101 protein-coding genes, 2 pseudogenes and 1 riboswitch (2 of these 104 running past the window's edge) are annotated in these 112,627 nt (G+C 70.9%); of the genes and pseudogenes, 48 read left to right on the forward strand and 55 right to left on the reverse strand.

The window, feature by feature from the left end; all coding sequences use genetic code 11:
- On the reverse strand, positions 1-1,015 hold the 5' portion of the coding sequence (locus OG385_RS29640) for a hypothetical protein (RefSeq protein ID WP_266859299.1). Its footprint begins 35 nt before the window's first position; only the first 1,015 of its 1,050 coding nucleotides appear in the window; it begins with the start codon at positions 1,013-1,015; its stop codon lies beyond the left edge, outside the window.
- A 110-nt stretch (positions 1,016-1,125) separates the two neighbouring features.
- On the opposite strand from OG385_RS29640, the gene OG385_RS29645 reads away from it, so the two are divergent.
- Entirely contained in the window at positions 1,126-1,563 is a 438-nt protein-coding gene (locus tag OG385_RS29645; protein WP_266861256.1) for a DUF4442 domain-containing protein, read from the forward strand.
- Positions 1,564-1,793: 230 nt separating this feature from the next.
- On the forward strand, positions 1,794-2,447 hold the full coding sequence (locus tag OG385_RS29650) for a DedA family protein (RefSeq protein ID WP_266859301.1): 654 nt from the start codon (positions 1,794-1,796) through the stop codon (positions 2,445-2,447).
- A gap of 97 nt (positions 2,448-2,544) precedes the next feature.
- Here OG385_RS29650 and OG385_RS29655 read toward each other — a convergent pair whose 3' ends face one another.
- The 3 genes from OG385_RS29655 to OG385_RS29665 form a co-directional block, all read right to left on the reverse strand.
- Positions 2,545-2,895 (reverse strand): DUF190 domain-containing protein, encoded by a 351-nt coding sequence (locus OG385_RS29655; protein ID WP_266859303.1) that lies wholly within the window; start codon positions 2,893-2,895, stop codon positions 2,545-2,547.
- On the reverse strand, positions 2,892-3,389 hold the full coding sequence (locus OG385_RS29660; protein WP_266859304.1) for a CrcB family protein: 498 nt from the start codon (positions 3,387-3,389) through the stop codon (positions 2,892-2,894). Before OG385_RS29660 ends, OG385_RS29655 begins: the two co-directional genes overlap by 4 nt.
- Before the next feature lie 97 nt (positions 3,390-3,486).
- Positions 3,487-4,011, reverse strand: coding sequence for a gamma carbonic anhydrase family protein (locus OG385_RS29665; RefSeq protein ID WP_266859306.1), 525 nt, complete (start codon positions 4,009-4,011; stop codon positions 3,487-3,489).
- Positions 4,012-4,154: 143 nt separating this feature from the next.
- On the opposite strand from OG385_RS29665, the gene OG385_RS29670 reads away from it, so the two are divergent.
- Complete coding sequence (locus OG385_RS29670) at positions 4,155-4,883, forward strand: acyltransferase (RefSeq protein WP_266859308.1); 729 nt, start codon at positions 4,155-4,157, stop codon at positions 4,881-4,883.
- Between the two features lie 125 nt (positions 4,884-5,008).
- On the opposite strand, the gene OG385_RS29675 is transcribed toward OG385_RS29670, so the two are convergent.
- A complete protein-coding gene (locus OG385_RS29675; protein WP_266859309.1) occupies positions 5,009-5,875 on the reverse strand; it encodes a DMT family transporter in 867 nt (288 codons plus the stop codon).
- Positions 5,876-5,967: 92 nt separating this feature from the next.
- Here OG385_RS29675 and OG385_RS29680 point away from each other — a divergent pair, with 92 nt between their 5' ends.
- Together OG385_RS29680 and OG385_RS29685 are read left to right on the forward strand one after the other, a co-directional pair.
- Positions 5,968-6,552, forward strand: a complete 585-nt coding sequence (locus OG385_RS29680; protein ID WP_266859311.1) for a helix-turn-helix domain-containing protein — start codon at positions 5,968-5,970, stop codon at positions 6,550-6,552.
- Between the two features lie 182 nt (positions 6,553-6,734).
- Positions 6,735-7,289 carry a YbaK/EbsC family protein gene (locus OG385_RS29685; protein WP_266859313.1) on the forward strand — a complete coding sequence of 185 codons (555 nt, stop codon included), beginning with the start codon at positions 6,735-6,737 and terminating at the stop codon, positions 7,287-7,289.
- A gap of 37 nt (positions 7,290-7,326) precedes the next feature.
- Here the strand turns inward: OG385_RS29685 and OG385_RS29690 are convergent, their stop codons facing one another.
- Positions 7,327-7,734, reverse strand: a complete 408-nt coding sequence (locus OG385_RS29690; protein WP_266859314.1) for a CoA-binding protein — start codon at positions 7,732-7,734, stop codon at positions 7,327-7,329.
- Positions 7,735-7,792: 58 nt separating this feature from the next.
- On the opposite strand from OG385_RS29690, the gene OG385_RS29695 reads away from it, so the two are divergent.
- Together OG385_RS29695 and OG385_RS29700 are read left to right on the forward strand one after the other, a co-directional pair.
- Positions 7,793-8,419 (forward strand): YigZ family protein, encoded by a 627-nt coding sequence (locus OG385_RS29695; protein ID WP_266859315.1) that lies wholly within the window; start codon positions 7,793-7,795, stop codon positions 8,417-8,419.
- A gap of 183 nt (positions 8,420-8,602) precedes the next feature.
- Positions 8,603-9,829 carry a transposase gene (locus tag OG385_RS29700; protein ID WP_266859316.1) on the forward strand — a complete coding sequence of 409 codons (1,227 nt, stop codon included), beginning with the start codon at positions 8,603-8,605 and terminating at the stop codon, positions 9,827-9,829.
- On the opposite strand, the gene OG385_RS29705 is transcribed toward OG385_RS29700, so the two are convergent.
- Positions 9,783-11,801, reverse strand: coding sequence for a GAF domain-containing protein (locus OG385_RS29705; RefSeq protein WP_266859318.1), 2,019 nt, complete (start codon positions 11,799-11,801; stop codon positions 9,783-9,785). The genes OG385_RS29700 and OG385_RS29705 overlap by 47 nt on opposite strands.
- Before the next feature lie 324 nt (positions 11,802-12,125).
- Here OG385_RS29705 and wrbA point away from each other — a divergent pair, with 324 nt between their 5' ends.
- The 8 genes from wrbA to OG385_RS29745 all read left to right on the forward strand — a co-directional run bounded on the left by wrbA (position 12,126) and on the right by OG385_RS29745 (position 21,542).
- Complete coding sequence (wrbA, locus tag OG385_RS29710; protein ID WP_266859320.1) at positions 12,126-12,746, forward strand: NAD(P)H:quinone oxidoreductase; 621 nt, start codon at positions 12,126-12,128, stop codon at positions 12,744-12,746.
- A 124-nt stretch (positions 12,747-12,870) separates the two neighbouring features.
- Positions 12,871-13,641, forward strand: a complete 771-nt coding sequence (locus tag OG385_RS29715; protein ID WP_266859322.1) for a 2,3-dihydro-2,3-dihydroxybenzoate dehydrogenase — start codon at positions 12,871-12,873, stop codon at positions 13,639-13,641.
- 34 nt (positions 13,642-13,675) lie between these two features.
- Complete coding sequence (locus tag OG385_RS29720) at positions 13,676-14,299, forward strand: isochorismatase family protein (protein WP_266859324.1); 624 nt, start codon at positions 13,676-13,678, stop codon at positions 14,297-14,299.
- Complete coding sequence (locus OG385_RS29725; RefSeq protein WP_323183875.1) at positions 14,296-16,233, forward strand: anthranilate synthase family protein; 1,938 nt, start codon at positions 14,296-14,298, stop codon at positions 16,231-16,233. Before OG385_RS29720 ends, OG385_RS29725 begins: the two co-directional genes overlap by 4 nt.
- A 205-nt stretch (positions 16,234-16,438) precedes the next feature.
- Entirely contained in the window at positions 16,439-18,013 is a 1,575-nt protein-coding gene (locus OG385_RS29730; protein WP_266859326.1) for a class I adenylate-forming enzyme family protein, read from the forward strand.
- Positions 18,010-19,608, forward strand: coding sequence for an FAD-dependent monooxygenase (locus tag OG385_RS29735; protein ID WP_266859328.1), 1,599 nt, complete (start codon positions 18,010-18,012; stop codon positions 19,606-19,608). Before OG385_RS29730 ends, OG385_RS29735 begins: the two co-directional genes overlap by 4 nt.
- A gap of 74 nt (positions 19,609-19,682) precedes the next feature.
- Entirely contained in the window at positions 19,683-20,162 is a 480-nt protein-coding gene (locus OG385_RS29740) for an Rrf2 family transcriptional regulator (RefSeq protein ID WP_266861261.1), read from the forward strand.
- A gap of 180 nt (positions 20,163-20,342) precedes the next feature.
- Positions 20,343-21,542 carry an MFS transporter gene (locus OG385_RS29745; protein WP_266859329.1) on the forward strand — a complete coding sequence of 400 codons (1,200 nt, stop codon included), beginning with the start codon at positions 20,343-20,345 and terminating at the stop codon, positions 21,540-21,542.
- A 194-nt stretch (positions 21,543-21,736) separates the two neighbouring features.
- Here OG385_RS29745 and pcaB read toward each other — a convergent pair whose 3' ends face one another.
- From pcaB to OG385_RS29775, 6 genes are all read right to left on the reverse strand, one after another.
- Positions 21,737-23,164 carry a 3-carboxy-cis,cis-muconate cycloisomerase gene (gene pcaB / locus OG385_RS29750; protein WP_266859331.1) on the reverse strand — a complete coding sequence of 476 codons (1,428 nt, stop codon included), beginning with the start codon at positions 23,162-23,164 and terminating at the stop codon, positions 21,737-21,739.
- A complete protein-coding gene (locus OG385_RS29755; protein WP_266859333.1) occupies positions 23,161-25,161 on the reverse strand; it encodes an FAD/NAD(P)-binding domain-containing protein in 2,001 nt (666 codons plus the stop codon). The genes pcaB and OG385_RS29755 overlap by 4 nt, the downstream gene beginning before the upstream one ends.
- A 58-nt stretch (positions 25,162-25,219) precedes the next feature.
- Positions 25,220-26,479, reverse strand: a complete 1,260-nt coding sequence (locus OG385_RS29760) for an FAD-dependent monooxygenase (RefSeq protein WP_266859335.1) — start codon at positions 26,477-26,479, stop codon at positions 25,220-25,222.
- A 23-nt stretch (positions 26,480-26,502) separates the two neighbouring features.
- Positions 26,503-28,077, reverse strand: a complete 1,575-nt coding sequence (locus tag OG385_RS29765; protein ID WP_266859337.1) for a class I adenylate-forming enzyme family protein — start codon at positions 28,075-28,077, stop codon at positions 26,503-26,505.
- Between the two features lie 93 nt (positions 28,078-28,170).
- Positions 28,171-28,713, reverse strand: a complete 543-nt coding sequence (locus tag OG385_RS29770) for an SRPBCC family protein (RefSeq protein ID WP_266859339.1) — start codon at positions 28,711-28,713, stop codon at positions 28,171-28,173.
- An 89-nt stretch (positions 28,714-28,802) separates the two neighbouring features.
- The gene (locus OG385_RS29775; protein ID WP_266859341.1) at positions 28,803-29,201 is read right to left on the reverse strand and encodes a GNAT family N-acetyltransferase; all 399 of its coding nucleotides are present in this window, start codon (positions 29,199-29,201) and stop codon (positions 28,803-28,805) included.
- A gap of 218 nt (positions 29,202-29,419) precedes the next feature.
- Here OG385_RS29775 and OG385_RS29780 point away from each other — a divergent pair, with 218 nt between their 5' ends.
- The 3 genes from OG385_RS29780 (at position 29,420) to OG385_RS29790 (ending at position 34,689) form a co-directional block, all read left to right on the forward strand.
- Positions 29,420-30,409: an NADPH:quinone reductase gene (locus tag OG385_RS29780; RefSeq protein ID WP_266859343.1), complete on the forward strand. Its 990-nt coding sequence runs from the start codon at positions 29,420-29,422 to the stop codon at positions 30,407-30,409.
- A 105-nt stretch (positions 30,410-30,514) separates the two neighbouring features.
- A complete protein-coding gene (locus OG385_RS29785) occupies positions 30,515-31,681 on the forward strand; it encodes an exonuclease SbcCD subunit D (RefSeq protein WP_266859345.1) in 1,167 nt (388 codons plus the stop codon).
- A complete protein-coding gene (locus OG385_RS29790; protein WP_266859346.1) occupies positions 31,678-34,689 on the forward strand; it encodes an SMC family ATPase in 3,012 nt (1,003 codons plus the stop codon). The genes OG385_RS29785 and OG385_RS29790 overlap by 4 nt, the downstream gene beginning before the upstream one ends.
- 101 nt (positions 34,690-34,790) lie before the next feature.
- Here OG385_RS29790 and OG385_RS29795 read toward each other — a convergent pair whose 3' ends face one another.
- Both OG385_RS29795 and OG385_RS29800 read right to left on the reverse strand, forming a co-directional pair.
- A complete protein-coding gene (locus OG385_RS29795; protein WP_266859348.1) occupies positions 34,791-36,482 on the reverse strand; it encodes a DUF885 domain-containing protein in 1,692 nt (563 codons plus the stop codon).
- A 96-nt stretch (positions 36,483-36,578) separates the two neighbouring features.
- The gene (locus tag OG385_RS29800) at positions 36,579-37,052 is read right to left on the reverse strand and encodes an Lrp/AsnC family transcriptional regulator (protein WP_164265070.1); all 474 of its coding nucleotides are present in this window, start codon (positions 37,050-37,052) and stop codon (positions 36,579-36,581) included.
- 59 nt (positions 37,053-37,111) lie between these two features.
- Here OG385_RS29800 and OG385_RS29805 point away from each other — a divergent pair, with 59 nt between their 5' ends.
- Positions 37,112-38,350, forward strand: coding sequence for a PLP-dependent aspartate aminotransferase family protein (locus OG385_RS29805; RefSeq protein ID WP_266859351.1), 1,239 nt, complete (start codon positions 37,112-37,114; stop codon positions 38,348-38,350).
- Here the strand turns inward: OG385_RS29805 and OG385_RS29810 are convergent.
- Together OG385_RS29810 and OG385_RS29815 are read right to left on the reverse strand one after the other, a co-directional pair.
- Complete coding sequence (locus OG385_RS29810) at positions 38,241-39,743, reverse strand: GNAT family N-acetyltransferase (protein ID WP_266859353.1); 1,503 nt, start codon at positions 39,741-39,743, stop codon at positions 38,241-38,243. The two genes, OG385_RS29805 and OG385_RS29810, sit on opposite strands and share 110 nt — an antisense overlap.
- A 186-nt stretch (positions 39,744-39,929) precedes the next feature.
- The gene (locus OG385_RS29815; protein ID WP_266859355.1) at positions 39,930-41,381 is read right to left on the reverse strand and encodes a PLP-dependent aminotransferase family protein; all 1,452 of its coding nucleotides are present in this window, start codon (positions 41,379-41,381) and stop codon (positions 39,930-39,932) included.
- 47 nt (positions 41,382-41,428) lie between these two features.
- Between OG385_RS29815 and OG385_RS29820 the strand changes: the two are divergent.
- Positions 41,429-42,265, forward strand: a pseudogene (locus OG385_RS29820) (EamA family transporter); the annotation flags it as partial.
- Between the two features lie 36 nt (positions 42,266-42,301).
- Here OG385_RS29820 and OG385_RS29825 read toward each other — a convergent pair.
- Positions 42,302-43,132 carry an alpha/beta fold hydrolase gene (locus OG385_RS29825; protein ID WP_266859357.1) on the reverse strand — a complete coding sequence of 277 codons (831 nt, stop codon included), beginning with the start codon at positions 43,130-43,132 and terminating at the stop codon, positions 42,302-42,304.
- Positions 43,133-43,333: 201 nt separating this feature from the next.
- Here OG385_RS29825 and OG385_RS29830 point away from each other — a divergent pair, with 201 nt between their 5' ends.
- On the forward strand, positions 43,334-44,218 hold the full coding sequence (locus tag OG385_RS29830; RefSeq protein WP_266859359.1) for an RNA polymerase sigma-70 factor: 885 nt from the start codon (positions 43,334-43,336) through the stop codon (positions 44,216-44,218).
- Between the two features lie 237 nt (positions 44,219-44,455).
- A complete protein-coding gene (locus tag OG385_RS29835; protein ID WP_266859360.1) occupies positions 44,456-45,223 on the forward strand; it encodes a GntR family transcriptional regulator in 768 nt (255 codons plus the stop codon).
- A 64-nt stretch (positions 45,224-45,287) separates the two neighbouring features.
- On the opposite strand, the gene OG385_RS29840 is transcribed toward OG385_RS29835, so the two are convergent.
- Together OG385_RS29840 and OG385_RS29845 are read right to left on the reverse strand one after the other, a co-directional pair.
- Entirely contained in the window at positions 45,288-46,448 is a 1,161-nt protein-coding gene (locus OG385_RS29840) for an ROK family protein (protein WP_266859362.1), read from the reverse strand.
- A 91-nt stretch (positions 46,449-46,539) separates the two neighbouring features.
- Positions 46,540-46,644 (reverse strand): annotated as a pseudogene (locus tag OG385_RS29845) (LuxR C-terminal-related transcriptional regulator); the annotation flags it as partial.
- Positions 46,645-46,709: 65 nt separating this feature from the next.
- On the opposite strand from OG385_RS29845, the gene OG385_RS29850 reads away from it, so the two are divergent.
- Entirely contained in the window at positions 46,710-47,153 is a 444-nt protein-coding gene (locus OG385_RS29850) for a hypothetical protein (protein WP_266859363.1), read from the forward strand.
- A 93-nt stretch (positions 47,154-47,246) separates the two neighbouring features.
- Here OG385_RS29850 and mug read toward each other — a convergent pair whose 3' ends face one another.
- Entirely contained in the window at positions 47,247-47,801 is a 555-nt protein-coding gene (gene mug / locus OG385_RS29855; protein ID WP_266859365.1) for a G/U mismatch-specific DNA glycosylase, read from the reverse strand.
- A gap of 19 nt (positions 47,802-47,820) precedes the next feature.
- On the reverse strand, positions 47,821-49,254 hold the full coding sequence (purB, locus tag OG385_RS29860; protein ID WP_266859366.1) for an adenylosuccinate lyase: 1,434 nt from the start codon (positions 49,252-49,254) through the stop codon (positions 47,821-47,823).
- Between the two features lie 117 nt (positions 49,255-49,371).
- Here purB and OG385_RS29865 point away from each other — a divergent pair, with 117 nt between their 5' ends.
- A complete protein-coding gene (locus tag OG385_RS29865; RefSeq protein WP_266859368.1) occupies positions 49,372-49,998 on the forward strand; it encodes an alpha-ketoglutarate-dependent dioxygenase AlkB in 627 nt (208 codons plus the stop codon).
- Between the two features lie 196 nt (positions 49,999-50,194).
- Complete coding sequence (locus OG385_RS29870; RefSeq protein WP_266859369.1) at positions 50,195-51,730, forward strand: ATP-dependent DNA ligase; 1,536 nt, start codon at positions 50,195-50,197, stop codon at positions 51,728-51,730.
- A gap of 74 nt (positions 51,731-51,804) precedes the next feature.
- Here the strand turns inward: OG385_RS29870 and OG385_RS29875 are convergent, their stop codons facing one another.
- The 4 genes from OG385_RS29875 to OG385_RS29890 all read right to left on the reverse strand — a co-directional run bounded on the left by OG385_RS29875 (position 51,805) and on the right by OG385_RS29890 (position 55,832).
- Positions 51,805-52,656, reverse strand: a complete 852-nt coding sequence (locus OG385_RS29875) for an SGNH/GDSL hydrolase family protein (RefSeq protein WP_266859371.1) — start codon at positions 52,654-52,656, stop codon at positions 51,805-51,807.
- Between the two features lie 79 nt (positions 52,657-52,735).
- Positions 52,736-53,770, reverse strand: coding sequence for a hemolysin family protein (locus tag OG385_RS29880; protein WP_266859373.1), 1,035 nt, complete (start codon positions 53,768-53,770; stop codon positions 52,736-52,738).
- Complete coding sequence (locus tag OG385_RS29885; RefSeq protein ID WP_266859375.1) at positions 53,767-55,164, reverse strand: hemolysin family protein; 1,398 nt, start codon at positions 55,162-55,164, stop codon at positions 53,767-53,769. Before OG385_RS29885 ends, OG385_RS29880 begins: the two co-directional genes overlap by 4 nt.
- Positions 55,165-55,412: 248 nt before the next feature.
- Positions 55,413-55,832 (reverse strand): GNAT family N-acetyltransferase, encoded by a 420-nt coding sequence (locus tag OG385_RS29890; RefSeq protein WP_266859377.1) that lies wholly within the window; start codon positions 55,830-55,832, stop codon positions 55,413-55,415.
- A gap of 147 nt (positions 55,833-55,979) precedes the next feature.
- Between OG385_RS29890 and OG385_RS29895 the strand changes: the two genes are divergently transcribed.
- Both OG385_RS29895 and OG385_RS29900 read left to right on the forward strand, forming a co-directional pair.
- Positions 55,980-56,216 (forward strand): antitoxin, encoded by a 237-nt coding sequence (locus tag OG385_RS29895; RefSeq protein WP_164265086.1) that lies wholly within the window; start codon positions 55,980-55,982, stop codon positions 56,214-56,216.
- Positions 56,213-56,584, forward strand: a complete 372-nt coding sequence (locus OG385_RS29900; RefSeq protein WP_266859380.1) for a fic family toxin-antitoxin system, toxin component — start codon at positions 56,213-56,215, stop codon at positions 56,582-56,584. The genes OG385_RS29895 and OG385_RS29900 overlap by 4 nt, the downstream gene beginning before the upstream one ends.
- Positions 56,585-56,632: 48 nt before the next feature.
- Here OG385_RS29900 and OG385_RS29905 read toward each other — a convergent pair whose 3' ends face one another.
- The 4 genes from OG385_RS29905 to bioB form a co-directional block, all read right to left on the reverse strand.
- Positions 56,633-57,316, reverse strand: a complete 684-nt coding sequence (locus OG385_RS29905; protein ID WP_266859382.1) for a class I SAM-dependent methyltransferase — start codon at positions 57,314-57,316, stop codon at positions 56,633-56,635.
- A 169-nt stretch (positions 57,317-57,485) separates the two neighbouring features.
- Entirely contained in the window at positions 57,486-58,178 is a 693-nt protein-coding gene (bioD, locus tag OG385_RS29910) for a dethiobiotin synthase (RefSeq protein WP_266859383.1), read from the reverse strand.
- A gap of 1 nt (position 58,179) precedes the next feature.
- Entirely contained in the window at positions 58,180-59,451 is a 1,272-nt protein-coding gene (locus OG385_RS29915) for an adenosylmethionine--8-amino-7-oxononanoate transaminase (RefSeq protein WP_266859384.1), read from the reverse strand.
- Positions 59,444-60,505, reverse strand: coding sequence for a biotin synthase BioB (gene bioB, locus OG385_RS29920; RefSeq protein ID WP_266859386.1), 1,062 nt, complete (start codon positions 60,503-60,505; stop codon positions 59,444-59,446). The genes OG385_RS29915 and bioB overlap by 8 nt, the downstream gene beginning before the upstream one ends.
- Positions 60,506-60,660: 155 nt before the next feature.
- Here bioB and OG385_RS29925 point away from each other — a divergent pair, with 155 nt between their 5' ends.
- Positions 60,661-61,806, forward strand: coding sequence for an 8-amino-7-oxononanoate synthase (locus OG385_RS29925; protein ID WP_266861262.1), 1,146 nt, complete (start codon positions 60,661-60,663; stop codon positions 61,804-61,806).
- 28 nt (positions 61,807-61,834) lie between these two features.
- On the opposite strand, the gene OG385_RS29930 is transcribed toward OG385_RS29925, so the two are convergent.
- A complete protein-coding gene (locus OG385_RS29930) occupies positions 61,835-62,053 on the reverse strand; it encodes a DUF397 domain-containing protein (protein WP_266859388.1) in 219 nt (72 codons plus the stop codon).
- 9 nt (positions 62,054-62,062) lie between these two features.
- Complete coding sequence (locus tag OG385_RS29935) at positions 62,063-62,920, reverse strand: helix-turn-helix transcriptional regulator (RefSeq protein ID WP_266859390.1); 858 nt, start codon at positions 62,918-62,920, stop codon at positions 62,063-62,065.
- A gap of 233 nt (positions 62,921-63,153) precedes the next feature.
- On the opposite strand from OG385_RS29935, the gene OG385_RS29940 reads away from it, so the two are divergent.
- The gene (locus OG385_RS29940) at positions 63,154-63,585 is read left to right on the forward strand and encodes an ATP-binding protein (RefSeq protein ID WP_266859392.1); all 432 of its coding nucleotides are present in this window, start codon (positions 63,154-63,156) and stop codon (positions 63,583-63,585) included.
- Positions 63,586-63,616: 31 nt separating this feature from the next.
- On the opposite strand, the gene OG385_RS29945 is transcribed toward OG385_RS29940, so the two are convergent.
- Positions 63,617-64,090, reverse strand: coding sequence for a C40 family peptidase (locus OG385_RS29945; protein ID WP_266859394.1), 474 nt, complete (start codon positions 64,088-64,090; stop codon positions 63,617-63,619).
- Positions 64,091-64,093: 3 nt separating this feature from the next.
- Positions 64,094-64,311, reverse strand: a riboswitch (cyclic di-AMP (ydaO/yuaA leader).
- A gap of 786 nt (positions 64,312-65,097) precedes the next feature.
- On the opposite strand from OG385_RS29945, the gene OG385_RS29950 reads away from it, so the two are divergent.
- Positions 65,098-66,609 (forward strand): alpha/beta hydrolase, encoded by a 1,512-nt coding sequence (locus tag OG385_RS29950; RefSeq protein WP_266861264.1) that lies wholly within the window; start codon positions 65,098-65,100, stop codon positions 66,607-66,609.
- Between the two features lie 26 nt (positions 66,610-66,635).
- Here OG385_RS29950 and OG385_RS29955 read toward each other — a convergent pair whose 3' ends face one another.
- Together OG385_RS29955 and OG385_RS29960 are read right to left on the reverse strand one after the other, a co-directional pair.
- Positions 66,636-67,673 carry an NAD(P)-dependent oxidoreductase gene (locus OG385_RS29955; protein ID WP_266859396.1) on the reverse strand — a complete coding sequence of 346 codons (1,038 nt, stop codon included), beginning with the start codon at positions 67,671-67,673 and terminating at the stop codon, positions 66,636-66,638.
- 65 nt (positions 67,674-67,738) lie between these two features.
- Entirely contained in the window at positions 67,739-68,443 is a 705-nt protein-coding gene (locus OG385_RS29960) for a 1-acyl-sn-glycerol-3-phosphate acyltransferase (protein WP_266859397.1), read from the reverse strand.
- 268 nt (positions 68,444-68,711) lie between these two features.
- Here OG385_RS29960 and OG385_RS29965 point away from each other — a divergent pair, with 268 nt between their 5' ends.
- Positions 68,712-69,110 (forward strand): SSI family serine proteinase inhibitor, encoded by a 399-nt coding sequence (locus OG385_RS29965; RefSeq protein WP_266859398.1) that lies wholly within the window; start codon positions 68,712-68,714, stop codon positions 69,108-69,110.
- 34 nt (positions 69,111-69,144) lie between these two features.
- Here OG385_RS29965 and OG385_RS29970 read toward each other — a convergent pair whose 3' ends face one another.
- The 5 genes from OG385_RS29970 to OG385_RS29990 all read right to left on the reverse strand — a co-directional run bounded on the left by OG385_RS29970 (position 69,145) and on the right by OG385_RS29990 (position 73,587).
- The gene (locus OG385_RS29970) at positions 69,145-69,306 is read right to left on the reverse strand and encodes a hypothetical protein (RefSeq protein ID WP_266859400.1); all 162 of its coding nucleotides are present in this window, start codon (positions 69,304-69,306) and stop codon (positions 69,145-69,147) included.
- A gap of 54 nt (positions 69,307-69,360) precedes the next feature.
- On the reverse strand, positions 69,361-70,329 hold the full coding sequence (locus OG385_RS29975) for a cytochrome c oxidase assembly protein (protein WP_266859402.1): 969 nt from the start codon (positions 70,327-70,329) through the stop codon (positions 69,361-69,363).
- A 106-nt stretch (positions 70,330-70,435) separates the two neighbouring features.
- A complete protein-coding gene (locus tag OG385_RS29980) occupies positions 70,436-71,461 on the reverse strand; it encodes a 6-phosphofructokinase (RefSeq protein WP_266859403.1) in 1,026 nt (341 codons plus the stop codon).
- A 141-nt stretch (positions 71,462-71,602) separates the two neighbouring features.
- Positions 71,603-72,331, reverse strand: a complete 729-nt coding sequence (locus OG385_RS29985) for a type 1 glutamine amidotransferase (RefSeq protein ID WP_164265137.1) — start codon at positions 72,329-72,331, stop codon at positions 71,603-71,605.
- 17 nt (positions 72,332-72,348) lie between these two features.
- Positions 72,349-73,587: a MurT ligase domain-containing protein gene (locus tag OG385_RS29990; protein ID WP_266859407.1), complete on the reverse strand. Its 1,239-nt coding sequence runs from the start codon at positions 73,585-73,587 to the stop codon at positions 72,349-72,351.
- A gap of 115 nt (positions 73,588-73,702) precedes the next feature.
- Here OG385_RS29990 and def point away from each other — a divergent pair, with 115 nt between their 5' ends.
- Positions 73,703-74,242 (forward strand): peptide deformylase, encoded by a 540-nt coding sequence (gene def / locus OG385_RS29995; protein ID WP_266859409.1) that lies wholly within the window; start codon positions 73,703-73,705, stop codon positions 74,240-74,242.
- 52 nt (positions 74,243-74,294) lie between these two features.
- Here the strand turns inward: def and OG385_RS30000 are convergent, their stop codons facing one another.
- A complete protein-coding gene (locus tag OG385_RS30000; RefSeq protein ID WP_266859411.1) occupies positions 74,295-74,954 on the reverse strand; it encodes a TetR family transcriptional regulator in 660 nt (219 codons plus the stop codon).
- Positions 74,955-75,161: 207 nt separating this feature from the next.
- Here OG385_RS30000 and OG385_RS30005 point away from each other — a divergent pair, with 207 nt between their 5' ends.
- Positions 75,162-76,418: an acyl-CoA dehydrogenase family protein gene (locus OG385_RS30005; RefSeq protein WP_266859413.1), complete on the forward strand. Its 1,257-nt coding sequence runs from the start codon at positions 75,162-75,164 to the stop codon at positions 76,416-76,418.
- Positions 76,419-76,542: 124 nt separating this feature from the next.
- Here the strand turns inward: OG385_RS30005 and OG385_RS30010 are convergent, their stop codons facing one another.
- The 4 genes from OG385_RS30010 to OG385_RS30025 all read right to left on the reverse strand — a co-directional run bounded on the left by OG385_RS30010 (position 76,543) and on the right by OG385_RS30025 (position 81,865).
- A complete protein-coding gene (locus OG385_RS30010) occupies positions 76,543-77,031 on the reverse strand; it encodes a glutathione peroxidase (protein WP_266859415.1) in 489 nt (162 codons plus the stop codon).
- Positions 77,032-77,123: 92 nt separating this feature from the next.
- Positions 77,124-78,272, reverse strand: a complete 1,149-nt coding sequence (locus OG385_RS30015) for a D-alanyl-D-alanine carboxypeptidase family protein (RefSeq protein ID WP_266859417.1) — start codon at positions 78,270-78,272, stop codon at positions 77,124-77,126.
- Between the two features lie 115 nt (positions 78,273-78,387).
- Positions 78,388-79,260 (reverse strand): acyl-CoA thioesterase II, encoded by an 873-nt coding sequence (locus OG385_RS30020; RefSeq protein WP_266859419.1) that lies wholly within the window; start codon positions 79,258-79,260, stop codon positions 78,388-78,390.
- A gap of 82 nt (positions 79,261-79,342) precedes the next feature.
- Entirely contained in the window at positions 79,343-81,865 is a 2,523-nt protein-coding gene (locus tag OG385_RS30025) for an RNA helicase (RefSeq protein ID WP_266859421.1), read from the reverse strand.
- Between the two features lie 133 nt (positions 81,866-81,998).
- On the opposite strand from OG385_RS30025, the gene OG385_RS30030 reads away from it, so the two are divergent.
- Entirely contained in the window at positions 81,999-82,793 is a 795-nt protein-coding gene (locus OG385_RS30030; protein WP_266859423.1) for a metal-dependent hydrolase, read from the forward strand.
- A gap of 47 nt (positions 82,794-82,840) precedes the next feature.
- Here OG385_RS30030 and OG385_RS30035 read toward each other — a convergent pair whose 3' ends face one another.
- The gene (locus OG385_RS30035; RefSeq protein ID WP_266859425.1) at positions 82,841-83,779 is read right to left on the reverse strand and encodes an alpha/beta fold hydrolase; all 939 of its coding nucleotides are present in this window, start codon (positions 83,777-83,779) and stop codon (positions 82,841-82,843) included.
- 178 nt (positions 83,780-83,957) lie between these two features.
- Here OG385_RS30035 and OG385_RS30040 point away from each other — a divergent pair, with 178 nt between their 5' ends.
- The gene (locus OG385_RS30040; protein WP_266859427.1) at positions 83,958-84,548 is read left to right on the forward strand and encodes a TetR/AcrR family transcriptional regulator; all 591 of its coding nucleotides are present in this window, start codon (positions 83,958-83,960) and stop codon (positions 84,546-84,548) included.
- A 50-nt stretch (positions 84,549-84,598) separates the two neighbouring features.
- On the opposite strand, the gene OG385_RS30045 is transcribed toward OG385_RS30040, so the two are convergent.
- From OG385_RS30045 to OG385_RS30060, 4 genes are all read right to left on the reverse strand, one after another.
- The gene (locus tag OG385_RS30045) at positions 84,599-86,380 is read right to left on the reverse strand and encodes an ABC transporter ATP-binding protein (protein WP_266859429.1); all 1,782 of its coding nucleotides are present in this window, start codon (positions 86,378-86,380) and stop codon (positions 84,599-84,601) included.
- Positions 86,377-88,239, reverse strand: a complete 1,863-nt coding sequence (locus OG385_RS30050) for an ABC transporter ATP-binding protein (RefSeq protein WP_266859431.1) — start codon at positions 88,237-88,239, stop codon at positions 86,377-86,379. The genes OG385_RS30045 and OG385_RS30050 overlap by 4 nt, the downstream gene beginning before the upstream one ends.
- Before the next feature lie 114 nt (positions 88,240-88,353).
- Positions 88,354-91,302 (reverse strand): FAD-binding and (Fe-S)-binding domain-containing protein, encoded by a 2,949-nt coding sequence (locus OG385_RS30055; RefSeq protein WP_266859433.1) that lies wholly within the window; start codon positions 91,300-91,302, stop codon positions 88,354-88,356.
- A gap of 87 nt (positions 91,303-91,389) precedes the next feature.
- On the reverse strand, positions 91,390-91,845 hold the full coding sequence (locus tag OG385_RS30060) for a MarR family winged helix-turn-helix transcriptional regulator (RefSeq protein WP_266859435.1): 456 nt from the start codon (positions 91,843-91,845) through the stop codon (positions 91,390-91,392).
- Between the two features lie 212 nt (positions 91,846-92,057).
- Between OG385_RS30060 and OG385_RS30065 the strand changes: the two genes are divergently transcribed.
- Positions 92,058-93,866 (forward strand): ABC transporter ATP-binding protein, encoded by a 1,809-nt coding sequence (locus OG385_RS30065; RefSeq protein ID WP_266859436.1) that lies wholly within the window; start codon positions 92,058-92,060, stop codon positions 93,864-93,866.
- 322 nt (positions 93,867-94,188) lie between these two features.
- On the opposite strand, the gene OG385_RS30070 is transcribed toward OG385_RS30065, so the two are convergent.
- A complete protein-coding gene (locus tag OG385_RS30070; protein WP_266859437.1) occupies positions 94,189-95,292 on the reverse strand; it encodes an FAD-dependent oxidoreductase in 1,104 nt (367 codons plus the stop codon).
- Between the two features lie 100 nt (positions 95,293-95,392).
- On the opposite strand from OG385_RS30070, the gene OG385_RS30075 reads away from it, so the two are divergent.
- Together OG385_RS30075 and OG385_RS30080 are read left to right on the forward strand one after the other, a co-directional pair.
- Positions 95,393-95,821 carry a secondary thiamine-phosphate synthase enzyme YjbQ gene (locus OG385_RS30075; RefSeq protein WP_266859439.1) on the forward strand — a complete coding sequence of 143 codons (429 nt, stop codon included), beginning with the start codon at positions 95,393-95,395 and terminating at the stop codon, positions 95,819-95,821.
- Between the two features lie 79 nt (positions 95,822-95,900).
- Positions 95,901-96,245: a hypothetical protein gene (locus OG385_RS30080; RefSeq protein WP_266859441.1), complete on the forward strand. Its 345-nt coding sequence runs from the start codon at positions 95,901-95,903 to the stop codon at positions 96,243-96,245.
- Here the strand turns inward: OG385_RS30080 and OG385_RS30085 are convergent.
- Positions 96,234-97,142, reverse strand: coding sequence for a LysR family transcriptional regulator (locus OG385_RS30085; RefSeq protein WP_266859443.1), 909 nt, complete (start codon positions 97,140-97,142; stop codon positions 96,234-96,236). The two genes, OG385_RS30080 and OG385_RS30085, sit on opposite strands and share 12 nt — an antisense overlap.
- 148 nt (positions 97,143-97,290) lie before the next feature.
- On the opposite strand from OG385_RS30085, the gene OG385_RS30090 reads away from it, so the two are divergent.
- From OG385_RS30090 to OG385_RS30110, 5 genes are all read left to right on the forward strand, one after another.
- On the forward strand, positions 97,291-97,704 hold the full coding sequence (locus tag OG385_RS30090; protein ID WP_266859445.1) for a nuclear transport factor 2 family protein: 414 nt from the start codon (positions 97,291-97,293) through the stop codon (positions 97,702-97,704).
- 56 nt (positions 97,705-97,760) lie between these two features.
- Positions 97,761-98,699: a zinc-binding dehydrogenase gene (locus tag OG385_RS30095; RefSeq protein ID WP_266859446.1), complete on the forward strand. Its 939-nt coding sequence runs from the start codon at positions 97,761-97,763 to the stop codon at positions 98,697-98,699.
- A gap of 67 nt (positions 98,700-98,766) precedes the next feature.
- Positions 98,767-99,156: a cupin domain-containing protein gene (locus OG385_RS30100; protein WP_266859447.1), complete on the forward strand. Its 390-nt coding sequence runs from the start codon at positions 98,767-98,769 to the stop codon at positions 99,154-99,156.
- 1 nt (position 99,157) lies between these two features.
- Positions 99,158-100,009 carry an NAD(P)-dependent oxidoreductase gene (locus OG385_RS30105; RefSeq protein ID WP_266859449.1) on the forward strand — a complete coding sequence of 284 codons (852 nt, stop codon included), beginning with the start codon at positions 99,158-99,160 and terminating at the stop codon, positions 100,007-100,009.
- A gap of 428 nt (positions 100,010-100,437) precedes the next feature.
- Positions 100,438-102,060 carry a GxGYxYP domain-containing protein gene (locus tag OG385_RS30110; RefSeq protein ID WP_266859451.1) on the forward strand — a complete coding sequence of 541 codons (1,623 nt, stop codon included), beginning with the start codon at positions 100,438-100,440 and terminating at the stop codon, positions 102,058-102,060.
- Between the two features lie 351 nt (positions 102,061-102,411).
- Here OG385_RS30110 and OG385_RS30115 read toward each other — a convergent pair whose 3' ends face one another.
- Complete coding sequence (locus tag OG385_RS30115) at positions 102,412-105,849, reverse strand: GH92 family glycosyl hydrolase (protein ID WP_266859453.1); 3,438 nt, start codon at positions 105,847-105,849, stop codon at positions 102,412-102,414.
- A gap of 367 nt (positions 105,850-106,216) precedes the next feature.
- Here OG385_RS30115 and OG385_RS30120 point away from each other — a divergent pair, with 367 nt between their 5' ends.
- Genes OG385_RS30120 through OG385_RS30135 form a run of 4 tightly spaced genes read left to right on the forward strand, consistent with a single transcriptional unit; the run spans position 106,217 to position 110,122 of the window.
- A complete protein-coding gene (locus tag OG385_RS30120; RefSeq protein WP_266859455.1) occupies positions 106,217-107,176 on the forward strand; it encodes a carbohydrate ABC transporter permease in 960 nt (319 codons plus the stop codon).
- Entirely contained in the window at positions 107,173-108,051 is an 879-nt protein-coding gene (locus OG385_RS30125; RefSeq protein WP_266859457.1) for a carbohydrate ABC transporter permease, read from the forward strand. Before OG385_RS30120 ends, OG385_RS30125 begins: the two co-directional genes overlap by 4 nt.
- Positions 108,048-109,418, forward strand: a complete 1,371-nt coding sequence (locus OG385_RS30130; protein WP_266859459.1) for an ABC transporter substrate-binding protein — start codon at positions 108,048-108,050, stop codon at positions 109,416-109,418. The genes OG385_RS30125 and OG385_RS30130 overlap by 4 nt, the downstream gene beginning before the upstream one ends.
- The gene (locus OG385_RS30135; RefSeq protein ID WP_266859461.1) at positions 109,415-110,122 is read left to right on the forward strand and encodes a glycerophosphodiester phosphodiesterase; all 708 of its coding nucleotides are present in this window, start codon (positions 109,415-109,417) and stop codon (positions 110,120-110,122) included. Before OG385_RS30130 ends, OG385_RS30135 begins: the two co-directional genes overlap by 4 nt.
- A gap of 12 nt (positions 110,123-110,134) precedes the next feature.
- Here the strand turns inward: OG385_RS30135 and OG385_RS30140 are convergent, their stop codons facing one another.
- Positions 110,135-111,055 carry a phosphotransferase gene (locus tag OG385_RS30140; protein WP_266859462.1) on the reverse strand — a complete coding sequence of 307 codons (921 nt, stop codon included), beginning with the start codon at positions 111,053-111,055 and terminating at the stop codon, positions 110,135-110,137.
- 160 nt (positions 111,056-111,215) lie between these two features.
- Here OG385_RS30140 and OG385_RS30145 point away from each other — a divergent pair, with 160 nt between their 5' ends.
- Positions 111,216-112,418 carry a cytochrome P450 gene (locus tag OG385_RS30145; RefSeq protein WP_266859464.1) on the forward strand — a complete coding sequence of 401 codons (1,203 nt, stop codon included), beginning with the start codon at positions 111,216-111,218 and terminating at the stop codon, positions 112,416-112,418.
- Between the two features lie 59 nt (positions 112,419-112,477).
- On the opposite strand, the gene OG385_RS30150 is transcribed toward OG385_RS30145, so the two are convergent.
- Positions 112,478-112,627, reverse strand: partial view of an endonuclease gene (locus tag OG385_RS30150; RefSeq protein ID WP_266859466.1) — the final stretch only. It continues 534 nt past the right edge of the window; the window shows 150 of its 684 coding nt (coding positions 535-684); its start codon lies beyond the right edge, outside the window; it ends in the stop codon at positions 112,478-112,480.

The following is a 112,627-nucleotide window of genomic DNA, read 5'->3' on the forward strand; positions in this document are numbered from 1 at the left end:
GTCGCACCGTGCTGAGGATCTTGTCGACCGTCGACTGGGGGATCGCCCCGGGGACGCCGGTGCTGTTGTAGAGGGAGAACGCCACGAAGTCGCCCGCGGAGTTCTTGAATCCGAAGGTGATGGCCTGGCCGTCGGTGGTGCACTTGGACTTCTTCGGCACGTTGGTCGCCCAGGCGCGGGCAAGACTGCCGGTGACCCCGGACTTGGTCGTGTACGGCTTCGACTTGGAGGTCTTCACCAGCTTCTTGTTCGGCTGGGTGTACGCGCCGTAGACCCACCAGGGCACCTGCTTCTCGGCGACATCCTGGGTGCTCTTGGCGCCGTCGGCCCCCTTCGTCCCCGCGCCGCCGAGTCCGGTGTCCTCGGTGTAGCCGTCCTTGTCGGAGTCCTCCGTGCACCACTTGGACTTGTAGAACGCTGGCGCCGACTGGCCGATCAGGGTCTTGCCCTTGTCGTCCTCGAAGCCGCTGAAGGTGCCCGAGGACGCCACCTCCCACTGCGGCGGTACGTCGAAGGCGGTGCCCCACTTCGGGTTCACGACGACCTTCCACCCGGCGATGACCGGCTTGGGGCCCTCGCCCCCGGCTCGCGGGTTGGGAGCAGGCGCCGGGTTCTTCTGGTCCGTGGACGCGGACGCCGACGGGGACGGCGACTTCTTGTCGGCCTGGACCGTACCGCCCTTGTCGCCGTCGCCCTTGAACACGACCACGCCGGTGATCACCGCGGCGGCTACGACCGCCGTCGCGGAGATGATCGCGATGATCGTCGTCTTCTTCTTGTCCTCGGGCGAGCGGGGTGCGCCGGGCGGCGTTCCCACCGCGTACTGCGGAACCGTCGGCTGCTGGTACGGACTGGGCTGCTGGTAACCCTGCGGGGCTCCCTGCTGCGGAGGTCCTGGCTGAGGTTGTCCCTGCTGATAAGGGTTCGGCTGCTGGTACCCCGGCTGCTGATAGGGATTCGGATTCTGGTCCTGCGGGTTCTGCTCGCCCCCGGGCGGCTGCTGTCCTGGCCACATGGCGAGTAACCATAGAGGTGACAGGGGCACGTCGCTACGGCCGCCCCCGGCCCGGTATGGCCAAGCCGACCTACTCGCGGGTAACCTCCCGTTCCATGACCGCAGAACAGATGTCCGCAGGCGAGCTGCTCGCTGCCACCGTGCCCATGGCCAGGACCCTCCAACTCGACTTCATCGAGACGACGCCGGAGCGGGCCGTCGTCCGGCTGCCGGACCAGGCCGACTTCCACAACCACGTCGGCGGACCGCACGCGGGCGCGATGTTCACCCTCGCGGAGTCGGCGAGCGGTGCGATCGTCATCGCCGCGTTCGGCGAGCAGATGTCGCGTGCCGTGCCGCTCGCGGTGCGCGCCGAGATCGACTACAAGAAGCTCGCCATGGGTGACGTCACGGCGACCGCCACGCTGGGCCGCCCGGTGGCCGATGTGGTGGCGGAGCTGGACGCGGGGGAGCGCCCCGAGTTCCCGGTCCACATAGCGATCCGGCGTGCGGACGAGGCGGTCACCGGTGAGATGACGGTGGTCTGGACGCTGCGTCCGAACTCCTGATGCGTGACCGCTGACCGCTGACTCCTGAGTCATGACTTCAGGCTGCCGGGCCCTGGTTCCCGGCTCCTGAATCCCGGGTCCTGGCGGGCAGGGCGCCTCCCGCGTGGGGGCGCCTTCTGCTGTCCGCCACCGCCGCCGGGCGAGCGGGTAGGCTTCCCACAGGCGGCGCGGGGGGCGCGGGGGGCGCGCTTCCCGGTAGAGACGGGTACTTCGAAGGGCAGGGGCCGGCGGTGCACATCCAGGCGTGGCTGGAGACGATTCCGGCGGTGAGCATCTATCTGCTGGTCGCGGTGGTCATCGGGGTGGAGAGCCTCGGGATTCCGCTGCCGGGCGAGATCGTGCTGGTGAGCGCCGCCCTGCTGGCCTCACAGCAGGGCCATATCGACCCACTCGTACTGGGCATCTGCGCCTCGGCGGGCGCGATTGTCGGTGACTCGATCGGGTACGCCATCGGGCGCAAGGGCGGACGTCCGCTGATCGCCTGGCTCGGCCGCAGATTCCCCGGACACTTCAGCGGGGCCAACATCGCCATGGCGGAGCGGTCCTTCGAGAAGTGGGGCATGTGGGCGGTGTTCTTCGGCCGTTTCATCGCCCTGCTCCGGATCTTCGCCGGGCCGCTGGCCGGCGTACTGCACATGCCGTACTGGAAGTTCCTCACCGCCAACGCACTCGGCGGCATCCTGTGGGCCGGCGGCACGACCGTCGCCGTCTACTACGTGGGCATCGTCGCCGAGTCGTGGTTCAAGAACTTCTCGTACGCGGGCCTGGCCGTGGCCGCAGTGCTCGGCGTGGCCTCGATGCTCATCATCAAGAACCGGGCGAAGAAGGCGCATGCCAAGGCCCAGGCGGCTGCCGAGACGCCGGAATCCGTACCTGCCGACTGAACCCACCCGCCCGCACCGCCCGCCCGCACGCGGTCATATACGGCAGCGGCCCGGCATCCAGCGGCTCAGCGGCCCGATATCTCAGCGGCCCAGCGCCTCAGCGGTCCGGCTGCCGGTCCGGGAAATGGATGACCTCGCAGTCGTCGAGAGCCACCATGCCCTCGGTGATCAGCTCGTCCAGCTGGGGCAGGAACGCCCGGACCTTTTCGGCGGCGTCCACGATCACCACGGCCACCGGCAGATCCTCACTCAGCGACAGCAGCCGCTGGGTGTGGATCAGCGACGAGGCGCCGAAGCCCTCGATGCCGCGGAAGACACTCGCCCCTGCCAGACCGGCTCGGTGGGCCCGGTGCACGATCTCCGAATACACCGGCTTGTGGTGCCAGAGGTCGGATTCCCCGACGAAGATGGTCGCCCGCAGGGCGGCCGTACCGCTGGGCACGGTCATGTCTGCCTCCACGCCACTGCGCGGCGTGACACCCACACCGCGCTCCACACCGCTGCGAGAGCCGCGAGCAGCGTCAGTCCGAGATACGCCAGGCCGGTACTGGCGTGGCCGCCGTGCACCAACCGCTGGATGTCCACCGCGTAGGTGGAGAACGTGGTGAATCCGCCGAGCACCCCGGTGCCGAAGAACGGGCGCACCAGCCGGTGCGCCGCCCACACATCGGTGATCACCACCATGAACACCCCGATCACGGCGCACCCCACGACGTTCACCAGCAGGGTCGTCCAGGGGAAACCGCCGGCCTCGGTGGGCCAGAGCAGTCCGGCGCCGTAACGGGCCGACGCTCCGGCGACGCCACCGAGGGACACCACGGCCAGAACCGGCCACGGGCCGAACAGCGGACCGTGGCGCCGTGCACGCCGTGCGGCGGGCAGCGGCGGCGTACCGCCCGGGCCCTGCCCGGGCGGCTGATCCACTGTGCGGTCCGCACCCATGGACTCCGTCTCCTGGTCGCAGGGCTCCGCGCACGGCACGGCTGCGCTTTCAGGCTAGCGTCGGGCTGCCCGGCCCCGCCATCCGGAGGCGGCGCGCTCAGCCCACGTCGCGGTGGCCCTTGGCCAGCTCCAGATACATCGCCGCGTTGAGCTTGATGCCCTCGCGCTCCTCGTCGGTCAGCTCGCGCTTGACCTTCGCCGGGACCCCCGCGACCAGTGAGCCCGGCGGGACCCGCATCCCCTGCGGGACGAGCGCCTGAGCGGCGATCAGCGAACCGGTACCGATATGTGCGCCGTTGAGGACCGTGGCGCCCATCCCGACGAGTACATCGTCCTCGACCGTGCACCCGTGCAGCACCGCGTTGTGCCCCACGGACACCCGCTCGCCGACCGTGACCGGGAACCCCGGATCGACATGCACCGTGCAGTTGTCCTGGATGTTGCTGTCGGCGCCGACCACGATCGGCCCGCAGTCGGCCCGCAGCACCGTGTGGTACCAGACGCTGGAACCGGCGGCCAGTGTCACATCGCCGATGACGACGGACGTGGGCGCCGTGAACGACTGCGGGTCGACCACCGGCTCCCGGCCGCCGACACCGCTGATCAAGGACTGCTCCGCCACTGCTGTCTCCTTGCTTCCCGCATCGCTTCCCGCGTTACCGGGACCCGTATGGTGCGCGCCCGCGCCTTCCGGCACCGTAAGCGACGCTGGGTCGAAGATCACAGCCCGCCCCTCTGATCGCCGCCCGGCCCGCTGAGTACGGTGTGGGGGTGGCCCGGAACAGAAACACGTTCTCATCGCTGACATCCCGTGCGCTGCACGCCGGATGGCAGTGGATGCAGCGGGCGGGCGCGGTGACGGCGGAGCGGCCGGGGAAGCTGCGCTTCCGCCGGATCGGCACCGGAACGCGGCTCGCCTTCCCGCAGGGCGCCGTCTTCGGCGAACCCTGGATCGAGCTGGGCAACCACTGCATCATCGGTGAACAGGTCACGCTCACCGCCGGGATGATGCCCGATCTGGACCTCGGCCCCGATCCCATCCTGACGCTGGGCGACGGTGTCGTGCTCGGGCGCGGCAGCCATGTGATCGCCGATACCAGGGTCACCGTCGGATCGGACACCTACTGCGGCCCGTACGTCTACATCACGTCCACGAACCACAGTTACGACGATCCGCACGAGCCCGTCGGCAAGCAGTGGCCGCGGACCGCGCCTGTCGTGATCGGGCCGGGATGCTGGCTCGGGACCGGCGCGGTCATCCTGCCGGGCGCCCGGCTCGGCCGCAATGTCGTGGTCGCCGCGGGCGCGGTGGTACGCGGCGAGGTGCCCGACCATGCGGTGGTCGCCGGGGCGCCCGCGCGGATCGTACGGAGCTGGGACGCGGAGAACGGGTGGCAGCCCCCGCTGCGTACACCGGCCCCCGTGCCGATTCCCGAGGGCGTCACCCCGGAGCAGCTGCTCGCCCTCGGCAGCCTGGAACCCGACGCTTCCTGACCTGACTGCTCGCGCTGCCCGACTGCTCGCACTGCCCGACCGCTCGGGCTCCCGCACGTCGTCTCGCACTGCCCGACCGCCCGGGCTTGCCGCCGGTCTCTCCCGTCAGCCGCGGCCCTCGCCCGTCAGCCGGTGGCGAGCAGTACCGTCCCCACCAGCGCGAGCCCCGCACCCGCGGCCTGTATCGCGCGCAGCCGCTCCTTGAGGAATCCGCGCGCGGCCAGCGCCGTGATCACCGGGTAGAGGGAGGCCAGGACCGCGGCGACGGTGACCGGCCCCGAGTGGGCGGCGAGCGAGTAGGTGCCGTTGGCCGCCACATCGGCGAGGCCGACGAAGGCGAGCGCCGGCAGCGACCGCAGGATCAGCCCCGCCCCGCCACCCTCGGGCAGTGCCCGCGCCCCGCGCCGCACCGAGACGTACAGGGCCGTCCCGCCGACCGCCACATTGGCGACGCGCTGGACGAACAGCGCGAGGAAGAGACCGGTGACGGTGGTGGAGGCCTCGGAGATCAAGGACATCACCGTGCCGAAGCCCACCGCGGCGATCAGCGTCAGCGCGACCGCCTGCCGCTGTACCGGCGCTCCCCGCAGCTCGGGCCCGCCCGCGAGCACCACGCCTGCGACGGCCACGGCGATTCCGGCGAACTGCGGTACGCCGGGCCGTTCACCGAGCACCAGCCCGACGCCGACCGGGACGACGACACCGAGTGAGCCGAGCGGCGACACCACGCCCATCGGGCCGAGTGCGAGAGCCTTGTAGAAGCTGAGCATCGCCACCGGCCCCACCACACCGGCTGCCACGGCGAACCAGAGCTGCGGCCCGAATTCGCTCCAGCCGCCGGTGGCCACCACGATCGAGCCGAGCACCACCACGGCCACCGCCTGCGAGACGACGACCACCGTCAGCGCGGGTATCCGCCGGGTGAGGAGCCCGCCGCCGAAGTCGGCCAGCCCCCAGAGCAGGCTGGTGGCCAGGGCGAAGAGGGCAGTCATCGGGGCCTCGCAGTACAGTGCGGTGAATCGTTGGGTGCACCACACCGTAGTGCAAGATATTGAACCCTGTCATCCAGAATAATGGACGGAATGTGTCGGACTTCGACCAGCTCACCCAGTCGCTTGCCCGGAACCTCAAGCGCTGGCGCGGCGAGCGGGGCTTCACACTCGACGCGCTGGCGGCCCGGGCGGGTGTCAGCCGAGGCATGATCATCCAGATCGAGCAGGCCCGCACGAACCCCAGTGTCGGCACCACGGTGAAGCTCGCGGACGCCCTTGGCGTCAGCATCACCACGCTCCTCGACTACGAGCAGGGGCCGCAGGTCAGGATCGTCCCGGCCGAGCAGGCGGTCCGTATGTGGGGGACGGACGCGGGCAGCCACACGGTCCTGCTCGTCGGCAACGAGACGCGCGGGCCGCTGGAGATGTGGGCCTGGCGGCTGATGCCCGGCGACAGCAGCACATCGGACGCGCACCCGCCGGGGACGGTCGAACTGCTCCATGTCACCGCCGGTGAACTCACGTTGGTCGCCGACGGGGTGGCGCACTCGGTACCGGCCGGGACCTCGGCGACCTTCGAGGCCAACGTGGAGCACGCCTACCGCAACGAGGGCACGGAGACGGTCGAGATGACGATGGCCGTGTCCATCCCGCCGGTCGGCCGGCAGCGCCCGTAGTCCGCCCGTCCGTAGTCCGCTCGCTCGCAGTCCGCCCATCCGTAGTCCGCTCGCCCGCAGTCCGGCCGCCCGCAGTCCCCGCCGGTGGCCCGAGCCTGCTGTTCCCGCTCGCCGTACCGGGCGGGACAGGCCTGCGGCAGCACCGAACCGGGGTACGGGCGGCGGCTGTTAGCGTGAGCCGTATGCGCGCTCCCATCGGTACCTTCGACGATGTCCGCCACGCCCAGGACTGCCTGGACCTGCTGACCGCACCGGTCGCCGACGCGGTGCGGCACTGGCAGGGAGACGTCCCCGCCCAGGACCTGATCTACGTGGACAGCGACCCGGAGATCGCCGACACCGCCGCCTTCGTGGCGCACTACGGGCCGGAGCTGCTCGACGTCTCGGCGAACTGTGTCGTCGTCGCGGGCAAGCGCGGCGGAGAGACCTCGCTCGCCGCCTGTCTGGTGCTGTCCCGTACCCGTCTCGACGTGAACGGCGCCGTCCGCAAGCAACTCGGCGCGCGCAAGGCGTCCTTCGCGCCCATGGACACCGCCACCGGCGAGACCGGCATGGAGTACGGCGGGGTCACCCCGGTCGGACTGCCCGCCGGCTGGCCGCTGCTCGTGGACTCCGCCGTCGTGGACCTGGACTGGGTGCTCGTCGGCAGCGGCAGTCGCAGGGGCAAGCTGATCGTTCCCGGCAAGGCGTTCGCCGGGCTGCCGGGCGCGATCGTCATCGAGGGGCTTGGCGGCTGAGGCAGCCGGGACCGCTCCCGGTCCCGGCTCGGCCGGGTCAGCCCAGAGCAGGAATCTCTATGGCCGGGCAGCGGTCCATGACCATGTCACGCCCGGCCTCCCGCACCCGCCCGTACGCGGCCTCGTCGATCACGCCGAGCTGGAACCAGACCGCCTTGGCGCCGACGGCCACCGCCTCGTCGGCGACGGCACCCGCCAGGTCGCTGTTGACGAAGACATCGACGACATCGACGGGGAAAGGGATGTCGGAGAGCGATGCGTACCCCTGCTCGCCGTGGACCGTCTCCGCCTTGGGATGGACCGGCACGATGCGCTTGCCGTAGCGCTGGAGCACCCCGGCCACGCCGAACGCCGACCGCCCTCTGTTGCTCGACAGTCCCACGATCGCCCAGGTGTCGCCGGTCGTGGTGAGGATCTTGCGGATGGTGTCCGTGTCTGCGTGCATGACTGGACAACGGCGTACCCGCCAGGACTGTTCCCGCAGGGCCGCATAGGCTGGCCCGATGCAGGAGCAGTACCGGACAGTCGCCCGCGAGGGTGTGCACGAGACCGAGGTCAACAGATCGCGCTTCATCTGCGCACTGGCCCCCGCCGCGACCGAGGAGGAGGCACAGGCCTTCCTCGCACGCATCCGCAGGGAGCACCCCGGCGCTTCCCACCACTGCTTCGCGTACGTCATCGGCGCCGACGCCTCCGTACAGAAAGCCGGCGACGACGGTGAGCCCGGCGGGACCGCCGGTGTGCCGATGCTCCAGATGCTGCTGCGACGCGAGGTGCGGTACGCCGTCGCCGTCGTCACCCGCTACTTCGGCGGGGTGAAGCTGGGGGCGGGCGGGCTGATCCGGGCCTACGGCGGAGCTGTCGGAGAGGCCCTCGACGAGCTGGGCACCATCGTCAGGCAGCGCTACCGGCTGGCCACGGTCACCGTCGACCACCAGCGCGCGGGCAAGCTGGAGAACGACCTGCGGGCCACCGGTCGCGTCGTGCGCGAGGTCCGCTACGCGGAGGCGGTGACGATCGACATCGCACTGCCGGACGCGGATGTCGGGAGCTTCCGGGTCTGGCTCGCCGACAGCACGGCCGGGGCCGCGTCGCTGGAACTCGGCAGCGAGGCGTACGGCGACATCTGAAACCCCGGCCACGTCCCGCCGCTGTCGTCCCCGTGTGCCGCCCCGCGACGGTGGCCAGGTCACCGGAGCGCGCCTCAGCAGTGTGTCCTGAATACCTATGAGCTACCAGGCGGTACCCCGCACCGTTGAGGAACGGCGTTCACACACGGTTGTCCCGTGCGGGAGACGAGATGAGGTAGATCAATGTCCGGTGTTGCCCTGTGCGCGCAAGACGTGCAGAGAGAGGCGTACGCATCCATCCACGCCGGAGCCCAGGAGGAAGTGCTCACCGAACTGTGCTCGGCGCTCTTCGCGTCCCTGCCGCGGCGGGACCAGCGCAGGCGGGGTGTGGAGTACGTACGCGGTCTCCTGGCAGCCGAGGGACGCAAATCGATCCGGAACATGGCCGCGCTGACCGGTGGGGCGACCACCGAACAGGGATTGCACCACTTCATCAGCAGTTCCACCTGGGACTGGGCGGAGGTGCGTGGGCAGCTCGCCCGGTATCTGGTGCGGGCCGCGCTCCCCAGTGCGTGGGTGGTACGACCGATGATCATTCCGAAGGCCGGTGAGCACTCCGTCGGTGTCGACCGGCGGTACTTCCCCGCCTTCGGCCAGGTTCTCAACGCCCAGCAGGCTTTCGGGGTCTGGGCGGCGTCCGACCGGATGAGCAGTCCGGTCAACTGGCGGCTGCACCTGTCCGGTACGTGGCTCGACGACGGGCGACGCAGGGTCCGGGCTTCGATTCCCGAATCGCTGAGTCCGGAGGAGACGCTGGGCGAGTGCGCGATCGAAGTGTGCCGGGAACTGGTGGTGGAACAGGGGCTGCCCCTACTCCCGGTGGTGCTGGACTCGCGCGAGACGGACGCCGCCACCACGGTGCGCCAACTGCGTGCCGCGGGACTGCCGTTTCTGATCAGGGTGAGTGGCACTCAGCTGCTGGCGGCAGCGGACGCGACGGCGCAGGCCCGGCGCAGCGAGCTCCCCGCGTACCAGATCATGGGCGCGGCGAAGGAGTTGCGGCGTCAGGCCGTCTGGACCGACCACGGCCCGGCGGCGGCGTCCCGGACCAGTCTGGTGGCGGCCCTGCGCGTCGCGCTGCCCGCCCGCGCGTCCCGCTCAGCGGCTCCGGAGCAAGCCGGCGACCGGCGTGGTCTGTTGCTGCTCGGTGAGTGGAGGGACAGCGGGCGCTGGCCCACCGGGCTCTGGCTCACGGACCTGACCCATGTGCAGCCCGGCGCCCTGCTGCGGCTGAGCAAGCTGATCGCCCGGGTCGACCGCGACTGCGCCGAGATCGCCGATCAGGTGGGGGTCCGGGACTACGCGGGCCGCTCCTTCGGCGGCTGGCACCGGCACATCACCCTGGCCTCGGCCGCCCACGCGATCACCGCCGTGGCCGGCGCGGCAGAACGGCAGTGCCGGGCTTCGTGACGTCGCGCGGGCGACGCCGCGGGGGGCGCCGGACGTCCGGGCCCGCGGGAACGGTGGCGGCGGACGACAGTCCGCCACCCCGCAGGGCATGGCGGATACGGGAGAGGCGAAGGGCGAGTTGCACCTCGAACGCCCGCTCCGGCTGCTGCCAGCCGGGACCCAGCAGCTCGCCTATGCGCTCCAGCCGCCGGGTCACCGTATTGGGGTGCACATGCAGTCGCTCGGCCGCGTACGTCGGGCTGGAGCCCGTCTCGAAGTACGCCTCCAGGGTGGGGACGAGCGCGGTGAGGCGCTGCCGGTCGTAGTCGGCGACCGGTCCTATCGTGGCGTCGATGAACGCGCCGACGTCATGGCTGCCCGACAGGAGTACGCCGAGGCCGCCCAGTTCGCGTGGGGAGGCGGCACGGCCGACGGCTCCGAGGGAGATCATCGCGTCGAGGCAGCGCTTGGCCTCCTGGTGGGCACCGGTGACCGACAGGGCTTCGGCCACCGGTCCTGCCGCCGCCACCGTCACACGCTGGTCGAGCAGCGGGGACAGCTCGGTATGGACGGCCCGGGCGGTGGCTCCCGCTTCGTTGCCCGCGAGAAGGAGCACGACGGAGTCCTTGCGCATGCTCATGAGCCCGTTCACACGCTGCGTGTACGAGAGCGCCCAGGCGCTCAACTCGCCCCCGAACGCCTTCTCGGGGCGGGCGATGACCACGATGTGCGGCTTGTCCAGATCGACACCGCAGCGACGGGCGCGCGCCTCCAGGAGCGGGGGCGGGCCCCCGGCGAGCGCCAGCAGGTCGTCCAGGAGACTGTGCCGGACCCGGCCGTGGGCGCCGGCGCTCCGGCCTGCCTCCAGGAGCAGGGCGATGGCGGTGAACCGCGCGCCGAGACCCAGTAACCGCTCGTCGAACGCGGTGAGCCGGTGCCCCGGGAACATGAGAAGGGTGCCGAGGTGCTCCTCGCCCGCGACGATCGGTGCGGCCCAGGAACCGTCGGCCATCGCGACGGGTTCACCGGCGGCCCGCGCCTGTGAAGTAGCCGGATCGGAGGCGGCAGGAGCGTCCGTGGTCTCACCGATGTCCGGCGGCTCACCGGCCGTGGCGAGGAAAGTGCCGTCCAGGGCGTGGACCCGCACAGCTCCGTCCAGCCGGCGGGCCAGCTCTGCGAGGAGGGGCTGCGGGCCTCCGCCGTTCAGTACCAGCCCGGTGAACAGGCCCTGCATCTCGCTCAGTTCGCGTTCCTGGCGCAGAGCGGGCCCCTCCAGCGCCGCGACCGTGGCCGCGTCGAGCAGGCGTGCTCGCTCGATGGCCGCGCCCGCGAGCTCTCCCAGGGAGCTCATGAGCGAGATTTCGTCGGCGCTGAAGTGACGCACGTTCCGGTCGGCGGCACAGAGGACGCCGACCGGCCGCGTGCCGTGACTCAGCGGCACCGCCACGATCGCGCGCAGCGCCTCGGCCCCGGCCATCTCGTCGAAGGCCGGGTGGTGGTGGAACCGCTTGTCGGCGGGGTAGTCGGGCGTCCAGAACGGGGCGGAGTTGAAGAGCACCTCCCCGATCGGCCCCGCGTTGGCCGGCAGCCGCAGGCCCACCGTGCCGGTCGATGTGTGACCGTCGGAGCTGCGGATGTGTACGAACCCCTGCTCCTCGGCCGGGAAGCAGACGAAGGCCAGGTCGAGGCCGAGCAGCAGTCGGGCACGGCGCGTGACGACATTGAGGACGGCGTCCAGTTCCTGTGACATGGCGAGCTCACGTGCGGTGTCGACGAGGGCGGACAGTCCCATCTCCCGCTGCTGACGCCGGCCCGACTGTGCATGGATCCGCAGAGCCAGCCCCCCGGCCCGCTTCAGCACATCCCGCTCCGCGTCGGCGACACCCCCCTCAAGGGCTTGCGCCACCAGGGCTTCCACCTGCTCCACCGGTGCTTCTTCGGCCAGTAACTCCAGCACGGCGAGCGCGCCGGACCCCACACTGATCTGCGACAAGATGCTCCCTTTGTCATGCTCTCGCAGCTGCGTTCCCCTTTGCGCAGCCCCTCGGAACCTACGCAGCCGACCTGACAGAGTCAACAGTTTGTTGAATGGCGGACGGTGGGGTGAACCAGGTGCGGCCCGGCCTGCGCCCGGCCCCCGGTGACCGCGCCGTTCGCGCCGGAAACCTGATGGAGTAGCCGCCACTTGACGGATTGCGCCGACCGGCCTTGGCGGGTGCTCCGTCCACGTCACAGGATCGGGGCAATGCGAAGCGGGCCCGCCCTCCCGGCCGGCCGGGCCCCCGTGCGCCTTGTCCATCCACTGAGGGGGAGCGCCATGTTGAACGTCGCCGTGGTCTATTACTCGTCAACCGGGAACGTGCACCGGCTGGCCGACGCCGCAGCAGTCTCCGCGAAGAAGACGGGCGCCGAAGTGCGCCTGCGCCGGGTGGCGGAAGTGTTTCCGCAGTCGCAGGTGGAGGCCGGGAACGACGCCTGGGCCGCACATCTGGAAGCCACCCGCGATGTACCCCTGGCCGCACTGGACGACCTGGAGTGGGCGGACGCGATCCTGTTCGGCACGCCGACCCGTTTCGGTCTCCCCGCCGCGCAGCTCAAGCAGTTCCTCGACACCACGGTGGGGCTGTCGCTCCAGGGCAGGCTGGTGAACAAGGTCGTCTCCTCGTTCACCTCCACGGCCGCCGGTCACAGCGGGCAGGAGAGCACCATCCTCGCGCTGAACAACACCTACTACCACTGGGGGGCGATCATCGTCCCGACCGGCGCCACGGACCCGGTCCTGACCACACCGGGCAACGGCAACCCGTACGGGGTCAGCAGCGTCTCCGGCAACCAGCCCGGCAACGTCAGCGAGGAGAACCTCGCGGCCATGGAGTTCCAGGCCCGCCGGGTCGCCGCGATCGCAGCCGCCCTCAAGCGGGGCTTCCAGGCCGCCTGACGTCTCCGCCGCCGTACAGACCGCGTCAGCAAGCCGTACAGACCGCGTCAGCACGCAGCGCAGACCGCGTCGGCACGCAGTGCAGGCCGCGTCAGCGCGCACACCATCACAGGAGGTCCGACGCATGGAGAGCAGGATCGCCCTCGTCACGGGGGCAGCCGGCGGAATCGGTGAAGCAGTGGTCCGGGCACTGGGGGAGCGCGGTGTGCGGATCGCCGCCGTCGACCAGGACGGCGACCGCCTCCGGCGCACGGTGGGCGGTCTCGTCGCCGAAGGGCATCAGGTCGCCGGATTCGTCTGCGACGTGACGAGCGGCCCGGACGTCGAATCGACGGTCGAGAGCGTCGAGTCGGAGCTGGGGCCCGTGGACTATCTCGTCAATGCGGCCGGTGTGCTGCGCCTGGGGGAGGCCCGCAGCCTCACCGACGAGGACTGGCTGTCGACGTTCGCGGTCAACACCACCGGCGTCTTCCACATGTGCCGGGCAGTCGCCAACCGGATGGTCCCCCGCTCGCGCGGCGGCATCGTCACCGTCGCGTCGAACGCGGCCGGCACCCCCCGCACGGACATGGCCGCATACGCCGCGTCGAAGGCGGCGGCGTCCATGTTCACCAAGAGCCTCGGCCTGGAACTGGCACGGCACGGCATCCGCTGCAACGTGGTCGCACCCGGTTCGACCGACACTCCGATGCTCACCTCGATGTGGCAGGACGAGAGCGGGCCCAAGGGCACCATCGAAGGCCGGCCCGAAGCTTTCCGGGTGGGCATCCCGCTCGGCAGGCTGGCCCGCCCGTCGAACATCGCCGACGCCGTCGTCTTCCTCCTCTCGGACCAGTCCTCGCACATCACCCTGCACGACCTGACGGTCGACGGGGGTGCCGCACTCGGTGTCTGACCGACCGACTGACCCCAACCAGCGGAGAAGGACCTTGCCCGGCATACCCCTTATTGAGCCGTACCCGATGCCGACGTCGGCCGATCTCCCCGCCAACGTCGCAGGGTGGACCGCCGACCCGGAGCGGGCCGTACTGCTCGTTCACGACATGCAGCGCTACTTCCTGAAGCCCCTGCCCGACGCCCTGCGTGACGAACTGGTCCGCAACGCGGCGGAGTTACGGGACCGCTGTGCGGCGCTCGGCGTCCCCGTGGCGTACACGGCGCAGCCCGGCGGGATGACCGAGCAACAGCGCGGCCTGCTCGCGGACTTCTGGGGACCGGGCATGCGTACCGCCCCCGCCGACCGGGAGGTCGTCGAGCCGCTGGCCCCGGTCCCCGGAGACTGGGTGTTCACCAAGTGGCGCTACAGCGCCTTCTTCCGCTCCGACCTGCTGAAACACATGCGCCAGGCCGGCCGTGACCAACTGATCATCTGTGGCGTGTACGCACACGTCGGAGTGCTCATGAGCGCCGTCGACGCGTTCACCAACGACATCCAGGCATTCCTGGTCGCGGACGCCGTCGCCGACTTCTCCGCGGACCAGCACCGACAGGCCGTCGAGTACGCGGCGAGCCGCTGTGCGATGGCGGTCACGACCAAGGAAGTCCTGCTGTGACCGGAACCCGAGAGTGCGCCCCCCTTCCCCCGGGCGGCCCCGACCTGCTCGGACAGGTACTCAGTGACCGGCCGCCGCCGTTCGCGCTGCTCCACCGTCCCGAGGCGTCCGGCCGGGGAACGCTGGACGTCCTGCTCGGCGAGGTCTCGACACCCGCCACGCTCGCCGAGATCCCGCTGCCGGACGCGGCCGGCCGGCCGGGTGCTCCCCGGCACGAGATGCTGGTCCTCGTCCCCTACTGCCAGATCGCCGAGCGCGGCTTCGTCTGCACCGACGACGGCGCACCGCTGATCGCCATGACCGTCGTCGACCAGACGACCACTCCGGTCACCGAAGCGCTGTCCCGGATCCCGGACGCGCCCATCGAGCTGGCGGGCGGGCACTTCGACATCGACGACGACACCTACGCCGACACCGTCCGCCGGGTGATCGCTGACGAGATCGGCCAGGGCGCCGGGGCCAACTTCGTCCTCAAGCGCACGTTCGTGGCCGATATCACCGGTTACACGCCGCGCAGCGCGCTCACCCTCTTCCGGCGGTTGCTGGTGGGGGAGTCGGGCGCGTACTGGACGTTCATCGTGCACACCGGGACGCGTACGTTCGTCGGTGCCACACCGGAGTGTCACGTCAGCCTGCGCGACGGAACCGCCGTGATGAACCCCGTCAGCGGCACCTACCGCTACCCGCCTTCGGGGCCCACCCTGCCCGGCGTGATGGAGTTCCTCGCCGACCGCAAGGAGGCCGACGAGCTCTACATGGTCGTCGACGAGGAACTGAAGATGATGGCCCGGATCTGCGAGAAGGGCGGCCGGGTGACCGGGCCCTATCTCAAGGAGATGGCGCGCCTCGCGCACACCGAATACGTCATCGAGGGCCACAGCACCAGGGATCCGCGCGAGATCCTGCGCGAGACGATGTTCGCGCCCACCGTCACCGGCAGCCCGCTGGAGAACGCCTGCCGGGTCATTCACACGTACGAGCCGCAGGGCCGCGGCTACTACAGCGGGGTCGTCGCGCTCATCGGACAGGACGGGGCCGGTGCCCGCGCCCTCGACTCCGCGATCCTCATCCGTACCGCCGACATCGGCGGGGGCGGACGGCTGAACATCAGCGTCGGCGCGACGCTCGTACGCCACTCCGACCCCGCTTCCGAAGTGGCGGAGACCCGGGCCAAGGCCGCAGGACTGCTCGCGGCGCTGCAGGCCGACGCCCCGGCGACGCTGGCGTCGCACCCCGAGGTCAGGGCTGCGCTGGAACAGCGCAACGACACCATCGCCGGCTTCTGGCTCGCCGGCGGGCAGCCCGGCCGGGCCGGCGGACCTGCCCCGGACGGACAGAGCGACGCGCTGTCCGGCAGCGACCGCAAGGTGCTCGTCATCGATGCGGAGGACACCTTCACCGCGATGCTCGCCCACCAACTCCGGTCGGTGGGGCTCTCCGTGACGGTACGTCGCTTCGACGAGCCGTACGGCTTCGACGGCTGGGACCTCGTCATCATGGGGCCGGGCCCCGGTTCCCCGCACGACAGCGGCCATCCCAAGATCGCACACCTGCGGGCAGCGATACGGACCCTGCTCGCCGAGCGGCGGCCCTTCCTCGCCGTCTGCCTCAGCCATCAACTCCTCAGCCGCGAGACCGGCTTCGAGGTGGCCCGCCGGGCCACCCCGAACCAGGGTGTGCAGCGCGAGATCGACTTCTTCGGTCTCCGGGAGCGGGTCGGCTTCTACAACACCTTCGCCGCGGTCTCCTCCCACGACAAGGTCGACTGCGGTGCGGCCGGGATCGTGGAGGTGAGCCGCGACGCCCGTACGGGCGAGGTGTACGGCCTGCGCGGCAGCCACTTCGCCTCGATGCAGTTCCACCCCGAGTCCCTGCTCACCCAGGACGGCGTACGCATCCTGGAACGGCTCATCGCGGAGGTGCTGAGCACATGAGGGATGAGCGCATGACCGCTGAGCCCATGACTGCTGAGCTCATGGGGGCCGTGGATCCGGCCCCGCCCGGGCCGAACACACCACCCGTACCCACCCAGATGACGGACTCCGCACCGGTTTCTGTACTCAGGACCGCGCCGGCGGTGTCATCTTCTCCAGACCTCCACCCACCTGTGCAGCCGCAGTCGAAGCCGAGGAAATCCTGATGTTCCGGATACCTTCCAGCAACAACGGCCTCTATCTCGGATCGGTGCCCGAGTCGGCCGCCGCGAAGAATGGCGGCACACTGATCACGCTCGACCACGACATGGTCACCCTGCCCGGCGTCCGGCGCACCCTGACCGTCGCCGAACTCGCCGAGCACGTGGACGACATGGCGGGCCGCCTGTGGGCCGCCGGGGTCCGGCCGAGCGAGCACGTCGCGGTCCACCTGAGCCCCGGGTTCGACATCTATGTGCTGGCAACCGCGGCGGCCCGTATCGGCGCCGTGCCGGTCATGCTGTCACCGGCTCTGGAGGGGGAGAGCGTCGCCGCACTGCTCGAACGGCTGGACAGGCCGCATCTGCTCACGGACGGAACGAAGCTGGACGGGGCGCTGTCCGCCTTCCCGATCGGCGACCTCACCGACCGCGTCATCGTCACCACCGGCTCCCGGCCGGACGCCGTGACCCTGGCCGGACTTGCCGGGTCGCCGCGGCAGCAGCCGGTCATGCTCCACCCCGACCAGCCCGCGCTGATGACGCACACCTCCGGCACCACAGGGCTGCCGAAGCTCGTCGTGCACTCCGCGCGCAGCCTGCACGGCCGGTACCGCCCGCAGGAACGGCTCGCCTCCCTGGTCCGCCGGCGCGAGACCGTGGCCATCCACGTGTCGTACGTGCATTCGCGGATGTATCTGGCGCTCGCCGTACTGCTGCCACGGGCCATGCCACTGGTCATCATGAACGAATCGGCGCCCGCCGGAGTCGCGGAGCTCTTCGCCGAGACACGGCCCGGGTTCATCGAGACCCACCCGAACTCCTTCATGGAGTGGGAAGAACTCGTCGACCACCCGCGCAAACCGCTCGCCAGCGTCCGCTACTTCAGCAGCACGTTCGACGCGATCCACCCGAGCACCATGGACCGGCTGCTGGGGGCGTCGGAACGCCGCTCGCCGCTGTTCTTCCAGATCTACGGCCAGAGCGAGTGCGGCCCGCTGGTGGGCCGTGGCTACACCCGGAAGAACGCGCACAAGGCCGACGGCCGGTGCCTGGGGTTCGCCATGCCGGGCGTGACGAACTTCCGCCTGGTGAGCCGCAACGGCGCCCGGCCGTCCCGGGAGACCCCGGGCTACATCGAGGTGAGCACCGGCGGCCGCGCCCTGACCTACTTCGGGGAGAGGGAGCGCTTCGACCAGCAGGTGCACGGCAGTTGGTGGCGCGGCGGTGATGTCGGATACCGCTCCAGGTTCGGCTGCCTCCATCTGCTGGACCGTGAGGTCGACGTCATCCCGACCATCCACAGCACCCTGGAGGTCGAGGACACCCTGCTCGGCCGGCTGGAGGAGCTGACCGAACTCGTCGTGGTGGCGGGCCCGCACCAGGAGCCCGTCCCGGTCGTGTGCACCAAGGACGACCGGCCGTTGCAAGCCGAGCGGTGGCGGTCCGCGGTGGCCGATCTCGCGCCGATGGCAGCTCCGGTCCAGATGCCGCTGACCGAGCTGCCCCGTACGGCCACCATGAAGATCAAGCGCATCGAACTGTCCCAGTGGCTGCGGACGCAGGAGGGCCCGGAATCGTGACACGGCAAGTGACCGGGGGCGACGTCCGGCCCCCCGCGGCGGACTTCGACGTACTCGTGGTCGGCGCCGGACCGAGCGGGCTGATGGCGGCCTGCGAGCTGCTGCGGCGCGGGGTCCGGGTGCGCGTCATCGACCGGGCGCCGGAGCCCGTGCGCGCTCCGAAGGCCCTGTCGCTGTGGCCGCGTGCGCTCGACATCCTGGAGGACGTGGGGCTGTACGAGGAGATCCGGCGGAAATCCAACCGGATCGACGCGTTCAGCTACTTCTCCGACCGCAGGCTGCTCGCCTCCTTCGGCTTCTCCGAGGACCTGGCGTCCCGGATCCTCCCGCAGTACGAGACCGAACAGGCGCTCACCGGACAGCTGGAGCGCCTCGGCGGCAAGCCCGAGCGCGGCGTCCGGCTCCTGGCCCTGGACGATGTCGACCACTCCGGGGACATCGAGGCCACCGACGGTGTCACCGCCGTACTGGAACATTCCGACGGGGGAGTGGAACGCGTCAGGGCGCCGTTCGTCATCGGCGCCGACGGAGCGAGCAGCTCCGTGCGCGGCCAGATCGGCGTCGGCTTCGACGGCAGCACGTACGAGATGGCCTTCGCGCTGGTCGACACCCGGATCGAGGGCCACCTTCCGCCGGACGAGATCAGCTACTACCAGTCCCCGGCGGGGACATTGGTGATCGTGCCGATGCCGGACGGTGTCTTCCGCTTCCTGTCCGTCATGGCCGGCGGCCGTGAGGTGAGCGTGCCCATGATGCAGGCCGTTCTCGACGAACGGGGGCCACGCGGGGTGCGGATCACGGAACCGGTGTGGCAGACGGTCTTCCGGGTCCATGCCCGGCACGCCACCGACTTCCGGCGCGGACGTGTCTTCCTCATGGGAGACGCGGCACATGTGCACAGCCCGGCGGGCGGACAGGGTATGAACAACGGGCTCCAGGACGCCAACAACCTCGGCTGGAAACTGGCTTCGGTGATCCAGGGCCGGGCGCCGGGCTCGCTGCTGGGGACCTACGGCCCGGAACGCTCCGAAGCGACCCGCCGCATCGTCCGTGACACCGATCTGCAGACCCGGGCCTGGATGGTCGACAGCCAGGTGCGCATCCGGGCCCGCGACGCCGCCTTCCGGCTGCTCGACAGGTCCGGCGCGGTGTCCCGGCTCTACGCACCGGTGATGGCCGGCCGGCGCCTGGCTTATACGCCGGCCCGCGCCACCCAGTACCCGGCCCGCCGGTCGGGCTGCCCGCCGCGTACCCGGCTGCCCGGCGGTCTGAAGGTCGGCGCCGTCTTCCCCCGGGAGCGGGCGGTGCCCCTCGGTATCTCGGGCCCGGACGTGGACCCGTCGGCCTGGACGGTCGCCGTGATCGCGCCCCGGGACGGTTCCGCCTGGCTGACCGAGGTCGGGCACCTGGTCGACCGGTGGCCGCCGCTGCGAGTGGTGCGGCTGGCGCGCGCGGATGTCGCGCCGTACGGCGGCTGTGGGCGGCCGGGCTACTACCTCGTCCGCCCGGACGGACACATTGCCGCGCACGGCCACGAGCGGGACCTGAACCGGCTGGAGGCCGAACTGGGTTCGGCGCTGCTGCCGCGCACCTGATCATCTCCCCGTGAACGTAGGGCCGTTGGGGTTGCGTCCTCATATCCTCGACAATTAATATCCAGGATATGAGGATGCATGAGGGCGTCGAATGGGCGCTGCACAGTTGCCTCAACCTGGCGTGGGCCGGGGACGAGCGGGCGATCACGGCTGCCCGGCTCGCGGCGTACCACGACCTGCCGGCGGCCTACCTCAACAAGCAGCTTCAAGCGCTGGCCCGGGCGGGCATCGTGTCGTCCGCTCCGGGCCCGCGGGGCGGGTTCCGGCTGGCCCGCAGGCCCGAGGACGTCACCCTGATGGATGTGGTGGCGGCGATCGAGGGGCCGGACCAGGCCTTCCGCTGTACCGAGATCCGGCAGCAGGGGCCGGGTGCGGGGATGCCGGACAACTACGGCGGTCCTTGCACCGTTTCGCGGGCCATGCGCAAGGCCGAGGTCGCCTGGCGCCGGGAGCTCGCGGGCCAGACCCTCGCGGACATCAAGGCCACGGCGGAGCGTACCGCCCCCGGTGTGCCCGGCCGCGTGCGCCGCTGGTTCGCCGACTCCCGCGCCTGAACCCCCGCCGGCCCCCGGGCAGCGGCGGGGAATACCCGCACAGCAATTCTGGACATTTTTTATCCTGATACCAAGGGGTTCAACCATGAGTGCTCAGCCTGAACGCATCTGTGTCTGCGAGGTGTTGCCCTGGTGGACGGCGGATCCGCAACCACTGCGGCAGGGGATCGGGGGCACTCCGTGACGGACCTCGAATCCCCGGTGGCCACCACCACCGGTACGGACCGGTCGCCGTTAAAGGGGTGGCTCGCGGTCGCCGCCGTCACCCTGGGAATCTTCTCCCTGATGACATCGGAACTGCTGCCGGTCGGCCTGCTCACGCCGGTCGGTTCCGAGCTGAAGGTGTCCGAGGGCACGGCCGGGCTGATGGTGACGGTGCCCGGTCTGGTGGCCGCGGTGTCGGCGCCGCTGATCACCGTGGCCGCCGGCCGGCTGGACCGCAGGTGGGTGCTGGCCGTACTGGTCGGCCTGGTCGGTGTGGCCAATCTGGCGGGCGCCCTGGCGCCGAACTTCGCCACCCTGCTCATCGCCCGCCTCTTCATCGGCGTGAGCGTCGGCGGCTTCTGGGCGATCGCGGGCGGCCTCGCCCTGCGGCTGGTGCCCGAGAAGCATGTCCCCCGGGCCATGTCGATCATCTTCGGCGGTGTGTCGACCGCATCGGTGCTCGGTGTGCCCACCGGCACCCTGCTCGGCGACATGAGCGGCTGGCGCACCGCTTTCGCCTCGGTCGGGCTGCTCGGCCTGGCGGCTCTGGTCTGCCTGGTGCTGATGGTCCCGCCGCTGCCGGCCACCCGGACGATCACCATGGCCGCACTGCCCCGGCTGCTCCGCGCCAACACGGCCATCCGGATCGGCGTACTGGCCACTTTCCTGCTCATCACCGGTCACTTCATCGCGTACACATTCGTCCGCCCGGTCCTCCAGGACATCTCCGGCTTCGACGGCGACATGACCAGCTCACTGCTGCTCATCTACGGAGTGGCGGGCATCCTCGGCAATTTCGTGGCCGGTTCCCGGGCCGCGAAGCATGTCCGGGGGACACTGTTCGTCATCGCCCTCGTACTGACGGCTGCCATGGTCCTCATCCCCGTCCTCGGCACCGGACACGTCGGAGGGCTTCTCCTCCTGGTGCTCTGGGGTCTCGGGTACGGAGGAGTCTCGGTGAGCCTGCAGACCTGGATGCTCAAGGCCGCCCCGGAAGCGAACGAGGCCGCCTCGTCCCTCTTCGTCATGATGTTCAATCTGTCGATCGCCCTCGGCGCACTCATCGGCGGCCGCGTCGTGGACGGCTCAACGGCCGGTGTGCTGTGGCTCGGAGGCGCACTTGTCCTCCTGACCGCGGTGGCGGTGGGCGCGTCCAGGAAGGCGCAACTCGCCTGAGGGTGTGCGCCGTCGGGGCCCGAGCGGGATCCCGGTCCGGCACCCGCACCCCTCCATGAACCGCCGCGTTGCGCCGACCGTCCTCGGCACAACGCGGCCCTGCCACAGCGCAACACCGCCCCCGCGCGGTTCCTGGGAGCAGCGCGGGGGCGGTCGGGCAGTCCTGCCGCAGCAAGGCTCCGGCGGACCGTCTCTCAGGTCACCGTCTGCCGCAGTGCGCGGTCCGCCAGCGCAGCCGCGGCGCCCGTGTAGCGCGCCGGATCGCACAGTTCGGCCAGTTCGGCCGCGCTCAGCCGGCCGTGCAGTTCCGGGGCTCCGGCCAGCACGTCGTGCAGCGGCCGGGCGGTCCGCGCCGCGACCGTGGACGCCTCACTCAGTACCCGCTGAGCCGTGGCCTTGCCGATCCGGGGCGCCAGCACCGCCGCGATCCGCTCCGAGACGATCCCGCCCCCGGTGAGTTCCAGATTCGCCCTCATCCGCTCAGGGCGCACCTCAAGGCCCTCGGCCAGTTCCGCCGCCGTGCAGGCGGCTCCGCCGGCCAGCCGCAGGCATTCCCGCAGCAACTGCCACTCGGCCTGCCAGACACCGCCGGACCGCTCGTCCTCCGAGACCAGGCACTGGGTCAGGCCCGCGGCCAGGACGGGAACCTGCAGCGCGGCACTGCGCACCAGGGTGGCCAGAACGGGGTTGCGCTTGTGGGGCATGGCCGATGAACCTCCCCGCCCGGCGGCAGTCGGCTCGGCGACTTCGCCGACCTCCGTCCGGGACAGCGTCTGCACGTCGACAGCCATCTTGGCCAGCGCCCCGGTGGTGAAGGCCAGGGCCGCCGCCAGGTCGGCGACCGGGGTACGCAGGACATGCCAGGGCAGCACGGGCCGTGCGAGACCCGTCTCCGACGCGAACGCGTCGAGCAGCCGGTCGAGGTAGTCGTCCGGGTCGGGCTGCCCGTCGGTTCCGGCCGTTCCATCGCCGTCGATCCGGGCGTACTCCAGGTATCCGGCGAGCGTTCCCGCGGCCCCGCCCAGCGAGACGGGCAGCCCGTGGTCGAGAAGCCGGCCGAGCCGTGCGTCCGCCTCCAGGACGAGCTGCCGCCAGCCGGCCGCCTTCAGGCCGAAGGTCGTGGGCACGGCGTGCAGGGCCAGGGTGCGGCCCGCCATCACGGTGTCGCGGTGCCGGCGGGCCAGCTCTCCCAGGGCCGTGGCCACCCGGGCGAGATCGGCCCGTACGATCCGCAGCGCCCGCCCGGCGACCAGCATGGCACCGGTGTCGAAGATGTCCTGACTGGTGGAGCCGCGGTGCACGTACTCGGCGGCGGCCGGGTCGTCGGCGGCCACCGCCCGGCTGAGCGCCCGCACGAGCCCGACGACCGGGTTGGCGGTCTCCCGGGACTCGACGGCCAGCGCACGCAGGTCGAGACGGTCCGCCCGCGCCGCCCGGGTGATGGCGTCCGCGGCCGCGGACGGCAGGGCCCCCAGTCCGGCCTGCGCACGGGCCAGAGCCGCTTCCGCGTCCAGCATCGCCTGGAGCCAGGCGCGGTCGCAGACAGCCGCTTCGACAGGGGTGCCGGCCCGCACGGGAGACAGCAACCCGGCGTCGGTCAGCACATCGGGCTGCTCGGTCATACGACCACCCCCACGAGGTCGGAGTCGGCGGTGAACGGGCGTACCCCGGCCGGGACATGAGCGACCGGGGGCAGGGCGAGCACGGCGCGGGCGATCTCGTCGGAGTCGCCCAGCGTCACCGAGTCCACTCCGGGCCGTATCCCGGCCGCGGTCACCCAGTGCACGGACTCGGTGGGAACCCCGTAGGCGAACCGGCGCGGGTGGGCGGTGCCCTGTGGCCCGAGGACGTGGTAGGGCCGCGGGGTCACGGCGAGGCCCCCGGTCTCGTAACCGCCCTCCTGGCCGCCCGGGATGCGGTACGTGGTGCACTGGCCGGTGTTGAGCAGATGCCGCAGCAGCGGGTCGGCCGTACGGCGCAGATCGGGCTCCGGCAGCCGGGCCTCTATCAGCGTCTGCGCCCGCACCGGAGGGCCGGGTATGACAGTGGAGTCGGCGACGAATGCCGGGTTGCCCGTGTCGATGCGAATACGGGTGCCCGGTCCGGTGACCTCCAGGATGCCCGCTTCCATGAGCGCGCCCATCTCCTCGATACGGGAGGCCGGCGGGCCGATGGAGAGGTAGGCGTTCAGGGGTGTGTACCAGCCTTCGAGGTCGTCCCGGTGCGAGCCGCCGTCCAGGCCCCCGTGGTCGACCGCGAGCCGGACTTCGTTCCGCAGGTCCCGCAGGACGTCGAGCGCGGCCTTGAGCGGGCCGCTGAGGTTGCCCGCTCGTGCCTGCCGCACGTCCCTGGCCAGGTAGTCCAGCAGCCAGGACCGGAATGCGTCGCGATCGGTGAAGACCCGGTCCCCGTAGGGCTTGGTGAGCCGTTCCCAGCTCCAGCGGTCATCGGTCCCGATACGCCAGGCGTCCAGCAGCGCCGCCGGGTCCTGTCCCGGCGGCAGCGCCAGATACTGGTCGGTGAAGGGCTCACGGTCCGCGCCCCGCCCCCGGGCCGCCAGCAGGGTGCCGTAGTAGACGCTCTCCACTTCCCGGGAGATGAGCGGCCACAGCTCCGTGGCGAAGCGGACCCCGCCGGCCTCCGCAGGCCTGCTGCGCAGTCCGTCGATCAGCGCCGGGGTCAGGAGCCGGGGGAAGTACCGTCCGGAAGCGCCCTTCTCGTTCTCCCCGCGGGCCTGGTACGGAACACCGCGACGCGAACTCGCGTACAGCTGCGGTTCGTTCCCCGAAGGCCGGTAGACCAGGCGCTCGCCCTCCCGGTCGAAGGTCCCCCCGCGCCCGACGGTGAACAGTGCCATGTGGTCGAAGAAGTTGAGTCCCAGCCCCCGGAGCAGCACCGGGCTGCCCGGCTGGATCGCGCTGAGGTCGAGGTCCGCCGGGTTGGCGGGGGTGATGTACGTGAGGTGGTGGATACGGGCGAGACTCGCCGTCCGCTCCTCCTGCGGGGTGAGGCGGGCCGCGACATGGCCGAGCGCGAGAACGATGGCGTCCAGGTGGTCGAGTCTCGTACCGTCTTCGAGCCGGACGCCCTGCGGCCCGCCGGGTACGCCGTGGGTGTCGGCCATGGCGACCGCACGCGACCGGTGCACCCGGACCGTCACATGGGCCGGCGCGTGGGCGACCATGTGACGGAACCGGTCGGCCAGGTAACTGCCGTAGAAGGCGCGGGTCGGATAGGAGTCGGGGCCCAGCCCCCGGGCCTCGGCGAGGGTCGCCGCGTCGACGGCTTCCGGTCCGTCCCCGCCGCTTCCGCCGGCCGGTGTCCCGACCAGCTCCTGGGCCCAGTCGTAGAGGCTCGGTCCCGGCTCGACCGGCCCGTCGATCTGTGAACTCTCGTCCGTGTAGACAGTGATCTGTGAGGCCACGGTGTTCATCAGGAGGTGGCGGGACTGTTCGGTACGCCATACGGCGCCGGCGCCCGGAGTGGCCGGGTCGATGACGTGCACGGTCACCGACGGGTGCGAGGGGGAGCGCCGTTCGTTGGCACACAGCCGCTCCAGCACGGACAGACCGCGGGGGCCGGCGCCGACGACGCAGACTTCGATACGGCCGCTGCTCATGACGGGCACTCCGCTCTCGGATGGCTGACAACGATCACTGGGGTGGACCGCGGGGCGGTCATGTTTCCGCCCGGTGGGGGGCGCGTACGGCCGGGTCCTGGCCAGGGACGGGCAGTGTATCCGGGCCGGGTACGGGCAGTGCGTCCGCGGAATCGAAGGACCGGGCGCCGTGCATCCAGGCCACCTGGTCGTGCAGCTCGGCCGCCGAAAGCGAGGACAGCAGCGCGTTCCTGTCACGGGCCGCCTGCCCCGCCGGATGCCACAACTGCGTGCTGCGGCGGGCGAGCAGCTGGATCTGCGCGGTCCGGTCGCGCCGTTCGGCGTTGTACTTCTCGAACCGCGCGGGAAGTTCGTCGGCGCGAGCACCGAGCATCCCGCCGAGCAGCACGGCGTCCTCCAGCGCCTGGCAGGCGCCCTGGGCCGCGTAGTGCAGCATCGGATGTGCGGCGTCGCCCAGCAGGGCCACCCGCCCGTCCGTCCAGTCGCGCACCGGTTCGCGGTCCACGAGCACCCAGGACCGCCAGTCCTCGCCCAGTTCGAGCAGCCGGTGCGGAACTTCACCCAGGTCCGTGAACTCGCGGCGGACGCGCTCCCGTGTCACGGAAACAGCGGCGAACGCCTCCGTGGCGCCGTCGTCACGGCTGGCGGCGAGGTTGAGGTACTTCCCGCCGGCGATGGGATAGTGCACGAAGTGACAGCCGGGGCCGGCCCACCAGGTCACGGTGGGGGAGCGGAGCTCCTCGGGCACCCGGGTCATCTCGATGACGGCCCGGTAGACCGTGAGTCCGGAGACGACCGGCGGCCCGTCGCCCACCAGCTGCCCGCGCAGCGCCGAGTGAATGCCGTCGGCGCCGATCAGGCCGTCGCCGCTGATCCGCTGCCCGTCGTCGAGGACGACCGTCGCGCTCGCCGCGTCCTGTTCATAACCCACGACGCCGCTGCCGCTGCGCAGTTCGACCCCGTCGTGGCGGCGGCAGGCGTCCAGCAGCAGGCCGTGCAGCTCGGCCCGGTGCACCACGACGTACGGATTGCCGAAGCGGCGCCGGTACTCGCCGGTGAGCGGCATGCTCGTCACATGCTCACCGGTGACCCCGTCCATGAACCGCAGAGCTTCCATCCGTACGGCGGTTTCCCGGACGGCGTCCCCCAGACCGAGGCGGTCGAGGGCGTGCAGGCCGTTCGGCGCCAGCTGGATACCGGCGCCGATCTCGGCGAAGCGATCGGCCCGTTCGAGGACCAGCACCTGATGTCCCTGCCCGGCGACGGCGAGGGCGGCGGCCAGTCCGCCGATGCCGCCGCCGACCACGACTGTCTTCATCGTCCTGCTCCCTCCGTGCTCCCTCACGGGCGCCGGCCCTCCGCTGCGAGGAGCCGCGCGAGCTCAAGTCTCTTGATCTTGGTGGTGGCCGTCTGCGGCAGATCGCCCAGACGCTGGTGCACGGGCGCGGCCATGGGCGGCAGGTCCGCGGCCGCGGCTTCCCACGCCGCCGCGTCCAGCGGTTTGTCGTCCTTGGTGCAGACGACGGGCACCGCAGTGCCGTCCGCGCCGCGCACGATGACGACCTCGTTCAGCTCCGTCAGCCTGCCGAGCAGGGTGTCCTCGGCGGCCAGCGTGCTGCCGAACCCCTCGATCAGATCCACCTCCCGGTCGAGGAGATGGACGCACCCCCACTTCGTGCGGTATCCGACGTCGCCCATCCGCCACCAACCGCCTTCGGACACCTGCTGTTCGTAGCGGTCGTGCTCGCCGAGATAGGTCGCGATGCGGCCGTGGCTGCGTACCTCGATATATCCGGGATTGGACTCCGACGGCGCCCTGCCGTCGCGGCTGACGACACGGGCCTCCGTCATACCGGGGAACGGCATTCCGACGCAGCGGCCGTCCGCCTCCGGGTGCCGCCGCCGGGTGAACGCGCGCACCACGGCCGGACCCACCTCGCTCTGCCCGTAGAGCTGGCCGAAGACCGGGGCCCTGCGCCGTGTCGCCCGGAGCAGCCGGTGAACCGTCCGGGGGTGAATGGCGTCGAAGGTGCTGCTGAAGAGTTTGACGTTCGACAGTGGCTCACGGGGGTCGTCGGCCAACTCCTCCCACTCCATGAAGGAGTTGGGGTGGGCCTCCAGGACGCCGGGGCGGATACGGGCGAAGAGATCGCCCACCCGCCGCACATCGGAGTCGGCGAGGACGGCGATCGGGAATCCGCGCATCAGCGAGATGGCGAGCGCGGTGAAGAGCCGGGAATGCACGAACGACACATGCAGGGCGATGGTCTCGCGCCTGACCAGGATGGGGGCGACGGCCAGCAACTGGGGCCGGTACCTGGCCTGGAGGCTGTGGCCCGTATGGACGGCGAGTTTCGGTGTACCGGTGGTCCCCGATGTGTGGGTGATGAGTGCCGGGCGCTCAGGAGGCAGAGTCACCGGGGTGACGCGACCGGCTCCCGCCGGCGAGGTCAGGGAGAGGGCGCGTTCGTGGTCCCCGGTGGTGAGCAGTACCCGCTCCGCCAGCTCGAAGACCGTGTCCGGCAGCTCCTTCGCGAGCTTGTCCGGATCGGTCACCAGGAAGGGCCTGCCCACCCGCCGGACCAGTTCCGCGACCGTCGTGCCGTCCAGCGCCGGGGACAGCAGCACGGGTACGGCACCGATGCGCGCCACCGCACAGGCGAGAAGGATGATGTCGAACCCGTCGGACTTGTGGACGACCACTTTCTGACCGGGGCGTACTCGGGCGGCCCACAGCCGGGAGGCGAAGTCATCGACGATGTCCGCTACTTCGGCGACGGTCATCCGCAGCCCTGCGGAAGGCGCGATGCCGAGCTGGTGGTCGAGAATCAGGATATTCGCCGGATGCCGGGCCGCTGCCCGCTCGAAAAGCGTCCCCAGCCGGAATCCGCGATTTCCTATGCGTTGTAGAAGCATGCCGCCAAGCTCTCGTTGGTGGACGTGAGAATCCGGTCGCCGCATGCTGGTCACTGCTTCGGCCGGAGAGTTCAGGGAGTGGGGGCGTACTGCTCAGCCCCTGTCGACAACGGCCTTGACGCGGTCGAGGGTGGCCGCCAGATCCCCCTTCACCTTGGCGCCCCATTCGGTGAAGAACCGCCGCTTCTCCTGCTCGTCCATGTCCGCGACAATGCCGCGGATTCCCTCGGTCGCCCGGTCCATACGGAAATGGTGGGTGAGGGTGCAACCCCCCTCCACAGGCTCGATGTCGAAACCCCAGATGCTCTGCTGCCTGTTCCCGGAGGTGTCGCGCATGGCCCAGCGGAACGTCACACCGGGATCGGCGGCGACGACCTCGGACTGAGTGATCCACTTTCCCCGGACGACCGGCGCCCAGGAGACAACGCTCTCGTCGCGCAGATTCTCTCCGCGGAAAACAGCTCCGACCGTGGCCGGTTCACCGGAAACCCATTCGCCTCCCAGGCATTCGGGGCTCCATTCGCCACTGCGCGGAAGATCGCTGACGATTGCGTACACATCCTCCGGTGCTGCGGAAACGGTTGTGCGGGCGCCGAGTTCGAAGAGCGGCGATTCTTCACTGATGTTTGGGTCCATGCCCGGAAGCTTGCAGATGCCCTGTGTCGTGGGTCAAAGCCCGGGGCGCGGGTCCGTCAAGTCGCCCCTTGGGGTGCCATGTTGCACGCTCATTCCGGACTGATGTCCCGGCCGAAGTGGTGGGCCGCGATCACCATGCGGTGGGCGTGGTAGAAGCGGTGGGCTCCGTGATTGGCGACCCCCGAGTCGAGTTCGATCCGAGTGCAGCCGGCGCGCCTGGCCCGCGCCTCCAGCTCCTCCATCAGCAGACTTCCGACGCCACCCGACCGCACCCCCGGGTCGGTGACCAGATCGTCGACGAACAGCAGCCGGCCCCGGCTCGTCACCAGCGTCCGGTGAGTCGCCACGCCCACGCACGGCCCGTCCGGGACGTAGGCAGCGGTGAAGACGAGACCCTGCCGGTGGGCCTCAGAGGCGAAGGACATGAACGCCGCTTCGCTGAGGCCGGGCCGCAACGTCCGCAGGAGCGGGCCTATTTCGGTGCGCATGGCTGCCTGCCCGGGCACAATGTCAGCTGTTGTCAGGTTCACACCGGCAGCCTACGACCCGGACGCCGGACCGTCGGAGGGTGCGCCCGAGCCGGCGGCCCGGCCGCAGGCCCAGCGGTCTGCGGGGTGTCCGATACCCGTCTCACCGGCCGGGCCGAGTTGACGGACATCGGTTCCGTTCCTGGCGGCCCGTGCCGGCCGTGTCAGGATGCTGAACCATGCGCGCCGCCTACATAGAACAGCTCGGCACCCCGGACGTCATACGCTACGGCGAGCTGCCGCCACCCCTGCCGGGCCCCGCCGACGTACTCGTCGATGTGCTCGCCACCACGGTCAATCCGGTGGACACCTTCGTCCGCTCGGGAATCTTCCCCACACCCGTCGACTTCCCGTTCGTGATCGGCCGGGATCTGGTCGGCAGGGTCTCCGCTCTCTCCACGGCAGGTCCGGAAGCACCGGGCTTCGCGGTGGGCGACCTGGTGTGGAGCAACAGCCTCGGCCACGGAGGCCGGCAGGGGGCCGCCGCAGAGCAGGCCGTGGTGGCGGCCGACCGGCTCTACCGTCTTCCCGACGGGGTCGACCCGTACGAGGCGGTTGCCCTGGTCCACCCCGCCGCTACGGCCTGTCTCGCCCTGTTCACCCACGGCAGGATCCGCGCCGGTGAGACGGTCCTCGTCGCCGGCGCCGCCGGGAACGTCGGGAGCGCGCTGGTCGTCCTGGCCGTCCGGGCGGGCGCCCGGGTCGTCGCCACCGCCGGCGCCCGGGACGCCGAGTACTGCCGCTCCCTCGGCGCCTCGGAGGTCCTGGACTACCGGGACCCCGACCTCTTCCGGCACATCCGGGCCGCCACGCCGCAGGGCGTGGACCTCTACCTCGACACCGCGGGTGAGAACGATCTGGCGAACGCCGTCGGCCTCCTGGCCCGTCGCGGCAGGATCGTGCTGCTGGCCGGGGCCAGGTCCCGTCCTGTTCTGCCGGCCGGACCGCTCTACATGAACGACTGCTCGGTCGTCGGATTCGTCATCTCCCACGCGACCGCGGCGGAGCTGGCCGAGGTCGCCGTCACTGTCAACAGCTTCCTGAGCGATGCCCGCCTGCGCCCCCGCGCCATCGAGACGCTTCCGCTGAGCTCCGCCGCGGAGACCCACCGCCGGATGGAGGACGGCCGGCTCCACGGCAGAAGGGTCGTTCTCCGCCCGGACCACTGACAGCCTCCATGGCCGCACCGCCCCCGGCACCGGTGGCAGACTGAGGTGCGTGATGGACGGGGTGGCGGGGCGGAGTGAGGAAAAAATGCAGGTCGGAGCAGCACCTTGAGGATTCTGCACACATCGGACTGGCACCTCGGCCGCTCCTTCCACCGCGTCGGACTCCTCGACGCCCAGGCCGCGTACCTCGACCACCTGGTGGCGACCGTACGGGCCCACGAGGTGGACGCGGTCCTGGTGGCCGGAGACGTCTACGACAGGGCGGTGCCCCCGCTCGCCGCGGTGGAGCTCTTCGACCGTGCGCTGCACCGGCTCGCCGAAGCGGGCGTCGCGACGGTGATGATCTCGGGCAACCACGACTCGGCCCGCAGGCTCGGAGTGGGCGCGGGTCTCATCCGGCTGGCCGGAATACATCTGCGGACCGATCCGGCGGAGTGCGCCACTCCGGTGCTCCTCTCCGACCAGTACGGCGATGTGGTGCTCTACGGGCTGCCCTATCTGGAACCGGCCCTGGTCCGCGACGAGTTGAAGGCGGCCAGGGCGGGGCACGAAGCCGTACTGACCGCCGCGATGGACCGGGTGCGCGCGGACCTCGCAGGACGGGCCCCCGGCACCCGCTCCGTGGTCCTCGCCCATGCCTTCGTCGCCGGCGGAGAGCCCAGCGACAGTGAGCGCGACATCACCGTCGGCGGGGTGGCCGCCGTACCGGCCGGAGTCTTCTCCGGCGTCGACTATGTCGCCCTCGGCCATCTGCACGGCAGCCAGACGCTCACCGAGCGGGTCCGCTACTCGGGCTCCCCGCTCGCCTACTCCTTCTCCGAGGCCGCCCACCGCAAGACGATGTGGCTGATCGACCTCGGCCCCGCCGGAGAGATCGCCGCCGAGCGGATCGACTGCCCCGTCCCCCGGCGGCTCGCCAGGATCCGGGGCCGTCTCGACGCACTGCTGGAGGATCCGGCGCTGGAGCGGTACGAGGAGTCCTGGGTGGAGGCCACACTCACCGACCCGGTACGGCCCACCGAGCCGATGGCCAGGCTCGGCGCGCGCTTCCCGCACACGCTCAGCCTGGTCTTCGAGCCGGACCGGACCACCGGGGACCCGCTCGCCTCCTACGCCCAGCGCCTCAAGGGGCGCACCGACCAGCAGATCGCCGAGGACTTCGTGGCGCACGTACGGGGCGGCGCGGGGCCCGACGCGGCGGAGCGGGGCGTGCTCTCCGGCGCCATCGACGACGTCCGGGTGGACGACGGGGCGAACGAGGTGGCGCGATGAGGCTGCACACCCTGCGCATCGCCGCCTTCGGCCCCTTCGCCGCACGCCAGGAAGTCGACTTCGACTCGCTCTCCGAAGCCGGGCTCTTCCTCCTCCACGGACCGACCGGCGCCGGCAAGACGTCGGTCCTCGATGCCGTGTGTTACGCGCTCTACGGAGCGGTACCCGGCGCGAGGCAGGGGCCCGGGACCACCCTGCGCAGCGACCACGCCCTGGTCGACGAGCCCACCGAGATCTCGCTGGAACTGAGTGTCGGCGACCGCCGCCTGGAGGTCACCCGGCTGCCGGCGCAGCCGCGCCCCAAGAAGCGCGGCGAGGGCTTCGTCACGGAGAAGGCGCAGAGCAGACTGCGCGAGTACGACTCGCAGACCGGCAGCTGGCGGTCGCTGAGCAAGTCCCACCAGGAGATCGGCGAGGAGATCACCCAGCTCATCGGGATGAGCAGGGAACAGTTCTGCCAGGTGGTGCTGCTGCCCCAGGGCGACTTCGCCCGTTTCCTGCGGGCGGACGCCGAGGCGCGCGGAAAGCTGCTCGGCCGCCTCTTCGACACCCGGCGCTTCGCCGCCGTCGAGGAGCGCCTCGCCGCGCTGCGCCGGGCGGCCGAGACACAGGTGCTCGCCGGTGACGAGCGGCTGCTGACCCTCGCGCACCGGATGGCCGAGGCCGCGGGCCCGGCCGCGGACGACTGGCCGCTGCCCGTCGACCGGCCGGGCGATCCCGGTCTCGCCGAGGCCGTACTGCAGTGGGCCGCGGTGGCCCGCTGCGGAGCCGGCGAACGGCTCGACATCGCGCGGGCGGCCCTGTCCGCAGCGGAGAGCCGGCAGGCAGCGGCCCGGACAAACCTGGAGGACCAGCGCGAACTGGCCAGGCTCCAGGAGCGGTTCGAGCAGACGCGACGCCGGACCGAAGAGCTGGCGAACCGCCGCGGCGAGCGCGAGGAGGTGCGCGCCAGGCTGGACCGGGCGCGCCGGGCCGAACGGGTCGGCGACGCGCTGACCCAGCGCGACGAAGCGGCCCAGGAGCACCGCGACGCGGCAGATGCCCGGGAGCGCGCCCGGCGCGAACTGCCCGCCGAGCTGGCCGACGCGGGCGCCGACCAGCTCTCCGCGCTGGAGCGCAGGCTCCGCCAGGACCTCGGGGCGCTGGACGCGGCGCGCCGGGCCGAGCGGCGCAGCGCGGAGATCACCGCCGAGCGTGCGGGCCTGGACCGGCAGGCGCACGCCGACGACGAGCTGATCCGCGAGGCGGCCGGCTGGCTGACCGACTGGGACACCGTCCTGCGCCGCTGCCAGGACCGGATCGAGGCCGCACAGGAGGCCGCGACCCGTGCCGAGCAGCTGGCGGGACAGCTCGAACCGGCCCGCCGCCGGCTGGAGGCGGCACGCGCCCGCGACCGGCTCGCCACCGACGCGGCGGCAGCGGAGGGGCGGCTGAGCGCGGCGCGCGAGCGGGCGAACGCGGCGCACGAGACCTGGCTCGACCTGCGGGAGCGCCGGCTGCGCGGGGTCGCGGCCGAGCTGGCCGCCGGGCTGCGGGACGGCGAGCCCTGCGCGGTGTGCGGCGCGGCCGACCACCCGGCGCCCGCCATGCCCGGGGCCGGCCATGTGGACCGCGCCGCGGAGGAGGCGGCGTACGAGACGCACACCCGCGCCGACGAGGACCGTGCCGAAGCGGAGCGCGCACTCGGCGCCGTCCGCGAGGCGGTCGCTGAAGCGCGCGCGGGGGCGGGCAGCGCCACCACGGGTGAACTCGCCGAACTGGTCGGCCAGTTGCAGCGCGACCATGCCGAGGCCCACGGTACGGCTGCCGGGATGCACGCCGCGCGGGAGGAGCGCGCCCGGGCCGAGCGCGAACACGCCGGGCGGACCGCCGCCCAGCAGCAGGCCGAACGCCGCTCCGCCGCCCGGACCTCGCAGCGCGAGGCACTGGAGCGGGAGCAGTCCGCGATCGAGGAGGAGCTGGTGGGGGCGCGCGGCGGCGCGGGCAGCGTCGCCGAACACGCCACACGGCTCGAACACCGGATGCGGTTCCTGGACCGGGCGGCCGACGCGGTACGCGCGGTCGACACCACCGCCCAGCGGCTCAAGGAGGCCGACGACCGGCTCGCCGACGCCGCCTTCCGGGCCGGCTTCGACACCCCGCAGGAGGCCGCCGCCGAACTGACCGACGACAGCGAACAGCGCCGCCTGCAGCAGCGCCTCGACGCCTGGCAGGCTGAGGAGGCCGCACTGGCCGAGCGCCTCGCCGAGCAGGACGCGGCCGACGCCGCCGGTCGCCCGCCGGCCGATCCCGGCGCGGCCCGGGCGGAGTTCGACACCGCGGAGCGCGCCTTCCTGGAGGCATCGTCCGTACTGGACGCCGCTGCCGAGCGCCGCATCGCGCTCCGGCGCCTCTCCGCGCAGGCCGCCGACGAGCTCGCCGGCCTCGGTCCGCTGCGCGCCGAGTACGACAGGGTGGCCCGCCTCGCCACGCTCACCGCGGGGACATCGGCCGACAACGAACGGAAGATGCGCCTGGAGTCGTACGTCCTGGCCGCCCGTCTGGAACAGGTCGCCGCGGCGGCCACCGTCCGGCTGCAGACCATGTCGGCCGGGCGCTACACCCTGGTCCACTCCGATGCCAGAGCGGGCGGCCGGGGCCGCTCCGGGCTCGGGCTGCACGTCCTGGACTCCTGGACGGGGCGGGAGCGCGACACCGCGACGCTGTCCGGAGGCGAGACGTTCTTCGCGTCACTGGCCCTCGCGCTGGGCCTGGCCGACGTGGTCACCGACGAAGCGGGCGGCATACGGCTGGACACACTCTTCATCGATGAGGGCTTCGGAAGTCTGGACGACCAGACGCTGGACGACGTGCTCGACGTCCTGGACTCCCTGCGCGAACGGGACCGCAGCGTCGGCATCGTCAGCCATGTCGGCGACCTGCGCCGCCGGATCCCGGCCCAACTGGAGGTCGTCAAGGAGCAGAGCGGATCGGCGGTCAGGCACCACGCGGCGGGCTCCTCCCGCTGAGCGGTGCCGGACCCGGCCGCCGACGGCCGCCGGGCCCGCGCACCCGCGAGCCCGGCCACCGCCGTACCGCGCGGGGAGCACCCGCGCCGGCACCTGCCTCCCTACAGCTTCGAGATCTCGTCCACCAGATCGTCAAGACCCAGCGACCCCTGCGACAGCGCGGCCATGTGCCAGGCCTTCGCGTCGAAGGAGTCACCGTGCGCCTTGCGGGCGTTCTCCCGGCCCAGCAGCCAGGCGCGCTCGCCCAGCTTGTACCCGATGGCCTGGCCCGGCATCGACAGATAGCGGATGAGCTCGCTCTCCACGAAGTCCGCGGGCCGCCCGCTGTGGTTGCCGAAGAACTCCTGGGCCAGCTCCGGCGTCCAGCGCTCGCCCGGGTGGAACGGCGAATCGGCCGGAATCTCCAGTTCCAGGTGCATGCCGATGTCCACGATCACCCGGCAGGCACGCATCATCTGCGCGTCCAGATACCCGAGCCTGCGCTCCGCGTCCGGCAGGAAGCCCAGCTCGTCCATGAGGCGCTCGGCGTAGAGCGCCCAGCCCTCCGCGTTGGCGCTGACCATCCCGACACTCGCCTGGTAGCGGGAGAGCTGGTCCGAGACGTGCACCCACTGCGCCAGCTGGAGATGGTGCCCGGGCACCCCCTCGTGGTACCAGGTGGAGACCAGGTCGTACACCGGGAAGCGGGTCTCGCCCATGGTCGGCAGCCAGGTACATCCGGGCCGCGAGAAGTCCTCGGACGGCGGTGTGTAGTACGGAGCGGCGGCGCCGCCGGGCGGTGCGATCCGGGACTCGACCTTCCGTACCCGCTCGGCGAGTTCGAAATGGGTGCCGTCGAGCGATTCCATCGCCTCCGACATCAGCCCCTGGAGCCACTTCTGGACCTCGTCCACGCCCTCGATGTGGGTGCCGTGCTCATCCAGGTGCGCCAGCGCCTCCCAGGGACTGGCCCCCGGCAGGATCTTCGCGGCCTCGGTCCTCATCTCGGCCAGCAGGCGGTGGTATTCGGACCAGCCGTACGCGTACGCCTCGTCCAGATCAAGGTCGGTGCCGTTGAAATAGCGTGACCAGCGGGCGTACCGCTCGCGGCCGACCGTGTCCGGTGCGTCCTCGACCGCCGGCGCGTAGACATCGCGCATCCAGTCGCGCAACGCGGCCACCGCACCGGTCGCGGAACGGGCCGCGGAGTCCAGCTCCTTGCGCAGTGAATCCGGGCCCGCTGCGGCGAACTCCTCGAACCAGCCGGTGCCTTCCCCGCCGGTACCGGCCCACTCCGTGAGCTGGCCGATGAACGTCTCGGTGGGGCGCGGGCCGCCGAGCAGCCCCCGTTCGAGCCCGAGGGCCAGGGACTCGCGGTACCCGTCGAGCGCGGCGGGCACGCCGCCGAGGCGCTCGGCTACGGCCGCCCAGTCCTCGTCGGTCTCGGTGGGCGTCACGGTGAACACCTCACGCACGGCATGGGCCGGGGAGTGGATGTTGCTGACGGCGCGCAGCGCCTCATCGGCCTCGTGCACGGCCAGTTCGGCGTTGAGCCGCTCGCGCAGCAGCCTGCCGCAGCGCCGCTCGGCATCGCTGTCCCCGCCCGGCCGGCGCTCCGCGGCGTCGAGTTCGGCCAGGGTCGTCCGCGCGAGCGCGGCGAGGGCGGCCTGCCCGGCGGGGGAGAAGTCGGGAAGGCCGCTGGAGCTCTCGCGCACTCCGAGATAGGTGCCGGTGATCGGGTCGAGAGCGATCAGGGAGTCGACATAGGCGTCGGCGACCTGACGGGGCAGTGGGCTGCTGAGAGTCTGTGACATGCGGACATCTTCGTACGGCGGGGAGTTCCGCGCCATCACTCTCCGCGTCATCACCCTCCGGGCCGTCTCTCTCCGGGCCCGTGCTCCCCGGGGCGCTCACCCCGGCGGCAGCAGCGGCCCGCAGTCCCACTGCTGGAAGATCAGCCGGGTCTCCACCCGGGCCACTTCGCGGTGGGCCGTGAACTCGTCCAGAACCAGCCGCTGCAGGTCCGCGGTGTCCGCCACCGCCACATGCACCAGGTAGTCGTCAGGACCCGCCAGATGGAAGAGGGCCCGTGACTCGGGCAGTCCGCGGATCCGCTCCACGAACGGGCCGACCAGCTCCCGGCGGTGCGGCCGTACCTGCACCGAGAGCAGCGCTTCGAGGCCCCGCCCCAGCTTCGCCGGGTCGAGCCGCAGCTGATGGCCCAGGACCACTCCGGAGCGGCGCAGCCGGGCCACCCGGTCGAGGCAGGTCGATGCGGCGACCCCGACCTCGGCAGCCAGCTCACGGTAGGTCGTCCGGGCATCGTTCTGCAGGAGGCGGAGCAGATGCAGATCGACCGGGTCGAGTACGACGGATTCGGCCATCGGCCGAACGTAACACGGGCTTTGGCCCCAACTACCCGGAGGCTGTTCAGGATTTCCTCATGAAATCCGATCCCCCGACCACATCCAGGGCCCTGGCCACCGAAGCGGTGCACGCCGGACGCGAAGACCTCGCCGGTCTCGGCCTGCACGCCGTCCCGATCGACCTGTCGACGACGTACCCCTCGTACGACAGCAGGCAGGAGGCGGCCAGGATCGACGAGTTCGCCGCCACCGGGGCCCGTCCGCAGGGGCCGCCGGTCTACGCCAGGCTCGACAACCCCACCACCGCGCGCTTCGAGACGGCGCTCGCCCGGCTGGAGGGGGCCGCGAGCGCGGTGGCTTTCGCCAGCGGAATGGCCGCGCTCACCGCGGTGCTGCTCGCCCGTTCGAGCCAGGGGCTGCGCCATGTCGTCGCGGTCCGCCCGCTGTACGGATGCAGCGATCATCTGCTCACCGCCGGGCTGCTCGGTACCGAGGTGACCTGGACCGACCCGGCGGGTGTCGCCGAAGCGATCCGTCCGGAGACCGGCCTGGTGATGGTGGAGACCCCTGCCAACCCGACCCTCGCCGAGACCGACATCCGGGCGCTGGCGCACTCCTGCGGCGCGGTGCCGCTGCTCGTCGACAGCACCTTCGCGACCCCGGTCCTCCAGCGGCCGCTGGAGCACGGGGCGCGGATCGTCCTGCACAGTGCGACGAAGTATCTGGGCGGGCACGGCGATGTGCTGGCCGGTGTGGTGGCCTGCGACGAGGAGTTCGCACGGGTGCTGCGCCAGCTGCGGTTCGCGACCGGCGGCGTCCTGCACCCGCTGTCCGGATATCTGCTGCTGCGCGGGCTCTCGACCCTGCCGGTCAGGATGCGGGCCGCCGCAGGGACGGCCGCCGAGCTGGCCCGCAGACTGGCCGCCGACCCGAGGGTCGCGGCGGTCCACTATCCGAAGCTGGGCGGCGCCATGGTGGCCTTCGAGGTGCACGGCGATCCGCACCGGGTGATCGCGGACGTACGGCTGATCACCCCGGCCGTCAGCCTTGGCAGCGTCGACACCCTCATCCAGCACCCCGCCTCCATCAGTCACCGCATCGTGGCCGAGGGAGACCGGCGGTCCGCAGGTGTGAGCGAGCAGTTGCTGCGGATGTCGGTGGGGCTGGAGGACGTGGACGATCTCTGGGCGGACCTGGACGGGGCGCTCAGTGGCCGCTCTGCTCGCTCGGCCCGTACGGCAGTTCACGCGGGAGGCCGTACGGCAGGTCGGGCGCCGGACGGGAGTGCGCGGGCGTCGTCGCCAGCCGTGCGGTGATCACCAGAGTGCCTTCCTCGATCTGGTAGTCGAGGGGCAGCCCGAGGCCGCGCATCGCCGCCACCATCCCGGTGTTGGACGCCTGCGTCACCGCGTACACGCTCTCGCACCCGGTCTCCTCGGCCAGCGCCAGCAGCCGGCCGAGCAGTTCGGAGCCGATGCCGCGGCGCTGCCAGGCATCCTCGACGAGCAGTGCGACCTCGGTCTCGTCACCGTCCCACAGGAGGTGGCCGAGGCCGACGATGCGCCCCGAAGCGGTCTGCACGGCGAGGGTGCGGCCGAAGCGGGGGCTCAGCAGATGGCCGAGATAGCGGTCAGCATCGCCGACGGGGCCGTGGTACCGCAGGCCGAGGGTCCGGTCGGTGCACCGGTCGTGCATCGCCCTGGCCGCCTGCGCGTCGTCGGGACCGGCCCTGCGCACGGTGATCTCGTTGCCCTCGGGGAGGGTGAAGACTTCCCGGCGGCGGGGCATCCGCGGGCCGAGGCGGGCGTCGAGTTCGATGAGGGCCCTGGCGCGGGCGAACTCCGTCGGGGTGAACGGCAGATGGGGCCGCTCGACCGTGATCGTGCCGCCGGACGGGTCGCGCAGCCGCATCACCCGCTCCTCAAGAACGCCGTCCGCGGGCGTCGGCTCATCGGCGGATGCGCCCCCGACCGACACGGCGGGGAGCGAGTGAATGGTGCAGCGGCCGAGCAACTGACGCAGTGCCAGTGGGAGTTCGGCGGCATCCAGGGCGGTGCGGGTGGCGAGACCCAGCACCCGGGTCGGTGCGTCGACCAGGTCGTGGGCGTCCGCGCGCTCGATCCATGTGTCGTGCCCGCCTGCCGCCGACACCTCGTGGCCGAGCTGCCGGGACTGGAAGGCGGCCGGGGCGCGGAGCAGGAACTCGTCGACCGTGCCGTCGGCGAGCGGGTGGGTCTGGAGCGTCAGGATGTCGACCTGGTGACGGGCCAGCGCCGTGCACAGCGCGGCCAGGCTGCCGGGCTCGTCCCGTACGGTCGTACGCATCCGCCACAGCACGGTCTCGGACCGTGCCACCCCGTCCGTGTCGCTGTTTTCGCTGCTGTGATCGCTGCCTGTGCCGCCGTGCACATGCTCGTCGTGGGGAGCGGCCGACGTGGCTGCTGTGCCGCTTGCGCCGGACTGTCCGGACGACTGCCCGGACGGTGGCGCGTGGCTGTGGCGCTGGGCCCACCAGAGGTGGAACGCCGCCGTGCCGGTGAGCGCCACGGCGGCGGCGACCAGGAGGAAGGGCCCGTCGGGCCCGTGCGCGACGAGATCGGCGACGGCGTCGGCGAGGGCGACGGCGGTGAACAGGGCGGCCAGTTCGATGAGGTCCCGGCGCCAGTGGTGCGGGCGACGGGCGCTCTTCGCGGGATTCACATCGGTCATGCCCTCACTGTGACCGAGCGGTGTTGCCTGATCACGAACACCCTGTGACTGATGGGTTAAGTGTGATTTTGGTTGATTGATAACTTTTTCCCGCCGGAAAAGACGCGAAGCGTCCCGCCCGGTGCCCCATGGTGATGCAGTTGCCATTGAACGTACCCCCTCACCCCAAGTGAACCGCCACGGGCCTCAATTGGTTCCTGCCAGCAGCCGGATACCGCGCTCGATCTCCGGCGGTGTCAGATGCGCGTATCCGAGCACCAGACGTACGACGCCGTCCGGGGGGCGGGCGGTTCCGTAGTCGGACAGCGGACGCACCGCGGCACCCGCCCGGGCCGCCCGCTCCAGAAAGCGGTCCTGCGGGCCGTGAGACTCCGGCAGCCGCGCGATGACATGGAGTCCGGCGGCGATCCCGCTGACCGTGGCCCCCGGGATGTGCTCGTCGAGAGCCCGGACCAGGGCGTCCCGCCGCTCCCGGTAGACGCGCTGGCAGCGCCGCAACTGGCGGTCGTAGCCGCCGCCCCTGATGAACTCGGCCAGCAGCGCCTGGTCGATGGCGGGATTGCCGAGATCCATGGTGCGTTTACGCGCGACGATCTCGCCGGTCAGCCACTCCGGAGCGACCAGCCAGCCCAGTCGCAGGCCGGGCGCGAGGGACTTGCTCACCGAGCCGGTGTACGCGACACGTCCGGGATCGAGCCCCTGGAGCGCCCCGACCGGCGCGCGGTCGTAACGGAAGTCCCCGTCGTAGTCGTCCTCGACGACCAGCCCGTCCACCGAGCGTGCCCAGTCGAGGAGTTGGGAGCGCCGGGCCGGGGAGCAGGCGATACCGGTGGGGAACTGGTGCGCCGGGGTGGTGACCACGGCGCGCACTCCGCTCGCGGCGAGCGGGCCCGGAGCCGGCCCCTCCGCGTCGAGCGGCAGCGCAGCGGTGCGCAGCCCGGCCGCGGCGAAGAGGGTCGTGTGCTCGGGACTGCCGGGATCCTCGACGCCGACGGTGCGCAGGCCGCGCGCGTGGAGCACCAGGCCGAGCAGGGTGGTCGCCTGCGCGACACCGGAACAGACCACGAGGCGCTCCGGATCCGTCACCACTCCGCGACGCCGGGTGAGCAGCTCCGCCAGCGCCCCGCGCAGCTCGGGAAGGCCACGCGGATCCGGGTAGCCGAGCGCGTGGTGCGGCAGCCTCGTCAGTACGGAGCGGTGGGCGGCGCTCCAGGCGGCGCGCGGGAAGAGCGAGAGATCGGGTGTCCCCGGGCGGAAGTCGACCTGTACGCCGGGCCCGCGCGGCGCCGGACCCCGTACACCGCCCGCCGACGGGCGAACGGCGCCGCCCACCCAGGTGCCCGCACCCCGGCCGGTGCGCAGATAGCCCTCAGCGGTCAGCTGCTCGTACGCCTCGGTGACCAGACCGCGCGACACACCGAGGTCGGCCGCGAGCGCACGGCTGGACGGCAGCCGGGTCCCGGCCGGCAGCCGCCCGGCCCGTACCGCGGCGCGCAGCGCCTCCTGCAACTCCCGGCCGCGGCGGCGGGGCGGCGCGGCCGTGACAGGCAGCAGCAGCTCCCAGGCCGGTGACCCGGCGGGACGCGCGGCCGTACCGGGCGGGGCGGAGTCCGGCGGATTGGTCCCCGATAGCGTCATACGAGTGGACCCTAATACGGGCCACCGGCCCCTCTAGCCTCGTCCGTATGACCTCAACTCCCGTACGGGGGGCGCTCCTCGCGGCGCTCGCCTGTGTCCTCGTCGGTGGCTCGTTCACGGCCAACAGCGTGCTCGGCGACTACCCGTACGCGGGCGGCCAGGCCCTGCGGTACGCGCTGGCCGCCCTGTTGCTCCTGCCGATGCTGGGGCGGGGCGGCGCGGTGCGGCTGCGTGCACTCGGCGCCGGACAGTGGGGGCGTCTCGCGCTGCTCGCCGCCGTCGGGATGGTCGGATTCAACCTGGCGGTGCTGGCCGCGGAACGGACCGCGGAGCCCGCCGTCCCCGGTGTCTTCGTCGGCTGCGCGCCGGTCGTCGTCGCGGTGCTCGTGCCGCTGGCCGGCGGGCGGCGGCCGGCCCGGCCGGTTCTCCTGGGCGCGCTGCTGGTGGCCGCGGGTGCCTTCGCGGTCCAGGGCTGGGGCCGCACCGACGCCATGGGGATCGGCTGCTCGGCGGGCGCACTCGCGGGCGAGGTGGGCTTCGCCGTCCTTGCCCCTCCGGTGCTGCGGCCCCTCGGCCCGAAGCTGCTGTCCGCCACGGTGTGTGCGGTGGCGGCCCTCGAATCGGCCGTGATCGGCATCGCCGTGGACGGACCCCGTTTCCTCCGGGCGCCGGACACCGCGGAGGCGCTGGCACTCGGCTGGCAGGCCGTCGTGGTCACCGTCATCGGGTTCGTCTGCTGGTACAGCGGGATGCAGCGGATCGGCGCCGAGCGGGCCACGCTGTTCTCTGGCCTGATCCCCGTGGCTGCCGCGCTGACCGCGCCTCTGGTCGGCGCCGGGGGCTACGGCGCGCCGCAGGCCGCGGGCAGCGCTCTGGTCGCGGTGGGGGTGACACTCGGGTCCCGGGCGGCCGGACGCCGCTCAGCGGCTGGTGTCGAGGATGACGCGGGCCACCAGGGCGGGGTCGTCACTCATCGGGACATGGCCGCAGCCGGGCAGCCGGACCAGCCGGGCGCCGGGGATGGTGTGCTTGGCGCGGATGCCCTGGCGCCGCAGCAGGATGCGGTCCTTCGTGCCCCACGCGACGGTGACGGGTACGGCGCTCACCTCGGAGGTGAAGAGTACGTCCCGGCCGGCGGCGAGGGTTTCGCCGAAGCCGGTCGCACCGCGCAGCGCCCGGGTCTCCGCGACGACGGCCTCCGGTGAACGGCGCCCCGGCCGGGCGTAGATGGTGCCGGTGAGGGCCGCCCGTCCGGCCGCCGAGCGCGACAGCCGCTCGACCACCGGGGGCGGCAGCAGCCGTGCACCGTGCCGCATCGCCGTCAGCGTCGAGAACGCGTAGCGCCGCTCGCCCGGCGTCCAGAACCCGGCCGGGGAGAGGGCGGTGACCGACCGTACGAGCTTCCTGCTGCCCAGCTCCAGCGCGAGCAGGCCGCCGAGCGAGTTCCCCGCCACATGGGGCCGTTCGGCGCCGAGCGCCTCGCACATCGCGCCGAGCAGCGGCACGACGGACGCGAGGTCGTACGGCACGCCGTCGGGCAGTGCGGGCGAGGCGCCGAACCCGGGCAGGTCCACGGCGATCACCTCACGCTCGGCGGCCAGGATGTGCACCACGGGATCCCACGCCTGCCGGTGGTGGCCGATACCGTGCAGCAGCAGGAGCGGGGCGCCGGATCCGGTGCGCTCGTACGCCACGTGGACCGGTTTCTGCCCCGTCGGAGTGTCGATCGTGAAGGAGACCTGGGCGGTCATGCTGCTGCTCCCTGGGGGTGGGGGTCCCTGAGGGCAGGAACCGGCTCTTGGACCGCCCGGCAATCGGAGGCGGTCTTAGACATTGCGTCAGTAACAATTACCCTTCAGTAGCTTGTACTTCAAGGGTCGGCGCGAAGTGGATCCGGCCCCTTCCGGCGATTCTTTCTGGACAGCGGAGGGCCGGTCGGCTGGGATGGGGGAGTGGCGACCGACACAGTGACCGACCTCTTCGAAGAACACCGCTCCGTGCTGACGGGTGTGGCGTACCGGATGCTCGGCCGGGTGGCCGATGCCGAGGACGTCGTGCAGGAGGCGTGGTTCCGGTGGTCGGCGGCCGACCGCGGGGATGTCCGCGAGCCGCGTGCTTTCCTCGTCCGGATCACCACCCGGCTGGCGCTCGACCGGCTCAGGCACGTGCAGTCGAGGCGCGAGGCGTACGTGGGGCCGTGGCTGCCCGAGCCGCTCGCCACGGACTTCGGCGCGGCCGTTCCCGACACCGCGGAGCAGGCGGTGCTCGCCGAGTCCGTTTCGTTCGCCGTTCTGGTGGTGCTGGAATCGCTCTCCCCGCTGGAGCGTGCGGTGTTCGTACTGCGGGAGGCCTTCGGATTCCCGTACTCGGAGATCGCCGTCGTACTCGATCGCGGCGAGGCCGCCGTGCGCCAGCTCGCCGGGCGCGCCAGGCGCCATGTGGAGGAGCGCAAGCCGCGGTACGACGTCGATCCGGCCGAACGCCGCGATCTGACCGAACGGTTCCTGGCCGCGGCCTCGGGCGGGAACCTGGACGAGCTGCTGGCCCTGCTCACCCCCGGTGTGCGCCTGGTGGGGGACAGCGGCGGCAAGTCCAAGGCGCCGCTGCGCGTCATCGAGAGCGCGGACAAGGTGGGCCGCTTCCTGTTCGGGGTCGCGGAGAAGGGCATCGAGGGCGGCGAGTTCCGCATCAGGGAGCTCAACGGCGCCCCGGCGATCGTCGTCCTCGCGGGCGGCACGGTGGACACCGTGGTGCAGGCGGAGATCAAGGACGGCCGGATCGCCGAGATCTACATCGTGCGCAATCCTGACAAACTCCTCCTGCTCTCCGCGGAGTAGAGCCCGCCGGACCCTGTGATCCGGGTGAGCCCGCCATGCGTGGCTGCCCGGTTGCCGCTGCTCGATAACTTTTCGTGAACGCTCTGCGTCATGGCGCGACTCCGCTCCGCTATCGGGCGAGGATTGGTCTTGACCAAGAAGGGGTGCCGTCCTACTCTCGCAGAGTTAGTGCAGGAACCTTTAATAAATAAGGGCACAGAAAAGCCGCCGGGGATACGGCGATTGCGGAGGATCAGGGTGGGGACCACGCAGCTGGAATCGGTGCCGGAGCCGAAGTACTGGCACCTCAAGAACGTGCTCACCGAGGCGCTGGACTCGGAATTCGCGGTCGGGGAGATCCTCCCCAACGAGCGTGAACTGGCCGCGCGCTTCGGTGTCGCGCGCGCCACGCTGCGTCAGGCGCTGGAACAGCTGGAGCTGGAAGGGCGTCTGCAGCGCCGCCGGGGGGTGGGCACCACGGTGGCCCCGCCGCGCGTCGGTGTCGATGTGTCGACTTCCCAGCAGACCTGGCCCGGTGCGTCGGACGACGCCTGGCAGCCCGTCGAGTGCGGCAGCGCCACCCCGCCGGCCGCCGTGGCCCGGCTGCTCGACGCGGACGGCGACGACGCGGTGCACACCGTACGCAGGATCCGGATGACGCAGGGGCAGTCCGTCGCCACGGAGCTGGTGTACGTGCCGGTTGCCTCTGTGCCCGAACTGTCCGCCATAGAAGCCCCGTCGGGCCCGGCGCGTGCGCGCGCCGTCCTCCGTGAGCTCCAGCATCTCGACCTCGACGGCCAGGACCGCGCGGTCGAGCTCGGTTCGGCGCGCGCCGACGACGCCAGGGAACTCGACCGGCTGCCCGGTGCTCCGGTGCTCGTCGTCACCACCCGGTACATTGCGGGCGGCCGGACGGTCGCGGTGTCGGTGGCCACCTACCGGGCGGACACCTGCCGGCTCACCTTCGGCGACTCGGGCGACGTGGAGATCAGCGACCAGCTGCCGGGCGGCAAGAAGGCCTCCTGACGCCCGGACGTCCACGGGTTGTTCAACACCACGGTGTGACGGGCCCCGCCGCTGCGCCCGGCGTTCAGCGGCGGGCCGTCACCGTGCCCTCCACGGCGAAGAGCTCCTCCTCCACGTGGTCGAGCGCCAGCCGCAGTGCACCGGTCGCCACCGCGGCCTCACCGAGCACCGACAGCGCGACCCGGGGCGGGCGCAGGCAGTAGCGCGCCAACTCGCCCCGCAGCGGCTCCAGTACGCCGTCCAGTCCGGCCGCCCAGCCGCCGATCACCACCAGCTCCGGGTCGAGTGCCAGCACCAGCGCTGCGACGTCGTGCACCAGCCGCTGAATGAACCGCTCCACGGCGGCCCGGGCCCGGGTGTCGCCCTCCTTGGCATGGGAGAAGACCTCGGCGACCGCGTGCTCGTCCAGCGGATGGAGCGGCTCGTCGGTCGTGGAGAGCAGCTTCTCGGGTGTGACTCCACGGCCCAGCAGATGCAGCGCGCCGATCTCGCCCGCCGCGCCGCCGAAACCGCGGTGCAGCCGCCCGCCGATCAGCGATCCGGCACCGGGGCTCAGGCCGGCGAGCACGAAGACGATGTCGTCGGAATCGGTCGCGGCGCCCTTCCAGTGCTCGGCCACGGCTGCCGCGTTGGCGTCGTTCTCGACCAGGACCGGGCAGCGGAACGACCGCCGCAGCCGCTCGCCCAGTGCGAGCCCGGTCCACTCGGGAAGCGCGGTGCCCAGCCGGACCGTGCCGTCGGCCTCCACGATTCCGGGGCTGCCGACCCCGACCGCCCGCAGCGTGCTGCGCGCGACTCCGGCCCGGCGCAGCACATCGGCCACCGTGCTCCGGACCCGCTCCAGCCGCTCGTCCGCGGACGCCGCCTCCGGCACGTCGCGGGAACCGGAGCCGATGATCTCTCCGTCGAGGCCGGAGAGCAGGGCGGCGACCCGGTGCGGCCCGATCTCGATCCCCAGCAGATGCCCGGCCTCCGCACGGAACCGGAACCGCCGCGCCGGCCGCCCCTGGCGCCGGGTCCCGCCCTCCGCCTCGGGTGCGTCCTCGACGACGAGCCCGGCCGCCATCAGGCCTTCGATCACGCCTTCGACCGTCGGCCGCGAAAGGCCGGTGATACGGGTGAGATCCGTCAGGGTCGGGAACACCTCGCCGCGCAGTGCGTGCAGCACCACGGAGGAGTTGATCCGTCGCAGCAACGAGGGATCCCCGCCGGTCAGCTGCCCCAACGTCTGTCCTCCCAGCTCAGCTCATGCGTGTGTGCCCGGATGGTACCGGGTGACAGGTCGGGCGGCGAGTGGCTGCCGGAACGACAGCGGGTCAGGCGGGCGCGACGAACCCCGACTCGTACGCGGCAATCACCGCTTGCGTACGGTCCCGGGCCCCCAACTTCGCCAGCACAGCGCTGACGTGGGACTTCACCGTTGCGCCGGCGTGACGTCTGACGGCCCCGGCGGTCAACTGTCAGTGGTGGAAGGTTTACTGAGGGGATGACCACCGCTCAGTACGTCGCCACCATCGACCGGCTGCGGACCCGTGCGTTCCCCGCCCGGCACGGGTGGTCGGACACCGGACCGGGCGGGCCCGGGTACCACCTCGCGGCTCTGATCACCCGCGACACGCTCCTGGGCGCCGAGGACGACGCCGCTCCGGAGGGGGAGGCCGAAGACCAGCTCGGGGCCGAGTACGAGGCCCTGGTGGCCGTGCTCGACGCGCGGTGGGGCGAGGCGCAGACGTTCAGCCTCTGGAGCATGCTGACCCGGCGCATGGAGGGGGAGGAGATACCGGAGCCCTGGGCCGAGTTGTGCACCACCGCACCGTCCCTCCACCTCTGGAGGGCTGAGGGGCGCTGGATCGCCATCGGGGCCGTACGGGAGAGCCAGGAGCAGGGCGCACGGTTGATGGTGGCGGTTACCGACGTGGATCCGCCGTAGCCTGCGGCCCCAGCTGCGGTCCCAGCTGCGGGGTCCTGCCGGTGGGTGACCGCCGGTGAGCCGGCTGCTCCGGTGTGCTGGGTCGCTGCCCGGTCAGGGTGCGGACCGGGGTGTCGTCCGGACTGCTTCGCGCAGTCTGCCGTACTCCTCGGCCATCGTTGCCGCGGTCCAGTGGGCGTTGAGACCGCTCGGGTTGGGCAGTGCCCAGATCCGGGTGGAGCCGATGGTCCGGGTCTGCGGACCTATCCGGGCCTTGGGCTCGTGGAACGCCGTGCGGTAGGCGGTGACTCCCACGACGGCGAGCCAACGCGGCTTGAGCTTCTCCACCTTGGCCGTCAGGATGCGTCCGCCCTCGCGGTACTCCTCGGCGCTCAGCTCATCGGCGCGGGCCGAGGCCCGTGCCACCACATTGGTGATGCCGAGGCCGAGGCCAAGCAGGTCGTCCTGTTCCGAAGGGGCCAGCCTGCGGGGCGTGAATCCTGACAGGTGGAGCACCGGCCAGAAACGGTTGCCCGGCCGGGCGAAGTGGTGGCCGGTCGCGGCCGTCATCAGGCCGGGGTTGATCCCGCAGAACAGGACGCTCAAGCCCTCCGCGACCACATCGGGGACGATGCGGTCGCGGGCGGCTTCGAGCTCTTCGGGCTTCATCAGCGGATCAGCGCGCGGATCAGAGGATCGAGCCGGGGGCGTAGGCGGCGGCCTCCGGGTGCTGCTTGGAGACCTCCTCGATCCGCGAGACCACCGCGGCCACCTGGGCGCCCGCGGCGCCGGTGAAGGAGAGCTTGTCCGCCATCAGCGAGTCCAGCTGAGCCCGGTCGAGAGGCATCCGCTCGTCGGCCGCCAGCTTGTCCAGCAGCTCGTTGCGCTCAGCGCCCTGCTCGCGCATGGCGAGCGCGGACGCGACCGCGTGCTCCTTGATGACCTCGTGCGCCACCTCACGGCCGACACCCGCCCGTACGGCGCCCATCAGCACCTTGGTGGTGGCAAGGAACGGCAGATAGCGGTCCAGCTCCCGGGCGACCACCGCCGGGAACGCGCCGAACTCGTCGAGCACCGTCAGGAAGGTCTCCAGCAGCCCGTCGAAGGCGAAGAACGCGTCGGGCAGGGCGACGCGGCGGACGACCGAGCACGACACGTCGCCCTCGTTCCACTGGTCACCGGCCAGTTCGCCGGTCATCGACGCGTAACCGCGCAGGATCACCATCAGACCGTTGACGCGCTCGCAGGAACGGGTGTTCATCTTGTGCGGCATCGCGGACGAGCCGACCTGCCCCGGCTTGAACCCCTCCGTCACCAGCTCGTGCCCGGCCATCAGCCGGATCGTCTTGGCCAGCGACGAGGGCGCGCCCGCCAGCTGCACGAGCGCGGTCACCACCTCGTAGTCGATCGAGCGGGGGTACACCTGGCCGACCGATGTGAAGGCGTGCGCGAAGCCGAGGTGCCCCGCGATCCGCTGCTCCAGCTCGGCCAGCTTCGACTCATCACCGCCCAGCAGGTCGAGCATGTCCTGTGCGGTACCGACCGGGCCCTTGATCCCGCGCAGCGGGTAACGCCCCAGCAGGTCCTCAAGACGTCCGTACGCCGCCAGCAGTTCGTCGGCGGTCGTCGCGAAGCGCTTGCCGAGCGTCGTCGCCTGCGCGGCCACATTGTGCGAACGCCCGGCCATCACCAGCTCGGCGTGCTCACCGGCCAGCCTGCCGAGGCGCGCGAGCACGGCGACGGTGCGGTCCCGCATCAGTTCGAGCGAGAGCCGGATCTGGAGCTGCTCCACGTTCTCGGTGAGGTCGCGCGAGGTCATGCCCTTGTGGATCTGCTCATGCCCCGCCAGGGCGTTGAACTCCTCGATCCGCGCCTTCACGTCGTGCCGGGTGACTTTCTCCCGCTCGGCGATCGACGCCAGGTCCACCTGGTCGAGCACCCGCTCGTAGTCGGCGACCGCGGTCCCGGGCACCTCGATCCCGAGGTCCTGCTGGGCACGCAGCACGGCCAGCCAGAGCTGGCGCTCCAGCCTGACCTTCTGCTCGGGGGACCAGAGGACAGCGAGCTCCGTGGAGGCGTAGCGGCCGGCCAGAACGTTGGGGATGCGAGGCTTTGCAGTCACGTGAAGTGATTCTACTGGCGGTTCCTGCAGGTCCGTGCCCCGGATCTCTTTGTGGGTTGCTACGGCGTTCGGCTCGGGCTACCGCGTTCGAATATGCGTTCGGGTACGCTCTGCTGTATGGCTGTCCACCTGCAGAGTTCCCTCTTCGGCCAGGGTGATGCGACCGGTCTGCGCCCGCTGGCCGGAGTCCACCGCAGCCACCTGGGGCAGGGCGCCTGGATCGATGTGCTGCCGCAGTGGCTCGCCGGGGCGGACGCGCTCTTCGACGTACTGGTGCGGGACGTCCCCTGGCACGCGGAACAGCGCGTCATGTACGAGCGGGTGGTGGAGGTGCCGAGACTGCTGTCGTTCTTCCGCGCGGACGACCCTCTGCCGCACCCGGTGCTCGACGAGGCCCGTGACGCACTCGGGGCGCATTACGCGGAGGAGCTCGGCGAGCCCTTCACCACCGCCGGACTGTGCTTCTACCGAGACGGACGGGACGGCGTCGCCTGGCACGGGGACACCATCGGCCGGGGCAGCAGGGAGGACACGATGGTCGCGATCCTCTCGCTCGGCGCTCCCCGGACCCTGACGCTCCGGCCGCGTGGTGGAGGCGGCACCGTCCGCACCCCGCTCGGGCACGGCGACCTCATCGTGATGGGCGGCAGCTGCCAGCGCACCTGGGAGCACGCCATTCTCAAGACGGCCAGGCCCGTGGGGCCGCGCATCAGCGTCCAGTTCCGCCCGCACGGGGTGCGCTGAGCCGCGCGCCTGCGAGAGTACGGAGGTCTCCGCGCCTGCCCGGACCGTTCCCGTCCCAGCCCGCGCCCGCCCGGACTGTGCCCCTCCCGGTCCCGGCCCGATCCACACCGGGACGACGCACCGGGACGACGCGGTGGAAAACGGGTACGGATTCTCCGCCTTCGCCCAGCTTCTTCCACCGGCCCGGAGCCCCGCCATGCTGCTTCATGAACTCGCCGCCACCTCCCGCGCTGTCGGTTCGGAATCCGCCAGGAACGCGAAGACCGCCCTGCTGGCCGAGTACCTCGGAAGCCTCGGACCGGACGATCTGCCCGCGGCGGTGGCGCTGCTCTCCGGCGAGTCCCGGCGGATGCGGATCGGGGTCGGCCCCGCGGCTCTGCGTGACCTTCCGGAACCCGCTGCTGATCCGTCGCTCGGTGTGCGGGAGACGCAGGACATCCTGGCCGCGCTGGCCGGCGTGCACGGCCCCGGTTCGCGTGACGAACGGAGCGCCCTGCTTCACGGGCTGTTCTCCCGGGCCACCGCGTCGGAGCAGTCCTTTCTCGGCGCCGTCCTCGTCGGCGAACTGCGGCAGGGCGCACTCGACTCCGTGGTCGCGGACGCGGTGGCGAAGGCCGCAGGGGTGGCGTCGGCGGACGTCAGGCGGGCCCTGATGTTCCGCGGCTCCGCCCGTGCCGTGGCGGCTGCTGCCCTGTCGGGCGGGCAGGAGGCGCTGCGGGCCTTCGGCCTGGAACTGGGCAGGCCGGTGCGGCCGATGCTCGCCGCGGGGGCGCCCGATGTGGCCGCGGCCCTGGAACGGATCGCGCCCGCCGCTCTGGAGTGGAAGCTGGACGGGATCCGGGTCCAGGTCCACCGGAACGGCGCCGAAGTGGCCGTCTTCACCCGGAGCCTGGACGACATCACCTCGCGGGTGCCCGAAGTGGTCGAGGCGGCGAGGGAGTTGCCCGTCCGCTCGGCGGTGCTCGACGGGGAGGCGCTCGCGGTGGGACCGGACGGACGCCCCATGCCGTTCCAGGTGACGGCCGCCCGTACCGCGTCCCGGCAGGATCCGGCCCGGCTGCGTGCCGAAGTGCCATTGCGCGTGTACTTCTTCGACCTGCTGCACCGCGACGGCGCCGACCTCATCGACCTGCCCGCACGGACCCGCTGGGAGGCACTGGACGCGGTGGTGCCCGTGGAACTGCGCGTTCCGCGTACGGTCACCGGCGAGCCGGCCGAGGCGGAGCGGTTCTTCGCGGACGCCGTCGCGCAGGGGCAGGAAGGCGTGGTGGTGAAGGACCCCGCAGCGCCGTACGCGGCGGGGCGCCGCGGAGCCGGCTGGATCAAGGTGAAGCCCCGGCTCACGCTGGACCTGGTCGTGACGGCGGCGGAGTGGGGGCACGGCAGGCGGCAGGGCGTGCTCAGCAATCTCCATCTCGCCGCTCGCGGAGAGGCGGGGGATCCCGGTCCGTGGGTGATGCTGGGCAAGACCTTCAAGGGCCTCACCGATGAACTGCTGGCCTGGCAGACCCGCGAACTGCTGGCGCGCGAGGTGAGCCGGGACGAATACGTCGTACGGGTAAGGCCCGAACTGGTGGTGGAGGTGGCCTTCGACGGGCTGCAGCGCAGCACCCGCTATCCGGCCGGTCTCGCCCTGCGCTTCGCACGCGTCCTGCGCTACCGCGAGGACAAGGGCCCCGCCGACGCGGACACCGTTGCCGCGGTCCGCGCACTCGCCCCGGTCGCCCTGTGATCCACGTGACCCCGCGTGCGGCACAACGACACCCCCACACCTACGGCACCCCGGCACCCCCGCCCTTACGGCGCCTACGACACGTCCGGCGCGGCCTCCAGCCGCCGCCAGCCGGTCACCGGGCCGGGGGCTCCGTCCTCAGCGGGCGTGATCCAGAACGCCCTTCCGGTGTCGGGGCAGAACTGGGCGCCGCTGCGCCCGTCGCCCGATGAACGTCCCGTCAGCCGCCGCCCGATCCACGGCACCAGATGCTCGCGCGCGAACCGGAGGTCACTGCTCCGCCGCGCAATCCACCGGGCCGCCGCAGCCGGGGGCAGCGGCGCCCGCCAGTCGTCCTCGGCCGCCAGCCCCAGCGTCTGCCACACCGCCTCGGCCACCCGGTGGTGGCCCTCGGCCGTCAGATGCAGCCGGTCCACGCCCCACAGCCGCTGATCCCCGAGCACCGGAGCGCCGTAGAGGTCGACGACCAGCGCGCCGTGCCGTGCGGCCAGGTCGTCGATGAAGGTGAACAGTTCCTCCATGCGCGGGCGGAAGCGTTCCATCACCGGTCCGTTCCGGCCCGGGCTGCGCATCAGTACCAGCTGTCCGCAGGCGGGAGCCAGCCGTCCTGCTGCCTCCTCCAGCCGCCCGCGCACCATCCCCATGTCGCACTTGGGGCGCAGGGTGTCGTTGAGCCCGCCGACCAGCGTCACCACATCGGGCCGGAGCTCCGCCGCCGCTTCGACCTGTTCGTCGGCGATCTGGCCGATCAGCTTTCCGCGTACGGCGAGATTCGCGTACCGGAAGCCGGGGGCCCGTGTCGCCAGGCGGGCCGCGAGCAGATCGGCCCAGCCGCGGTACGAGCCGTCGGGCAGGCCGTCCGACATTCCCTCGGTGAAGGAGTCGCCGACCGCGACCAGACTGGTGTAGGAGGCATTCAATTTCATCGCCGGGCGATCCTACCGTGACGTGCCGCTGCCGCCCCGGGGATCTCCCGGGGGTCTCCGGGGAGACAGCGGCGCGTGGTCAGTCGCCGGTTCCGGCCGGCGCCGTCGGCCGCCCGACCAGTTCCCGCAGCACGTCCTCCATCGTCACCAGACCGGCGAGTGTGCCGTCGTCACCCATCACCGCCGCCAGATGCGTACGGCTGCGGCGCATCGCTGTCAGTACGTCGTCCAGCGGGCTGGCCGCACGCACCCGGGCGATGGCCCGCATCGCGGAGACCGTGAACGGCAGATCGCGCGGCAGTGCGTCCAGCGCGTCCTTGACGTGCAGATAGCCCAGAATCCGCCGGTCGTCGTCCACCACGGGAAAGCGTGAGAAGCCCGATTCGACCGACAGCTGCTCCAGCTTCTCCGGAGTCGTTCCGAGGCGCGCGTACACCACCTGCTCCAGCGGTACGACCACATCGCGCACCGGCCTCCGGCCCAGCTCCAGGGCGTCGTGCAGCCGCTCGCTCGCCCGGTCGTCGAGCAGTCCGGCCGCCGAGGCGTCGGTCACCAGACGGGCCAGCTCGTCGTCCGTGAAGGTCGCCGCGACCTCGCTCTTCGCCTCCACCCGCAACAGCTTCAGCAGTCCGTTGGCGAAGGAGTTGATCGCGAAGATCACCGGACGCAGCGCACGCGCCAGGGCGACCAGCGGAGGGCCGAGCAGCAGAGCCGCCCGTACCGGCCCGGCCAGGGCGATGTTCTTCGGAACCATCTCGCCGAAGAGCATGTGCAGATACGTGGCCACGACGAGGCTGATGACGAAGGAGAGCGGGTGGATCAGCCCGCCGGGCATCCCGACGGTGTGGAAGACCGGCTCCAGCAGATGGGCGATGGCCGGCTCCGCGACCACACCGAGCACCAGCGTGCAGAGCGTGATGCCGAGCTGCGCCGCCGCCATCAGCGCTGCCAGATGCTCCAGCCCCCACAGCACACTCCGCGCCCGCCGGTCGCCCTCCTCGGCGGCCGGTTCGATCTGGCTTCGGCGGACGGAGATCAGGGCGAACTCGCCACCGACGAAGAAGGCGTTGACGACCAGCGTCAGCAGCCCGATGAACAGTTGGACCACAGTCATCGCGAGCCCTCTTTGCCGTTCTTGCCGTCGTTCTTTCCGTCGTTCTTGCTGTCTGTCCTGCCGTCTGTGCCGTCGTCGTCGCCGTCGGCCGCCACCGGTGCGTGCAGCAGCAGCCGGGCGGCGCGCCGCCCGGTCGCGTCCACCACATCGATCCGCCAGCCGGCCACTTCGACGGTGTCGCCCTCGGCCGGGATACGCCCCAGCTCGGTGGCGACCAGACCCGCCAGAGTCTCGTACGGGCCTTCGGCCACCCGCATCCCGATCGACTCCAGCTGGTCGGTCCTGGCGGCCCCGTCCACCGAGTAGACCGGCCGGCCGTCCGCGTCCTCGCCCGCGCCGGCGAGGTCGGGCGTCTCGTGCGGATCGTGCTCGTCACGCACTTCGCCGACGACCTCCTCGACGATGTCCTCCAGCGTGACGACGCCGGCCGTGCCGCCGTACTCGTCGATCACCACGGACATCGTGCGCTTGCCGTACATCCGGTCGAGCAGCCGGTCCACCGTCAGCGTCTCGGGTACGAGCAGGGGCTCGCGGAGCAGCTCGGAGACGGGGAATCGCGGCCTGCGCTCCGCCGGGAGCGCCAGCACGTCCTTGATGTCGGCGACGCCGACGACCTGGTCGAGGCTGCCCCGGTAGACCGGGAAGCGCGACAGCCCGGTGGCGCGGGTGGCATTGGCGACGTCCTCCGCGCTGGCCTGCACATCGAGCGCCACCACCTGGACTCTGGGGGTCATCACGTTCTCGGCGGTCAGATCCGCCAGGTTGAGCGTGCGGACGAAACGCTCGGCGGTGTCCTCCTCCAGCGCGCCCGCCTTGGCCGAGTGGCGGGCCAGCGCGACCAGCTCCTGGGGCGAGCGGGCCGAGGCCAGCTCCTCCGTCGGTTCCATGCCGAGCCGGCGCAGCAGCCGGTTGGCGGTGTTGTTGAGATGGCTGATCAGCGGGCGGAAGACGGCGCTGAAGTACCGCTGGGGGGTGGCCACCACCTTGGCCACGGCCAGCGGGGAGGAGATCGCCCAGTTCTTCGGTACCAGCTCACCGACCACCATCAGGAAGACGGTGGAGAGGGCGGTACCGATCACCAGGCCCACCGACGAGGCCGCACCGGACGGGAGGCCCACCGACTCGATGGGCCCGCGCAGCAGCTTCCCGATCGAGGGCTCGGCGAGCATACCGATGACCAGGTTGGTGACGGTGATACCGAGCTGGGCGCCCGACAGCTGGAAGGTGAGGCCGCGTACCGCCCGCAGCGCGCTCGCCGCGCCGCGCTCCCCCCGTTCTGCGGCCGCTTCGAGCTCGCTGCGCTCGACGGTCGTGAGCGAGAACTCCGCCGCCACGAAGGCCGAGCAGGCCAGCGAGAGCAGCAGTGCCACGATGAGCAGAAGCACTTCGGTCATCGGTTCACCTCCGTCCCATGATCGGCCAGGGAGCGGAGGAACGCGCGATGTCGGCTACTGGGACGTCGGGTACTGGGGGGCTCGCCCATGGGCGGACGCTCACACCTTTCGGTCGGTGGTACGGCGGACAACCAGCGTAAAGGAAAGGCAAAGAGCCGGCCGCTCCGAGTCCGGCCGGCCGCTCCCGCCCCTGCTTGCTCCGGTGCCCGGCCCGGCGGATCGCAACCGTCCGGCGGTCCTGTCCGTGGCTACAGCGGCTTGACCCACCGTCGCCAGTGGTCCTCGCGATGGTAGCCAGCCGCCGCCCAGGTGCGGTGGGCCCGTTCGTTGTCCTCCAGGACCATGGCGTCGCCCCGCCGTCCACCCAGGGCGGCGAATCGCTGTTCCGCCGCCTCCAGGAGGGCGGCGGCGATGCCCTGCCGGCGGCAGTCCGGGTGTACGGCAAGGCGGTAGAGGGAGCAGCGCCATCCGTCGAAGCCGGCTATCACGGACCCCGCGAGAAGGCCGTCGCGCTCCGCGATCAGGAGGGCTTCGGGGTCCCTGGTGACGAGCCGGGCCACTCCGTCGGGGTCGTCGCTGACGCTGGTTCCTTCAGCGGCGAGGCGCCAGAACCGCAGAACGGCGTCGATGTCCGAGAGGGTGGCGCAGCGGATATGAAGATCGCTCATGGGGCGAGCCAACCAGAACGCCCGGCTGCCGGGCGAGCGGTTTCGCTGCGAGCCGGCCGGACCGGGTGCCCGGCCGGCGCCTCGCGGCGGCCGCCGTCCCCGTAGCCGCTCTTGCCGGTGCTAGCGTCTGCGCGCTAGCGTGGTCGCGTGGCCAAGACTCAGCTGAACGTACGCGTGGACGAAGCGACCGCCGAAGCGGCGCGGCAGCGCGCTCTCCAGCGCGGAGTGAGCGTGAACCGCTACATCGAGGAGCTGGTGAACCAGGACGCGGGCGAGGTGGGACACACCTTCGTGGAGGCGGCCGCCGACTTCATGAAGCAGTACGCGTCGGTGTTCGCGGACGAGTCCGCCGCCGAGGGCAAGCGCCGCAAGGGCAGCCGTTGAACCTCAAGATCGATCTGGCCTGGCTGCTCATGGTCGCCGAGCACAAGACTCCCGGAGACCCTCCCGTCATCGACTGGGGTGCGCTGGTGGCTGCCGTCAGCCGGCATGATGCGGAGGTCTTCGGCGTCCCCGTCTACAGCGACCCGTACGCGCGCGCCGCCGCTCTGCTGCAACTCCTGCTCCACGTACCGGCATTGGAGCACTCCAACGCGATGTTCGCCTCGGCCGTCGCCTATGGCTACCTCGTCGCCTGCGGGCTGAAGGTCGTCACCTCGCCGGAGCAGGTCAGAGACCTGGCGCGGCTGGTGAAGCAGGACAAGGCGGATGTCCGGGTCATCGCGGATGAACTGCGCCAATGGAGCCTGTGAGCCATCGGTCGCGCCGTATGCCGTACGCCGAACGCGCGGCACTGATCCTCACGAAGTCATCGGGCGATCCGGTCGCCGCGCCGTGCCCAGTACGCAGGGTGAGGAAGGCAGTCGCAGGCCGCCCTCCGGTACGTTCAGCCGCCGGTAGGTGCCGAGTTCGAAACCCGCCGCCTCGATCGCGGACAGGGTGTCCCGCGCCGTGTGACAGCCGCCGAAGAGCAGCGGCCAGACCGTACGGTCCAGGGCCCGCTGGGTAGCGGCCATCGGGTGTCCCTGACCCAGCCCGTGTTCGAAGAACCGCAGTTCACCGCCCGGCCGCAGCACCCGCCTGATCTCGGCGAGCGCCTGTGGCAGATCGCGTACGGTGCACAGCACCAGCGACGCCACCGCAGCGTCGAACGTCCCGCTCCGCACGGGCAGCGCCTCCGCCGTCCCCGGCACCACGTCCACGGGGACCGGGGCACGCATCGCGGACCGCACCGCCAACTGCCGCAGAGTGCGCTCAGGTTCGACGGCCACCACCTCGGAGACCGTTGCCGGGCAGTGGGCGAAATTCAGCCCGTTCCCCGCGCCGATCTCGATCACACGGCCGGAGAGGCCCGCGAGCAGCTCGGCGCGGTGGGCCGCCACCCCCGCCGTGCGGTCGGCCTTGACACTGAACCGGGCGTAGAAGCGGGCGAACAGCGGATGGTGCACGGTGTCGCTCGGGATCTTGCTGTTGCGCAGCGGCATCGCGGGTCTCCTCCGGCGGACGGGACGGCAGGGCGCACGGCGGTGATCGCCCCGCCCGTCCCGCTCATGCCCCGGATGGCCCGGCGCACTCCGGGAGCCGCGGGAAAATGACGCGGGCGTGGCGGACACCCGCGCCCGTCCGGCCGACACCCGCGCCCACCTGGCCGTATCAGCCCGGCGCGGTGCCCCGGGTCCCGCCCAGGCGGGGTGCGAGCCAGCTCCGCGCCCGGTCCCGGAAGTCGGCCGGGGCCAGCCCGCCCGCACCCTCCGGCACCACGCCGAGCAGCGGAGCCCCGGCGACCTCCGGGAGATCCAGCAGATTGCACCGGGCGTCCAGACCGGGTTCGGCGGGCCAGCTGCCGATCACGACCCCCGCGCACTCCAGCCGCCGGGCTCGCAGGGCCTCGGCGGTCAGCGCGGTCACGTTGAGCGTGCCGATACCGGCGAGGGCGACCACCAGCACCGGCGCCCCCATCAGCCGGGCCGCGTCCGCGAGCGTGCCGCCCTCGTCGTCGAACCGTACGAGCAGCCCGCCCGCGCCCTCGACCAGCACCAGATCGTGTTCGGCGGCCAGCTTCTGCGCCGCGTCCGCCACGTCCTGCGGGCGCAGCGGGGCGAGCCCGGCGCGCCGGGCGGCCGTCGCCGGGGCCAACGGGTCCGGGAACCGCGCCAGTTCGACGGCGGTCACCGCTCCGGCCAGCCGTGCCACCTCGGCCGCGTCGCCGTGCTCGCCGGGCAGCAGCCCGGTCTGCGCGGGTTTCAGAACGGCGACGGACCGGCCGCGCGCGGCGGCCGCCACCGCGGCGGTCACCACCGTCTTGCCGATCTCCGTGCCGGTCCCCGTCACCACGAGAATCGTCATGTCATGCCTCCCTCGCCACCGCGCACACCGCACGGCAGATCCGTGCCACGTCCTGATCGCCGGTGACGTACGGCGGCATGGTGTAGACGAGATCGCGGAACGGACGCAACCAGACGCCCTCGCGTACGGCCGCCCGGGTCGCCGCGGCCATGTCCACCTCATGGTCCAGCTGGACGACCCCGATCGCGCCGAGCACCCGGACGTCCCGGACTCCCGGCAGCTCCGCCGCCCCGGACAGACCCTCCAGCAGAGCCGTCTCCAGGCGCTTGACCTCCCCTTCCCAGTCCTGCCCGAGCAGCAGCTCGATCGAGGCGCAGGCCACCGCGGCGGCCAGCGGATTGCCCATGAACGTCGGCCCGTGCGCCAGCACCGGCACCTCGCCCCTGGCGATGCCCTCGGCCACCCGGGGGGTGCAGAGCGTCGCCGCCATCGTCAGATAGCCCCCGGTCAGCGCCTTGCCCACGCACATCACATCCGGGGTGACCCCGGCGTGGTCGGCCGCGAAGAGCTTGCCCGTACGGCCGAAGCCGGTGGCGATCTCGTCGAAGACCAGCAGCACACCGTGCGCGTCGCACGCCTCGCGGAGCACCCGCAGATACGCGGGGGAGTGGAAGCGCATCCCGCCCGCGCCCTGGACCACCGGCTCCACGATCACCGCCGCCAGCTCGTCCGCATGACGGCCGATCAGCTCATGGAGGTGGTCGGCGTACCCCTGCTCGTACTCCGCGGGAGGCGCGTCGGCGAAGACCTGCCGCGGCAGCACCCCCGACCACAGGTCGTGCATCCCGCCCTCGGGGTCGCACACCGACATGGGCTGCCAGGTGTCCCCGTGGTAGCCGCCTCGCCAGGTCAGCAGCCGCTGCTTGGCGGGGCGGCCCACGGAACGCCAGTACTGCAGGCACATCTTGACGGCGACCTCGACCGACACCGAACCCGAGTCGGAGAGGAACACATGCTGGAGCGGCTCCGGGGTGATCTCCACCAGCTTCGCCGCAAGTTGCACGGCGGGCTCATGGGTGAGCCCGCCGAACATCACATGGCTCATCCGGTCCAGCTGGCCGCGCGCGGCCTCGTTCAGCACCGGGTGGTTGTAGCCGTGGATCGCCGACCACCAGGACGACATGCCGTCCACCAGCTCACCCGTACCGGCGACCCGCAGCCGGACACCGGAAGCCGACTCGACGAGCAGCGGCTCCTGCCGGCCGGGCATCGGACCGTACGGGTGCCAGACATGGCGCCGGTCGAGGTCGAGCAGCGCGGCGGAGTCAGGCATTGGGTGCGAGATCCGTTCCGGCGCCCCTGCGGCGTACCGACACCAGACCCTCGCGGTGTTCGGGCAGCGTCGTCGTCTCCGCGCCCTCCACCTCGAATCCGGCATCCGCGATCATGTCCAGATCGGCCCGGCCCGCCTGGCCCTCGCTCGTCAGATAGTCGCCGAGGAAGATGGAGTTGACGAGGTGCAGGGCGAGCGGCTGCAGGGAGCGCAGATGCACCTCGCGTCCGCCCGCCAGCCGGACCTCGGCGTCCGGGCAGACGAACCGCACCATCGCCAGGATGCGCAGACACCGCTGCGGGGTCAGATGCCAGTCCCCGGCCAGCGGGGTGCCCTCCATCGGGATCAGGAAGTTCACCGGCACCGAGTCGGGGTCGAGGCCGCGCAGTGCGAAGACCACGTCGACCAGGTCGGCGTCGCTCTCACCCATCCCGGCGATCAGCCCCGAGCAGGCCGAAAGACCGGCGGCCTGGGCGTGCTGGACCGTATCGACCCGGTCGGCGAAGTCATGGGTGGTGCAGATGTCGGCGTAGGTGGCCTCCGACGTGTTGAGGTTGTGGTTGTACGCGTCCGCGCCCGCCGCCCGCAGCCGTTCGGCCTGGCCGTCCTTGAGCAGCCCGAGGCAGGCGCACACCTCGATGTCCTCGTTCTGCTCCTTGATCGCCTCGATCGTCTCCGAGACGCGGTCGACATCGCGGTCCGTCGGCCCGCGGCCGCTGGCGACCAGACAGACCCGCTTCGCCCCGCCCGCCACTCCGGCCGCAGCGGCCTTCGACGCCTCGTCCGGCTTCAGCCAGGTGTACTTGAGGATCTCCGCCTTGGAGCCCAGCCGCTGCGAGCAGTACGAGCAGTCCTCCGGGCAGAGGCCCGATTTGAGATTGACGAGATAGTTGAGCTTCACCCGCCGCCCGTACCACTTGCGGCGTACCTTTCCGGCTGCCGCCACCACGTCCAGCAGTTCGTCGTCGGTCGTCGCCAGCACGGCGAGCGCCTCTTCACGGGTCGGCAGTTCGCGCCGCAGCCCCTTGTCCACCAGCGTGTTCAGCAGGTCCATGGGAGTGATCCTTACCCACCGCACCGCCTCCGGCCAAGGAGGAACCCAACAACACAGCCGTCAGGGGGTGTGTGTATTGCCACACCCTGATCCCGCATCGCCCCGGCTAGGGTCTGTGAACTGCCTACAAAAAGGGACCGACCATGTCTCCAGCCGTGCCCCGCGAGCCATTCGAGTGGACCGACGCCGCTGCGCGCCGCCGGGCGGACGCCGGGCTGGTGCGCACGCTTCGGCCGCGCGCGGCGGCCCCGGACGTGCTGGATCTCGCGAGCAACGACTATCTGGGGCTGAGCAGCCGAGCCGAGATCACCGGAGCCGCGGCCGATTCGGCCCGCCGCTGGGGTGCGGGCGCCACCGGGTCCCGGCTGGTCACCGGCTCCACCGCGCTCCACGCCGAACTGGAGCGCGAGCTGGCGCGGTTCACCGGTTTCGAGGCGGCGCTGGTCTTCTCCTCCGGGTACGCGGCCAACCTCGCCGTGCTCACCGCGCTCACCGGCCGTGACGCGCTGATCGTCTCGGACGCCGCCAACCACGCCTCGATCATCGACGGTTGCCGGCTCTCCAGGGCGGCGACCGAAGTCGTCCCGCACGGTGATCCCGAGGCCGTGGCCAAGGCGCTCGACGCGTATGACGGCGGCCGGGCCGTCGTGGTCAGCGACTCGGTCTTCTCGGTCGACGGCGACGCCGCGCCGCTGCCGGAACTGGCCGCGGTGTGCCGTACGTACGGAGCGGCGCTGATCACCGACGACGCGCACGGCTTCGGCGTGCTCGGCGACGGCGGACGCGGCGCCGTGCACGCGGCGGGACTGGCGGGCGCCCCCGATGTGGTCGCCACGGTCACCCTGTCGAAGTCGCTCGGCAGCCAGGGCGGCGCGGTGCTCGGGCCCGCCCGGGTCATCGACCATCTGGTCAACGAGGCGCGCACCTTCATCTTCGACACCGGCCTGGCGCCCGCGGCGGTGGGTGCCGCGCTGGCGAGCCTGCGGCTGCTGCGGGACGAGCCGCTGCTCGCCGGCCGCGCCCGTACGGTGGCGCACACCCTGCACACACGGCTGACCGCGGGCGGACTCAGTGCGGTACGCCCGCAGGCCGCCGTCGTCTCCGTTCTCGCGCCCACGCCCGGGCAGGCGGTGCGCTGGGCGGCCGACTGCCGTGCGGCGGGCCTCGTGGTCGGCTGCTTCCGTCCGCCGTCGGTGCCGGACGGCATCTCACGGCTGCGGCTCACCGCACGCGCCGACCTGACGGACGAACAGATCGAGTGGGCGGTGGACACGGTGCTGCGCACCGCGCCCACCGGCTGACGCGTCGGGCACTCCCCGACGAAAGGGCCTAGGCCTCGGGCACCGAGGCCAGGAAGCAGGTCCAGGCGCCCGCTCCGAAGAGCAGCGCCGGGTGGTTCACGCGCTTGGAGTCACGGACGGCCAGCAGACCGCCGTCGAGTAACGCGGTCTCGACGCAGTTGTTCATTCCGGTGCTGCGGCTGCTGCGCCGCCACCTCGCGCCGTTCAGAGAAGTACTGGAAGGGACGTTCGCAGGACGTGCGGACATGATGCCTCCCTAGACGCCGTCATCGATCCCGGCGATGAGATCCAACGATTCCTGCTGCGGAAGGGCGCGCGCCTGGATCCTGCGGAACGCGGCGCTGTACGCCTTGAGGTCTTCTTTCCGTTCCAGATATCGGCTACTCATCAAATGGTCGAGAACGACCACATCCAGATCAATCATGTTCGAAAAAGAGAAGATTGTGAAAGAGCCGGTGAGTCCGATGTGCCCTCCGGCGGCGAACGGCATGACCTGCAACCGCACATGGGGCAGCCGGGCGACCTCCCGGACATGCCGTAACTGCTCCGCCATCACCCCGCGCCCGCCCATCCGGCGGTGCAGAGCCGCTTCGTCGACGACCGCGCTCAGCTCCAGCGGCGGATCCGCCTCCAGCACCCGCTGCCGTGCCAGCCGCACATCGACCAGCGAGTCCACGGTCCGGGCCGGCAGCCCGTCGAGCGAGGCCCGGGTGACCGCCTTCGCGTAGCCGGGTGTCTGCAGCAGGCCGGGCACCACCGATGTCTCGAAGGTGTGCGCCGTGCACGCCTGGGACTCCAGCCTGATGAAGTCCCGGTACTGGGCGGGCAGCAGACGCCGGTAGGTGTGCGACCAGTCGGCGCTCTCGTCGGCCCCCGCACCGCACAGCGCCTCCAGGAGTTCGCGCTGCGCCGCGTCCCGCACGCCGTACGCATCGAGCAGCAGGGCCACATCCGACGGCTTCACACCACTGCGCCCGGTCTCGATCCTGCTCACCTTCGACTGGTGCCAGCCCGCGAGCCGGGCCGCCGCCGCGCTGGTCAGACCCGCCAGGACGCGCAGCCGGCGCAGCTCGGCACCGAGTTTGACGCGGCGCACCGCGGGGCTGCTCCGCACCGTGTTCTCCCTCCGGCCGGCCGTTTCTGCCAACGTGCCATTCCGGCCGTCAAATACGGTCTTCCGTCGCAGAGTTCATCACTTTGAGCGACAGATATATGCACATCTTTGTGGATGGCCGGTACTGCGGTCACTATGAGTGTCACGCTCGCACGAAGCGCCACCTGAGGCCGTCTCGAAGTCCATCCGTCACGAGACCTGCGCCGGCAGCGGTGGGAAAGGGACAGGCCGTCATGGCAGACCACCAGGAAGCTTCCGTTACCCTGCCGAGCGAGCCGGCTTCGGTCCCGGCCGCCCGGACGTTCGTGGCCCGTGTGCTCACCGGTTGGGGGCTGCCTCCCGACGCGGAGCTGGCGGACACCATCCGGCTGATCGTCTCGGAGCTGGCGACCAACGCGGTGCAGCACACCTTCGGCGCGTCCCCCACCTTCACGGTGCAGGCCGTCCTGGAGCGGGACGAGCGGCTGTGTGTCGGCGTGACCGACAGCCATCCGCGCTGGCCCCAGCGGCTGCCCGCGGCGGTGCAGCAGGACAACGGCCGGGGCATGGTCATCATCCGCTGGCTGGCGGCCGAGAACGGCGGCCGGCTGTCGGTCACTCCGACGCGGGACGGCGGCAAGACCGTATGGATCGCCCTGCCCTGGACCGCCGTGGTCCAGGGCTGAACGAACCCGCACCCGCCGACCGCTCCCGGCTTCAGCCCACCCGGCCGTACCAGACGCTGTGGGACCAGATCCTCTCCAGCCTGACCACGGCGCCGGTCTTGGGGGAGTGCCAGATCTTCCCGTGCCCGGCGTAGATGCCGACGTGGTAGACGCTCCGGCCGTAGTGGAAGAACACCAGGTCACCGCGGTGCCGCCAGGAGGACGGGATATGGCGTACGCGGTTGTACTGCGCCTGGGCGGTGCGGGGCAGCTCTTTGCCCGCCTGTTTGTACGAGTAGAGCGTGAGCCCCGAGCAGTCGAACCGTGATGGCCCCGCCGCCCCCCACTGATAGGGCGATCCCTTCTTGGAGGCCGCGATCTGCACGGCCCGGGCGGCGTGCGCGGCGGCTTGGGCCTCCACGGTCGCGCCCGGTACCAGCGAGGTCCCCGCGACTGTGGCGAGGGTGAGGGCCGAGGCTGTTCCGGCCCGGGCGAGGAGAGACGGGATATGAATCTGCGCAGTCATGCGCAACCCTTCGCAAACCGCCTGTGAAAGATGACCTGTCGGGTTCGGGCCGGCGAAGTTGCCCGGCCGCCGGGCAGGTTGACCGACTGATCAAGTCGGCCGTCCCGCCAGGCGGCTTCACCCCGAGGAGCGACGTCGCTGTCGCTCCGGACTGCCTGGGTCCTCCACTCCTGCCGATCCACTCGTGTCGACCAGACATCCGGGTGCGGCGGCAGGACTCGGCGTCCGCCCGGACCGCCCCGCCGTGGTGGCGGGGGCTTGTCGTCTCCCGGATCTTCACTCATGGCATGGCCGATTCCGGGCTGACCGCGCCGATTTGTGATGCTTCGGGGTCACTGGCCTGTTCGAGTGGACGCTGCGGGCACCGGGCCGGGGGATTACCTGGGCGTACGGCCCTCACCTGGGGCGCAGCAGGCGGACCGGGCGGCGTGCCGGTGCGATGCGCAACTCGTCGCGGCCACTGGATCGCCGCCTGTCTAAGCCTTCCGGGGGGCGCCCATCGGTGTACTGGCAGCCGCCGAAAGGTGGATCCGGGACTTCCCCTGTGCGGAGATGCCGGTACGGATGCCGGTGCGGAGGCTGCGTAGTCCGGGTGTCCGCGCGGATGGCACCCGCTCGCAGCAGGGTTGACGCACGGTCACCCCGGTGGGGTGCATACGCACCGGATGCCCCGCGGAGGCGAGTTCACCCGGTATCGGCAACTCATCCTGGAATGGCTGTAGTTCACCTGACGCCGGCCAACTTCACCGACGTCGCTCCGCGTTGGGTGCGAGGGGCCAACCGGGTGCGTTGCACCGCTCACCGGGACCGCCCTCTCCGCATTTCGGGTTGGCAAAGAACACCCATGCGCCCTGTTGTCAGGGACCGTTCACGAGAAAGGATCCCCGGTACGTACTGGAGAGCGCCGGACGAACGGCGCTTCGCACAGGGGGAGGTACCACGTGAGACGCACCGCAGTGCTCGGCTCGGCCGGCGCTCTGGCCGCGGCGACTCTCATAGCGGGCGCCATGGCGGCGCCGTCGGCCACCGCCGACGGCCGCGGCCACGCAGGCTCGGAGGCACACGGCGCGGCCGTCGCCGCCGCGCGGGCGGCGAAAGCGGGGATCGACTGGCGGGACTGTCCTGCGGACTGGGCGCTCGCGAAGCCGATCCAGTGCGGCTGGGTGACCGTGCCGGTCGACTACGCGCACCCGGACGGCCGGACGATCAAGCTGGCGGTGGACCGGGCGCTGAGCACCGGCACGAAGTCGCAGCGGCAGGGCTCCCTCGTCTACAACCCCGGCGGCCCCGGCGCTTCGGGGATGCGCTTCCCCGCCAGGACGACCACCGGGAGCGCGCTCTGGGTCAACACCGCCAAGGCGTACGACTTCGTGGGCTTCGACCCGCGCGGTGTGGGCCACTCGGCGCCGGTCTCCTGCATCGACCCGCAGAAGTACGTCAGCGCCCCCAAGCCCGACCCGGTCCCGGACAGCGCGGCCGACAAGCGGGTCCAGCGCAAGCTCGCGGCGCAGTACGCGGACGGCTGTGAGCAGCGCAGCGGTGCGATGCTCCCGTACCTGACCACGCCGAACTCGGCGCGTGACCTCGACGTCATCAGGGCGGCGCTCGGCGAGAAGAAGCTCAACTACCTGGGTGTCTCCTACGGGACCTATCTCGGCGCGGTGTACGGAACGCTCTTCCCGGGCCATGTCCGCCGGATGATCGTGGACAGTGTGGTCGACCCGAAGAAGTCGAACATCTGGTACCAGGCCAACCTCAACCAGGACGTCGCCTTCCAGGGCCGCTGGCACGACTGGCAGAACTGGGTCGCCGCGAACGACGCCGCCTTCCATATCGGGAAGACGGCGGACGCCGTCGAGCAGCAGTGGGTGAAGCTGCGGGCCACGGCGAAGAAGCACCCGATCGGTGGGGTCGTGGGCCCCGCCGAGCTGCTCGGGTTCTTCCAGAACGCGCCGTACTACGACTCCTCCTGGGCGCCGGTCGCCAAGGCCTGGAGTCAGTACCTCGCCGGTGATCCGCAGCCGCTGATCGATGCCGCAGGGCCCGATATGTCGGACACCGCGGGCAATATCTCGGCGGAGAACGGCACCGCCGTCTACACCGCGGTCGAGTGCGCCGATGCCAAGTGGCCCACCGACTGGCGGACATGGGACCGGGACAACACCCGGCTCAACAAGGACTATCCGTTCCTCACCTGGTCCAACGCCTGGATGAACCTGCCGTGCGCCACCTGGCCCGCGAAGCAGCAGACCCCGGTGAACGTCCGGACGGGCAAGGGGCTCCCGCCGGTGCTGATCGTGCAGTCGACCCGTGACGCGGCCACGCCCTTCCAGGGGGCCGTCGACCTGCACCAGCGCTTCAAGGGCTCACGTCTCATCATCGAGAAGGGCGCCGGATCGCACGGGGTGACCGGTCTGGTCAACCCGTGCATCAACACCCGGGTGGACAGCTATCTGCTCACCGGCAGCACCGACCGCCACGACGTGACGTGCGCCCCGCACGCCACACCGACGCCGTAACGGCCCGCGCCTGGGGAACCGCTTGTTCAGCGGTTCCCCAGCCAGGCGTCCTCCGCCGCGTAGTCGAAGAGATCGAGATGCGGGTCGTACGTCTTCGCCATCGCGGGGAAGGCCTCACGCCAGTCCCGGCCCCGGAGCCGGCCCGCTATCCACTCCACGGTCTCGGGCAGCGACTCGGCGTACCCGGTCACCGGGCGGTAGCCCAACTCCCGCTCGGCGGCCGACATGTCGTACACCACGGGGTGGTCGACGCCCCACGGGGTCATGCCCATGTCGGAGCGCCCCTCGACCAGCACCAGCCGGCTCCGTACGCCCATGGCCTCGTCGATGGCCGCGCTGATCCCGGCGACCGTGGGCACCTCGGGGTCACCGCCGTTCAGCACCCGCGCCCCCGGGCGCAGCGCCGCCAGCCGGATCATCTCGGCGAGGTTGGAGACATGCACCGGATGGAAGCGGCTCCGCCCGCCGTGGGCCAGGATCCGCACCGGACGGCCGTCGAGAGCGCGCTTGACGAAGTACAGCTCACGCGGGGACCGGCCGTGCGGACCGTGGATCGCGCCCGCGCGCACCAGCGTGACGGGCAGGGCCCCGGCGGCCGCCAGCAGTTCCCGTTCCAGCGCCACCTTGCGGGTGCCGTACGTGGCCGGGCCCGCCTCGACCGTGAGGTGACTCTCGGGGACCGGCACCGGAAGGCGCGGAAAGCCGTCCGGCTCGTCCTGGGTGTCGAAACTGCGCCCGTCGGCGTCCGCGTACACCGCGCCGCTGGAGATCACCACCGCCGAGCCGATCCGGTCCGCGAGGCCGGTCAGCTGCCGGGCGTGGTCCGCTCCGAACGCGACCATGTCGACCAGTACGTCACAGCCGTCTCCCAGGGCCTGTGACAGCTCACCCTCGCTGTCCCGGTCGACGCGCACCGTACGCACGTCATCCGGCCAGCTGTCGTCGCGGCCCGCCCCGCGCGAAGCGGCCCGTACCTCCCATCCGTCCGAGACGAGCGCGCGCACTGCCGCGCGCCCGATCTGCCCAGTGGCTCCGAGTACGAAGACGCTTCCTCTGCTGCTCATGCCGCCGACGCTACGGCGGGTGTTCCGGTCCGGGCCAGACGGTTCTGCCGACAGCCGATCCGGTGTCAGCGCGGCTTCCTCGGCGGCTTCTTCGCCTGTGCGGCGGCCTTCACGTCCGCGGCGTACGCGTCGACGTACTCCTGGCCGGAGAGCCCGAGCACCGCGTACATGATCTCGTCCGTGACGGCCCGCAGCGCCACCTTCTCGTTCTCCAGCCCCGCGTAGCGGCTGAAGTCCAGTGGCTTCCCGAAGCGGATCGTCACCCGCCTGATCTTCGGCATCCGCTGGCCGGGCGGCTGGATCTCGAAGGTGCCCACCATGGCGCACGGCACCACCGGAACGCGGCCCTGGATGGCCATCACCGCGACGCCGACCTTGCCCTTGTAGAGCCTGCCGTCGTGCGAGCGGGTGCCTTCCGGATAGATCCCGAGCAGTTCACCCCGGCCGAGCACGCCGAGCCCCTCACGGACCGCGGCTCTGCCCGCTTCCCGGCCCGACCGGTCCACCGGGATCTGGCCGATGCTGCGGAAGAAGGCAGCCGTCAGCCGGCCCTTGATGCCGGGCCCGGTGAAGTACTCCTGCTTGGCGAGAAAGGTGATGCGACGGCTGAGGACGACCGGCATCAGGAAGTGGTCGGAGAAGGACAGATGGTTGCCCGCGACGATCGCGGCGCCGTCCTCCGGGATGTGTTCGAGCCCTTCGATCCTCGGCCGGAACAGCAGCCTCAGCAGCGGCCCCAGAACGGCATATTTCAGGACGTAGTAGAACAATCGCGGTACCGCCTCCCCGTCGCCCCGTGCCCACGCACAGTAGCCGCCGCACCGTCTGATGCGGAACCCGTGCGCCCCTCGCCCGTCACTCCCGGTCCCCGTCCGGCAGCGGCCGGAGCCGTCTGCTCCTGACCGGAACCGGCGGGCGGCCGTCCGGGTGCCGGATCCGCGTCCGTACGGGTGGCCGGGCGGCGTGGTGGCTTGCCGCCGGGCCGGGTGGCCGGGTGCTCTGGCCTCCCACCCTCGTGCCGAGTTCCAGGAGGCCCGGATGCGCCCCCGTACGATGTCCGCCGCAGCGGCCCTGCTCGCCTTCGCCGCGGCTGTGCCCGCGCAGGCAGCCGGTACGCCGCCCATCCGCCCGGCCGGACTCGTCCTCTCCGTCGCATCGCAGACGCACCCCGACCGGGACCGCAGCGTGCTGCTCCGGTGCGCACCGGAGCAGAGCGACGGCTCGCACCCGGAAGCCGCAGCCGCGTGCCGGGCACTCGACCTGGCGGGTGGCAGCTTCGACCGTCTCGCAGGGGAGCCCCGGGCCTGCACCCGGCAGTCCGATCCGGTCACGGTCACCGTCGGCGGGACCTGGGGCGGCCGCCCCACCCACTGGGACCGGACGTTCGCCAACGCCTGCTCGCTCGACGCGGCGACCGGCCCGGTCTTCCGCTTCTGAGCGGCTGGGCGTGCCGCCTCCACCGCCCCGCCGCTCAGCCGCTGCCGCGCGACGCGATCATGCCGACGGTCACCAGACCCAGCACCACCCAGCCGAACCACAGCCAGCCGTTGCTGCCTATCACCGCCGTGTATCCGGTCACCGTGACCAGGGCTCCCACGGTGATGACACCCATCGTTTTCACAGAACCGGGCATGGCCCTCCTCCTCGGGGGTGGAGGGCCATCGTCGCCCGGCAGGGGCCTTCTCCGCTACTGGCCGCGTGCCTGGAGTGACGCCAGGTAGGCGTTGTAGGCGGCCAGCTCCTTGTCGCCGTTGCGGTCCTCGGCCCGGTCGGAGCGCCGCGAGACGCGCTGCTCGGAGCCGTACCACTGGAAGACCAGGGCGATCAGGACCAGCACGGACGGGATCTCGCTGAACGCCCAGGCGATGCCGCCCGCGGCCGTCTGGTCGGAGAGCGCGTCGATCCCCAGTGAGGCGGAAGGGTGCTTGTACACCTGCACCATCGGCTCGCTCGCCATCATCAGTGCGATGCCGAAGAACGCGTGGAAGGGCATCCCGGCGAAGAGCTCCAGCATCCGCATGATGTAGCCCGGCCGGTGCGGCCCCGGGTCGATGCCCATGATCGGCCAGAAGAAGACCAGGCCCACGAAGAGGAAGTGCACCATCATCACGATGTGCCCGGTCATCGAACCCATCAGGAAGTCGAAGAGCGGCGTGAAGTACAGGCCGTAGAGGCTGGCGATGAACAGCGGGATGGTGAAAGCGGGATGCGTGACGATCCGCATGAAGCGGCTCTGGAGCAGCATCAGCAGCAGCTCCCGCGGCCCCTTCCGGTTGCCGCGGCCCGCGACCGGCAGTGCGCGCAGGGCCAGCGTCACCGGCGCGCCGAGCAGCAGCAGGATGGGGGAGAGCATGCTGATGATCATGTGCTGCACCATGTGCACGCTGAACATGACCATGCCGTAGTCGTTCAGTTTGGTGCACATCGTCAGGCCGACGGTCAGCACGCCGAGGACGAAGAGCGCGATCCGGTGGACCGGCCAGCTGTCGCCGCGCCGGCGCAGCCGCACCACGCCCCAGCCGTACAGCGCGAGCCCCACCAGACAGCTGATCAGGAAGAAGGGGTCCGCGGAGAATCCCAGCCCCCGTCCCAGCGTGAACGGCGGCAGATCCATGGTCATGCCGCCCATGGGCATGCCGTGCCCGCTGTGGTCCATCCACTCACTCCTGATTCGTGCCTGATGTCCGCACCAGACTAGAACTGCCCCCGGCCGCAGCTGCGGCCGGGGGCAGTTCGTACTGTATCGGGCGAATGGGGAACGTTCAGAGGACGCACTCGGCTTCGGCGTACCGCTCCGCGGGCACGGTCTTGAGGGTCTCCACGGCCTCGGCGAGCGGCACCATGGTGATCTCCGTGCCGTGCAGCGCCGTCAGCATGCCGAACGCGCCGCGGTGCGCGGCCTCCACGGCGTGCCAGCCGAACCGGGTGGCCAGGACACGGTCGTACGCGGTGGGGGTGCCGCCACGCTGCACATGACCGAGTATCACCGGACGGGCCTCCTTGCCGAGACGCTCCTCCAGCTCGATGGAGAGCTGCCTGGCGACACCGGCGAACCGCTCGTGGCCGTACATGTCCTTGGCGCCCACATCGAAGCTCATCGAGCCCTCGCGCGGCTTCGCCCCCTCGGCGACCACCACGATCGCGAACTTCTTGCCCGCCGAGAAGCGCCGGCCGACCAGCTCGGTGAGCTCACCGATGTCGAAGGGACGCTCCGGCACGACGATGGCGTGCGCGCCCGCCGCCATGCCCGAGTGCAGCGCGATCCACCCGGTGTGGCGTCCCATGACCTCCACGATCAGCACCCGCTGGTGCGATTCGGCGGTGGTCTTCAGCCGGTCGAGCGCATCCGTCGCGACCCCGACGGCCGTGTCGAAGCCGAAGGTGACATCGGTCGACGCGATGTCGTTGTCGATGGTCTTCGGCACACCCACTATCGGCAGCCCGGCCTCGGAGAGGAGGTGCGCCGCCTTCAGCGTGCCCTCGCCGCCGATCGGGATGATCGCGTCGAGCCCCAGGTCGGCGACATGGCCCCGGGCGCGCTCCACACCGTCGCGCAGATGCGCGGGCTGCACCCGCGAGGAGCCGAGGATCGTGCCGCCGCGCGCCAGGATGCCACCCACCGCGTCGAGGTCGAGCTTGCGGTAGTCGCACTCAAGCAGGCCCTTCCACCCGTCGTGGAAGCCGATGACCTCGTCGCCATGATCGACGACGGCGCGGTGCACGACCGAGCGGATGACGGCGTTCAGGCCGGGGCAGTCGCCGCCGGAGGTGAGGACACCAATTCGCATTGCCCGACTTACCTTTGCAACGTGGGCTTGTGACCGGACCACGTCGTCCGGGCTGGATCCCCGTCACCCTACCGGCGGAGGGTGACGGAGACGTAGCGGGCGTCCGCCTGCTGGACGCCGCTCAGATGTACGTATCAGGCCTCATGCGGGCTGTGTGGCCGCCGCGATCCGCTCGGTCCGCAGCGCCTCGTACCAGCGGTCGTCGGTCGGAGGCAGCGCGTTGACGTCCAGGGCCAGCTTGAGCAGCAGATCGGCGATCTGCGGGTTGCGGGCCAGCACCGGGCCGTGCATGTACGTACCGAAGACGGTGTCGTTGTACGCGCCCTCGGTGCCGTCGCCCGTGCCGTTGCCCCGGCCGAGCTGGACCCGGGCGAACGGGCGGGCGGTCGGGCCGAGATGGGTGATGCCCTGGTGGTTCTCGAAACCGGTCAGCGGCGGCAGGCCCAGCCGCTGGTCGATGTCGCCGTACACGTCGCCGACGCAGCGGTCGCCCTCGCCGCGGGTCGAGATGACGTCGAGGAGCCCCAGTCCCGGTTCGCGCTCGCCGAGGTCGTTGATGAACTCGTGGCCGAGGATCTGGTACCCGGCGCAGACCGAGAAGATGATCGCGCCGTTGGAGGCCGCCCTGCTGAGGCCGCCGTCCCTGCGCAGCCGCTCGGACGCCAGCCGCTGCGGGCGGTCCTCGCCGCCGCCGATCAGATAGATGTCGCCGGATGTCGGCACCGGCTGGTCGCTGCGCACGTCGATACGGGTCACATCCAGGCCGCGCTGGCGGGCCCGGCGCTCCACCACCAGGGCGTTGCCCTGGTCGCCGTAGGTGCTCAGCAGGTCCGGGTAGACCCACACCAGGCGCAGGCTGTTGTCGCTCATCATCGTTTCCTCTGAGGTCAGTTGCCGACGCGGCGGCGCACGTCCTGGAACGCGGTGTAGTTGGCGATCAGTTCGATCCGGCCGGGCGGCGCGTACTGGACCGCCTCGTCCACGGTCTCGCAGACCTGGAACTGGAGACCGGCCACTTCGAGCCGTACCGCGAGGTCCAGCTTGCGGTCGCCGATGACGAAGATCGGGTGGCCCGCGAGCCGGGTGTAGTCGACGTCCCAGAGCCAGGAGGTGTCCGTACCGTCGGCGCCACGGGCGTTGACGGCGAGGATCACCGGCGTGGGCGGCGGGTCGATCAGCGAGAACGTCTCCAGCCAGCCGGCCGGGTTCTTGGCGAGCAGCAGCCGCACCTCGCGGTTGAGGAACGACACCACGTCGTAGCGGCCGGCGACGGCCTGCACCCCGTACATCCGCTCCAGGGCGACCTGGGGCGGCACGCCGAAGGTCGCCGCGACGGCTGCCGACGTCGTCGCGTTCGCCTTGTTCGCCCGGCCCGGCAGCTGGAGGTGGATCGGCCAGGCGGAGCCGTGCGGATCGAGGACGTAGTCGCCGGAGAGCGCCCAACTGGGCGCCGGACGGCGGAAACCGCAGTCCGCGCAGAACCACTCGTCGTTCGGCCACTGGAGCACACCGCCGCAGGACGGGCACGACCAGGCGTCGTCCTTCCACTCCTGGCCGGCCGCGACCCAGACCACGGTGGGCGATGACGAAGCGGCCCACACGACCAGCGGGTCGTCGGCGTTGGCGATGACGACGGCCTTCGTCCCGGCCAGCCCCTCGCGCCACCGCTCGGCCAGCATGCGGGTCTCGCCCGCCCGGTCGAGCTGGTCCCGGGAGAGGTTCAGCAGGGCGATCGCCTTGGGTGTCGTGTCGCGTGCGACCCCGGCGAGGTACTTCTCGTCGACCTCGATCACACCGAAGCGCGCGTCGGAACCGCCGGCCAGCGCGGAGGTGATGCCCGCCGGCATGTTGGCGCCCAGGGCGTTCGACACCACAGGTCCCGCGGCCCGCAGCGCCTCGGCGATGAGCCGGGTCGTGGTCGTCTTGCCGTTCGTCGCCGAGACCAGGATCACGTCCAGGTGCTGGGCGAGACGCCCGAGCAGGTCGGGGTCGAGCCTCAGCGCGACCTTGCCGCCGATCACCGATCCGCTGCCGCGCCCCGCGGCGCGCGATACCGCTGCCGCGGCCTTGCCTGCCGTCACGGCCAGCTTGGCCCGCGGCGACAGCGGCTCCGTGTTGCCGTCCATCGTCCTAGATCCTCCTTGCGTCGGCGCGGGGCTCAGCCTATCGAGATCCGGCCGTGCGCCCGACCTCGGCACCGCCGGGGCGGCGCGGTTCCGGCGGGAACGTACGCTTGCCGCCATGCGAAACCGCCCGATCCCCGGCAGTTCCGGAGCCGTGCGGACGATGAGTCCGCACGGCGATCCCGTGCTGCACGCGCCCTGCGAGCCCGTGGCCGGCTTCGACACCTCGCTCGCCCGGCTCGTCGAGGACATGTTCGCCACGATGTACGCGGCACACGGTGTCGGCCTCGCGGCGAATCAGATCGGCGTCGGGCTCCGGGTGTTCGTCTACGACTGCCCGGACGACGAGGACGTCCGCCATCTCGGGCACCTGGTCAACCCCCGGCTGGTGGAGGCGGACGGGGTCACCGTGCGTGGCGCCGAGGGCTGCCTCTCGCTGCCCGGCGTCGAGGCGGGCACCCCGCGCTTCGACCACGCCGTCGTGGAGGGCTTCTCCGTGACCGGCGAGCCGGTCACCGTCAGCGGTACCGGATTCTTCGCACGCTGCCTCCAGCACGAGTGCGACCACCTCGAAGGGCTGATGTACACGGACCGGCTGTCGGGCCGGCGCCGCAGCAGGGCGCTGCGGGCCGCCCGCAAGGCCGGCCTCATCCACTAGGTCCCACCAGGTCCCACCAGGTCCTGTCCGGCCGGGTGTTCATCCGGATGTGTCAGAAGCCCGGTCCGCCCGCGCGGTCGGTGGCCAGGGAGAGCCTGCCCCAGAGGAGATCGGCGAGACTGCTGACCAACTGCGCCCGTGGGCAGGGCCGTTCACCCAGCCACCAGTCGCCCGCCGCATGCATCATCCCGACGATGCCATGGCCCCAGACCCGGGCCAGCTGCTCGCTGTCCGGCCCGAGGTCGACGCGTTCGGCGATGACTTTGGCCAGTTCCTCGCCGAGCCTGCGCAGCAGTGGCGCGGAGTGCAGTCCCACGTCGAAGGCCTGCTCGGGCTGCTGGCCGTCGTCGGCCGGGTGCATCAGGAAGCGGTAGACCTGCGGCCTGGCCTCTATCGCCGCCAGATAGGTGTCCAGCGTGGCCTCGACCCGCTCGCGGCGCCCGGCCGGAGCGTCCAGCGCGGCCCGCAGCGCGCTCAGCAGCGCGTCGGTATGGCGCTTGGCGAGTGCCCGGTAGAGGCCGCCCTTGTCGCCGAAGTGCCGGTAGAGGATGGGCTTGGTGATCCCCGCCTCGGCGGCGATGGCGTTCATGGACGCCTTCGGGCCGTCCCGCAGCACGACCCGGTCGGCGGCCTCCAGCAGTTCCCGGCGGCGGCTGTGCGCCGACCGCTGCTGTGCGGTCTGTGTGGCCTGTCCGGCCTGTGTGGTCCCCATGAGCAACTCTTCCCCGCCCTGCGATTCTCGCTCTGTGACACGGACCCGTGCTGCGTCCGCTGATTGATCCGGCCCCCGCCGAGAACGTAACACCCGGCCGGGGGCCCGCGCCGGGGGCGATCGCGGAGGTTGACAGGTGCTACTTGCCAGTAACAGACTGCGGTTACCGCAAGTAACAAACCGATGGAACGCAGTGCTGGAGGGGACATGGCCGAGTTCACGCTCGAACTCAACGATGATCAGAAGGAGGTCCGCGACTGGATCCACGGATTCGCCGCGGACGTGATCCGCCCGGCTGCCGCCGAGTGGGACGAGCGTGAGGAGACGCCCTGGCCGGTGATCCAGGAGGCCGCCAAGGTCGGCATCTACTCGCTCGACTTCTACGCCCAGCAGTTCTTCGACCCGACCGGGCTCGGCATCCCCATGGCCATGGAGGAGCTCTTCTGGGGCGACGCGGGCATCGCGCTGTCGATCGTCGGGACGGGCCTGGCCGCCGTCGGTGTCCTCGCCAACGGCACCGAGGAGCAGATCGGCACCTGGATCCCGCAGATGTACGGAGACGCCGTCGACGTCAAGGTCGCGGCCTTCTGCTCGTCCGAGCCCGACGCCGGTTCGGACGTCGCGGCGATGCGGACCCGCGCGGTGTACGACGCGGCCAAGGACGAGTGGGTGCTCAACGGCACCAAGACCTGGGCGACCAACGGCGGCATCGCCAACGTCCATGTCGTGGTCGCCGTGGTCGACCCCGACGCCGGCTCCAAGGGCCATGCCTCGTTCATCGTCCCGCCGGGGACACCGGGCCTCTCGCAGGGCCAGAAGTTCAAGAAGCACGGCATCCGCGCCTCCCACACGGCCGAGGTCGTGCTGGAGGACGTCAGGGTGCCCGGCCACTGCCTGCTCGGCGGCAAGGAGAAGCTGGACGAGCGGCTGGCCCGCGCCCGGGAGCGCGCGAAGCAGGGCGGCGGCGTGGGGGCACCTCCCGCCGAAGGCAGGGGGAGGGTGAAGAACGCGGCGATGGCCACCTTCGAGGCCTCCCGCCCCGCGGTCGGCGCCATGGCGGTCGGCACCGCGCGGGCCGCGTACGAGGTCGCGCTGGACTACGCGAAGACCCGCAGCCAGTTCGGCCGCCCGATCATCGACAACCAGGGCGTCGCCTTCCAGCTCGCCGACATGCGGACGCAGATCGACGCGGCCCGCCTGCTGGTCTGGCGCGCCTCCTGGATGGCATCGGCGAACAAGCCGTTCACCGCGGCCGAGGGCTCCATGTCCAAGCTGTACGCGAGCGAGACGGCCAAGAAGGTCACCGCCCAGGCCATCCAGATCCTCGGGGGCAACGGCTACACCCGTGAGTACCCGGTCGAGCGGATGCACCGCGACGCCGCGATCTACACCATCTTCGAGGGCACCAGCGAGATCCAGCGCCTGGTGATCGCCCGGACCCTCTCGGGTATGCCGATCCGCTGACCCGGCCGGCCGGAAGACCGGCCGGCCGGAAGACCGGCCGGACACCTGAACAGGCCCGCGGGGGCGTACCCCCGCGGGCCTGTTCAGGTTGCTCCGGCGGATCCGGTGTCCGGACCCCGGTGTGTCAGGCCGGGAGCTGCGCCTCGATGGCCGCCACGACCTCCGCCGCCTCCGGCTCGGTACGCGGGCGGATCCGGGAGACGACCTCGCCCGCCGGGGAGATCAGGAACTTCTCGAAGTTCCACTGGACGTCCCCGGCCTCACCGGCCTCGTCGGCCACCTGCGTCAGCTCCGCGTACAGCGGATGCCGCTCCGCACCGTTGACGTCGGTCTTCTCCAGCATCGGGAACGTCACGCCGTAGGTGGCCGAGCAGAAGGTCTGGATCTCGTCGGCGCTGCCCGGCTCCTGGCCGGCGAACTGGTTGCAGGGCACGCCGATGACGGCGAACCCGCGCTCCCCGTACTGCTGCTGAAGCTTTTCGAGACCGGCGTACTGCGGGGTGAGACCGCACTTGGACGCCACGTTCACCAGCAGCACCGCCTTGCCCCGGTAGTCGGCCAGGGACGTCGCTTCGCCGGTCAGGGTGCGCAGAGGGATGTCGTACAGGCTCATCGCCAGCTCCTGTTCGTAGGTCAGTGGTACGTACTGTTCCAGAGACCCGTGGACACCCGGCCGACGGCCCCGGCCTGGGGCCGTGCACCGCCTCAGGCCCGCCCGCCCTGCCTGCGCGCCCGGCGCCGTGCGATCAGCAGGGCGCAGGCCAGCGCGGCTGCGGCCACTCCGCCCGCGAAGAGGAACGCCGTCCGGCCGGAGACCGAGACGTGCGAGGTCTGCGACGCCGCGACCGGGGGTGTGTGCCTGGCGTCCGCCGGGGTGGCGGCGGGCGCCGAGGGGTGCGCCGGGCGGACGCCGGGCAGCACGCTCACCGGGGTCGCGGTGGGCGAGGTGGCGAACCCCCAGTCCAGCAGGGACCGCGTCTCGTTGTAGGCGTCGTTCGGCTGGCCCGACTGCGGGTTCATGACGGTCACCAGGAGGGTGCGCCCGTTCCGCTGGGCGGCGGTGACCAGGGTGTTGCCCGCTTCGGTCGTGTACCCGTTCTTCACCCCGAGCAGGCCGGGGTACTGCACGACACCGTGCGACCCCACGAGCAGCCGGTTGGTGTTCTGGATGCCGAACGCACCGGGGCCGCCCGAGGCCGGGAACCGGGCCGTCCTGGTCGAGGCGAACTGCCGGAACTCCGGATTCGCCATTCCCGCACGGGCGATCACGGACAGGTCGTACGCGGAGGAGTGCTGCCCCGGGGTGTCGTATCCGTCGGCGGACTTCACGACGGTGTCCCGCAATCCGATCCGGCGGGCGGCGGCCTGCATGTCCTTGATGGTGGCCGGCAGACCGCCGTTCATCATCGCCAGGGTGTGCACCGCGTCGTTGCCCGACGCCAGGAACACACCGCGCCACAGATCGGCGACCGTGTACCGGGTGCCTTCCTTGACCCCGACCATGCTGCTCCCCGGCTGGAGCCCGGTGATGTCGCTCTCCGCCACCCGGTGCACCTCCTTCGGCGGGAACTTCGGCAGCACGGCCAGCGCGAAGAGCGTCTTGAGCGTGCTGGCCGGCGGGAGCTGCCGGTGCGCGTTCCTGGCCGCCAGTACCCGGCCGGTCCGCAGATCGGTCACCATCCACGACAGGGCGGTCGCCGCGGGCGGTCTGGCGGCTCCGGGGGAGACCTGGACGCCGGTGCGGTACAGCGCGGACTGCCCGCTGTCCGCGGCCGGTTCGGGCGCGGGCCGGCTGTCGGCCCGCGCGGCCGGTGAGAGAGAGGCGAGTACCAGTGCGGGCAGGGAAACGGCCACGGCCGCACGGATCCTGACAGAACACCACATCGCTTGCGACATGATCACACCGTAGGAGAAGTCCGAAAGGTCCGCTCCGTGGCTTAGCCCGACCGGACCGGTCCCCGGGTCCCGCTCAGGCGCCGAGCCTGCGGAACAGTCCCTCCTGGACGACCGAGACCAGCAGATTCCCCGCGCGGTCGAAGATCCGGCCGCGGGCCAGCCCCCGGCCGCCCGTCGCGATGGGCGACTCCTGGTCGTAGAGGAACCACTCGTCGGTACGGAACGGGCGGTGGAACCACATGGCGTGGTCCAGCGAAGCCATGTCGAATCCGCGCGGCCCCCACAGCGGCTCGACCGGGATACGGACCGCGTCCAGCAGCGTCATGTCGCTGGCGTAGGTGAGCGCGCAGGTGTGGATCAGCTGGTCGTCGCCGAGCGGGCCGACCGCCCGCATCCACACCGCGCTGCTCGGATCGGCGCCCTTGATCTCGTCGGGGGTCCAGCGCAGCCGGTCGACGTAACGGATCTCGAAGGGCTGCCTGCGGGCCATCCTCTCCAGCGCCTCGGGCAACTCGCCCAGGTGCTCACGGAGTTCGTCCGCGACCCCCGGCAGTGACTCGGGGTCCGGGACATCGCGGGTCAGCGGTGCCTGGTGCTCGATGCTGCCCTCCTCCGGCCGGTGGAAGGACGCCGTCAGGTTGAAGATGGTGCGGCCCTGCTGGACCGCGGTCACCCGGCGGGTGGTGAAGGAGCGGCCGTCCCTGACCCGTTCCACCTGGTAGACGATCGGCACCCCCGGCCTGCCGGGGCGCAGGAAGTACGCGTGCAGCGAGTGGACCGGCCGCTCGCCGTCGGTGGTACGGCCGGCCGCCACCAGGGCCTGCCCCGCGACCTGCCCGCCGAAGACCCGCTGCAGGGATTCGTGGGGGCTGCGGCCGCGGAAGATGTCGACCTCGATCTGCTCCAGGTCGAGCAGGTCGATCAGCTTCTCGGTGGGGTTCGTCATACGGTGTCCTCCCAGGTCACAGCGTTTTCCGGGGTCACAGAGGTCGTCCGCTTCCCCGCTGGGGGCACAGCGGCCGCCCGGCTCACAGCTGGCCCACGGCGGTGACGCGGACGACCGCGCGGCCCTCCTCGTCGGAGGCCGCGAGATCCACCTCCGCGCTGATGCCCCAGTCGTGGTCGCCGTTCGGGTCGGCGAAGATCTGCCGTACACGCCACAGCCCGTGCGAGGTGTTCTCCTCGTCCGCCTCGATGATCAGCAGCTTGGGGCCGCGCGCGTCCGGTCCTGTGCCCAGGTCGTCGTACTCGTCCCAGTAGGCGTCCATCGCCTCGCCCCAGGCGTCCTCGTCCCACCCCGCGTCGCCGTCCAGCTCGCCGAGTGCGGCCACGTTGTCCAGCGCCGCCAGCTCCACCCGGCGGAACATCGCATTGCGTACGAGCACTCGGAAGGCGCGGGCGTTGGCGGTGACCGGCTTGACCTGGTCGGCCCGCTCGGCGGCCTGCTCCGCGGTCTCCACCTCCGGGTTGGCCAGCTGCTCCCACTCGTCGAGCAGGCTGGAGTCCACCTGGCGGACCAGCTCGCCCAGCCAGGCGATGAGGTCCTGGAGGTCCTCGGACTTCAGATCGTCCGGGATGGTGTGGTCGAGCGCCTTGTACGCACCCGCGAGGTACCGCAGCACGATGCCCTCGGTGCGGGCGAGCTCGTAGTGCGAGGTGAACTCGGTGAAGGTCATGGCCCGTTCGTACATGTCACGGATGACCGACTTCGGCGACACCGGGTGGTCGCCGACCCACGGGTGGCTCGTGCGGTAGACGTTGTACGCGTGCACCAGCAGCTCTTCGAGCGGCTTGGGGTACGTGACCTCCTGGAGCCGCTCCATGCGCTCCTCGTACTCCATCCCGTCGGCCTTCATCTGGCCGATCGCCTCACCGCGCGCCTTGTTCTGCTGGGCGGCGAGGATCTGCCGCGGGTCGTCCAGCGTCGACTCGACCACCGAGACCATGTCCAGTGCGTACGAGGGGGACTCGGCGTCCAGCAGGTCGAACGCGGCCAGCGCGAAGGTGGACAGCGGCTGGTTGAGCGCGAAGTCCTGCTGGAGGTCGACGGTCAGCCGGATGATGCGGCCCTCGGCGTCCGGAGCGTCCAGTTGCTCCACCACACCGCCATCGAGCAGCGAGCGGTAGATCGCGATGGCGCGGCGGATGTGCCGCAGCTGCGCCTTGCGCGGCTCGTGGTTGTCCTCCAGGAGGTGGCGCATCGCCTTGAACGCGTTGCCCGGCCGGGCGATCACCGAGAGCAGCATGGTGTGGGTGACCCGGAACCGCGAGGTCAGCGGCTCGGGATCGGCGGCGATCAGCTTCTCGAAGGTGGTGTCGCTCCAGGCGATGAAACCTTCCGGCGCCTTCTTGCGGACCACCTTGCGGCGCTTCTTCGGGTCGTCGCCCGCCTTGGCGAGCGCCTTCTCGTTCTCGACGACGTGCTCGGGGGCCTGCGCGACGACGAAGCCGGCCGTGTCGAACCCGGCCCGGCCCGCGCGGCCCGCGATCTGGTGGAACTCCCGGGCGCGGAGCGTGCGGACACGTGTCCCGTCGTACTTCGTCAGCGCGGTGAACAGCACCGTACGGATGGGCACGTTGACTCCCACGCCCAGGGTGTCCGTACCGCAGATGACCTTCAACAGACCGGCCTGCGCCAGCTTCTCGACCAGCCGGCGGTACTTGGGGAGCATGCCGGCGTGGTGGACGCCGATGCCGTGGCGCACATAACGCGAGAGGTTCTGGCCGAACTTGGTGGTGAAGCGGAAGTTGCCGATGAGATCGGCGATCCGGTCCTTCTCCTCCCGGCTGCACATGTTGATGCTCATCAGCGACTGCGCGCGCTCGACCGCTGCGGCCTGGGTGAAGTGCACGATGTAGACGGGCGACTGCTTGGTTTCGAGCAGTTCGGTCAGCGTCTCGGTGATCGGGGTCCGCCGGTACTCGTACGACAGCGGGACCGGGCGGCTCGCGGAGCGGACCACGGAGGTCGGCAGGCCGGTGCGCCGCGTCAGGTCCTCCTCGAACCGGGAGACGTCACCGAGGGTCGCGGACATCAGGATGAACTGCGCCTGCGGCAGCTCCAGGATCGGGATCTGCCACGCCCAGCCACGGTCGGGCTCCGCGTAGAAGTGGAACTCGTCCATCACGACCTGGCCGATGTCGGCGTACTTGCCGTCGCGCAGCGCGATCGAGGCCAGCACCTCCGCCGTGCAGCAGATGACCGGGGCGTCCGCGTTCACCGACGCGTCGCCGGTGAGCATTCCGACGTTCTCGGTGCCGAAGAGCTTGCACAGGTCGAAGAACTTCTCCGAGACCAGGGCCTTGATCGGCGCGGTGTAGAAGGTGACCTTGTCGTGAGCCAGCGCGGTGAAGTGCGCACCGGCCGCCACCAGGCTCTTTCCCGAGCCGGTGGGGGTGGAGAGGATCACGTTGGCCCCGGACACCACCTCGATCAGCGCCTCCTCCTGAGCCGGATAGAGCGTGATGCCCTGACCCTCCGCCCACGACGAGAAAGCCTCGAAGAGAGCATCGGGATCGGCGGTCGTGGGGAGCTGATCGATAAGGGTCACGCCTCCATCTTGCCTGCCTTACCCGCTCAAGGGGGAACCGGCTGCCCGCGCGAAGATCACGAGCGATACGCTTCCCTCTCGAACAGTCCTCAACTGGGCTTCAGCACAACGGAAATACGGGGCGGAACGAACCATGATGGGACCGGCGCACTCGCTGTCAGGAGCGGCAGCCTGGCTGGGGGTGGGGGCGGCGGCGACCGCGTACGGACATCCGATGCCGTGGCCGGTCCTCGTCGTCGGAGCGCTGATCAGCGCCGGGGCGGCGCTGGCACCCGACCTTGATCACAAGGCCGCGACCATATCCAACGCGTTCGGCCCGCTGTCGCACGGGCTGTGCGCGCTCGTGGACGCGCTGGCGACTGTCGTGTACAGGGCGACGAGGGGCAAGGGCGACGCCCGCAAGGGCGGCGGCCACCGCACCCTCACTCACACCGGGGTGTGGGCGGTCCTGCTCGGCGCCGGAGCTTCCGCCCTGGCGATCTACGGCGGCCGCTGGGCGGTCCTCGGCATCCTCTTCGTCCATGTGGTGCTCGCCATCGAGGGGCTGCTCTGGCGGGCCTCGCGCCCGTCCAGCAGCACCGTGCTGGTGTGGCTGCTCGGTGCTGCCGGTGCGTGGATCCTGGCCCAGATCCTGTCCGAGCCGGGCAACGGCGCGGACTGGTTCTTCACCGGCCCCCACCAGAACTACATGTGGCTGGGTCTGCCGATCCTGCTGGGCGCCCTGATCCACGACATCGGTGACGCCATCACCGTCTCGGGCTGCCCGATCTTCTGGCCGATACCGCTCGGCCGCAAGCACTGGCGCCATGTCGGCCCGCCCAAGTTCATGCGGTTCCGCGCGGGCAGCTGGGTGGAGCTCAAGGTGCTGATGCCGGTGTTCATGGTGGCGGGCGGAGTCAGCTGCGCGGTCGCGCTCGGCGTCATCTGAGCGGGCCGTGACCGGCGCGGTGCGAGGTCGGGCAGGTCCGGCCGGTGTCAGCCGCCGGCGAGGACGAAATCGGCTATCGCCGCGGCGACGGCTCCGGGCTGCTCATCGGGGATGAAGTGTCCGGCGTCGGGCACGACGACGCCGGTGACGTCGTCGGCCCATGGGCTGATGGAGGCCGCCATGTCCGGGACGGAGCCGTGGCTGCTGGAGATCCCGAGAACGGGCACGGTCAGGTGCCGCCGCTCCAGTGCCTCGTGGTTCTTGCGCGCCGAATCGGCGGCGTCCCGGTAGTAGGCGAGGGAGGCGCGGAGGCCACCGTCGGCGGCGACGGCCGCCGCGTAGTGGTCGAGCTCGGCGTCATCGAACGTGTCGGGAGAGAGCGCCTTCACTTTCAGGAACCAGCCGACGTAGTCCCGTTCGCGGCCGGCCAGCAGCGTCTCGGGCAGGTCGGGCACGAGATGGAACGCGAAATGCCAGGTCTTCCACGCCCGATCCGGGTCGGTGGGAATCGCTTCGGGGAGGGTGATGCCGGGAATTCCGGCGTCGAGCAGCGCGACCCCGTGCAGGTGGCTCTCGAATTCGAGTGCCAGGGAGAAAGCGACCCAGGCGCCGATGTCGTGGGCGACCAGCCAGTAGGACGACACTCCGAGAGCCTTCACGGCGGCGTGGACGTGCGCGGCGACCGTGTGCGTGTCGTAGCCGCGCTCCGGACGCTCGGAGTGGCCCTGACCCGGCAGGTCGATTGCGATGACGTGGAACCGGTCGGCGAGACCGGGCATGACCTTCCGCCATGCCCACCAGGTCTGCGGGAACCCGGCGAGCAGGACAACGGCCGGGCCGGCCGTCCGGCCGCCTTCGACGGCGTGGAGGCGGACGCCGTTCGCATCGACCCAGCGGTGAGTGAATCCCGCCAGGTCGTGCAGGGGCAGATCGCGGACGGGGTTGCTTTCACAGACGTGCCGAGCGCTGGTCGCAGGGTCAGTCATGGGGATCCTCCGTCAGGGTGAGGTGTCTTGGTGAACGCCGTCGCGCTGTCGCGACGTGTGAGGGACGCCCGGCCATCACCATGCGGGGACGCTAACACATCTTGAACTGAGTGTTCCAAGATAGAATGGTGCGGCGCAGCGCACGAGACATCGACAGACACCGGCAAGGAAGTGCCACGTGGCAGGCAAGAAGCAATTCGACATGGACACGGCACTCGACGCCGCGATGGTCCAGTTCTGGCGGGCCGGCTACGCCGATACCTCAGTGGACGATCTGTCCCGGGTGACCGGTCTGAACCGCAGCTCCATCTACTCCTCGCTCGGCGACAAGGACACGCTCTTCCTGCGCTGCCTGGACCGGTACGCCGCGCGTTATGGCGAGAAGTACGACGCCGCCCTGTCGTGTGCGGCCTCGGAGCCTCTTGCAGCCGTTCGTGCGTTCTTCGACGTCACCCTTGAGCGCATCGCCGATCCCGAACTGCCGGACGGCTGCCTGGTTGCCCAGTCGGCCATGGCGATCCCGGTGCTGAGCCAGAGCGTCGCGGCACACGCGAAGGAGGCGCTGGGCTTCCAGCGCTCGCGTCTGCGCGCCGCACTGAAGGCGGGCCGGTTGACCGACCGGGACGCCGAGGCCTTCGCCGACCACATGGCCGCCGTGAACCAGTCTCTCGCCGTCATGAGCAGAGCCGGGGCGAGCCCGGCGCAGCTCCGGGCCATTGTGGGCGTAACCGTCGACGCGCTCTCACAGGCGTTGCGTACGCGCACGTAGCGCTGCGGGCCGGGGCCCGTCGTCGACCCGACGGACCCCTGCCCCCGCGCTCACCCGTGCCAGGACCGCCACAGCGCCGCATATGCGCCGTCCGCAGCGACCAGCTCGTCATGGCTGCCCAGCTCGCTGACGCGGCCCTCCTCGACCACCGCGATCACATCCGCGTCGTGCGCGGTGTGCAGCCGGTGCGCGATCGCCACCACGGTGCGCCCGTCGAGCACCCGGGCGAGCGAACGCTCCAGATGGCGGGCCGCCCGCGGGTCCAGCAGCGACGTCGCCTCGTCCAGCACCAGGGTGTGCGGATCGGCGAGCACCAGCCGGGCCAGCGCGATCTGCTGGGCCTGCGCCGGGGTGAGGGCCAGACCGCCCGAGCCGACCTCGGTGTCCAGCGCCCCGTCCAGGGCGGCGGCCCAGCCGTCCGCGTCGACCGCGCCGAGCGCGGCCCACAGCTCCGTGTCGTCCGCGCCCGCCCTGGCCAGCAGCAGATTGTCGCGCAGGGAACCCACGAAGACGTGGTGCTCCTGATTGACCAGTGCGACATGTTCCCTTACGCGCTCCGCGGGCATCCTGGACAACTCGGCGCCCCCCAGCGTGACCTCGCCGGTGCGTGGCGCGTAGATCCCGGCCAGCAGCCGGCCCAGCGTGGACTTGCCCGCGCCGGACGGCCCGACCAGCGCCATCCGCGTGCCGGGGGCCACATCGAGTGTCACCCGGTGCAGTACGTCGACACCCTCCCGGTATCCGAAGTGCACCGCGTCGGCGCGCACCGCACGCCCGTCCGGGCCGATGGTCCCGTCACCCGCGTCCGGCTCGATCTCGCGCACACCCACCAGCCGGGCCAACGACACCTGGGCGACCTGGAGTTCGTCGTACCAGCGCAGGATGAGCCCGACCGGATCGACCATCATCTGGGCGAGCAGCGCCCCGGTGGTGAGCTGGCCGACGCTGATCCAGCCCTGGAGCACGAAGACGCCGCCGAGCATCAGCACCACGCCGAGGATCGTCACATAGGTGACGTTGATGACCGGGAAGAGGACCGACCGCAGCCAGAGCGTGTACCTCTCCCAGCGGGTCCACTCCTCGACCCGCCGCTCGGAGAGCGCCACCCGGCGGGCGCCGAGGCGGTGCGCCTCGATGGTCCTGCCCGCGTCCACGGTCTCGGCGAGCGCCGCGGCGACCGCCGCGTATCCGGCGGCCTCCGAACGGTAGGCGGACGGCGCCCGCTTGAAGTACCAGCGGCACCCGGCCAGCAGCACCGGCAGCGCGACCAGCACGGCGAGCGCGAGCGGCGGTGCGGTCACGGTCAGCGCGCCGATCAGCAGCGCCGCCCACACCACGCCGATGGCCAGCTGGGGCACTGCCTCGCGCATCGCGTTCGCGAGCCGGTCGATGTCGGTGGTGATGCGCGAGAGCAGGTCACCGGTACCGGCCCGTTCCAGGACGCCCGGCGGCAGCGCGACCGACCGTACGAGATAGTCCTCGCGGAGGTCGGCCAGCATCTCCTCGCCGAGCATCGCGCCGCGCAGCCCCACCAGCCGTACGAAGAAGGTCTGGACGGCAAGTGCCACGGCGAACACCACCGCGACGCGGCCGAGATGCATGTCGTGCCTGCCGTTCGACAGGTCCTCGACGAGACCGCCCAGGAGGTACGGGCCGACCAGCGAGGCGACCACCGCGATCGCGTTGGCCCCGATGAGTACGGCGAACGCCCGCCGGTGGCGGCCCAGCAACTCGCGTACGTAGGTCCTCACCGTCGTGGGTGTGCCGACCGGCAGTGTGGTGGCCGTCTCCGGTGCCGCCGGGTCGTAGGCCGGGGGCGCGACGCCGATCATGCCGACTCCTCGATGTCTGCGAAAGCTTGCCGGGCGGTGCGGGCGGCCGGGTCCGAGGCCCCGGCGGCGGGCGCTCCGTCCGCCTCCTCGCCGGGATGGCGGGTGACGACCGCGCGGTACCGCACGTCGCCGTGGAGCAGCTCGCGGTGCGGGCCGGCCGCGGCGACGGCACCCTCGTGTACGAAGACCACCCGGTCGGCGTGGTCGAGCAGCAGCGGCGACGAGGCGAAGACCACCGTCGTACGGCCTGCGCGCAGCTCCTTCACACCCCGGGCGACCCGTGCCTCGGTGTGCGAGTCGACGGCCGACGTCGGCTCGTCGAGCACCAGCACCTCCGGGTCGGTCACCAGCGAACGCGCCAGGGCAAGACGCTGCCGCTGTCCTCCGGAGAGCGACCGCCCGCGTTCGGTGATCCTGGTCCGCAGGGGATCGCCGCCCGGTTCGGCGGCGGCCTGCGCGAGCGCTTGCAGGACGTCCGTGCACTGCGCGGCGGCCAGCGCCCGCGCGGCGGGCACCTGGCCGGACGACGGCACGTCGAGCAGCTCGCTCAGGGTCCCGGACAGCAGCACCGGGTCCTTGTCCTGGACCAGGACGGCCGTACGGGCCGTGTCCAGCGGCAGATCGTCGAGCGCGACCCCGCCGAGCAGGACCGACGGCAGCTTCCCCGCGTCCTCCGCGGTGGCATGACCGCCGAGCCGCTCGGCCAGCGCGCCCGCGGCGTCCGGATCGCCGCACACCACAGCGGTGAACTCACCTGCCGGCGCGAGCAGTCCGGTCTCCGGGTCGTAGAGATCACCGGCCGGCACCACATCGGTGCCCACCGTCGGGACGGCCGCGGGACGGCCGGCCGGCTCCTCGTGCGCCGTCCGTTCGAGCGCCAGCACCCGCGCCGCGCGTTTCGCCGACGGCCGGGAGAACGAGTACGCCATGGCGATCTCCTGGAAGTGCCGCAGCGGGAAGAGCAGCAGCGTCACCGCGCTGTACACGGTGACGAGCTGGCCGACCTCGATCCGTCCTTCGGCGGCCAGCCGGGCACCGTAGCAGACCACCCCGATCAGCAGCAGCCCCGGCAGCAGCACCTGGATCCCCGAGATCAGCGCCCACATACGGGCGCTGCGCACGGCGGCCCGGCGCACTTCCTGGGATGCGCTGCGGTAGCGGCCGAGGAAGAGCTCCTCGCCGCCGATACCACGCAGTACCCGAAGCCCCGCCACGGTGTCGGCCGCCAGCTCGGTGGCCCGGCCCGCCTTCTCCCGCTGGAGATCGGCGCGCGCGGTGGCGCTGGACAGCAACGGCAGGACGGCCAGCGCCAGTACGGGCATGGCGAGCGCCACCACGATGCCCAGCGAGGGCAGATACACCACCAGGCCGGCACAGATGATGACCAGAACGGTCGCGGCGGCGAGGAAGCGCGAGAGCGCCTCGACGAACCAGCCGATCTTCTCCACGTCCCCGGTGGACACCGCGACGACCTCACCCGCCGCGACCCGCCGGGTCAGCGCCGAACCCAGCTCGGCGGTCTTGCGGGCCAGCAGCTGCTGGACGCGGGCCGCAGCGGTGATCCAGTTGGTGACGGCGGTCCGGTGCAGCATGGTGTCGCCCACCGCGATCAGCGCGCCGAGCAGCGCGATCAGCCCGCCGGAGAGGGCGAGCCGGCCGCCGGAGCGGTCCACCACCGCCTGCACGGCGAAGCCGACCGCCAGTGGCAGTCCGGCGATCCCGCACTGGTGCAGCAGCCCCCAGGCGAGCGAGCGGCACTGACCGCCGAGCTGGTTGCGCCCGAGCCAGTAGAGGAAGCGGGGACCTGACCGTACGTCGGGATCGCCTGGATCTGGATAGGGAAGATCGCGAATCTGCATGGGATCCCAGAAGTCGAAGAGGGGCTCAAACCGTGCAAGGTTCGCGCTCCGCCACGCTTCGGGGCAATCGATTTTCCGTCCGGGGGACCCGAACGCGCCGTGATCGCGCCGGGTTCAGCCGCGCCGGTCCGGTCCGGGACCGGGCCGGGTCGCCCGCTCCAGCTCAAGGAGTACGGAGTGGTAACCGCGCCCGGTCGCACGGTCCATACCGACCTCGCACATCCGGTTCGCCGAGAGATACGCGTCGAAACTCCTGGCGTTGACCTCGGCCGCCTCCGGCGCCGTCGCGGCGGCGGTGAGTTCCTTGTGGAGCATCCCGCGGTCCCCGGCGAAGGCGCAGCAGCCGAGACTGTCGGGGACGACGACCTCATCGGCGCAGGCCTCGGCGACGGCCCTCAACTGCTGCTCGTCGCCCAGGTGTTGCATGGAGCAGGTGGGGTGCAGCACGGCGGAGCCGGTCTTACGGAGCACGGTGAGACGGGGGAGCAGCTCGTCGGCGGCCCAGACGACGGAGTCGACGATCGTCAGCTCGCTGTGCAGCTCACGGTTGTCGTCGGTGAGGTAGGGGACCACCTCATGGGCGATGCCCAGGGTGCAGGACGACGCGTCCACGATCAGCGGGTACTTGCCGCCGCCGGTCCAGCCCCAGGCGGCCTCGACGATGCGGTTGGCCATCACCGTGTTGCCCTCGTCGTACCCCTTGGAGTGCCAGATCGTCGCACAGCAGGTCCCCGCCACATTGTCCGGGATCCACACCGGCCGTCCGGCCCGCTCGGCGAGCGCCACGACGGCCCGGGGGAGTGAGGGCCCCTGGAATCCGGCCGGTTCACCGAAGATCCGGTTGACGCAGGCGGGGTAGTAGACGGCGGTCGAGCCCCTGCGCGAGGTGCGCGGGAGTTCACGGGCGGCCGCCCCGGGGATCTCCGGCAGCCACTCCGGCACCAGATCGGGGCGGACGGCCCGGCGGGCGAGGCCGGTGACGGACTCAAGGAGCCGGTCACTGATCCGGTCCGCAGCGCCGACCGCGAGCCGCGCCGCCGCCTCGACCGTCCTGAAGTTCCGTGCGGTCAGCGCGGCCACCCGCTCCTCGCGCGGGGTGTGCCGCCGGTGGCGGAAGTCCTTCATCATCGCGCCGGTGTCGATCCCCACCGGGCAGGCGAGCTTGCAGGTGGAGTCGCCCGCGCAGGTGTCCACGGCGTCATACCCGTACGCGTCGAGCAGGCTGTCCTCGACCGGGGAGCCGGGCGACTGGCGCATCATCTCGCGGCGCAGCACGATGCGCTGGCGCGGTGTCGTCGTCAGATCGTGGCTGGGGCAGGTGGGTTCGCAGAATCCGCACTCGATACAGGGGTCGGCGATCAGCTCCACCTTGGGGATGGTCTTGAGCCCGCGCAGATGGGCCTCGGGGTCACGGTCCAGGACGATACGGGGCGCGAGCACCCCGTCGGGGTCGATGATCTGCTTGATCCGCCACATCAACTCCGTCGCCCTCGGGCCCCATTCGAGTTCGAGGAAGGGCGCGATGTTGCGGCCGGTGGCGTGCTCGGCCTTGAGCGATCCGTCGAAGCGCCCGACCGTCAGCCGGCAGAACTCGTCCATGAAGGCGGCATAGCGCTCGACGTCCTCGGGCAGCCCCGCGTCGAAGGCGAGCAGGAAATGCAGATTGCCGTGGGCCGCGTGACCGGCCACGGCGGCGTCGAAGCCGTGCCGGGTCTGCAGTTCGAGCAGCGCCGTGCAGGCGTCGGCGAGCTTCGACGGCGGTACGGCGAAGTCCTCGGTGATCAGCGTCGTGCCGGACGGCCGGGCACCGCCGACCGCGGTGACGAACGCCTTGCGCGCCTTCCAGTACCCGGCGATGGTCTTCGGGTCGCGGGTGAACTCATTGGTCACCGAGGCGACGGGCGCCACCAGCTCCAGGCCGGCGACGGCCCCGGCCGCCACCCGCTCGTACGCCTCCCTGCCCGCCTCGTCCGGGGCGCGGAACTCGACCAGCAGCGCCGCCGTCTCCTTGGGCAGCTCCGCCCAGTCGGCCGGAACGCCCGCCACGCTCACCGAGGCGCGCAGCGTGTTGCCGTCCATCAGCTCGACGGCCAGGGCCCCGGCCTGGTTGAAGACGGGGACCGCCGCGGCAGCCGCCCGGAGCGTCGGGAAGAAGAGCAGCGCGGTGGAGAGCCTGCGGTCCAGCGGCAGGGTGTCGAAGACGACCTCGGAGATGAAACCGAAGGTGCCCTCGGAACCGACCATCAGCCCGCGCAGGATCTCGACGGGGGTGGCGCCGTCCAGGAAGGCGTCGAGGCGGTAGCCGTTGGTGTTCTTGATCTCGTACTTGGACCGGATCCGGGCGGTCAGCTCCTGGTCTGCCTCGATCTCCGCCTTGACCGCGAGCAGCCCCGCGCACAGGCCGGGCTCGGCGGCGGCGAGGGCGTCGTCGGCGGCCGGGCCGGCCGTGTCGACCACGGTGCCGCCCGGCAGCACGAAGGTCAGCGACGCGAGCGTGCGGTAGGAGTTACGGGTGGTGCCCGCCGTCATACCGGAGGCGTTGTTGGCGACGACACCGCCGAGGGTGCAGGCGATGGCGCTGGCCGGGTCGGGGCCCAGGACGCGGCCGTGCCGGGCGAGCGTCGCATTGGCGCGGACGACGGTGGTGCCCGGCTGGATGCGGGCTCGTGCGCCGTCGTCCATGACCTCGATGCCGGACCAGTGGCGGCGGACGTCGACCAGGATGTCCTCGCCCTGGGCCTGCCCGTTCAGTGAGGTGCCCGCTGCCCGGAAGACGACCTGGCGGCCGTTGTCCCTCGCGTACGAGAGCACGGCCGAGATGTCGTCGATGTCCTCGGCGACCACCACGACCCGGGGGACGAATCGGTACGGGCTGGCGTCGGACGCGTACCGCACGAGGTCGGAGACCTTCGAGAGCACCTTCTCCTCGCCCAGCAGCGCGGTCAGATCACCGCGCAGCGGCTCGGGGGTCCCGGCCGACCGGGTGTCGGGCACCCGGTCGGGGGCCGGCGTCCGCTTCGTACGCGGCCGGAGAGTGCCGGGCTTCGGGTCGAGCAGCGGCATGGCGGAGCCTCCTGGGCTGGACGGCTGGACGGCTGGAGAGCTGTACGGATGGCGGCCGGGCGGGTCCGGTGGATGCGCGGGCGGCCGTCAGAGGTGGTGGTCGCCCGCGCCGTCCAGCAGCGTGGACAGCAGTTCGCCGAGCACGTCGCGCTGGCCGGTGGCCAGTGGGGCAAGGATCTCCTCAGCGGCCCTGCGGCGCGCGTCGCGCAGCGCGCGCAGGGTGGCCCGGCCGCTGTCCGTCAGCTCGATCCGCACCACCCGGCGGTTGCTCGGATCGGGCACCCGGCGGACGCTGCCGCTCTCCTCCAGGGCGTCGACGAGGCTGGTCACGGCGCGCGGCACCACTTCGAGCCGCTGGGCCAGGTCGGCCATGCGCGGCGGCTCGGTGCAGTGCGCGACCGTACGCAGCAGGCGGGACTGCGCGGGGGTGATGCCTACCGGCTCCAGATGCTGCTTGTGGATCCGGTGGAGCCTGCGGGTCAGCCGGAGGAGCTGCTCGGCCAGCAGGCCGTCGGCGTCGGGGGCACCGGAGGGTGATGACATGGAGGGAACAATATCAGGACCATGTGCATTGTGAGCTTAGGTAACAGTGCATTATGCTCTACGGACCCGCTCCGGTACGTCCGGGGCCGGCTCCGTTCCCGCGCCTCGTGCGGCGGGCCGGTGATGCCGCCCCGCCGCACTGCCGGAGCGCTGAACCACTGCTGAACGACTGTGCAGTCACCGTTGCATCACCTCCACTGCCGAAGGAGCTCATGAAACCCGAACGCCCCGACTGGACGCCCCCGCCCCGTGCGGCCGGGCGGCCGCCTGCCGAAGTACGGCGTATCGTCCGGCTCTTCCGCCCCTACCGCGCGCGCCTGGCACTCGTCGGACTGCTGGTCTGCGCTTCGTCGCTGGTCTCGGTCGCCTCGCCGTTCATGCTGCGGGCCATCCTCGACACCGCGATCCCGCAGGGCCGTACCGGTCTGCTGAGCCTGCTCGCCCTGGGCATGATCGCCACCGCGGTCGTGAACAGCGTCTTCGGAGTGCTCCAGACCCTGATCTCGACCACGGTCGGCCAGCGCGTCATGCACGATCTGCGCACCGCCGTCTACGCCCAGCTGCAGCGGATGCCGCTCGCCTTCTTCACCCGGACGCGCACCGGTGAGGTCCAGTCCCGCATCGCCAACGACATCGGCGGTATGCAGGCGACGGTCACCTCCACCGCGACCTCCCTGGTCTCCAACCTCACGGCCGTCATCGCCACCGTCGTCGCCATGGTCGCCCTCGACTGGCGGCTGACGATCGTGTCCCTCCTGCTGCTCCCGGTGTTCGTCTGGATCAGCCGCCGAGTCGGCCGCGAGCGCAAGAAGATCACCACCGAGCGGCAGAAGCAGATGGCGGTGATGGCCGCCACGGTCACCGAGTCGCTGTCGGTCAGCGGCATCCTGCTCGGGCGCACCATGGGCCGCTCCGACTCGCTCACCCAGGGTTTCGCCACGGAGTCCGAACGCCTCGTCGACCTCGAAGTGCGCTCCAGCATGGCCGGACGGTGGCGGATGTCGACCATCGGCATCGTCATGGCCGCGATGCCGGCCGTCATCTACTGGGCGGCGGGCCTGGCCCTCCAGGAGGGCGGGCCCCATGTCTCCATCGGCACGCTCGTCGCCTTCGTCTCGCTCCAGCAGGGGCTCTTCCGCCCCGCGGTCAGCCTGCTGTCGACCGGTGTGGACATGCAGACGTCGATCGCCCTCTTCCAGCGGATCTTCGAGTACCTGGATCTGCCGGTGGACATCACGGAGCCCGAGAACCCCGTCCCGCTGGACGAGGTCCGTGGCGAAGTGCGCTTCCAGCACGTCGACTTCGGCTATGACGAGACGAGCGGGCCCACTCTGGAGGCCATCGACATCGCGGTGCCCGCCGGCGGCAGCCTGGCGGTCGTCGGCCCCACCGGTTCGGGCAAGTCCACCCTCAGCTATCTGGTGCCCCGGCTGTACGACGTGACCGGCGGACAGGTCACGCTGGACGGTGTCGATGTGCGCGACCTCGACTTCGCCACGCTGGCGCGGGCCGTGGGCGTCGTTTCCCAGGAGACCTACCTCTTCCACGCGTCGGTCGCTGACAACCTGCGCTTCGCCAAGCCGGACGCCACCGACGCCCAGCTCGAAGAGGCGGCCAGAGCCGCGCAGATCCACGAGCACATCGCTTCGCTGCCCGACGGGTACCGGACACTGGTCGGTGAGCGTGGTTATCGCTTCTCGGGCGGCGAGAAACAGCGCCTGGCCCTGGCCCGTACGATCCTGCGCGACCCGCCGGTCCTGATCCTCGACGAAGCCACCAGCGCCCTGGACACCCGCACCGAACACGCCGTGCAGCAAGCCATCGACGGTCTGTCCGCCGGTCGCACCACCATCACCATCGCGCACCGGCTCTCCACGGTCAGGGACGCCGACCAGATCGTGGTGCTGGACGCCGGACGGGTCGCCGAGCGCGGGACGCATGACGAACTGCTCGCACTGGACGGCCGGTACGCCGCACTGGTCCGCAGGGACGGCGAGCGGGCCCCGACCGTGACCGTCTGACAGCCGGCGCCGGCACCTGACACGACAGCGCCGCCGCTCCCGTGGGACGGGAAGCGACGGCGCCGGTCGGAACGAGTGTCAGACGAGCCAACCCACGAAGTGGACGATGCCGGCAAGCAGGTCGGTGAGGAAGTTCATGGTGGTGCGTTCTCCTTGTGCATGGTTCATCAGTGGGACTGCGCAGTCGCGGTCTGCAGCCCGTCGCTTGCGCACTGTAAGCATCCTGCTTCGTGCGGTAGCCGGGCAAGCGAATCCGGTACGACCACACGTTCCAGCGAACACCCGCTCCCCTGTTCGTGTGTTCGTCAACATGCTGCCTTTGTCAGGCGGCTGAGGCGCCGACGGGAGCGGGGTCCCCGGAGCGTTCCAGCAGCCGCCGGACGTCCCGGACCGCCGAGCGTCCCGCCCGGTTGGCGCCGATGGTGGAGGCCGAAGGCCCGTAACCGAGCAGATGGATCCGCTCGTCCCGGACCACGCGGGTGCCGTCGAGCTGGATGCCACCGCCCGGTTCGCGGAGCCGCAGAGGTGACAGATGGTCGATGGCGGCCCGGAATCCGGTGGCCCAGAGGATGGTGTCCGCCGCCACGGTGCGGCCGCTGTCCCAGGCGACCCCGTCCGGGGTGATCCGGTCGAACATGGGCAGCCGGTCGAGAACGCCCCGGTCCCGGGCGGCCCGGATCGCGTCGTTCACCGGCAGTCCGGTCACCGAGACGACACTCTGCGGCGGCAGCCCCCGCCGTACGCGCTCCTCGACCATCGCGACCGCTCGCCGGCCCCACTCCTCGGTGAACGGCCCCTCCCTGAACACCGGCGGGCGCCGCGTCACCCAGGTCGTCCCGGCGGCGACGCCGGCGATCTCCATCAGATGCTGGGTACCGGAGGCCCCGCCGCCGACGACCACGACCCGCTGCCCGGCGAACTCCTGCGGGCCGCGGTATCCCGAGGTGTGCAACTGCCGTCCCCGGAAGGCCTCCTGGCCCGGGTAGTGCGGCCAGAAGGGCCGGTCCCAGGTGCCGGTGGCGCTGATCACCGCACGGGCGGTCCAGACACCCTGTGACGTCTCGACGCGCAGCCGCCCGCCGTGGCCCTCGCGTACCGCGGTGACCTCGACGGGTCGGCGTACCTGAAGCCCGAAGGCCTCCTCGTACGCCGTGAAGTATTCGCCCACGACCTCCGACGAGGGCCGGTCGCCGTCGGCGTCGCCCAGCTCCATACCGGGCAGCGAGTGCATCCCGTGCACCTTGCCGTAGGTCAGCGAGGGCCAGCGGAACTGCCAGGCGCCACCCGGCCGCGGGGCATGGTCCAGCACGACGAAATCCCGCCCGGGGGCCAGCCCGGTGCGCCGCAGGTGGTAGGCGGCGGAGAGGCCCGCCTGTCCGGCGCCGATGACCACCACGTCCACTGCGCGTACCCCGGAGTCGTTCACGTTTCATCCAACAGCTCCGGCTTCCGGGATCTTCCCGCCCGGGGACGGGTCGACCCGCCCGGACGGGCACGTGCCTCCGGCGCGCGGGAGGATGGGACGCATGGCAGACACCACCTTCACGACGCGCATCGTGCACATCAGGACGGGCGACCGCGAGACCGTCACCGACCTGACGGGGGAGTGCGAGGAATTCCTCCGTGAGGCGGCGGCGGGCCGTGACGGCCTGCTCAATGTCTTCGTACCGCACGCGACAGCCGGCGTAGCGGTGCTGGAAACCGGAGCGGGCAGCGACGACGACCTCATCGCGGCCCTGCACGGCCTGCTCCCGGCGGACGACCGCTGGCAGCACAGACACGGCACCCCGGGCCACGGCAGGGACCACGTGGTACCGGCCCTGGTGGCACCGCACGCGACACTTCCGGTGATCGGAGGGCGGCTGGAACTGGGGACGTGGCAGTCGGTGTGCCTGGTGGATACCAACGTGGATAACGTCAACCGGCACGTTCGGTTGAGCTTCTTTGGTGGGTGAGTTGCTCGACGAGCTGCACTGTAGTGGGCGGTTCCGGCCGTACCGACCGGGCACTCAGGACTGCCGGGAGCGGCGCTCCATGCAGCCAATCCCGGCACACGAACTTCGCTGGCTCATCCCGCGCGGCGGCGCTGTGATCAGCTTCACACCCGCCTCGGCATGCAACGAGTTCCAGGAGCAATGGAAGTACGGCTCGGAGTGGATCGCCGAGCAGACAGGCGGTGGCGACCACCGAGATGAGGGCGTCGGCGAACGCCTTGACCATCGCGCGCAGGAGATCGGGACTCGCTGCGGCGAGGTTGTCTTCGGTGAGGGCGTGCAGGGGCAGACTGCCTGGCGCGGTCATCGTGCTGATCTCCTTCGAGGCTTCGACACTTCGAAGATCAGCCGGTGGCCGTTCATCTATGGCGGGTCAGGACGGTGAGCGCAGCCAGCCATGGGTGCGAGCGGTGCGGGAGGCGACCTCCAGTAGCCGGGCGGTGGCGGGCCGTTCGGTGCCGCCGCGGGTGAGCAGGTGGATCTCGATGGTCGCTGCCGGGGACAGCGGCTGCCACACCAGGCCGGCCGGGAGGCCGGGCAGGGCGGACTCGCCGACGATGGATACGGCTTCGCCCTGGGTGACGGGCATGTGGGAGGCATCGAAGGACAGTTGGCGCTCGCGCAGTCGCGGGGAGATTCCGGCGCGGTCGAGAATGCCGGTGATCGCGTCGTAGTGCCCGGGGTTGTCGTGGCGTGCGTGTACGAGCACGGTCTCGTCGACGAGCGCGTGCACGTCGACATCCGAACCGGCGGTGAGGGGGTGGTCTGCGGACATCAGGACGCCTTGGGGTTCCAGGCGTACCAGGGTGCGGACCAGTTGCGGGGTCGGGGGCGGGCAGCGGACCAGTCCCGCGTCGAGGGTGCCGTCGGCGACGCCCGCCAGGATCTCGGCGGTGGGCAGCAGACGGGTGCCCGTACTGATACCGGGATATGCCTTGGCCAATGCGGCGAGCAGGGTGGGCGCGGTCTCGTAGCCGGTGCTCGCGCTGTAGCCGAGGGACACGCTGCCGCTCTCACCTGCGGCGAAGCGCCGCACGTCCTGCCACAGCCGGTCCATCTCGCCGCACAGTGTCGACCCGCGGTCCATCAGGAGCCGGCCGGCTTCGGTGGGCTCCACGGACTGTGTGGTGCGGTCGAGGAGTCGTACGCCCAATTCCTGTTCCAGCTGACGTATTTGTCGGCTGAGGGCGGGCTGGGCTATGTGCAAGCGTTCTGCGGCCCGGGTGAAATTCTGCTCCTGGGCGACGGCGAGGAAGTAGCGAAGACGACGAAGTTCTGCCATGCCACGCACCCTACAACTGTCCTGGCCTGCACTTATATCGTTTTGTTCTGAGCCTGGTGCGAACAGGTCTTTCCCTTCTGCCGTGGGGGATTCCTAGTGTTCGAGGTGTCGGAGAGACAACGCCTCGAACACGGAGAAGGGCCTCACCATGAACCAGCAGGAAATCACCGAAGCGAGCAAGGAAATCGTCCAGGCGTACATGGACGCCCTGATGAAGGGTGACCTGGTTGCACTGCGCGACTTCTTCACGCCGGAGACGACCTGGACTCTGGCCGGTGATCTGCCGGTGTCGGGCACCTGGACCGGACCGGACGAGATCCTCGGTGAGTTCGTGCCGGCGATGGTGGCCCGGTTGGTGCCGGAGTCGATGGAGTTCGAGTTCGAGGGGCTGATCGGAGAGGGCGAGCGGGTCCTTGCCGAATGGAACACCCGGGCTCTGGCGCGGGCGGGAGGCCGTTACGACCAGCACTGCCTGGCCGTCTTCACGGTCCGGGAAGGCCGGATAGCCGCGGTGCGTGAGCACTTCGACACCCTGCACGCCAAGACCGTCGTCTTCGCCTGAAGCCGCCCCAAGTTCTCGTCGACGTCCACGCGTTACGTCACCAGGAGTTGTGAACCATGAAGGCCATGCTGCCCGGATCCACCGCCGACGCCGCCAAGCCGGTCGTCCTCGGCGAGGCACCCGAGCCCGAGCCCGCCGCCGACGAGGCCGTCGTCGCGGTGGAGGCGTACTCCGTCAACCGCGGAGAGACGTTCCAGCTCGACGGCGGCCTCGACCGCCGCTGGGCGGGATGGCGCCCGGGCAAGGACGTCGCCGGCACCGTCATACGGGCGGCGGCCAACGGCACCGGCCCGACGGCCGGTACCCGAGTGGTGGCCCATCCCCCGGCGTACGGTTGGGCCGAGCGCGTCGCCGTACCCACCACGAGCCTCGCCGAACTGCCCGACAGCGTCGACGCGGTGACCGCCGCGGCGCTCCCGCTCGCCGGGATCACCGCACTGCGACTGCTGCGCGCCGCCGGGCCGATCGCCGGACGCCGGATCCTGCTCACCGGGGCCAGCGGGGGCGTCGGCCACTACCTGACCGAGCTGGCCGCCGCCTGTGGCGCGGAGCTGACAGCGGTCACCGCCACCGTCGAGCGGGGCGCACGGCTGCTACAGCTCGGGGCCGCCGAACTGATCACGTCGGTGGACGAGGCGGCGGGCCCCTACGACGTGGTTCTCGAATCCGTCGGCGGTGCCAGTCTTCCCACGGCACTGGCCCAACTGGCGCCGGGCGGGCACCTGGTGTGGTTCGGGCAGGCCAGCCGCGAACCCGTCACCCTCAACTTCTTCGACTTCTTCAAGGGCCCGAACCAGGCCCGCATCATGCACTTCGACTACACGACGTCCGATGCGACGTACGGCCAGGACTTGGCCGCCCTGGTGCGCCTGGTGGCCGCCGGCCGCCTGCACCCCGAGATCGGCACGGTCCGCGACTGGCGTCGCACCCCCGACGTCATCACCGACCTGCGCGGCCGCAACATCCGCGGTAACGCCGTCCTGACCGTCGGCTGACCCACACGCCGGGCTCGCCGACCGCACCGACGACACCGCATCCGACACTCACCCCGAGCGGATCCTCATGACCAACACCATCCTGACCACCCTGTCGCACCAGCCCCTGCTCTTCGTCCCGGAGAAGGCCGAAGCAATGACAGCCACTCTTGAGCTGTCGCCGGGCGACGCGGGTACGCCCCCGCACCGGCACTCCGGGCCGGTCTTCGGCTACGTACTCGAAGGTGAGCTCCTGTTCGAGCTGGAGGGGGAGCCTGCACGCGTCATCCGCGCGGGCGAGGCGTTCTCGGAGCCCGGCGGCGACGTAATCCACTACCAGGCGGCCAACAACCTTTCCGATGCCACCACCTGCTTCGTCGTGGTCATGATCCACGCCCCCGGCGAGCCGATGCTCACCCTCGTCACGGACGACGAACTGGCCGCCCGCCGCCACCTTCGGGCCCCCAAGGAGGCATGACGTGCGCATCTTCCTGGCCGGCGCCACTGGCGTCATCGGCCGCCGCCTGCTACCCCTACTTCTGGCCCAGGGCCACCAAGTCACGGGCACCTCCCGTACTTTCGAAGGCGCAGCGCGGGTCACGGCCGCCGGTGCCACCGGTATCCGGCTGGACATGTTCGACCGTGCGGCCGTCACCGAGGCGCTGGCGGCCGCCGCACCGGATGCCGTCATCCATCAACTCACCGCGCTCGCGGCGGGCAGCAGCGCGGACAACGCCCGCATACGGGTCGACGGCACCCGCAACCTCGTCGACGCCTCCCGTACGGCGGGAGTCGGCCGGATGATCGCGCAGTCGATCGCGTGGGCATACCAGGCCGGTGATACATCCGCCGATGAATCCACACCGCTTGATCTCACCGCGGACGAGCCACGCGCCACCACCGTCCTCGGCGTACAGGCCCTGGAGAACGCGGTGGCCGAAACCCCCGACCACGTGGTCTTGCGCTATGGCACCCTGTACGGCCCCGGCACCTGGTACGCACCGAACGCACTGATGTCCACCAGACTGCGTGCCGGCGAGCTCGCCGCGAACGACGCCGTGAGCTCCTTTCTCCACATCGAGGACGCCGCCCGGACCGCCCTCCTCGCCCTCGACTGGCCGAGCGGAACGATCAACATCGTTGACGACGAGCCAGCCCCCGCGCATGCATGGGTGCCGGTCTTCGCCCACGCGCTCGGCGCACCGGCACCCGCCCGCAGCACCGGCCGTGCTGGTTGGGAACGCGGGGCACGCAACGCCAAGGCCCGCGCACTCGGTTGGGCACCACGCCACCCGTCCTGGCGCGACGGATTCCAGACCGGCCCGGAGTAGCGGACACCGGTGACACTGCTCGCACCTGGCGACGATCCAGCGATCCGCCCGCGTCGGTATGAGGCCGACGCCGACCTGCAACTGCCCCGGCCGACATCCTCTGGAAGACCTGCGCACGACCGGAAGGGTTCAATCAGCCGACGCGACCGCTCGCTGTGAGGCCGGGCCCTTGGGAGCCGCTTCTCTAACTGGACTCCCCAAATCCCCCCAACGCACATCAGGCCTGGTACTGATCTCTCACTACCAGGTCAGGCCTGGTAGTGAGAGATCAGTACCAGGCCTGACCTGGCGCGGCCTGCGCCGCGGCGGCCACCGGGAGCGCCAACTCCTCCTGCCCGGCCGATCCCTGACGGGGCATTGACCGTGCTGTGCGGTGCTGACAACGTTGTCCTGCCTGCTCGTCGAAGATCCAGTGTGGAGGTCCCACCGTGTCACTCCCCAACCCCAGTCGGCGCAAGATGCTCGGCTTGCTCGCCACCTCCGGTGCGGGTGCCGCCCTCGCCGGGGCGATGCCCGGCACCGCGTCGGCCGCGGCTCCGACGACGGGCGGCATGTGGTGGCCGCGCGAGCGGATACTGCCCGGCTTCGCCGAACCCCGCGCACTGGACGTCGCGGATCTGACGACGGCGGACGCCGACGAACAACTGCTCTTCGCCACGCTGCAGGGCAACGTGAATCGCAGTCGGCCGCAGATCGCTCTGCTGCGCGAGTCCGACGAGGGGGCGACCACCTGGCTGAAGACCGCCGGCCTGGCCTTCCGCGCGGTCGGCGATCCGTGGTCGCTGCTGTCGAAGTACCGCTCGGAGATCAGGGGCGTCATCGTCACCGACCCGGCCCAGCCCGCGACCGTCAACCTCGCCACCACGCTGGCCGGCCTGCGCAACGCCGTGGCCGCCTCCCCCGACCAGTTGCCCAAGCTGACCGCCGAGCCGTACAACCTGAAGGTCCTGGACGACCTGCGCGACCGGTTCACCGACGAACTGTCCGCCTACCGCTGGGCGGTGGACCACCTCTGGCCGCACGCCAGCCAGCGCCTGCTGGTCGGGCTCGACCCCAGCGTCGGGGCCTATCTGCGCGACTACGCGGTCGCCACCCGGGCGCTGGTGCTGTGGATCCACGCCGACCAGCCCGACTCCCGTGAGCTGGGCGCCCGGGTGATGTCCCAGATGTCGGCCGGCTCCCCCTATTTGGGCTGGTTCCCCTCCGGTGTGGGCGGCGAGAGCGACGGCACCGAGCTGACCTCGGAGCACGGCCTGGTGGTGCTGGCCAGCGACTGGTCACAGAACCTGACGGTCTTCGGCGGAGTGCGGGCGCCACTGGCGAGGACTCAGGTGACGCTGCCGACGCCGCGACTGGGCAACCGTATCTACGTCACCTTCACCATGACGGAGGGCGACAACCTCCAGTACAACCAGCACCGCATGCGAGTGCTGTGGGACGATCCGGCGCGCGGTGCGGTGCCGATCAACTGGTCCACCAACCCGGTGCTCGCCGACGCCGCGCCCACCTTCCTGTCCTACTACCAGCGCACCGCCACCCGGCAGGACTACCTGATGGCCGGGCCTTCCGGCGCGGGCTACGCGTATCCGACACCCTGGCCGGACGACACCTTCCGGGTCTTCACCGAGACCAGCGCCCGCTACATGCGCCGGACCGGGCTGGACAGCGCCGTGATCCTCAACCGCAAGTCCGGCTCGGACGTCCCGCTCACCGGTGCGAAGGCCCGCCAGTACCTCCACGACGTGCGTCCGCTCGGCCTGCTGGAGGAGTGGACCACCCGAACCGGGACCAGCGCCCTGGAGGGCAGCGTGCCGCTGTCCGTCAGCTACTTGACCGACTCCGTGGCGGACGCCCGGGACGCGATCGCGAAGGCCTCCGCCGACTGGGACGGGACCAAGCCCCTGTTCCTGTCGATCGGCACCCTCGCCTGGAACCTGACCCCGTCCGACGTGGTCACGATCGCCCGCTCGCTGGACTCCCGCTACCAGGTGGTCCGCGGCGACCAGTACTTCCGGCTCGCCCGCAAGGCGCTGCACCTTCCGCCCGCCTGACCGGCGAGGCCGGCCGGCCTCGCCGGAGGCCGGGGCGGGCATCGACCGGGGAGCGGCGCCGCGGCCACCGCAGCGGCGCCTCCCCGCTGTCGGGGTGCTGCTCGTCGCTCGCGCGGCCGCAGGCCTGGCCGCGTCCGGGGTGACACCCTCGGTGTATGTGCTGGTCGGCGCCGGTGCCCTGGGATGCCGACCCTTATGACGGCGGCGGTCATTCCCCCGATAGTGCAGGGCGGCACTCAGGGAAAGCCAGGTCAAGCAACGTGGAGTTGGCTTGAGGTAGGCCCGGTGCTCACCGGCACCGGGCCTCCCGTGGATCGCTGCGAACCTGTGTGGCAGGGGCGATTGCGACGGTCAGTGCTCCAGAGTCATCGCGTAGACCTCAAGGTCGCTGTTGCGTTGCCAGTCGAGTCCTCCGGACCCGGGCGCGACCCAGGCCGGTACGGACGGTGCTGCCAGCGAGAGGGACCGGACCTGCTTCCCGGACTTCAGCGGGACGGTCGTTTCGTAGAGCGACGCCTTGGTGGTGGTCTTCCCGGTTCCGGCCTTGAGCTGGTACGCGGTCGTCAGCGCGACGGCGTTGCCGAAGTCCGGAGTCTTGTTCGCCCAGCCGGTGAGTTCGAGCGGAACCGTCGTGGTGCTGCCGTCGGTGTAGGTGACGACGGCGGTGGCCGACGCGGCGCCGGTACTGCCGTTGTCGGAAGCGCCCACGATGTGGAGGCTGTTGTAGTCGCCGGAGGGGAGGGCGATGGCCTGCCCGGTGGACTTGACGAAGTTCCTGCTGCTGCCGGAGGTCGGGGGTGCCTGGTAGGTCACCCCGCCGAAGGCGACCGGTCCCGGCGCGGGCAGTTGGTCGGCGGCGAAGCTCGTACCCGTGCTGTCGAAGTCCCCCTCGCCCGGGGCGGCGAGCGTGGCGACGCCGTCGTTGTTGTAGGCGGCGTTGAGGTCGACGGCACACGAAGTGTCCGTCTTGATGGCGCAGTTCGCCCCGGCCCGCGGGACCACGACGGTGATGGTCTTCCCGACCGGCGTGGCTCCGGGGAGTCCGGCGGAGACCTTCACCTTGTAGGTGCCCGCCTTGGTTCCGGCCGGCGCGGTGATCCGCAACTGCTTGTTCATCTGGGCGGGGAGCCCGTCCGATTCGGCCGTCGCCGTCGTGCCGGCCGGGGACACCGACCAGCCCTCGGGCGCCTTCGCGGTCACGGCGACCCGCGCGGTGTGCGGAGCCGTGGCCAGCAGCGTCAGGTCGACCTGTTGCCGCGACGCACGATCCGCCGTGGGCTCCATGACGACCTGGTCCGGCCCTGCGTGAGCGCTGAGCCGGCGCTGCGGATTCGGCGTTGTGCTGATCGACGGCGGGGCGTCCTTCGCGTCCGTCGCCCACGCGGTGGGTTTGGTGCTCAGGGCGTAGTCGATGCGCCCGCCGTGGGAGATGTCGGCCTGGTCGACCCATGCCTTGTCCCAGGCCTTGCCGTTCACCGTCGCGGAGGCGACGTAACGGTTGGCCATGCTGGCGTCGGGCGCGGAGATCCTCAGCGTTCCGCCCTGCGTCTTCCCGTACTCACCGATCCGCACCCGGGCGTCCGGGAACTGCGGCGTGGTGAGGACGTCGAAGTTGCCGCCGCTGGTCGTGGGGTAGAGCCCCAGCGACGACATGACGTACCAGGAGGACATCTCTCCCATGTCGTCGTTGCCGGGGATGCCGCCGGGGCTGTTCGTGAACAGGGTCTCCTGCGCCTTGACCACGGTCGCGGTGTTGCCGGGCTGCCCGGTCCACGCGTAGAGGTACGGGGCGATGAGGTTCGGCTCGTTGTTCGGGTTGTACTTCGTGGAGTCGTAGTAGTTGTACGGGTCGCTGACCCAGGCCGTGCGCGCGGTTCCTTCCGGGTCGGTGAGGAGGTCGTCGTAGGCGAAGAAGTCGTTGAGCCGCTTGTTCGTCGCGTCCTTGCCGCCCAGCATGCCGATGAGCCCCGCCGGGTCCTGGGGCACCAGCCACTGGTACTGGCTCGCGTTCTGCTCGTGCAGTGCGTGGTTGCTCGTGACCGGGTCGTACGGGGTCAGCCAGGTGCCGTCGGCCGCGGTACGCGGTCGGAACTGGCTGGTCTGCCGGTCGAAGACGTTCTTGTACGCCTGCCCGCGCTCGGCGAACATCGTGGCGTCGGCGGTGTGGCCGAGGCCCTTCGCCATCAGCGCCAGCGACGCGTCGGCCGCCGCGTACTCCAACGTTGCCGACGTGCCGTAGTAGCAGTCGTTGTCGTTCGACTTGGTCGGGCAGCAGCTGCCGCTCGTGCCGCCGTCGCAGTCGGCGTTCGACTTCACGTTGAGGCCGTAGGGGATGTACCCGCGCTCCGCGTAATACGCGGCACCGGCACGCCCGTTCTCGCGGACGCCGGCGGGCGGTACCTCGGTCGCGTTCGCCCGGAGGTACTTGTACGCCTCTTCGGCGTCCGCACCGGTGAGCAACCCCTTCGACCAGCCCTCGACCAGGAACGGCGTGACCGGGTCACCGGTCATGATGTTGCCCTCCTGGTCTTCCAGGTACCAGCGCGGAAGCGCGCCGCCCTCCCGTGCGATCGCGAGGATCGACATGTCGATGTCGTGTGCGACCTTGGGAACGAGCATTTCGAGGAGCTTGTTCTGCGTCCGGTACGTGTCCCACAGCGAGAAGTTGCTGTACGGGGTGTAGCCCCTGGCGGTGTGGGTCTTCTTGTCGGCTCCGACGTAACGGCCGTCGACGTCACCGATGATGTTCGGATCGACCATGGAGTGGTACAACGCCGTGTAGTACGCGACCTGTTGGTCGTGCCCACCACCGCCGATCGCGGCCTTGTGCAGCATGGTGTTCCACTCGCCGTTCAACGCCTTGTGCACGGCGTCGAAGTCGAAGCCGAACTTCTCCGTCTCCGTCGCGAGGTTCTTGTGCGCGCCGTCGAGTCCGGTGAAGGAGAGCCCCACCTTCGCGACCACGGGGGCGTCGTTCTTCGTCGTGTCGAACGTCGCCCACGCACCGTTGGACCCCTTGGCGGCCGATTCGCGGGAACCCGGGCTCCGTTCGGTGCCCTTCCAGGTGCCGTACGAGGCGAACGGCCGGCTGAGTTCGGCGACGAAGTAGGTCTTCTTGGAATCCTCGACCCACCCCTCGACCGTCCGGCTGCCGACGACGCGGATCTCGGAATCGCTCACGCCTGCACCGGCGTTGAACAGTACGTTCGCCTGACGCGTCCGCGGGAACGTGTACTGCTGCCACCCGGTCCGTGCGGTCGCCGTCAAGGAGGCGGTCACGCCGTACTTGTCGAGCTTCGTCCGGTAGAAGTCGGGCTTCGCTGTCTCGTTCTCATGGCTGAAGGTCGACGCGTACTGCGCCGGATCGGTCGAACTCACCTCTCCGGTGGTGGGCATCATCGGCAGGTAATTGAACCGGCACCCGTTGATCGTCGTCTGACTGAACCCCATGACGGTGTCGGACGACTCCTTGTCGCACCCCGTGCCGCCGGCCGTCTTCATCAACGGACTCTCCTGCACCAGGCCGAACGGTGCGCCCGCCGCGGGGAAGGTCAGCCCCTCGTTCTCGGTCCCGATGAACGGATTGACCAGCTTCGTCAGATCGGTCCCCGCTCCCGGCGTCGCGTCGGACGCCGCCGCCGGCTGCGTGGCGGCGTCCGCGCTCGCCACAGTCCCGGTGACAGATCCGGCGGCGGCGAGGGCGAAACAGAGCGCAGCCGTCCCCAACCGGTCCCTCAGGCGCCGTGCCGCCGATCCGTTCCGGGTCGGTGCGTATCGCGTTGATTGCATACCACTCCCGCCGTGCTGCCACTCGTGGACATCGTTGTCATGCACCGCACGTGACGCTAGATCGTCTCCTCCACCCCGGCAAGGGGCTACTGCTCCGTCACTTGGCCGAGGTGGCTGCCGTTGCCGTCGCGCCGGCCGGCCCGTCATCACACGACAGATGTGAGACGGGCGCCGCCTCCCTTCAGCCCTGGAAAGCAGCCGGTCACGGTGGGCATCACAGGTGTCGCGCGGGGACCGTCCGGAGTCCTGGCTGCCAATTCGTAACACGCAGCGGTGTTCTCTTCTCGTTCACTTTGTTGGTATTCCTAGGGCCGATACCGCGTCCAGCAGGGGGCGTTGTACGGTTCGCCGGAAGGACAACGCTGTCTTGACGACCGACTTGATGCAGGACGGCAGAGCCGCCCCGCCAAGTCCGGCAACTGCCGGCGCGGCAGGGCCCCGGACCCGCGCACGGCGCCGGCGGCGCGAGTACCTGCTGTTCGCCGCCTTCGCTGCCCCGAACTTCTTCTTCCTGCTGGTGTTCGCCTACTGGCCGGTGATCTACAACGCCTATCTGAGCCTCACCGACTGGGACATGGTTTCCTCGACGTGGCACATGATCGGCCTGGACAACTACACGTCGCTGTTCGCCGACCCCGACTTCCGCGGCAGCCTGTGGACGACCGTGCTGTTCGTCGTCGGAATCGTCGCGGGCGGACTGGTACTCGGCCTCGCCACCGCCCTGTTGCTCAACCAGCGGCTGCGCGGGCGGAACGTCGTGCGGACGCTGGCCTTCGCCCCGTACGTGCTCTCCGGAGCCGCTGTCGGCACCTTGTGGCTGTTCATCTTCGATCCCAACTACGGACTGATACGCCCGTTGCTCGCACCCCTCGGCCTGGCCGCGCCGGCGATGATGACCGACTCCAAGTGGGCGCTGTCCGGCCTCGTCCTGGTCTACCTCTGGAAGAACATCGGCTTCGTCGCCGTGGTCTACCTCGCCGGTCTGCAGGGCTTGCCCAGGGACGTGTTCGAGGCGGCTGCCCTGGACGGCGCGGGAGCGTGGACGCGGCTGCGCCGCATCATCCTGCCGCTGCTCTCGCCCGTCACCTTCTTCCTGCTGGTGACCTGCACCATCAGCACCTTCCAGGCGTTCGATGTGATCGCCGTGATGACCAACGGCGGCCCCGGCACCTCCACCTCGATCCTCAGCTGGTTCATCTACGACCAGGGCTTCCGCACCTTCGACGCGGGCCGCGCGTCGGCCGCCGCCATGATCATGTTCGTGGTGCTGCTGCTGATCACTGGATTCCAGGCACGCTTCCTCCAGCGAAAGGTGCACTACCAGTGACAGTCGCCGACTCCCTGACGGACGCCGGCCCGGTCGCCACAGCCGGCCGCTCCGGTGCCCGCCGCGCACGCCGCTTCGGCCTGTACGCGCTGCTCGTCCTGGTCGCCGTCATCGCGGGTGGCCCGCTGTACTGGCTGATCTCCTCAGCGCTGAAGACCAACCCGCAGATCTACAGCTACCCCCCGCACTGGATCCCCACGGACCTGCGGTGGTCCAACTTCTCCGACGCCTGGAGCGCGGCGCCGTTCGGCCGGTTCTTCCTCAACTCCCTGATCGTGTCCGTGATCGGCACCGCGATCGAGTTGACCGCCGCGCTGCTCTGCGCCTACGCGTTCGTGTTCCTGCCGTTCCCCGGCAAGAAGGTCCTCTTCCTGTTCCTGCTGGGCGCGATGATGGTGCCGGGCCACGTCACGCTGCTGCCGAACTTCCTGACCATCGCCCAGCTCGGCTGGGTCAACTCCTACGCGGGCCTGATAGCCCCGGGTCTCGGCTCGGTCTTCGGTACCTTCCTGCTGCGCCAGCACATGCTGACACTGCCTCAGGAGATCACGGACGCGGCGAAGATCGACGGGGCCGGGCACCTGCGCATCCTCTTCCGGGTGGTGCTGCCGATGTCCCGTCCGATGGTGATCACCGTCGCCCTGGTCGTCCTGGTCGGCAAGTGGAACGACTTCATCTGGCCCTTGATCGTCACCAGCAGCGCGGACATGCGGACCCTCCCCATCGGTCTGCTCTTCCTCAAGAACACCGAGACCTTCGCCAACTGGGGAGCGATCCTCGCCGGTGCCGTGATGGTGATCGTGCCGGTCCTCGTCATGTTCTTCTTCGCCCAGCGCTACATCATCGCCGGGCTGACCCAGGGAGCCGGAAAATGACACGGACCTCGCTGCGGGAGTCCGCGGGCCCCGCGCTCGACAGGCGCAGGCTGCTCGGGGCGGGCGCGGGGCTGGGACTGGCCGCGGCGCTGAGCGCCTGCGGCCAGACCACGGGGACCGTCACACAGCCCGGCGGCGGATCGGTACCCGATGCGTTCCGGGGGCGCACCAGGGTGGTCCTCTGGTCGACGTTCGCAGATCCGGTGGGCCCGGCCCTGCAGAAACTCGTCGACGCCTTCAACCGCGAGCAGCGGGACGTGTACGTGGAGGTGCAGTTCCAGGGCACCTACGACGAGTGCGCCCAGAAGGCGGTCATCAGCCTGCTCGGGGCCCAGGCCCCCGACTTGTGCGTCCTGTCCGACGTGAAGTGGTACAAGTTCTACTTCGGCGACGCCCTGGAACCCTGGGACAGTTACTTCGCACGGGGCGAGCTGGAGCGGACCTATAATCCGCGGCTGCTCAGCGAGGGCGTCCGCAAGGGGCACACGTGGTGGCTGCCGCTGGCCCGCTCCACGCCGCTCTTCTACTACAACAAGACGCTCTTCGAGAAGGCCGGCGTACCGGTACGCCCCCCGGAGAGCTACGACGAGCTCTACGACTGGTCGCGCCACGTCACCCGGCAGAGCGTGGGCGGCAAGCGGGTGGCCCTGGAGGCGTACCAGGCAGTTGACGGGGACTGGCAGTTCCAGTGCAGTGCCTGGCAGTGGGGCGGGGCGTACTCCAAGGGCATGGACGTCACCATCGACGGGGGCGGGGCCGTGGCGGCGGGCGAGTGGCAGCGCAAGCTGATCTTCAAGGACAGGATCGCTTACATGGCGACCGAGCCCACCGCCGACCTGGGCAACCAGCTGATCGCCACGCTCGTCACCTCCACCGGTGGCCTGAAGAAGATCAACGAGATGGCGAAGGCGAACGGCTGGGAGCTGGGCACCGGCTTCCTGCCGAAGAAGGAGAAGTTCGCGGTCAATACGGGCGGTGGTGGTCTGGGCATATTCAAGCGCGTGCCGCGGGAACGCAAGGAGGCCGCGGCCCAGTTCGCGCGCTTCCTGGCCCGCCCCGAGAACGCCGCGCAATGGGCCGTCGAGACCGGCTACCTGCCCGTGGTGCCGGCGGCGGTCAAGGAGCCCACCCTCGCCAAGCTGATGAAGGACGACCCGAACTTCGCCACGGCCGTCAGGCAGTTGGATCTCACCCGCCCCGGTGACCAGGTGCGCATGATGATTCCGAATGCGAATGTGCGTATCTACACTGCTCTGCAGCGCATATGGTCGGCGAACACCCCCGCACAGCAGGCCTTCGCGGAGGTCGCCGACCAGCTGCGCAAGGGCGTCGACCGCTACGGCCCGATGATTGAGGAGCACTTGTGAACCACCCCGTGAGGCGTCCCGTGGTGTACGCACACCGTGGAGCCCGGGCCGACGAGCCGGAGAACACTCTGCGGTCCTTCCGGCGGGCTCTCGCTCTCGGCGCCGACGGTATCGAACTCGACATCCGCCTCACCTCCGACGGCCACCTCGTCGTCATCCACGACAAGGCCGTGGACCGTACGACTGACGGCACCGGCCTCGTCGCCGACTTCACCCTGGCCGGCCTCCGGGCATTGGACGCCGGGGAGGGCGAGCGGATACCCACCTTCGACGAGGCCATGGAAGTCTGCGGGGACGTCGTCCAGATCGAGATCAAGGCCCTGGAGGCGGTGGAGGCGCTCGCCGAGCGGGAACGCCGTACCCCGCTGCCCGGGTCGGTCGTACTGACCTCCTTCAGCAAGGCCGCCGTGGAGGAGGCCGCCCGATGGCTGCCGCACGTCCCCCGTGGCCTGATCACCCACCACCCCGGCGCTGAAATGATCAAGGACGCGCTGGACCTCAAGGCCACCTGGGTGTGCCCGGAGCTGAAGCCCGAGCTCACCCGGGACCTCGTGGACCGCTGTCACGAGAGCGGCATCCAGGTGGATGCCTGGCCCACCGCGGAGCGGGCCCATCTGCTCCGCTGGGTCGAGATCGGAGCGGACGCCGTGACCACGGACCACCCGGGGCGGATCGGCGAGTGGCTGGACACGTCCGGCAGTTGACGGCGTGGGTACTCACTGGTAGGCGCGTTGTTCGGCGATGTCGAGCCAGTGCTCGACATCGGCCGGAGCGAAATGCCGGATGGCCCAGTCGACCATGCGCAGGCTCATGTGGGCCCAGGCGAGTCGGAGGAAGGTGTCAGGCAGAGCATCGAGGACGTCGTCAAGACGTTCGGCGACACCCGGTTCGCACGTCTTCGCGTGGATGCCGAAGCGCAAGGTCACCAGGTCGAGTCGGCGATCACCGCGTCCGGCGCCGTCCCAGTCGACGATGCCCGTGATCGCACCGCCGACGGCCAGCAAATTGCCAGGATGAAAGTCGTAGTGCACGGCGTCGTATCCGCCCAGCCGGTCAGGGTTGTCCTGCCCGACTGCGGTGATCCAGCGTTCGAGGGCGGCACTGCGGCGGTTGTGCCGGCGCAGCGGTTCGTGCAGGCAGTAGCCGGAACCGTCCTCGCTGAGGTGCAGGCCGACCGGAGGGATGTCCGGGCGGTCGGCGAGCCGACCGGTCTGCAACCGGTTGAGTTCGAGGGCCTGCTCCAGGCCACGGTGGTCCAGATTGTCGATCTTCGCGCCCGGCAGGAGCTCTTGCACAACGACCACCGCGTGGCCGGTCTGGACCGCCAACTCGGTGGCCGGCGCCGGGTATTCCGGAGAACGGAGGATGTCGGCCACGCTGAGCGGCCCTGCTTGTATGTCGGCAAGCCTGCTGTGCGGTCGCCACTTCAGGACCGAACGGCGGCCGTCGGCCCACCGCACGTAGGCGGCACCCACCTGCCCACCCGGACACGGGCCCTGGACCGTCAGACGGACACCCGTCTGCGAATACAGGGCTTCAGTCATTCGCTCGGCATCGAGCCGCTCGGCCCTCGCCCACCTCTCCGGTGAAGAATTCACCGTCTGATTGAACTCGATGGCTAGTGCCGCGGCAGGCAAGGTTTGCCCGTCAAGGAGCGGCGTTCGGTGCGTGCTCTCGGCGTGCCGGCCGGAAGCCCTTGTACTGGACGTACTTGGGCTTTCGGCCGGTGCGGCGAGAGTGTGTGCCGGGCGTCGCGACGGGGCAAACGTTGCCTGCCGTGGCACTAGGGTGGAGTCCATGTCCGCCACAACGCCCAGCAGGCCGCCCCTCGTTGACCCGGCGGAGCTGGTCGCTGACCCGTACTCGGTGTACGCGCGGCTCCGCGAAGCCGGGCCCGTCCATCGCATCGCCGGAACGGACGGGCTTCCGGCCTGGCTGGTCACGCGTTACGACGACGTACGCGAGGCCCTCGCCGACCGCCGGCTCTCCCTCGACAAGCGCAATGCGACGCCCGGCGGCTACCACGGGCTCGCGCTGCCGCCGGCGCTGGACGCGAACCTGCTGAACATGGACCCGCCCGACCACACCCGCATCCGCCGTCTGGTGTCCCGGGCGTTCACCCCGCGCCACATCGACCGCCTGCGCGAACCCATCAGGGAAACCGCTGACTCGCTGCTCGACGCCATCGAACCTCACGGTCACGCGGACCTGATCACCTCGTACGCCGCACCGCTGCCGATCACGGTGATCTGCGACCTGCTCGGCGTGGCTCCGCACGACCGCCGCGACTTCCGGTCCTGGACCGACGCCCTGGTCGCCCCGGACCCGGCGCAACCCGGCCGGGCGAAGGAATCGGTCCGCAGCATGCTGGCCTTCTTCGCCCAGCTCATCGCCGACAAGCAGGCCGCGCCCGCCGACGACCTGCTCTCGGCGCTGATCGCCGTACGGGACGACACGGACCGGCTGAGCGAGGACGAGCTCACGTCCCTGGCCTTCGTGATCCTGTTCGCCGGGTACGAGAACACCGTGCACCTGATCGGCAACTCCACCCTGGCCCTGCTCAGCCACCCCGGCCAACTGAGCGCGCTCCGTGCCGATCCCGGTCGGCTGGCCGGCGCGGTCGAGGAGCTGGCCCGCTACGACGGTCCCGTGCCCCTGGCCATCCGGCGCTTCCCCACCGAGGACATCACCATCGGCGGGGTCGGCATCCCGGCCGGTGAGACCGTCCTGTTGTCCCTGGCCGCCGCGCACCGGGACCCGCACCGCTTCACCGAACCCGACCGGCTCGACATCGGCCGTGACGCCACCGGTCATCTCGCCCTCGGCCACGGCATCCACTACTGCCTCGGCGCACCGCTGGCCCGGATGGAGACCGAGATCGCTCTCGCCGCGCTCATCGACCGTTTCCCCGCTCTGGCCCTCGACATCGCCCCGGACGAAGTGCGGTGGCGTCCGTCCATGCGCGCCCGCGGGCTGGTCGCACTGCCGGTGCGCTACTGACCACCACCCGGACTGCGGAGCGGGTGAGCACTGACTGGCCGGCGTTGTCTTGCAGGTGGTCAGCCGCTCTTGGACTTGCCCCTGGCCGAGCCGGCTCTTTCCCGTACGTCCTCCGCCACCGATGTGTCGAGCGCGGCCCGTACGAGGGCCGCGGCGAAGACTGCCAGCTGCTGCGCGGACACCAGCTTCGCCAGTTCGCGGGGGGTGGT

Origin of the sequence: Streptomyces sp. NBC_01306 (assembly GCF_026340465.1) — a bacterium.
Classification (GTDB): Bacteria; Actinomycetota; Actinomycetes; order Streptomycetales; family Streptomycetaceae; genus Streptomyces.

What these genes read in the sequence shown, in the direction of transcription:
- OG385_RS29690 (WP_266859314.1), bottom strand. Translation starts at nt 7,734, where the DNA reads ATGCACGCAGACACGGACACCATCCGCAAGATCCTCACCACGACCGGC.
- OG385_RS29950 (WP_266861264.1), top strand. Translation starts at nt 65,098, where the DNA reads ATGGCGGCGCCGTCGGCCACCGCCGACGGCCGCGGCCACGCAGGCTCG.
- OG385_RS29905 (WP_266859382.1), bottom strand. Translation starts at nt 57,316, where the DNA reads ATGCCGCTGCGCAACAGCAAGATCCCGAGCGACACCGTGCACCATCCG.
- mug (WP_266859365.1), bottom strand. Translation starts at nt 47,801, where the DNA reads ATGAAGCCCGAAGAGCTCGAAGCCGCCCGCGACCGCATCGTCCCCGAT.
- def (WP_266859409.1), top strand. Translation starts at nt 73,703, where the DNA reads ATGCGAAACCGCCCGATCCCCGGCAGTTCCGGAGCCGTGCGGACGATG.
- OG385_RS29850 (WP_266859363.1), top strand. Translation starts at nt 46,710, where the DNA reads ATGACCACCGCTCAGTACGTCGCCACCATCGACCGGCTGCGGACCCGT.
- OG385_RS30020 (WP_266859419.1), bottom strand. Translation starts at nt 79,260, where the DNA reads ATGACGAACCCCACCGAGAAGCTGATCGACCTGCTCGACCTGGAGCAG.
- OG385_RS29795 (WP_266859348.1), bottom strand. Translation starts at nt 36,482, where the DNA reads ATGTCACAGACTCTCAGCAGCCCACTGCCCCGTCAGGTCGCCGACGCC.
- OG385_RS29870 (WP_266859369.1), top strand. Translation starts at nt 50,195, where the DNA reads ATGCTGCTTCATGAACTCGCCGCCACCTCCCGCGCTGTCGGTTCGGAA.
- OG385_RS30055 (WP_266859433.1), bottom strand. Translation starts at nt 91,302, where the DNA reads ATGCCGCTGCTCGACCCGAAGCCCGGCACTCTCCGGCCGCGTACGAAG.
- OG385_RS29760 (WP_266859335.1), bottom strand. Translation starts at nt 26,479, where the DNA reads ATGAAGACAGTCGTGGTCGGCGGCGGCATCGGCGGACTGGCCGCCGCC.
- bioD (WP_266859383.1), bottom strand. Translation starts at nt 58,178, where the DNA reads ATGACGATTCTCGTGGTGACGGGGACCGGCACGGAGATCGGCAAGACG.
- wrbA (WP_266859320.1), top strand. Translation starts at nt 12,126, where the DNA reads ATGTTGAACGTCGCCGTGGTCTATTACTCGTCAACCGGGAACGTGCAC.
- OG385_RS30065 (WP_266859436.1), top strand. Translation starts at nt 92,058, where the DNA reads ATGAAACCCGAACGCCCCGACTGGACGCCCCCGCCCCGTGCGGCCGGG.
- OG385_RS30060 (WP_266859435.1), bottom strand. Translation starts at nt 91,845, where the DNA reads ATGTCATCACCCTCCGGTGCCCCCGACGCCGACGGCCTGCTGGCCGAG.
- OG385_RS29880 (WP_266859373.1), bottom strand. Translation starts at nt 53,770, where the DNA reads ATGACTGTGGTCCAACTGTTCATCGGGCTGCTGACGCTGGTCGTCAAC.
- OG385_RS29655 (WP_266859303.1), bottom strand. Translation starts at nt 2,895, where the DNA reads ATGACCGTGCCCAGCGGTACGGCCGCCCTGCGGGCGACCATCTTCGTC.
- OG385_RS29885 (WP_266859375.1), bottom strand. Translation starts at nt 55,164, where the DNA reads ATGACCGAAGTGCTTCTGCTCATCGTGGCACTGCTGCTCTCGCTGGCC.
- OG385_RS29890 (WP_266859377.1), bottom strand. Translation starts at nt 55,832, where the DNA reads ATGAGCGATCTTCATATCCGCTGCGCCACCCTCTCGGACATCGACGCC.
- OG385_RS30090 (WP_266859445.1), top strand. Translation starts at nt 97,291, where the DNA reads ATGAACCAGCAGGAAATCACCGAAGCGAGCAAGGAAATCGTCCAGGCG.
- OG385_RS29825 (WP_266859357.1), bottom strand. Translation starts at nt 43,132, where the DNA reads ATGACCGCCCAGGTCTCCTTCACGATCGACACTCCGACGGGGCAGAAA.
- OG385_RS30050 (WP_266859431.1), bottom strand. Translation starts at nt 88,239, where the DNA reads ATGCAGATTCGCGATCTTCCCTATCCAGATCCAGGCGATCCCGACGTA.
- OG385_RS30000 (WP_266859411.1), bottom strand. Translation starts at nt 74,954, where the DNA reads ATGGGGACCACACAGGCCGGACAGGCCACACAGACCGCACAGCAGCGG.
- OG385_RS29965 (WP_266859398.1), top strand. Translation starts at nt 68,712, where the DNA reads ATGCGCCCCCGTACGATGTCCGCCGCAGCGGCCCTGCTCGCCTTCGCC.
- OG385_RS29810 (WP_266859353.1), bottom strand. Translation starts at nt 39,743, where the DNA reads ATGACCGATGTGAATCCCGCGAAGAGCGCCCGTCGCCCGCACCACTGG.
- OG385_RS29685 (WP_266859313.1), top strand. Translation starts at nt 6,735, where the DNA reads ATGCGCGCTCCCATCGGTACCTTCGACGATGTCCGCCACGCCCAGGAC.
- OG385_RS30145 (WP_266859464.1), top strand. Translation starts at nt 111,216, where the DNA reads ATGTCCGCCACAACGCCCAGCAGGCCGCCCCTCGTTGACCCGGCGGAG.
- OG385_RS29980 (WP_266859403.1), bottom strand. Translation starts at nt 71,461, where the DNA reads ATGCGAATTGGTGTCCTCACCTCCGGCGGCGACTGCCCCGGCCTGAAC.
- OG385_RS29930 (WP_266859388.1), bottom strand. Translation starts at nt 62,053, where the DNA reads ATGTCCGCACGTCCTGCGAACGTCCCTTCCAGTACTTCTCTGAACGGC.
- OG385_RS29740 (WP_266861261.1), top strand. Translation starts at nt 19,683, where the DNA reads ATGCATGAGGGCGTCGAATGGGCGCTGCACAGTTGCCTCAACCTGGCG.
- OG385_RS29715 (WP_266859322.1), top strand. Translation starts at nt 12,871, where the DNA reads ATGGAGAGCAGGATCGCCCTCGTCACGGGGGCAGCCGGCGGAATCGGT.
- OG385_RS29675 (WP_266859309.1), bottom strand. Translation starts at nt 5,875, where the DNA reads ATGACTGCCCTCTTCGCCCTGGCCACCAGCCTGCTCTGGGGGCTGGCC.
- OG385_RS29700 (WP_266859316.1), top strand. Translation starts at nt 8,603, where the DNA reads ATGTCCGGTGTTGCCCTGTGCGCGCAAGACGTGCAGAGAGAGGCGTAC.
- OG385_RS29695 (WP_266859315.1), top strand. Translation starts at nt 7,793, where the DNA reads ATGCAGGAGCAGTACCGGACAGTCGCCCGCGAGGGTGTGCACGAGACC.
- OG385_RS30075 (WP_266859439.1), top strand. Translation starts at nt 95,393, where the DNA reads ATGGCAGACACCACCTTCACGACGCGCATCGTGCACATCAGGACGGGC.
- OG385_RS29730 (WP_266859326.1), top strand. Translation starts at nt 16,439, where the DNA reads ATGTTCCGGATACCTTCCAGCAACAACGGCCTCTATCTCGGATCGGTG.
- OG385_RS29780 (WP_266859343.1), top strand. Translation starts at nt 29,420, where the DNA reads ATGCGCGCCGCCTACATAGAACAGCTCGGCACCCCGGACGTCATACGC.
- OG385_RS29945 (WP_266859394.1), bottom strand. Translation starts at nt 64,090, where the DNA reads ATGACTGCGCAGATTCATATCCCGTCTCTCCTCGCCCGGGCCGGAACA.
- OG385_RS30080 (WP_266859441.1), top strand. Translation starts at nt 95,901, where the DNA reads ATGCAGCCAATCCCGGCACACGAACTTCGCTGGCTCATCCCGCGCGGC.
- OG385_RS29775 (WP_266859341.1), bottom strand. Translation starts at nt 29,201, where the DNA reads ATGCGCACCGAAATAGGCCCGCTCCTGCGGACGTTGCGGCCCGGCCTC.
- OG385_RS29915 (WP_266859384.1), bottom strand. Translation starts at nt 59,451, where the DNA reads ATGCCTGACTCCGCCGCGCTGCTCGACCTCGACCGGCGCCATGTCTGG.
- OG385_RS29970 (WP_266859400.1), bottom strand. Translation starts at nt 69,306, where the DNA reads ATGCCCGGTTCTGTGAAAACGATGGGTGTCATCACCGTGGGAGCCCTG.
- OG385_RS30130 (WP_266859459.1), top strand. Translation starts at nt 108,048, where the DNA reads ATGACACGGACCTCGCTGCGGGAGTCCGCGGGCCCCGCGCTCGACAGG.
- OG385_RS29790 (WP_266859346.1), top strand. Translation starts at nt 31,678, where the DNA reads ATGAGGCTGCACACCCTGCGCATCGCCGCCTTCGGCCCCTTCGCCGCA.
- OG385_RS30095 (WP_266859446.1), top strand. Translation starts at nt 97,761, where the DNA reads ATGAAGGCCATGCTGCCCGGATCCACCGCCGACGCCGCCAAGCCGGTC.
- OG385_RS29805 (WP_266859351.1), top strand. Translation starts at nt 37,112, where the DNA reads ATGAAATCCGATCCCCCGACCACATCCAGGGCCCTGGCCACCGAAGCG.
- pcaB (WP_266859331.1), bottom strand. Translation starts at nt 23,164, where the DNA reads ATGACCGAGCAGCCCGATGTGCTGACCGACGCCGGGTTGCTGTCTCCC.
- OG385_RS30005 (WP_266859413.1), top strand. Translation starts at nt 75,162, where the DNA reads ATGGCCGAGTTCACGCTCGAACTCAACGATGATCAGAAGGAGGTCCGC.
- OG385_RS30010 (WP_266859415.1), bottom strand. Translation starts at nt 77,031, where the DNA reads ATGAGCCTGTACGACATCCCTCTGCGCACCCTGACCGGCGAAGCGACG.
- OG385_RS29985 (WP_164265137.1), bottom strand. Translation starts at nt 72,331, where the DNA reads ATGAGCGACAACAGCCTGCGCCTGGTGTGGGTCTACCCGGACCTGCTG.
- OG385_RS30100 (WP_266859447.1), top strand. Translation starts at nt 98,767, where the DNA reads ATGACCAACACCATCCTGACCACCCTGTCGCACCAGCCCCTGCTCTTC.
- OG385_RS29875 (WP_266859371.1), bottom strand. Translation starts at nt 52,656, where the DNA reads ATGAAATTGAATGCCTCCTACACCAGTCTGGTCGCGGTCGGCGACTCC.
- OG385_RS29990 (WP_266859407.1), bottom strand. Translation starts at nt 73,587, where the DNA reads ATGGACGGCAACACGGAGCCGCTGTCGCCGCGGGCCAAGCTGGCCGTG.
- OG385_RS29755 (WP_266859333.1), bottom strand. Translation starts at nt 25,161, where the DNA reads ATGAGCAGCGGCCGTATCGAAGTCTGCGTCGTCGGCGCCGGCCCCCGC.
- OG385_RS29940 (WP_266859392.1), top strand. Translation starts at nt 63,154, where the DNA reads ATGGCAGACCACCAGGAAGCTTCCGTTACCCTGCCGAGCGAGCCGGCT.
- OG385_RS29645 (WP_266861256.1), top strand. Translation starts at nt 1,126, where the DNA reads ATGTCCGCAGGCGAGCTGCTCGCTGCCACCGTGCCCATGGCCAGGACC.
- OG385_RS29660 (WP_266859304.1), bottom strand. Translation starts at nt 3,389, where the DNA reads ATGGGTGCGGACCGCACAGTGGATCAGCCGCCCGGGCAGGGCCCGGGC.
- OG385_RS30030 (WP_266859423.1), top strand. Translation starts at nt 81,999, where the DNA reads ATGATGGGACCGGCGCACTCGCTGTCAGGAGCGGCAGCCTGGCTGGGG.
- OG385_RS30045 (WP_266859429.1), bottom strand. Translation starts at nt 86,380, where the DNA reads ATGATCGGCGTCGCGCCCCCGGCCTACGACCCGGCGGCACCGGAGACG.
- OG385_RS30115 (WP_266859453.1), bottom strand. Translation starts at nt 105,849, where the DNA reads ATGCAATCAACGCGATACGCACCGACCCGGAACGGATCGGCGGCACGG.
- OG385_RS29975 (WP_266859402.1), bottom strand. Translation starts at nt 70,329, where the DNA reads ATGGACCACAGCGGGCACGGCATGCCCATGGGCGGCATGACCATGGAT.
- OG385_RS30035 (WP_266859425.1), bottom strand. Translation starts at nt 83,779, where the DNA reads ATGACTGACCCTGCGACCAGCGCTCGGCACGTCTGTGAAAGCAACCCC.
- OG385_RS29765 (WP_266859337.1), bottom strand. Translation starts at nt 28,077, where the DNA reads ATGCTTCTACAACGCATAGGAAATCGCGGATTCCGGCTGGGGACGCTT.
- OG385_RS29770 (WP_266859339.1), bottom strand. Translation starts at nt 28,713, where the DNA reads ATGGACCCAAACATCAGTGAAGAATCGCCGCTCTTCGAACTCGGCGCC.
- OG385_RS29815 (WP_266859355.1), bottom strand. Translation starts at nt 41,381, where the DNA reads ATGACGCTATCGGGGACCAATCCGCCGGACTCCGCCCCGCCCGGTACG.
- OG385_RS30085 (WP_266859443.1), bottom strand. Translation starts at nt 97,142, where the DNA reads ATGGCAGAACTTCGTCGTCTTCGCTACTTCCTCGCCGTCGCCCAGGAG.
- OG385_RS29800 (WP_164265070.1), bottom strand. Translation starts at nt 37,052, where the DNA reads ATGGCCGAATCCGTCGTACTCGACCCGGTCGATCTGCATCTGCTCCGC.
- OG385_RS29865 (WP_266859368.1), top strand. Translation starts at nt 49,372, where the DNA reads ATGGCTGTCCACCTGCAGAGTTCCCTCTTCGGCCAGGGTGATGCGACC.
- bioB (WP_266859386.1), bottom strand. Translation starts at nt 60,505, where the DNA reads ATGGACCTGCTGAACACGCTGGTGGACAAGGGGCTGCGGCGCGAACTG.
- OG385_RS29955 (WP_266859396.1), bottom strand. Translation starts at nt 67,673, where the DNA reads ATGAGCAGCAGAGGAAGCGTCTTCGTACTCGGAGCCACTGGGCAGATC.